This is a genomic window from Alicyclobacillus hesperidum subsp. aegles (assembly GCF_027923525.1).
GTDB classification, from domain to species: domain Bacteria; phylum Bacillota; class Bacilli; order Alicyclobacillales; family Alicyclobacillaceae; genus Alicyclobacillus; species Alicyclobacillus aegles.
The window spans coordinates 1-115,343 of sequence record NZ_BSBJ01000008.1 but is presented as its reverse complement, the minus strand read 5'-3'; the positions used below and the strand labels follow the sequence as shown (position 1 = coordinate 115,343).

The following is a 115,343-nucleotide window of genomic DNA, read 5'->3' as shown; positions in this document are numbered from 1 at the left end:
GGGAATATGGAGTGGATAATGATACATTTCTTGGGTGTGTTTTTCTATGCAGCGAGTGGTGCGTTTGCAGCCTTTACTGCCCGATACAAACTCGTAGGTGTGCTCACTCTAGGATTAACTAATGCATTTGGCGGTGGAGTAGTCCGGAACCTTGTCTTTGGAGTGCCAGTTACAAATGTAACTAGCACAGAAACCTTATGCATTATTTTGTCTACTCTTGTTTTCCTTTTTGTGGTATCACGTTATTTTGTCCATCACTGGAGGCGTTGGGGATTATGGTTCGACTCGGTGGGGCTTGTCTCCTATGCGCTTCAGGGCGCCATATATGCGAAGTCCCACAGTGGATCGTTCGGAATGATTATTATATCTGCACTCTTGACGAGCACTGGTGGGGGAATCATACGTGACTTATTGGCAAGACGTCGTCCCTCAGTTTTCCAGCACGAGGTGCATGCTTTGCTGGCAGTGGGTTTGGGAGCGGCAGTATACTTTGCAGGAAATATGTGTATCAAGGGTATCGCGTTGCCCCTCCTGATCGTGTTTGCAGTGGGAATACGCATGTATACTATGCACCTAGCCAAAACAAACAACGGAAAGCTGAAAATTGGACTTCATCGACCGTCTTAATAGCATTCAGTACATCTCAACGCTTTAGGAAATCTCCCTCCTTAGTGCGTCCTTTGCAAAAGAGATGCCAGGACTGGCCCAAAACTGACAGCATGGGCATGTTGGCAAGCCAAAACGGAATAGGATGAACAAAGGCGTCCAGTCTGTTGCAGGTCGCTTCAGGCGAGAAGACGTGCAACCGATCCTGGAGGAGGATGGGACCATGAGTTTTCTTGACCGACTGAACTCGTATCGCGCGGAGGAAGAAGCTCTGCGTTGGAAAGGAACGTTTGCTGATTACCTGGAAATCGTTCGCGAGAACCCCGATGTTGTCAAGACGGCCCATGCTCGAATTTATGACATGATTGCCTCTGAGGGTATTGAGACGGACGCCGACGGCAACCATCATTACCTATTTTTCGAAAGGGAAATGTATGGACTGTCGGCGACGCTTGAGCGCCTTGTCGAGGAATATTTCCACGCTGCAGCCCGGCGGACCGATGTCCGGAAACGGATCCTTCTCTTAATGGGCCCCGTAAGCGGCGGCAAGTCGACCATCGTCACGATGCTAAAACGCGGGCTTGAACGCTATTCGCGCACACCTTCTGGCGCCGTCTACGCGATTGCCGATTGCCCGATGCACGAGGAACCACTGCACTTGATTCCACAGGAACTGCGCAGTGAGTTTGAGGCGGAGTATGGCGTTCGCATCGAAGGCAATCTCTGCCCAAGTTGCCGCATGCGGCTCGATGAGGAGTTCGGCGGGCGGATCGAGCAAGTGCCTGTCGAACGCGTCTTGCTGTCGGAGGAGCGGCGCGTCGGCATCGGCACATTCAGCCCGTCCGATCCGAAGTCGCAAGACATCGCCGACCTCACCGGCAGCATCGACTTTTCGACAATCACGGAGTACGGTTCCGAGTCCGATCCGCGGGCGTACCGGTTCGATGGCGAGTTGAACAAGGCCAATCGCGGTCTGATGGAGTTCCAAGAGATGCTCAAGTGTGACGAGAAATTCCTGTGGCACTTACTTAGCCTTACGCAGGAAGGCAATTTTAAGGCTGGCCGTTTTGCCTTGATTTCGGCCGACGAAATGATCGTCGCACATACCAATGAGGCGGAATATCGTGCATTTGTCTCCAACAAAAAGAACGAGGCTTTACAATCGCGCATGATTGTCATGCCTGTGCCCTATAACCTGCGCGTCGATGACGAAGTCAAAATTTACGAGAAACTGGTTCAGCAGAGTGACTTGAAGCATGTGCATATCGCGCCCCATGCCCTGCGCACGGCTGCAATTTTCTCGATTCTTACCCGGCTGAAGGAATCGAAGAAGCAGGGCGTCGATCTATTGAAGAAGCTTTACTTGTACAATGGCCAGACCGTGGAAGGAATGAAGGAAGCAGACGTCAAGGAACTTCGCACAGAGTTCCCCGACGAAGGTATGTCTGGGCTCGATCCGCGCTACATCATCAACCGTATATCCACAGCGCTCATTCGCCGCGATACGCAGTGCATCAATGCGCTCGACGTCTTGCGCGCAATCAAGGACGGCCTGGATCAACATCCGTCGATCTCGGCGGAGGATCGCGAACGGCTGCTCAATTTTATCGCCATGGCGCGGCGTGAATACGACGAGATGGCCAAGACGGAAGTGCAAAAGGCGTTCGTCTATTCGTTTGAGGAATCGGCAAAGACCCTGCTGGATAACTACCTCGATAACGTCGAGGCATACTGCAACTGGCAAAAACTGAAAGATCCCCTGACAGGCGAGGAGATCGATCCCGATGAAAAGTTGATGCGTTCCATTGAGGAGCAGATCGGCATTTCGGAAAACGCGAAACGGGCGTTCCGCGAAGAAATTTTGATTCGCATATCCACGTATGCCCGCCGCGGCAAGCGGTTTGATTATCATTCGCATGAGCGGTTGCGCGAAGCGATCGAAAAGAAGCTGTTTGCGGACTTGAAAGACGTCGTCAAGATTACGACTTCCTCCAAGACGCCGGACGAAGCGCAGCTGAAAAAGATCAACGAGGTAACCGCACGATTGATCGACGAACACGGATATTGCTCGGTTTGCGCAAACGAGTTGTTGCGGTATACCGGTAGCTTGCTCAATCGCTGACAAGGCGGGGGGAGAGGCGGCGTGATCGAATTTACCTTGGAGCGTGAAGACTGGTCCTTGCATCGCAAGGGCCAGCAAGATCAGGAACGGCATCGAGAAAAGGTGAGAGAGGCGATTCGCGAGAATCTGGCCGATCTCGTCAGCGACGAAAGCCTCATCATGAGTGACGGCAAGCAGATTGTGAAGGTCCCGATACGTTCGCTGGAGGAATACCGGATTCGTTACAACTTCCAAAAGGGACGCCATGCCGGCACGGGTTCTGGCAACACACAAGTGGGCGACGTCGTCGCCCGTGGTCGTCCGGATCAGGACGGTGCACCTGGGCCAGGGCAGGGCGAGGGGGCCGGCGAGCAGCCAGGTGTCGATTACACCGAGGCGGAAGTGACCTTGGACGAAATTCAAGCGGTACTCTTTCGGGAATTGGAGCTTCCTGACCTGGCCGACAAAGAGGCGGCGGATATGACCGTGGAGACGGTCGATTTTCGCGACGTGCGAAAAAAAGGGCTATCCACGAACATTGATAAAAAGCGTACGTTGCTACAAGCCATCCGCCGTGCAGGGCGTCCGCATGAAAAACGGGTGAGCATCACGCCGGAAGACCTTCGCTATAAGACCTGGGAAGATATCACGAAGCCGGATTCCAACGCGGTCATCCTGGCGATGATGGACCTGTCCGGGTCTATGGGGTTGTTTGAAAAATATTGTGCCCGTACATTCTTCTTCTGGATGACGCGCTTCTTACGGACGAAGTACGCGAATGTGCAAATTCGCTACATCGCGCACCATACGGAGGCGCACGAAGTCGATGAAGAGCATTTCTTCAATAAAGGTGAAAGCGGGGGCACGATATGCTCCTCCGCCTATGAATACGCATTGACGATGATCCGAAACGAATATCCACCCGAACGTTATAACATTTACCCGATCCACTTTTCGGACGGTGACAACTTGACTTCCGACAACGAAAAATGCGTCAAATTGGTCACAGAGTTGTGTGCCATGTCGCGCATGTTTGGGTATGCGGAGGTGAACCAGTACTCGCGCGCGTCAACACTGATGAGCGCCTACGGAAAGTTTGAACTTCCGCAATTCCGGAAGTACGTCATTCGTGAAAAATCGGAAGTTTACGGAGCGTTACGCCATTTCTTTTCGCAAAGCAGCGGCGGGGTGAGAAGCGCATGACCAACGAAGAAATGGCACAACTTGGCGCCAGTATCGAACAGATGACGGACATCGCCAAATCGTTCGGGCTCGATTTTTACCCCATGCGATATGAGGTATGTCCGGCGGATATTATCTATACCTTTGGTGCGTATGGCATGCCGACGCGGTTCCACCACTGGTCGTTTGGTAAACAATTCCACAGGATGAAACTCGATTATGATCTCGGTATGAGTCGGATTTATGAACTCGTCATCAATTCCAATCCTTGTTACGCATTCTTGCTCGATGGCAACACACTTCTCCAGAACAAGACTGTTTGTGCGCACGTGTTAGGGCACTGTGACTTCTTTAAGAACAACGCAACATTTCGCTATACTTCCCGCGATATGGTGGAACGCATGGCCGCCAGTGCGGAACGCATTTACCATTATGAACTACAGTACGGACGGGGCCGGGTTGAGCAGTTGCTTGACGCAGGCCTTGCGCTCTCTGAACACATCGACGCTTCGACGGATGGACGCAATGCGCGTAAAGTCGTGAAACAGCAACAGTTCCTGCAGCGTCGCGGCGATAATCAGGTGGTTTTTAAATCGAATCCACATGCGCGTACACCATACGATGATCTCTGGGAGTTGGATGGCAAGCCACCTGCAGACGATGGAAAAAAACCGATTGTCAAACCGAGAGCAGCGCAGAAGGACGTCATGTTGTTTATCATTGAGAACAGTCCGGCACTGGAGGAGTGGGAGCGCGACATTCTCTCCATTTTGCGCGAAGAAATGCTTTATTTCTGGCCTCAACTCGAGACGAAAATCATGAACGAAGGCTGGGCCACATATTGGCATTTGCGAATCATGCGCGAGATGGACTTGACGGACGATGAGGCCATCGAGTTTGCCAAAATGCATTCCGGCGTTGTGTTGCCATCGCGGATGAGTATCAATCCTTACCACATCGGACTGGCGATTTGGGAAGATATTGAACGGAGATGGAATGAACCAACCGTTGACGAGATCGACAAGTTTGGGCGTCAACCAGGGCAGGGTCGCGAAAAGATTTTCGAAGTGCGCGAGATGGAGAACGACGTTTCGTTCCTGCGCAATTATCTCACAAAAGATCTGATTGAGAAGTTGGATCTATATCTATACCAGAAGGTTGGTAACGATTGGCGCGTCGTGGAGACAGACTGGGAAAAGGTTCGTGACACCATCGTCGCCTCCCGCGTCAATGGTGGAATTCCCGTACTGTACGTCGAAGATGGAGACTATAATCGGAATGGCGAGTTGTACATCAAACACGAGTACGAGGGTGTGGAGTTAGACCTGCGGCATCTGGAGCGCACATTGCCGTACCTACATCGAGTCTGGGGCAGGCAAGTGCATTTGCAAACCGTTGTCGAAGGCCGGGATGTGATCTTTTCCTATGACGGAAAGAAGACACAGCGGCGGTTTGTCAAGGAGTAAAGTGGTTTGGCGAGATCAGGACTGGTGCGTGGCGAATTGGAGCGGGTGGGTGAAGGTCGTCCAGGGACGGCCTTTTACCATGTATGGGCGCGTGCAGGCGAACGACGGGAGGGTGCCGGACATTGCAACTATCTCTCCGGCACAATCGGCAATTCACCATTTGCGAGAAGCTGGATTCCCGCCTGTGTCAGTTGGTGGACGGCTGCATGCAACTGCTCGTCTTCCTGGTATTCCACGCGGTGATAGTGATAACCACCTGTCAATGTCGACAGTAAAGGCGCTTGTTCTGTGCGAATTCTTTGCATAAATAAGTCGACGTCGCGGCGTGAAGATAACAACAGGTTGCCCACCAATTCCCCGTAGACTGGGTGCTCTACACGCACATCGAGCACACGCAGGCCGCAGTCAACCAGAATGCACAGTTCCGCTTCGGTTTGCTCCGGCGTATGCGAGACAGCCAAAACGGTTTGTTTGTTGGCTGGCAGTACAGACTCGATAAGGTATCCTTTTGGGGTTGCAAAGATTCGTTGCCCAGCGGCGCGCAAAAGCGCAATGTCGTGCACAATGACCTGGCGCGTTACGCCTAGTTCGTCGGCGAGCGCCTGGCCTGGGATGGGCGCCGTCGCATTGACCAACAGTTCGAGTAAAGCAGCTTGCCGATTCGTTAGTGGGGGCACGTTGTTCACCCTTTGTGAGATTCGTTGTTTCCATTACAGATTGTACTCAATGTGCCCGCCGCTTGCACCTTGATCCACGAAGGGCAAATCATGGCGCTTTACCCTGTATTGCAATCGTCATTTACCGCATTTGCCGCTGTTCATAAAATCGTCAAATGTGTGAGGGCTTTCTTCTGAGGCGTTTTTGAGTTAGGAGGTTCAGCATACCCATTGGCGCGCGATCGCGCTGATTTTACAAGGGAGATGGGTGTATGAACCGCAAGCAACAGATTAGCATGTTTGGAATTACAGCAGTGGCCATTCTGGCCTTGGCTGGGTGTGGTACATCTGCCAATAGCACGAGTGGTAACAGCACAAGTGGCGGTGCGGCAAGTACAACCGTTTCTTCGGCAAAACACACGACGTCGGGGGACAAGGCTACCAGCGCAAAGAAATCTGTGGCAGCTAAAAGTACAACCAAGAAAGCCACGACCAAAGGTACCGCAGCGACCTCGAACCAATCGAAGTCAGATAGTGTCCATGCGGCGAACACCATCACAGTGACCTCGCCAAAAGCGGAACAAATGGTCGCGCCAGGGCAGACGTTAACCGTTACAGGCACAGTTGCCAATGGTTTTGCGCAGAAGGACGTACAGGTAACACTCTTCGATGGCACCGCGCACGGTTCCAAGACGCTGGTGACGAGAATTTTCCAAGCTGGCAAAAACGATACATGGAGCGGGACGATTGCCGTTCCCAAGAGTTTGCCGAAGTCCAGCACAGAGCTTGCTCTGGACGCTGAGGTGTTGGTCAAAGACGGACCACATGTACAAACCGTACTTAAGGTAAAGTAAAGCATGCTATACAATGAACGCGCCGGACATTCCGACGCGTTCATTGTATATTGGGAGTATGGGGTCACCTCTAGTGCGGTGGTGAGGGTATGGCGGAGGATGACAAAATCATTGTTTTGTTTGACGGTGTTTGTCCACTGTGTAACGGAATCGTGGATTGGCTTTTGCGGCGTGATCGTAAAGATATCTTGCGATTTGCTTCATTGCAGTCGCCATTTGCCGAAAAGTTGCTGGAACAACACGGAATGAGCAGACGATGCCGGAACTCGGTGTTTGTCTTCTTTCGTGGTAAGCTTTATGAACGATCCTCCGCTGTTGTGCAAATCTGCACGGAACTTCCCTGGCCTTGGTCGTGGTTGAGCTATTTTCGATGGATTCCACAGCAGACACGCGATACAATCTACGACTGGGTTGCTAGGCACCGTTATGCTTGGTTCGGCCAGCGTAACGCCTGTCGGATTCCGGCACCCAACGAACGGAAGAAGTTTCTCGACGATTGGTGATGCGGCGGTCGTTGCGGTCGAACGTAGGCGCATCATTGTCGCTGCTTGTACGGCAGGAGGTGATTCGCAATCGTCTGGGGCGTTTTGAACATCATTGGTACGATTGCCTTCGCGGTCAGCGGCTCGCTGGTAGCGATTGAGGAGCAGTTTGATCTATTAGGTGTATTTATCTTGGGATTCGTCACTGCGTTCGGTGGCGGCATGATTCGCAATTTAATAGTTGGATTGCCGGTAGCGAATATCTGGCACCAGCCATCACTGTTTCTGACGGCCACCATTACAATATGTATTGTATTTGTGTTGCCCTATGAGTGGATGCATCGTTGGCAACGAGTTGTCAGCTTTTTTGATGCGATTGGGTTATCTGCTTTTGCGATCGAAGGAGCGACTTACGCCCATCATGTACATAGTACATTCGCGACCACACTTGTGGCCGCTCTCATGACGGGTATTGGTGGAGGAATCATCCGCGACGTTTTGGCGGGGCGCAAGCCACTCGTATTTCAATCCGAAATCTATGCTGTTTGGGCGTTGTTTGCGGGGCTCTGTGTCGGACTGGGCATCGTTCCGGTGGCACCCGCTCAGTACGCCTTATTTGTAATAGTCGTTGTGCTGCGAATGATCTCTCTACATTATGGGTGGCACCTGCCCAAGAAGTGGACTCCGGCTACCGGTGAACACATCCATCACGATGTGTAAATCGTGCACGAAGCCTAGTTTTGCAACTGTTCCATCCACTTTCGGGCCACCGCAAGTTCTGAATTTGTTAAGCCGTGTCCAGCATTTTTCCAGTTTAAGGCGATGTCTGCACCCGCCTGTTGGAACATCTGTGCAAGCCTCTCACTGTTGTTTGGTGGAACAATTGGATCATGTCTTCCTGATAGCATCAGCACACGCTTGCCTGCCAGGTCGGGCAGTTCTGCTGGTTCAAGTGGAACCATCGCGCGGAACAAGACGGCTCCTGATAAAATGGCCGGCTCAAGGAACAGCAAACTAGCCGCTATATTGGCTCCATTCGAGTAACCTACGGCATAGATTCGTTCTGGGTTAAGCGAATACGTCTTGGTTGCTTCCTCAATAAATCGAGCAAGTTCATGCGTGCGGAAAATCAGGTCCTCTTCATCGAATACACCTTCGGCTAGTCGACGGAAAAAACGTGGCATGCCGTTTTCAAGGACTTTACCGCGTACCCCAAGCATTGCGGCATGAGGAGCTAAAAACCGCGCAAGGGGAAACAGGTCCTCTTCGTTTCCCCCGGTGCCATGTAATAGAAGCAAAGTGGTCTCGTTCGTACCAGTCGCAGACGGAATCCACTTGTGTATGAAGGTCATCGTGAATTACCCCCTGATCTTCGGAACGGTGATAGGTGGTAATTGAGCTTCCAGGTTGGAACGAGTGGGCTCAAGCCATTCGGGCAGCTTTAAACTCGATCCCAAGTTCTCGACGGATTCATCGATCGCGAATCCCGGCGGATCGGTTGCCAATTCAAACAGAACACCGCCTGGCTCGCGGAAGTAAACGGATTTGAAGTAATTGCGGTCTTTGACTTCCGTGACATGTAACCCGACATTCAGAAGTTTTTGTTGCCACCAAACGAGTTCTTCTTCATTGGCTACACGCCAAGCAATATGGTGAATGGTTCCGATGGATTGTCTCCCATACGCGGCATCTTCCTGGCTAATGACGTCAATCATGGTTCCAGGTCCGCCTTCTCCAACCTCATAGCGAAAACGGTACCCGTTCTGTTCAATCAACCGAAAGCCCATCACGTCCTTAAGCAACGCGGAAGTTAACACGTGATTCTTCACTTTTATGGTAACGCTGTAGAAACCGCGGATCGCATGCTCGCTTGGCACAGGGCCGTCTTGCCACCCTGGTCTTTTCTCGGCTCCTTTATGTGCAACCAGTTCGAGCGCAAGACCATCGGGATCGTAAAACGTGATGACTTGTCGATCATGCGATCGCGCTTGCGGACCGCTGACAGACAAGCCATGGTCTTGTAACCGTTGGATCCAGAAGGCGATTGATTCAGGGCGAATGGAGAACGACGTCACGGTTGCCTGACCTGCTCCGCTGCGCCCTCTTGGGCCTTCGCCGAACGGGAAGAACGTGAAGATGGTCCCGGGATTGCCGACGGTGTCACCATAATAAAAGTGGTACACGTCCGGTGCATCAAAGTTTACTGTCTTCTTCACCAACCGAAGCCCGAGAACGCCAACGTAAAAATCTATATTTGCTTGTGCAATGCCGGACATGGCGGTGATATGATGAATGCCGAGAATTTCTTTACTCACAAAATCCAGCTCCTTATGAACCTGAAGTTCGCACGCTCTGTGTTCGGTGACTGCGACCGCAATGGCGTTGACCATTCGGTTTGGGCATCTTTCATTGTGTCCTGCTACCTCACGGATCTCCCCATAAACAGAATCATAGTGACCCAAATAGACCTGCCGTATCCGCAAAGCGTTTATCGGACGCTCAAGTGTTCAAATCGAAGAACTAGGTCAATCGTAATCAGGACATGTAGATTCACAAAATATATCAGCTAACTTTTTGTAACCATGAGTAACAAACAATACACTACATCGGTGGCTTACCGTTGTCAATGCATACGTGAAAAGGACGGGCGAAAGGAGAAAGTGATCCGGGCATAGAGAGCGCGCCGACAGGCAGAATCTATTTATCAAGTGTGTTGATGAGTATCATCATAGCTGTATATTTCATAGCAGCCATCGCCGTGTTCATTGTCAGAGATCAAACGCGCCGGCACGAGATACCATCTGTTCGTGATGTGCACGAAACACTATAAAATGATTGCGCTTAGCCTTTCCTCAAAAAAATCTCAATGAAGTCTCAATGCTTTATCTGTATACTGAACATGTACCTTGTCCCCCAAAGTACCAAACGTTGTACCGGGGGACTCAGTTGCGTTCAAGGAGGCACGCATGCGCCTGTGGCATGAAGCTTTGATTGCTGTTTTGCCGCGCCAGCAACTTTTGGGTCAGCATCGAGAGTGTTGTGCTTTGCGCGGACTTGGCTGGAATCGTCCGCATGCGACTGTCAACTATGTGTTTCGTCATCCTTATGAATACCTCGTCCAGTACCACGCTCTCGTGATGGACGAAATGCAGGTACACGGCTATCGCGTCGCACCAGAGTGGCGCGTGCCGGGCTACCGCGGGCGACGCCTTGAGCCCATCGCAATTGATCCGCGTCAATACTCGCCAACAAGGCCGATTTACCCTGAGCACGATGCTAGATATTTGCAGGAGTGCCGTGAAAACCTGCGCCGGAAGGGTATCCACCTTTGACTGCATGCGTTTGACTGTATGGGCTGTGGCACCCTCGTCATCCCGAAAGGTGTGCCCCTATGTGTTTCGTTGTTGATGCCTTTCCCTTTGTGTAGACTAGGGACGTTCACAGCGAGGCAATCATGGCAGATATCAATGCAGCCTATTGAATAGGGGGAAGACCCGTGACCAGGGCGAAACCGACCGTTTTGGTCGTTTCCTACTTTGCGCCGCCGCAGTTGAATGCGGAGGCGATTTTGGTGTGGAAGACGTTGCGCGAGTTGGCCAGCCACTTTCGGCTACGGCTTGTTACAAGCGATGAAAGAGCGGGATCGGATGCACGTTTGCAGTTGCCAGATGCAGTGGATGTGATCCGTTCGCGGACATGGAAGCCCACGGCCTATAAACCGCGGCGGGCTCTGGAGAAGCTGATGGGGCTTGTGGTTGATGAAAACTATTTGTGGGCGAAAGCTACTCATCTAGGTGCAAACGAAAGTCAGTGCGATGTGATTTATAGCCGCTCTCAACCCGGTGCCAGTCATATTCTGGCGTTAGGTATTAAGCGGCGTACAGGGAGACCTTGGGTTGCACAGTTTAGCGATCCATGGGCAAATAACCCATATCACGTCCATCATACGAGCAGGCGCAAGCTATTCAATCAGCGGATGGAACAAGCTGTTGTCGAGGAAGCCGATGTGCTGATTTTCCCAACTGCGGAAATTCAGGAGATGTACGAACGGTCGTACCCGGCATTGCCGCTCGCGCAGAAATCGGTGATTTTGCCGCATCACTTCACACCGGAACTCTATCCCAACGCTGTTGCGCGAGCACCAGAGCTCGTTGACAAGTTGGTCTTCTCCTATTTAGGGGATTTTTACGGAGCGAGATCTCCCGAACCGTTCCTGGCAGGCTTGCACAAAGCTGTGGCGGCCGAGCCTGCGATGGCAGCGCGCACAGTGGTGCAGTTTTTCGGCAACGTGGAGGCCAAATTTGCCGATCTCGTCGCACAGTCGCCGGTTCCTGTGCATCGGGGTCGCGTATCGTATCTAGAAAGTTTGAACATGATGCGGCAGGCAGACGTCCTTCTATTGATTGACGCTCCATCCGCGAATGGGAGAAATCCATTTTTGGCGTCCAAGTTGATCGATTATCTGGGAGCGGGGAGGAGAATCCTGGGTATTACGGACGAACAAGGAACGGCGGCAGATATTTTGCGTCAGCACGGCCATTTCGTTGTCAGCCCGTGCGATGTCGATGGTGTTGAAAAGGGCATTCGCCGTTGTTTTGCCGAGTTTCAATCTGGCGTGGCGAATCAGATTGCCATTCCGGAAGAGTTTACGACGCAGCACGTGGTTGGCCGACTGGCCGAATTGATGGAACGCTTGCTGCACAAATGACAAAAGTGAGGTTACGACATGAATTCAATCGTTTGGCAGCCGACGCCTGTGACAAAAGAAGATCGACGCCGCTTAAACGGCCACTCGAGTTGCGCCATTTGGCTTACAGGATTATCAGGCGCCGGCAAGTCGACCATTGCCTGCGAACTTGAACTCACGTTGCACCGCCGCGGCCTGCGCACATACTTGTTGGATGGCGACAATCTGCGCCACGGCATCAATGCGGACCTCGGTTTTAGCGAGGCGGATCGCAGTGAGAACATCCGCCGGGTGTCCGAGATCGCGAAATTGTTCGTCGATGCGGGCATGATTGTCATCGCGGGACTCATCTCGCCGACGCGAGAAGATCGCGAAAAGGCGCGCGGCCGATTCGGAGAACGCGAGTTTTACGAAGTCTATGTCGAATGTCCGATTGAAGTGTGTAAGCAGCGCGATCCCAAGGGGTTGTACAAGAAGGCCTTGGCAGGCGAGATTCGCAATTTTACCGGTATTGACGCGGTCTATGAACCGCCCGAGAATCCGGATATTGTGTTACATACGGATCGGATGGCCGTGTCCGATTGTGTTGCAGAGATCATTCGTCATTTGGAAGAACAAGGTGTGATACCGCAGGCAAGTGGCATTGGACAGGCCGCGACAACCGTTCGTGAGCGGAGGTGAAGAGGTTGGGAAGGCCGAATTTCTTTATTGTCGGGGCCGCAAAGTCAGGGACCAGTTCGTTGGATCGCTATTTGAGCCAACACCCCGAGGTGTTCATCCCGCCCAAAAAAGAAGCACATTACTTCTCGATCCCGGACTTTCCGCCTGCGTTCCGCGGACCCGGCGATGAAGGCATGAACTTATATACGATTCGCGATCGCGCCGAATACGATCTTTTGTTTGATGGAGTGCGTGACGAGAAGGCAGTCGGCGAGTCATCCGTATTCTATTTGTATTATCCCGGGACGGCCAAACGCATTTACGAGGCATACGAAGACGCGCGCATCATCATCATGCTGCGCAACCCGGTCGATCGCGCCTTTTCCGCATATATGCATCTGGTACGCGACGAAAGAGAGCGGCTGCCGTTTCGCGAATCCTTGGCGAAAGAGGACGAACGCATCGCGGGGGACTTCGAACCGTTATGGTATTATCGAGCCGTAGGCCTGTATGCTGAGCAGGTACAGCGTTATCTCGACGTATTTGGACCGGAGCGTGTGAAGGTTATCATTTTTGAAGAATTTTCGCGCAATCCGGTGGCCGCTGTCCGCGATGTCTGCACCTTTCTTGAAATTTCACCCGATTTCACACCAGATACCTCCATTCGCCACAACGAATCGGGAGTGCCCAAGTCGCGGGCGATTTACAACTTTATTTCGAAGCCACACGGGATTAAAGAGATTGTCAAACCGTTTTTACCTGCGAGTTTCCGCGAACGGATCGGCAATCAAATGAAGTCGATGGTGTTGGAACGGGTACAGATGGATCCGGACATTCGCGCCGAGTTGCAACGTTATTTTGCTTCGGACATCGCGGCTTTGGAAGACGTTCTTCAGCGCGACTTGTCGATTTGGCGCAAGCACAAGCAGCAGGCGAGTGGACAGTAAAGATTTTAGGGGGAGAAGCGATGGACGTGCTTGAAGCAATTCGCACACGGCGTCATATCAAGTTTTTTAAGCCAGAACCCATTGACGAAGCGCTATGGATGAGTTGGCTGGAGGAAGCGAAGCTTGCTCCGAACCACAAGATGACCGAGCCTTGGCAGGTGCTCGTTGTCGGGTCGGAAACGCGGGCACAGTTGAAGCATGGGCAAAACTTCGGCGATGCGCCGCTTGTTTTAGCCATTTTGGCGAAGCGCGGTCAAACGCAGGTCGAGCGCGATGAAAACCTGATGGCTGTCTCGTGTTTCATACAGAATTTTAGCCTGTTGGCGCAAAGTCATGGTGCGGGCATTCGCTGGACATCCATTGGTTGGACGGATGCGGCGCGCGAGACCCTTGGTGTCGGGGAGGATTACGAGGTCGCAAACATCATTGGTGTGGGCTATCCCCGAGAAGTGCCAGAGGCGAAGCCACGCGAGGCCATTGCCAATCGGATCAAGCGTCTTCCATAAGATTGGGGTGAGCGAATGTCATCGCAGGAGGCAGATTTGCACGCGAGATCGCCATGGGCTTTGCACGGTGTTCATGTAGCTGCCATAACACCTCCCGGACAGCCGGTTGTGGCAGATATCGTGGTCCCGGGCAGCAAGAGTGTGACCAATCGGGCATTGATTATCGCGGCGCTCGCAGAGGGTGTATCGCAGCTGTCAGGTGTGCTGCGAAGTGACGATGCGTACTGGTGCATTGAGGCGTTACGGCAGTTGGGCGTACGTGTTGATGTAGGACCAGAGGTGGTGCTCGTCGAAGGCACAGGCGGCTCTTGGCCAAACGTTGACACTGAGGTGTACACGGGTGCGGGAGGTACTGCTGCACGCTTTTTGACAAGTGCTCTAGCGGCTGGACATGGCTCGTGGGTCATTCGTGGCAGTCGCCGTATGAATGAGCGCCCGATGGGCGAATTGTTCCAGGCGCTTATATCGCTTGGCGCCTCCATCACGCCCTTGTCAGAGCGCCCGCATACACTTCCCATCCGCCTGACAGCCAACGGACTCGCAGGGGGCGCCGTTCGCATGTCCGGGGCAACATCGTCGCAGTTCATCAGCGGGATGCTCATTGCGGCGCCGTACGCACAATCTCCGTTAACTGTGGAGATTGTCGATCACATTGTGCAACACGCGTATGTTCATATCACGCTCGATATGATGCGCGAATTCGGCGCGCGCGTGCATGAGGCGCCAGGACTGACTGCCATAGAGGTCGAGGCATCACGCTATATTGGCAGGGAATATGCGATTGAAGCAGATGCGTCGACGGCATGTTACTTTTGGGCGGCCGCCGCGCTCACCGGTGGACAGGTACGCGTGCAAAACTTAAAGTATGACACGCGCCAACCGGACGTACATTTCGTCGATGTTCTAGCCCAGATGGGATGCGCTGTAGATACATCGGGTCAGGGAATCGCCGTACAGGGGCCGGAGCGCCTGCGTGGCGGTATGACCATCAGCATGAAGGAAATGTCGGATCAAACCTTGACGCTTGCGTTCATCGCCCCGTTTGCCGACGGTCCTATCTCGATCACGGACGTCGAACACATTCGTCATCATGAATCGGACCGGTTACATGTCATCGTCCAGACGCTGCGCAGCATTGGCATTGCGGTCGATGAGAGGGCAGACGGAGTGACAATTTACCCAGGTACCCCGCACGGCGCTCGCCTTTCTTCGTTTGATGATCATCGCGTGGCGATGGCGGCTTCACTGATTGGCTTACTCGTGCCCGGTATTGAAATTGAGGATCCTGGTTGCGTCTCAAAGACGTGTCCGACGTTTTTTGATAAGTTGAGAGAAATTGGTATCCATGTCACCTTGAGCTGACGCGCTCCACGGGCACGCTCAGATGGTCGTGTGCGAGTACGGTGTTGGGAAAGATGCGCCTGGCATCGGCGAGCAGTTGTTCTTCACCCATGCTATCGTAACGCGAGCTGACATGTGTCAGCACGAGCTTGCGCGCACCCGCTGCGCGCGCGATTTCGGCGGCTTCAGCCGCGGTCGAATGCTGATGGCGAGCTGCGAGATCGGTGTCGGCAGCGGTATACGTGGCTTCATGGACGATGATGTCGGCGTTCTGCGCCAGTGTCACCGCTTCGTCACAAGGCCGCGTGTCGCCCAAGATGGCGACGATACGCCCTGGTTCGGGCGGATCGATATAGTTTTTGGCGACGATGGTACGACCATTTGGCAGGGTGACGTCCTGTCCGGATTTAATCTCTTTGTATAGCGGGCCTGGCGGCAGGCCTGCTGCTTCCAACAAATCCTTTCGCAGAGCCCCTGGAAACGGCCTTTCTTGAATGCGGTAGCCATACGACGGGATGCCGTGGCGCAGAGGCCGCCAGGTTACCTCGTAGTCTCCATCCACGATCACAGATTGCAACTCATTGCCCAGTTCGGTTACGTCCAAAGCGTAGGAAAGATGCGCTCCGCTCGTGGCTATAGCGGTTTCGAGGAAAGTACGGAGGCCATGCGGTCCGAGGATAGATAGCGGACCGCTGCCCGCTTGAAAGGAACGGCTGCCGAGCATGCCCGGCAAGCCATAGATGTGGTCGCCATGCAAATGGGTGATGAAGATGCGATTGATTTTCGAGGGTCCAAACGGTGCCGTCAACATTTGTTGTTGCGTACCTTCGCCGCAGTCAAACAGCCAAACTCTGCTTGTCCCACGCGAAAGGCGCAGCGCGATGGAAGTCACGTTGCGCCTTGTCGACGGAAGGCCGGCACCTGTGCCGAGAAAATAGAGTTCCATGCGACCGCTCCTTTGCGCGTCAGCGCCACCTTAATGCGAACTCGCATTGACATGGCGTAGCACGTTTCTGCCCAGGAACAGTATACCCAACGCCACTAGCACGCCGATACAACCAACATAAAACGGCATGGCAGGGCCAACGGCATCACTGAGTTTGCCGGCCAACCAGGGTGCCACAGCGCCACCGACAAAACGCACGAAGCTGTACGCAGCGGACGCAGTTGGGCGTTCCACAGGCGCCGCCTGCATGACGGCTGTCGTAATTAAGGTGTTGTTTACACCAAGGAATGCACCTGCGACGATAATGCAAATCACTAATGTGATTTGTGAGTGGATACCTAGCCCCATGACCAGCAAATCCGCTGCAAACAATGCGAGAATCCCATACATGGTGCGCAAGACGCCAAATTTCTCAGCCAGTTTGGGCGCAATGAACACAGATGTGATGGCAAGTAACACGCCCCAGCCAAAGAACGTATAGCCAATGCCATGCGCGCTCATATGAAGTGGGTACGGCGCATAGCCGAGCAACGTGAAAAAGCCAAAATTATAAAAGAGTGCGGTGAGCCCAAGTGTGAGCAGACTGAGATGGCGCAACGCCTGAAAGGGAGCTAAAATAGACGCTCGATGCGCGGGCTTAGGTACGCCGCGAAGGAATAGAAGAACCGCAATAAATCCAATCGCCATCAAGGTTGCGACGCCGTAGAATGGATAGCGCCAGCTATGCGAACCAAGTGTGCCGCCAAGCAAGGGTCCTACCGACATGCCCAGCCCCAGCGCGGCTTCGTATAAAATGACAGCACTAGCCGCTGAGCCGCGTGCAGAGGATACAATCACGCTGAGCGCTGTCGCGATAAACATCGCGTTGCCGACACCCCAGCCACCGCGGAAACCGACAATTTGGCCGACACTTGCGGATCGCCCGGCAAAAAAGGAAAAGCCAGTGATGAACAAGAGGCCAATGAGCAGCGTGTACTTAGGGCCGATGCGCGTGCTGATGAAGCCGGTGAACACCATCATGCAACCGGTGACAAGCATGTAGCTGGTAAACAACAACTCGGTTTGGGCTTTGCTTGCATGCAGTTGTGCACTGATTGCCGGTAAAATCGGATCTACCAGGCCCAGCCCCATAAACGCGACGACGCAGGCGAAGGCTACGGCCCAAACCGGAGCTGGCTGACGCAGAATACTTGTTTCGGCTTCGGCAAATTCATCCGGAGCCTGAGATTGTGCAGACATCATACATTCCCCCTTGTGGATTGCTGGGTTGTGCTTGAGCACATAGCTCACTTGAATACCACAACTATTGTATTATACAACTGTCTTAAGATGATTGCATGGTCATGAATCGATATTCGGACGTTCGTTTGGAGGCGTAGCGCATGGACGTATTGCAGGAACTCGAGAGGGAAGTGGCCGTCTTCGCGAGGCGAGTCGAAGGGGCCAGACAGAGTTGGCAGCGCCATCAAGACCTTGATCGGTCCGCATACTTGATTCTATTGGCATTGGCCAACAATGGGCCAATGGCCGTTGGGCAACTTGCGAACGTATTCCAACTTGATATCTCTACCATTAGCAGGCAAATTGCGCCCATCGTCGGCGCCGGCTTTGTTGCCAAGGAGCGCGACGAGATCGACAAACGCTTGGTCAGGCTTACGATTACGCCAGAAGGTAGCGCGGCCCTCGAAGCCACGCGTGAATCGCGTCGCCAACTGTATGCCGAATTGTTGGCAGATTGGTCCGATGCGGACAAGGAGCAATTTCTTGCATTGCTCCAGCGATTTAACGACCGTTTGCGACAACGTCAGCAAGAGCAGGCGAATCGCTAGCCGGCATAAATGTGGGGGGCGGCGGTTGCGAACATGTTTTGGACGGCAATCCTGTAAACATGAAACGACGGCCTATAGATACGAGCCGTCGCAAGGTTCTTGCAGGAGGATCCCACATGAATACCGCTACGTTAATGGTTGCCGTCATTTTGCTTGCTGGTGTGCTGCTTGCTCGTGCCAATAGGCGACTTGGCTTTCCGGCTCTGATCAGTTTCGTCGCGGTTGGGGCAGCCATGGCGGCGTTGATGCCAAGTTTGCTCGAGAATGTGACGCCAACCGTCGCCAAGAACCTAAGTTATGTGGCTATGGCCATGATTCTGTTTGAAGGCGGCCTTCATACGTCCATGCGTCGCGTGCGCCGGGCACTAGCCCCGGCTCTATCCTTGGCAACGATTGGCGTGATCGTGGCTGCAGCCCTGATGACGCTTTGTGTTCACCTTATCTTAAAACTGCCGTGGTTGCCCTGTGCCATGCTCGGCGTGGCTGCTAGTTCCACCGATGCGGCGTCGGTATTCAGTGTCTTGGGGAACACATCGCTGCGCGGCCGGTTGGCAGACGTACTGGAAGTCGAATCCGGCACAAACGATCCTATGACATTTTTCCTGATGACCGTGCTTATTCAGTGGTCTCAGACAGGCATCCCACATCATAGCAGCGGCTTGTTAGCCGTGATCGATCTCTTCTTGCTGCAGATGGGTATGGGCATTCTGGTTGGCGTCATGGTTGGATGGGCTGGGCGCTTCCTGCTGACTCGTGTCGATCTCGATGCTGCCGGCTTGTATCCAACCTTATCGCTTGCCATTGCATTACTTTCGTTTGCACTAGCCCAAAGCTTTCATGGTAGCGGGTTTCTCGCGGTGTATACAACGGGTGTCGTGATCGCCAGTGGTCGTTTGGAGCAACGGTTTACCGTTGTTCGCTTTCACGAAGGACTAGCCTGGACCATGCACGTTCTCATGTTTGTCGTCCTCGGTTTCTTCCTTGTGCCTCGCGATTTCGTGAGTATCTCTGTACAGGGCGTTTTACTTGCTTTTGCCGCCATTAGCCTGGCACGGCCTGTCGCTGTCTGGTTAGCTACTTTCGGCATGGGATTTTCCGCAGAGGAAAAGTGGTTCTTGGCGTGGGCGGGATTGCGCGGGGCGGCCCCTATTGTCTTGATTCTATCGGCGGTGGAGGCTCAGGTTACAGGTTACATTGTGCTGATTGAAATCGTGTTTTTCATCGTGATCGCATCGACATTGATTCAAGGGCTTACGGTGCAGTGGCTGGCGGAGAAATTTGAACTCGTCGCCGAAACGCCGTCAGAAAGCATTTTCGATCTCATGTCGCTCACGCGCGAGACCGCGGTCGTCGTGCCTGTAGAAATTGGCATGGAATCCCAGTATGTGAATGTACGCCTGCAGGACATCCCGTTTCCGGATCACACATTGTGCTACGGCGTTGTGCGTGGCGCGAAGGCGATTGTGCCGCGTGGGCACACCCGCCTGCGCGTGGGAGATCATTTGCTGATACTGGCGGAAGCTTGTCAAATCGGGGAAATCAATCGACTGTTTGCGAGCGAACCCGTGGGCGACGCGGCCATGCTGCCCTAATCCTGTTTGTCTATCCGCCAGTCAACCATGAGGAGCGTTGCCATGCTTCGATTTCCAGCGGATGGATACCAAGCTTATCCGCAAGTTCTTGGGTTGTGACGTCGCGTGGGAACTTCCTGCGGTGCAAGCTTCCAAATCGCCGCTTGTTATATATGACCCAAGTACCAAACACCAACAGGGATGCGCAACCGACAATGCCTGCATCGCGTACGAAGATGAGAAAAGATGTGTATGAAAGGGCAGTGAACAAATAAAGCTTGGCATAACTTGCACCAAGGATCCAGAGGCAGAGTGACAGCACAAGTTGCAATAGCACACTGCAAACCCATAGCCACCCGGAGACCGTAAGCAACGTTTCCGCGAAGCGTCGAGATTTGGAGCGGTGCGGGCCGGAATAGATGACCATCTCGTTCCACTTCGATCTGACGTCGTTCATGAGGACATCCCCCTGTCCGGACTGTGCCAAGTTGCATATGTCGTTCGTCGCCGCAACATGCGCAATACGGCTCGCGGCGTCGCGATAACGACGACAAAGGCCCCGATTGCCCAATAAAGTGCAGGGTACCAGATAGCGTAGAAGTAGTAATACATAAAGCGCGGGGGTTCATATCGTCTTTCCAGGAAAAGCGCGACGACTGATTGACATAATGACATCAGGCCAAGCCAAGTGCCACCGGTTCGGATCATATTCCATGGAACGCTTCCATGTAGACCTTCCACGATGAGTAGCATCAACGAAACGAGCCACAAGTACGACCACACGATACTGACGGTTTCCTCGAGATAGATGGGGATAAGTCTTCTTTGCGTCCATCTTTTCCACACCGAGATATTGCGGATCAGGACTTCCACACCGCCTTGCGACCAACGCATCCGCTGTCGCCATAAGCCGCGCAGTTTCTCTGGTACCCACATCCAGCACAGAGCGCGAGGCTCATAGCGAATATCCCAGGCATGACGTTGTAGCTTCCAAGATATCGCGATGTCATCAGTGATCATGTCTTCATCCCAGAAGCCGCATTCCAGGATGGCTCGTTTGCGAAATGCCGCAAGCACGCCGGAAACGGTCATGAGCTTGCCCAATACACGTTGGGCGCGCTTAATGAGGCCGATGATACTACCATATTCCACCACTTGGATTTTGCCTAACAAGGTTGCTCGATTGCGGACCCGCGGGCTACCGGTCACCGCGCCAACGCGCTCGCCACCTGCATTGACGAAATGCGCGACCATATAATGCACAGCATCAGGGTGGATTACAGCATCGGCATCAAGGGTGACAGGGATTTCCCCACGGGATGCAAAAACACCAGCATTTAAAGCGTGTGCCTTGCCGCGGCGTACCGGGAGATTGACGATGCGAATCCGCTCGTCGCTATCCATGGCGGCACGTACGACGTCAAGCGTATTGTCTGTGCTCGCGTCATTAAGTACAAGCACTTCGTAATTCGGGTACGCTATTTCGCGAAGTGCGACTAATGTTTCTCCGAGCACAGCCCCTTCGTTGTAGCAGGGCACAAGTATTGAGACCATGGGTGTCCTTCGCAGTTCTGGCAATGCGTCAGCGGTACGATGCTCACGCCGCCAAAAAAATAGGATAGCACCCATCATCCAAACCACACTCATGACGAACGGGTAGAAAAAATCAAATGCAAACAACAAGTTCGGAGCCACCCCTATCTAGATGTGCAGCGGTTGCACTTTTGGCAATTTGGACATTGGCTTCGCGTGTAAGCTATGCACCTCGTTGCGCACGTGAAAAGGACAACAGCCAAGAGGTGTTGGATTTGGTTTGCATTCAAAATACAGCGGATGGAGGACAAGTGCATTCGCAATAGTTCCCGCGTACACCGTTTCTTGGTTCGGATGGACCATAAAAAAGGCTACCCCCAGTGTCTGAGCACTTTCGAGGCAGCCAGTTTGGTATGTGGCTACGCCAATCGGCAATATTGACCTTTAAAAAAACAGAGAGGCTTGGCTTTATCTTCACTGATAAATTGTTTAAGAATCATGTCGATCACGGTGCTTATTCCCAATACCCGCTGCTTTCATAATGGACTGCAGAAGTTCGGTGAACAGCCCCGTGGCGGCGGCAAACCGGATGTCATCGAGTTCGTCGCAGCAGTTGAAGAAGAGAGCCACCAGCGTTCTTAGGGCTTGTCCCGAGCCGCTGCCGTCAGCATGGTGTACCGTGTGAAAACAATGGTTGTCTCAGCAACTTCAGTCTACCAGAAAATGAGGACTTTTTGTTGTCGCCATTCAGGCTCGTCACGGTAAGCGGCTATTTGATTATTTGCTGGGGCGTTGGGTCCACCCATGTCGGAAATTTGTTGTTGGATGGATACCAGTATGTCCGATTGCCTGATGGCAATTGCTCGTGATGCAACGTGTATCCTGATAAGCTCTTTAACAGCGTCATTGGACCTTGGATATTTTGAATCAATTGTTTGTCTAAGACTTGTTCGGATGCAGGTGCATAAGGCAACATGCTCATCGATACATAAGGAGCCCATTTGTTCACATCGTTTGCCACATTCTGAGGTGGAATGATGGGTCCCACTGAACTCAAGTATTTCACAGCATAAATCTCTTTAAGCATCGCCTGGGAAAACACATAAACTGTTTCATGCAGGTGAATGGTTGGCAGAACGGTATCAGCATGGAGCGGCATCCCCCATGCCTCGACAAACACCGAAAATGGATTCGGACTTTGTACAATGAATGCTTTACCGTATCCCGTATATGGCGTCTGCTCGCTTTTTGCATAGGGATTCATTCCCGTGGTGTCGATGAAACTCCCAGTCAACTTATCGGATGAAACGCCTATCCAACTAATACCTCTTGTTCCATGGCCGAATATCCCTGTAACATCCCATTGTTCCGTTGTATAGTTTTTAATTGCACTGATATTACCAGATGTAATCACATCAATTTGTTGGCTTGCGTCATGTGGATTTACCCAAGCATATCCACTGGAATCTCCCTGACCGACTTTTTGCTTAACCCATTCAGATGGAACCTTGAAGCTTATAGATGGGGTTGATTGTCCATTTGTGAGCGAAACGGTGACTGAAACCATCGAAGTGACAGTATTTGTGGAGTTGGTTGTTGCGGTATTAATTGACGGTGCTGATGTATTTGCGGTTGCGTTGTTTTCTCCAGCGGTTCTGTTTGCGACCGTGTTATTGGATGGTGCTACGTCTTTTGTGCTGTTTGTTGCATTCGATCCTGGACTAACGTCTCCGTTTGTACTACAGCCTGCTACAGTCCCCATGATGGTCAATGCCACACCCGCTGTTGCCCATTTCTTGTATTGTTTCATTTCTAAGTTCTCCTCAAAGCTTAGTCTCGGCCGGCCGCGCGTGGCCGAATCGAGGTGATTTAGTGTTTGACTTTCTTGTTTCTAAGGATGTTGTTCGCCACAGGCCTGTTCATCCTGCTTAAATCCAGGCAGATCCTCCGCCATTTCCAGCAGTGCCTCGTCATTGTCATCTTCGTCAAAGTGGGGCCGTACGTCTTCATGTTGCCTGCGGATATGCATAACCATCTGCCTCCCTTATTCATCTCTAAGTGTTTAGCATTATACATCTTCCACCAGGTCACCGTCACGATATGACAGATGTCATTGCAAATGAATGACAAACTCCACTGCAGACGGCAGTCGCACAATCTGTACAATAGAGTTAACTTTGGTTCACTTGAGTGGAGGAGATTGATGCGTGGCAACAGCCATTTCGTTTGAACACGTGATCAAGCGATACCGCGACATTTACGCGGTGAATGATGTAACGTGCGAGATCGAAGCCGGTTCTATTGTCGCCTTGCTGGGGCCAAACGGCGCTGGCAAAACGACGGCGATTTCGATGATGCTGGGCTTGACAAAACCCACCTCGGGGCAGGTGCGGGCATTTGGGGAGGATCCGATGCGTCGAGCCGCTCGCCGACATTACGGCGTCATGTTGCAGCAGGTTGGCTTACCACAGAAAGTGCGAGTTGGCGAACTTATTGACTGGTTTCGTAGCTTTTATGACGAACCGATTGCGAAAGACACCCTTCTAGACATGGCGGATTTGCGCGATCTCGCTCGCAAGGAAGCCGTCAAACTGAGTGGTGGCCAACAGCGACGATTACAGTTCGCCATGGCCATGGCAGGCAATCCACGCATTCTATTCCTCGACGAGCCCACAACTGGTATGGACATCGCATCGCGGCGCGGATTTTGGGATTATCTTCGCAACTTCGCGAAGGAACGGGATCGGACGATCATTCTTACGACTCACCACTTGGATGAGGCAGAAACGATAGCTGATCGCGTTTTGGTCATGCAAAAGGGACGCGTGATTGCCGACGGGTCTGTCGACGCACTCAAACGTCAAGCGGGCAATCGGTATGTAAGCTTTTGGGCAGGCGGGTCCGTGAGCGAAGACACCATCGCAGCCTTGCCGAACGTGAACGAGGTGCGCTGGAGCGGGCGGCACGTGCGCATTACAACCGACTCGCCAGACGATGTATTGCGTGCAGTGATTCGCGCCGATTTGGACGTATCTGGGTTCGAGGTGTCGCAAGGACAGCTCGAGGATGCGTTTGTATCCCTGACGGCCAGGGATGGCGGGGAGGATGAAACGGTAGCTGACAGGAGGCGAGGGCGGTGAAGGCATGGCTGCTTCAGTGTAAGTTTGAGGTTTTGCGCAATTTGCGCAATCGAAGATTTTTCTTCGTCAGTATCTTGCTCCCGGTAGGCTTTTACTTTCTCTATGTGCATCTGATTGGCAAGTCGATCGTGATCGATGGGGTGGCGTGGCCCAAATATTATATGATCTCGATGGCGACCTTTGGCGTCGTCGGCACAGGGCTAAACGGCCTGTCGTCACGCGTTGCCTACGAACGAACACAAGGTTGGGTCAAGTTGATGCAAACGACCCCACAACGCGCCAGTAACTACATCACGACGAAGATCGCGGCCAATCTCCTGCTCAATATCTTGGAAGTCGCCATTCTGTTTGTGGCCGGAGCCGCATTTGAGCATGTGACCATGAGTCTTGCTGCATGGATATTGGTGGCGATCACGACGATTCTAGGCGGGCTGGTCTTTATTGCGCTTGGCATTCTGGTCGGCCACTTGGCAGGGAGTGATGCGTCACAAATCGTGGCATCCATTCTATACTTCCTCATGTCTATCACCGGTGGACTCTGGATGCCAGTTTCGACGATGCCACCTGTCATGCGGCATATCGCCAATTTCATGCCGACGTATCACCTTGCGCATATTGCGTGGAGTGTGATGGGGAACAAAGGTGTTTCGATCACGGACGTTTCGGTGTTATTTCTATATCTCGTTGTCTTTACGGGATTGGCTGTGTATCTTGCCAATCGCCGCAGTGACGTGCGGGTGGCATAGACGATTTGGCAATAGGGCAAAGGGGTCAGGGAAAGGAGTATATCGTTTTGCGACAAGGCCGGATAACATTGCAACTTGCGGGCGGAATTACTCGCGTTTTGAGGAACGGCAAAAATCTCATGCTGCTTTTTTTCCTCGCACAACTCCTGTATCCGGCGTCGTATCTCATCGGTTTGCCCGTTCTTAGCCTCGGCCTTGGTCTGTTTCTCATGCTCATCTTTGGCATTGCTTATGCCTGCACGTTCCGCGCCGAGGGAAGGCCTCGAGTCCGCCTTATTGGCTGTTTTATCATGGTTGCACTGCTATGGACCATGATGGCGACTTTTAGCCTCAATTTTATATATCTCGCTTATTACCCGGTTGCCGGGCTAGCCACATTTCCGTTGCGGAAAAGTCTATTGCTCTACGCTGCTTGCCTGACGGGTACAATCGCGCTCATTGCGCTCGACATGTCGCTCGGCCAACCTCTTCCCGCTCATTTCGCCTATGCCCTTGCGGGTCTTGTGTTTAGCACGTCGACGATGATCTTTATGCTCCGTTGGCATCATCAAGTGCGTGCGATGAACGAGCAGTTGGCCGTCGCACACGAGGAAATTGCGAGGCTTTCAAAACAAGCTGAACGAGCCAGAATTAGCCGCGATTTGCACGACGTCATGGGGCATCAATTGTCTCTCATTTCGCTTAAGGCGCAGGTCGCGGCACGAGTGCTTCGCAAAACGGGAGATGTGGATCGTGTTCTTATGGAAATCGAACTGATTGAACGATCCGCACGCGAGTCACTGGGCAAAGTGCGAGATTACGTGGCGAACATGCGCCAGCCCGACTTCTTCGAAGAGTGGCAGAGCGCTCGCACGCTTTTGGATGCGGCAGGCATCGCGGTTACGATGGAAGGTGCTCATGGCATCAAGGCCGACGCAGAGGTATGGCAGGCGTTCGCGATGTGCTTGCGAGAGGCGGTGACCAACGTCGTGCGCCACAGCCAGGCTTCACGATGTGCCATTCTCCTGCGGCAAACTGGTGGAGATGTCTGGATGGCGATCGCGGACGATGGCCGCGGACTCGTCCAATATAGGGATTTGCGACAAGACGAACTGGGCACGGCGTGCAACGGGATCGCAGGTATCAAGGCAAGAGTGGAAAGGCTTGCGGGTACGTGTCATGTCTTCAGCCAAACCGCTGGGCCTATTCAGCCATTTCCGTCGACGTGGCCGGGCTTTCAGGTCGGGTGCTGCGTCGTTGTCAGTGCCCCAACTTCCGAACAGACGCCACACGAAAGAAAGGTGATGTTGTGATTCGTATTTTGCTCGCCGAGGATCAAATGTTGGTTTGTGATGCCCTGGCCACATTGCTCGACTTTGAAGACGATATGACCGTGGTCGCACGTGCATCCGACGGTGTCGCCGCCGTTTGCGAGGCGAAACGTGCACAACCGGACATTGCCTTATTGGATGTAGAAATGCCTCATCAGAGTGGGTTGGATGCCGCCGAGGAAATCTTGCAGTCTGTGCCTGGTTGCAAGGTCATTTTGCTCACGACATTCGCTCGCCCTGGCTATATGCAGCGGGCGATTCAGGCTGGCGCACATGGTTATTTGTTAAAGGACGGGGAGGTGGAGCAACTGGCGGCAGCTATCCGCGCCGTCATGCGCGGAGAGCGAATTTTCCACCCCGCATTGATGATGGCCGCCATTGCTTCCGAAAACCCGTTGTCCATGCGTGAGCGCGACGTGCTGCGGGGCGTCAAGAATGGATTGACGACGAAGGAACTTGCACGCGACTTATCTCTATCTGAGGGCACTGTGCGCAACTATTTGTCTGAGGCCATTTCCAAAATGAACTGTACATCGCGGCAAGATGCCGTTCGTCGAGCAGAGAGCATGGGCTGGTTGTGATGCTCGGTTTAGGACTTCTCCTCTGGCCTTGGGCCGCGTACCAGCGATGCGATGATGCCAAGCAAAGTCGCTAGCAGCAAGGCGCCCAAAGACATGCGAAAGCCACCCGTAAGTAACGGAAGATCATGTACAGGTAGGTCTGCTCCGTTTCCCTGGTAAATGGCACTTTGCAGTGTCGGAGGCAATTTGGCCGCGACAAGTGTGAGTGACAAGGCTGTACTCATGACCTGCCCCATGTTTTGCAACATGGAACGCAGTCCATTGGCACTTCCCCGATACGCCGGATCGACCGTTGACATAATGGATGATGTGTTGGGTGTCATGAACAGTGCACTCCCGGCGCCAACGAAAAACATGCCCACTCCCTGCCAGAGATATGGACTTGTAGCTGCAGAATAGGGTATCAGCAACAGCACACCAACGCCTGATATGCCTAACCCAACACTGGAGAGTAAGCGCGCGTCAAAACGGCCGGCGAGCCAACCCGCCACCGGCGAGAGAAGGATCATGCCGATGGTTACCGGCAACACGGCGATACCTGCAAGAAATGGATTGCTTTGGTGTACGGTCTGCTCGAACAGCCCAAATAACAGCACGACGGCCGAGCGGGCGAAGGCATTCATAAAGGTTGCAGCATACGCGGCCGCATACCTGCGTTGTCCGAACAGCCGCAACTGCATAACCGGAGATGAATGGTGCCACTCGTAAGCGAGGAAAATTGGGGTCAACAAGATAAACGCCGCAAAACTCACGAGTACAGGTGTACTCGACCAACCAAGCGTTGCCCCTTCCGAGAGCCCGAAAATCAGTCCACTTAAGGCCACAAACAACAACACATTGCCCCACCAATCGAGGCGCTCCCCTGTCCCCGAGGTGGGCAGTGAACGCAGAGTGATGGCGGCCCAGATCACGCCGAGAATGCCGATTGGGACATTGAACCAAAAGACCCACTGCCACCCGAGCGTCGCCGCAAAGAAGCCGCCGACGACGGGCCCGAGCAATTGAGCGACAGATGCAACGAGCACATTGATGCCCAGACCTTTCGCCAACGAACCTTCGGGAAACGCATCTGTAATGAGTGGTGTCGTGTTGGTAATGACAATGGCACCGCCTGCTGCCTGAATGGCCCGAAGTATCAAGAGTGTCCAAATGTTAGGGGACAGGCCAATTAACAAGCTCACTATGGTAAATAGAGACAGGCCGATGATGTAGAGCTTACGCCTACCGAAGAGGTCCGCAATACGACCGAAGATCAGAATAAAGACGGTGTTAAACAACATGTACGAAAGTAAAATCCAATTTGCCGTTGTCGCTGTTGCACGAAAATGTTTCACAATGACAGGCAGAGCCACATTCAGCGAACCTACATTTAACAAGGTTAACAGTACGCCCAGACTTGTCACGGAGAGTACCATCCAGCCGTAGTTCTCCGATTTCTGTTGCGTTGCGGTCACGGCCACGTAGAACACCCCTAGGCTTTGTATTTCGACATTAGAAATATAGCACAGGCGAAGCGCTTTGCAGATTTGACCCTCCTGGGCGGTACAATAGAAAGTGTATCCAAATTGGAATAAAGGGGTAGTTTTCGTGCGGGTTGCGTTTTTTTCAGACGTGCATGGCAACGAATTGGCGTTGGATGCTGTTTTACATGACATCCGTGAGATGGGATGTGACAAGGTGTATATGCTAGGGGACATCTGTTTCCGTGGATATGCACCGAAAGCTTGTCTGGACAAAGTGATGGATGTTGCGGACGTTGTGATCCGCGGCAACGCGGACGAGTGGATAGTGCGCGGTGTGCAAGAGGGCGAGGTACCCCCGGAACGGTTGGATGTGATGAACGGGGAGCGGGCGTTTGCCTTGCATCAGCTTACGACCGAGGATGTGCGGCAACTCAACGATTTGCCCACAACGTGCGAAAGCCTTGACCCCAACCTCGATTCCACTTGGCTCGCGTTTCATGCAACACCTGACGATACGTTTGCCATCGTCCCGGAAGGGGCCTCGGACAGCGTGATCGAGCAGTCTATCATCGGGGGTTATCCGCACAAGCTGTTTTTCTATGGCCATATTCACATTCCGTATGTTCGTCGAATGGGCGACAGAACCATCGTCAACATCGGCAGTGTCGGCATGCCTTTTGACGGCATCGCACAAGCCTCTTATGCCATTGTCGACAACAGCCGTTTCGATACGCAAATCCATCTGCGCCGCATCCCGTACGATGTAGAGGCCGCCTGCAAACGGTACGATGAAGTGGGCTATCCACTGGCGACGGCGATGGCGAACGTGCTACGTACGGCCCGTCCGCTTTAACCTTGCGTGAGCAGAGCGGCCGCCTGTTCGATCGCGCTGATTACAGCAGCCACTTGCGCTTGGTAGGTGGTCCGGTCCCAACTGTTATAGGACGGATGAGGCACGTCTTCGATGATATGCCATGCGGGATCGGACAAGCCCGTTAAGCGAAGGAATTTCTGGGCAAAGCGACCGCATGGAATCAATGTGATGGCCTCTCCCGCGTAGGTTTGCAGCTTCGTGCGCAGGGTGTCGACCAGCCAGTTTTGGATGTCTTGTTGGCGTGGATTAGGGAATGACGGCCGCTGGTTTTGTGTGCGTACGACGTTCATGTCCTCGAGCCAGTCGGAAAACTGCCGTCGTGTGTCCGGATCGTACGCCTGTGCCTGCAGCGGGATGTTGCAGACGTTGATAAGGCCGATCCGGCTAAGCCGCGGACGACCTGCATGGGTCTCGGCGTTCTTCTTGACCATGCGACCAAGTGGTATACGGGCGTATTCGGGGCCGAAAATATGCTTGCTCATCGTCGCCCCGGAAGCGCCCGCGACAGGTGCCCCAAACTTGAGTTCCTGAATATGGGGAGACTCAAGGATGAAGAGGCACGTAGACGTTTCTAACACGATGTCAGGGACTTGATACTTGGGAGACAAGAGTGCGACGACATCTGCGAACGACACGATAGAATTGGCCAACGATTTGGACGCCATCTGCAAACCCGCCTTACGAAAGGAATGGATGATATAGAATTACATGATTCACACTGGTCGAATTGATTGTAACATGGTTTAAATTGGCTGCCTACAAGCAATACTAGTGCCGAAGTGGACCATGCTCATTGGCGTGCAACGAACCATGGGTTTCATGACGATGCTCAACTGACACTGGTGGCAGGCCGTTGACCGGGTGACCAATGAACCTTTTTCAAAATCGTCATATTGTGTGCGTGGGCAAGGCGCGAAATCTGTCGGGACTTTGGTATTATCGAATGTGGCACGCTGGACCAAGCCGCTGAGGCCAAGCAGACAACGATTACGCGTAGTACCCAGGCTTAATTCTTGGTTTCGTTGTCGATCGGCGTCTGCTTGCAGGGGGCACCGTTCTACATATCTCAGAGACAGAAAGGAGACGTAAGCGACGATGAAGCCATCTGGGCGTCGAGTTCGCAGCCTGTTTTTCATTGTTGGGCTATCCATGCTCGCTCTGGCAGGCTGTGACGACCCGAAGTACATGCCCGTGCTCAGTCCGCAGGGGCCGGTTGCAAGAAGTGAGTACTACCTGATTCTCTACTCCTTCATTGTGATGTTGCTTGTCGTCCTGGGCGTGTTTGTGATCTACTTCTACGTGATCACGAAATACCGCGCTCGCCCTGAAAACAAAGACTACGTTCCACCTGAAATCGAAGGCAACACGAAATGGGAGACCATTTGGACAGTCATCCCTATTATCATCGTCATTGCCCTTGCCATTCCGACGGTGGCTGTCACGTACAAGCTCGTCAAGCCGCCAAAGGTTGAAGCTGCAACGACGGCTGCTGTGGGTAAGTCGCTGACCATTGATGTCATCTCGGAACAGTGGAAATGGGTGTTTAAGTATCCGGGGCAAAACATTGAAACGGTCAACTACGTCAACATTCCTGCTGGTGTTCCGGTCAATTTCGAATTGACGGCAAGTGGCCCTATCAATGCGTTCTGGGTACCGGCACTCGGTGGTATGGAATACGCCATGCCGGGGATGAACCTCAAATTGTGGCTGGAGGCGGACCACCCTGGGACCTACCAAGGCCGCAGTGGCCAGTATTCAGGCCGTGGTTTCGCTCACATGACGTTTAATGTAAACGCGCTGTCGCCTGCGGACTTCGCCAACTGGGTGCAGACGACACAGCGTACGGCACCTAAGTTGACGCAACAGGCACAAGACCAGATCCAAAAACCTGGTCTACTGAACAAGCCGTTGACGTTCTCGTCGACGGAGCCACAGTAATGAAGTCGGTCTGTTAGATTCGGATCAAGCACTAAGGGAGGATGCGAGCGTGAACGGTTTTGCAAATTGGGCCGTACATTTTTTCATGCTCGATGAAGGTCCGCTGATTTGGCTGTCCGACTTTTTAATTGGATGTGCCACAATCGGTATTATCGTCGCCCTTACCTACTTCAAATTGTGGAAGTGGCTTTGGGACAATTGGTTGACGACGGTGGACCATAAAAAAATCGGGATTATGTATCTGATTGCCGCCGTGTTAATGCTTTTCCGCGGCGGTACCGACGGTCTGTTGATGCGCGCACAGCTTTCATGGCCGAACCTGCATTTTCTGAATGCAGATCACTATGACCAAATCTTCACCACGCACGGCACCATCATGATTCTGTTCATGGCGATGCCGGCGATTATCGGTTTCTTCAACGTTGCGGTACCGTTGCAAATTGGTTGTCGCGACGTTGCGTTCCCGTATCTGAACGCCATTTCATTCTGGCTGTTCTTTGCTGCGGCGCTGTTGTTCAACCTATCGTTTGTCGTCGGTGGTTCGCCAGACGGCGGCTGGACCAGTTATCCGCCATATGTGGAAAACGCCTTTGATCCAGGACCGGGTGAAAACTACTTCCTCGTTGCCCTGCAGATCACGGGTATCGGTACCATTGCGACAGGTGTGAACTTCTTGCTCACCATCCTGCGCATGCGCGCACCGGGCATGACCATGATGCGCCTGCCGATGTTTACATGGTCGGTGTTCATTACGTCTATTATCATTGTCTTCGCCTTCCCGGTGTTGACGGTCGCCCTTGCACTGTTGCTGATTGACCGCGACTTCGGGTCACACTTCTTTACAGTAACAGGCGGCGGCATGCCGATGCAGTACATTAACCTATTCTGGATCTGGGGCCACCCAGAGGTGTACATCGTCATTTTGCCGGCGTTCGGTATCCTTTCGGAAGTGGTCAGCACGTTCTCGCATAAGCGTCTGTTTGGCTATTCAGCGATGGTCGTTTCCATGATCGCAATCGCCATCTTGAGCTTCGTCGTTTGGGTGCACCACTTCTTCACGATGGGTGCAGGGCCTGGCGTCAACTCATTCTTCGGTGTTTCCACCATGGCGATCGCCATACCGACAGGCGTGAAAGTATTCAACTGGCTGTTCACGATGCATAAAGGACGCATTGAATTTAAGACGGCGATGCTTTGGGCGGTCGGATTTATTCCGAACTTCTTGATCGGTGGTTTGACGGGTGTCATGCTCGCCGTGCCACCAGCGGACTACCAGTATCACAACTCTTATTTCTTGATTGCGCACTTCCACTACACATTGATTGGTGGTACCGTGTTTGGCGTCTTTGCAGGCCTCTATTACTGGTGGCCAAAGATGTTTGGCGTGTTACTGGATGAGAAGCTTGGACGTTGGCATTTCTGGACGTTCATGATTGGCTTCAACATTTGTTTCTTCCCACAGTTCTTCCTCGGGTTCATGGGCATGCAACGCCGCATGTACACGTATCCCGCAGGCTATGGCTGGGGTATCATCAACTTGATTTCGACCGTCGGTGCAGTACTCATGGGCGTTGGTTTCCTCATCTTCGTGTGGAACGTGCTTTGGAGTGCGCGTTTCGGTCAGCGCGATACGACTGGCGATCCATGGGATGGCCGCTCGCTTGAGTGGGCGACGACGTCGCCGGCGCCGGAGTACAACTTCGCCATCATTCCGACCATCAAGGGTCGCGACGCTTGGTGGTTGATGAAGAAGACTGGCGAGTCCATCAATGGACCCAAGGGCGTTCCGTTCCGGCCTATTCATATGCCAAACAACTCTGGGCGTCCGATTATCATGAGCCTTTTCTTCTTCATTGCTGGCGCCGGATTCATTTTCCAGTGGTGGATTCTCGCGATCATTGGTTTGCTCGGCGTCTTGGTCACCATGGCCCAGCGCTCCTTTGAATACCATGACCACCACTACATCCCGGTCGAAGAAATTGAGAAGACCGAGGCTGCGGCAGGGAGGTTGTGAAGATGTCGAATGCACATACGGCCGTCCACGGGGATCACCACCCCGTGGATCCGTCCATCCCAGTCGAGTATCACGAGGAAGAAAACAGTCTGCGTATTGCGGGATTCTGGGTCTTCCTCGGTTCCGACTTGGTTTTGTTCTCGTGTCTGTTCGCGACCTATGTGGTCATGCACGGCCGTGTTGCCGGCGGTCCCACGTCGCAGCAACTATTTGACGTTACGGGCTTTACCATTGAAACGATTGCGCTGTTGTTCTCTTCCTTTACCTGCGGCCTTGCTACCTATGAGATGCGCCGCGGCAATCGCAACGCGATGGTCACTTGGCTTTTCATTACGGTTGCCCTTGGCCTCGTGTTCTTAGGCTTTGAAATTGACGAGTTTGTGCACAACGTCTCAATCGGTGCAACCATGCAACGTAGCGGCTTCTTGTCCGCGTTCTTCACGTTGGTCGGTACACACGGATGTCACGTGACAATGGGTACGTTGTGGATGCTTAGCGTCATCATTCAATTGATCCGCTACGGCATTACGCCGATCACGGCGCGCAAAGCGTTTATCGTCAGTATTTATTGGCACTTCCTCGACGCTGTCTGGATTTTCATCTTCACCGTCGTATATTTGACTGGGAAGGTGGTATAAGCGTGGAAACCAAAGAACACAAGTTTCACCAAGAGACCGGTTTTCCTTGGAAGCACGTTATCGGGTTGCTTTTGTCACTCGTTTTGACCGCCATCGCCTTCTGGCTCGCTTTAGCGACGCATCAGCCGCCGGCGGTCGTCATTACCATTATCGTCGTGTTGGGTTTCGGTCAATTGCTGGTTCAGTTGTATATGTTTATGCACTTTACAGAAAGTGACGATCGCGCCTGGCAGGTGCCGACCATCTACTTCGCGTTATTTATCGCGTTTACTGTCGTCGGCGGATCCATTTGGATTATGTCATTCCGTTCCATCGTTTCGTAGGTGAAGGGTTTGCGCTTCTAAGCTGAGGGGAGGTGAGGAGATGGTGAAAAGCCGCGGTTTTGGCGTGTTCGTCTTCGTCGTTTGCATTCTTGCGTCCGTTCAGAACTTCGTCGTGAACTCGATCGGATTCCTGGATGCGTACACGGGATCGGCATTTGGCTGCGGGCACCAGTGGTTTGAGTGCAATGGCCGCTGGATTCCCGTCATTCAATCGCTTCAGACATTCATTGAGTTTTCGCACCGTGTCGGTGTCCCGATTCTCACCATATTGCTGTTGGTGGCGGCGGTCAGCTCCATCATGCGGTATCGTCGGTGGCGGGAAATTTCGCTATTTGTCGGCTTAAGCATCTTTTTCGTCCTCCTCGAAGCGGTCTTAGGAGGGCTTGCCGTCGTCTACAATGAGCCTGCATCGGTTATTGCGACACACTTCGGCGTCTCCTTGCTCGCGTTTGCAAGCACCGCCTTGTTGACCATTTACGTCCGTCGTGCTGAGCGGGTGTATGGTACGTACCTTGCCAGTGGTGAGCGCAAACCGCTGCGCGATGCGGCGCCATCGCGTGGCTTTCAGTGGTTCGCGTGGCTCGGTTTACCGCTCATCTATTTGGCGATGTACGTCGGTGCGTATATTTCCAGCAGTGGTGCGGGAGACGCGTTCCGTGGGTTCCCATTTCCCGATGAGTCGGGGATCGATAATTTCCACCATGCTCGTCTGCTTGATTGGACGCACCGCTCCATTGCGATGATCTTGGTCATCTGGATGGTCGCGCTTGTCGCGCGCACATATCGGACGAGGCGCGACCGGCCCGATTTATATCGCGGTGCTTGGTTCGCCATGATTTTTGTGGTCTTGCAGGCGTTTAGTGGCGTTTATCTTGTGCTCTCACACGTGAGCATCCAAGCGTTTATGTTGCATGTGTCGATTGTCACAGGGCTATTCGTATCACTTTGTTACGTTGCTATCCAAAGCCTCCCTCCGTTTGTGCCTGTTCACAAAGGAGAAGCATATCCAGTAGGAGAGCGAAGCCCGGCACATTAAAGGGTAAACGCAAAAAGGGCCGTTCGGTGCGAATCGCGCATCGGATGGCTCTTTTTGCGTGGGGAGAGGGATCGCCCCTTATCAGAAATCGCATGATGGAGTGTTTCTCCTCTAGTCAACCGAGGGTTCGACATTCTATGATAGAAGAATAGGCTAAATCGACCTGCGTCGACAGCGCGTCGGCGTCATGCACGAAGATATGGAGGTGTCTGGCCGCAATGCCAGCAAATCGTCGCGCCGCGCGTGTCGCCGTGATCGGATGTCTGATTCCTGTTTTGACAAGCTTGTGTATTCCCAGTTGGGCTCACGCCGCCACTCAAAATGAGCCGGTGCACACGCATTCGCTCATACCTGCCCAGGTTGTCCTCAATCAACGTCCGGGTAGTGTCCCATACATAGATGGCGTTGACAACGCAAAATGGCCTTCGATTGTCTCGCAAAGTGCAGTCGTCATGGACATGGATACTGGCACGGTGGTGTATGGTAAAAATCCGCTTGCACTTCATTACCCCGCAAGTATTACAAAGATCATGACGGCGTTGCTGGCACTCAAGTTGGGCCATCTCACTGACGTTTTGACGGCGAGTCAGAATGCCGTCAATCAACCTCCGGACAAGCTGTATCTTGAAGTTGGGGAGCAGGAGGAACTTGGGCCGCTGCTCACCGCCATGATGCTTGATTCTGCAAACGATGTGGCGGTGGAAATTGCCGAACACTACGGCGGCTCGGTCGCACGTTTTGCGCAAATGATGAACGCCGAAGCCAAGGCGCTTGGCGCAGATCATACACATTTCGTCAATCCAAACGGCTTGCCCAATCCGGACCATACGACGACCGCTTATGACATGGCCGTCATCACCCGGGCCGCGATGCAGGAACCGGAGTTCCGTAAAATTGTCGATACCAAATACGACAATTGGCAGGGCGAGGCCTGGCACGCCCGGCTCGTCAACCTCAATCGAATGCTTTTCACATATCCAGGGGCTATTGGTGTAAAAACGGGATTTACCAGCGTGGCGCACGAGACGTTGGTCGTTGCAGCTCGCCGCGGGACCACCACATTTCTTGCCGTGCTGATGGATTGTCCGACAGATGCGCAAATTCGTGCGGACGCTACGGCGCTTTTGAATTACGCTTTTGCGCATTATGAAACCCAGACGGTTTCGCCCGCTGACAAGGTTGTAGGTTCTGTCATGGGGAAAGCCGGTGCTGATCCGGTTGTCACGGCTCTGCCCGTTCTTGGCACTGTTCCTCTCGGGGCACCCATGCAAGTGGCAAGCAAACCAGTGTATGCGGCACCGCAGACGCCCATGGCCGCGAGTGGGCGAATCGGGGAACTACGGTTGCTTTCGTCGTCAGGCCAGCAAATTGGCGAAGTACCCTTGGTTCTGGAGAAGCCGTATCAATCTGTGCCACAACCCGTCGTCTGGCCGCGCAACGCTGGTATCGCGGCAGGCATCCTTGTGGTGTTGTCAATTCTTCTCTACTGGCGTCGAAAAGTCGTTCGCCGCCGTCGTGCGCGAGCCGCATTGATCGCAAAGGCGCAACCCTGGAGGGTGGGATGGGAGTTGGCGAAGCGCGAACGGCGCTAGTCAACTCGTGTCTCAACAGGAAGGCGGTCAGCCGGAAGTGGGCCCTACACGGGCAAGTGCAATCCCGTCATATATCGGCAGAAGTGCGGACGTCAGTCGGGGATGATGAAACAAGCCCTGATTAAATCTCCGCATGGCTGCCGGTGTTGGGTTCTGATCATTTGGATCAAGTACTCGATCACGTGCCAACACATTGTCACACACAATCCATGCACCTACCCGGCACAATGGCAGCACAGTCTCGAGATACTTGCCGTAGCGCGGTTTGTCCGCGTCGATAAAGACAAGATCAAACGGTTCTCCGCTTTCCTTCATTAACGATTCCAATTGCTCTAACGCATCCCCCACACGAATTTCCACCATCTCTGCCAATCCAGCATCCCGGAAGTTGCGAGCCGCGAGCTCGGCATGGTTCGCGCGTTGCTCGATAGTCACAAGTCGTCCTTCAGGCGTGAGGCCACGTGCAATACAAATTCCGCTGTAACCGGCATACGTTCCGATTTCAAGCGCCCGTTGACAGCCTTTGCTCAAGACGGTGAGCAATTGCCCGAGCATTGGGCGCACGGACATCTGTGGCAGGCCGTGCGCATCCAGCACGTGTAACACCTGCGTCAGATTAGGGTCATTTGGCAGAAGCTGTTCTGCATAACTCGTCCGATCCATCCACATGTCTACCCTTCCTGCATCATATAGGATGAGTGTAACCCATCCGGGAACGCGTATCATGACGGACACTCATGACAATTTGTGAACAATACGTCTGAGACGTTCGTCTATGAGTTGTGTCCCACGGATTTGCGATTACAATGTATAGAGGGGAAATATGTCGATGCCCCTTCATGTTTGTGTGTGAATATTCGTGTCGAACACGAAATGTACGCGTTGACCGGACAACCCTTAAACAAGTAGGTGTGAAAACAACTATGGACAATCCAAATCAACACCGTACTCGCCGGGAGAAGCGGAAGCAGGAGCAACCGCCGCAAAAGCGGCGTGGGCTACGCGTATTGATATATATCGCCTTCACCGCCGTCTTTGCGTACGTGTCTACGGTACTGTGGATCTTCGTTGGGCCGTTTTCCAACTTGCGCAACTACTTAATTCAAAGTATTGACGAGACTCGGCATGCCTATCTGTTGCGACCACTGTCTTTGTTTACTGTCTCGGAAGCTACCATTAAAAAGTATGCGCTTCCGAATAACTTAAGTGGCCCGACAATTCCCATTGCCGATTTACAACACCGCGACTTCAGCAAAATCAAGGACGGCACAATCAAGGAGATTACTCTGCAAGAACCGACGTTCAAGGCTTTTATTCTGCTCGTCAACGACCCAAAGCGGATCCGCGTCGTCGCGACGAAATATCTCGATGTTCGCGGCGAGACGGTGCAAGAAATGGTGAGTGACACAGGAGCGGTAGCCGGCATTAATGCGGGCGGATTTGTCGATACCAACTGGCAAGGGACAGGTGCGTACCCAGAGGGGATCACCATTACCGACGGTAAGCTCGTTTCGATGACCGGATCGGCAAGTGAGCCACAGCCTGTGATCGCGTTCACGAAAGAGGGCCAGATGATCGCCGGATCGTACTCGCTACGTCAGTTGCAGAGCCTGGGTATCGCTCAATGCGTCGGCTTTGGTCCCGTTTTAGTTGAAAACGGAAAGGAAACGCCGGTTGCAGGTCAATATGACAGGAACCCGCGAACCGCCATTGGCCAAACCAAAGATGGCACCGTCATTTTAATTGTGACGGACGGTCGCTATGCAACCGGACCGAATGATGCAGGCGCGAGCTACCAAGACATCGCCGACTTGATGCTGAAGTATCATGCGGATATCGCGGCCAATCTCGATGGTGGGTCTTCGTCGACCATGGTTTACCAGGGGAAGGTTCTCAACCGACCTGTGGACATCCTCGGCGAGCGGAGCGTCGCGACTTCCATTGTCGTGATGCCGGAAGGCGGTGGCAGCCATGGCTAAAAAGATGGGCCGGAGAATGCTTTTGATCGCGTTGGTGATCACGGTTGTTCAAGTGCTTGTCTTTTATCACTACAATAAATTGTTCAGCAGCAACAATTTGTCGACGCCTGACCGCATCTCGTCGTCGCCGTCCATGCAACGGTCGATTGCTCGGGAGATCGCGACGCTTAAACAGAAATACAAATTTGTTACGCCGTCGGCGGACGATCAGTACGTCGCTTACCTTGGTGCCAACAATGTCCTGCATGTGATGGACTTGCAGACCAAGCAGGACGTCTGCGAGGCCAACAATCCATATTCAGTGGAGTATGTCGAGTGGATTCAAGATGAACGCGTATTTGTTGGAGAACAGGTCATGCCGGGCGATCTCGAGCTCAAGACCGTCGACGTTCCGTCTGGTATGCAAACCATCGTCACGCGTTTTCAGGGCCTCGAACCAGACGCGGCGTTTGCCAAGATTACGTTTAGTACGTTGACCAACGACATTTACATCTTGATCAACACCAGTTCGACCAGTGCGCTGTATCACATCGGCACGATGAGTCACGTGACGCAAGTGCCGATTGGCGGGCGATTCATCAAGAATATTGCGCTGACGGCTACCGGGGACAATCTGTACTTCGAGGACTATATGGGCGGGTCTTTCAACGTTTTATACTTCGATAGCCAGGACGTCGCACATCTCGTCAAATTAAATGCGGCGCTCGTCGATGTCGTGGGCAACACGCTTTACTATGGCGACATCAACAGCGAAGGGTTGGTAACGGCCGTGTATCGCTACAGCAATCAAAGCGGCCAATCGGCGTTGGTGAAGACGCTCGCTACGCCGACTTTGGCAGCGAACATCGACATCACGGATGCAGGCGGGGTGACGGTCGATTCGTCCTCGACCTGACAGTTGAAAGTCGCAAAGTCCGAACCCTTTTGACCGCAAACGGAACACCGGCTCAAAACGGCCGGTGTTCTTTGTATTGTGCGGCGGGGAACGCCTGTTTCAATTCACGAAGTGCATCATCAGTCAACCCGGACAGCCTACCAGCCTCCACATTTTCGGACAACTGATCCGGCGAACTTGCGCCAGGAATAGCGCATGCCACAACTTCCGGATGTAAAGAAAAGGCCAAGGCGGCTTGCCCCGGTGTTCGCTCCGGCGCAGCCCTGTGCAACAGGGCAATCGCACGCGTCAAATCCGCCGCAGACCACTCGAGGTATGTGTCTCCATCGTTCACCTCTTTACGTCCCGTCAACCATCCCCTGGCAACCGGTCCACGCGCGATGACGCTGACGTCGTTTGCCCGGATTTCAGCAAACCATTCCTCTGGCCGCCTATCCAGAAGGCTATACTGCATCATGATGGAGTCAATGTTTGCACCCTGCAGGTAACGTTGAATGACATTCGGCCGGATGGACGATATGCCGTACGCCCGAATCCAACCTTTTTCCTTAAGACGTTCGAGGACATCGACGATCTCGTCAAACGGATCATCCATTGTGCCACCGTGCAGTTGGTACAAATCAATATAGTCGGTGCGCAGGCGGCGCAAGCTGGCCGCGATCGCCTGCTCGATGTATGCAGGAGAAGGGTCCCACTGCCAACCAGGTTTCCCTGGCTCAAAGCGATTTCCCACTTTCGTTGCGATCACGACCTCGCTGCGTATCCCGGCAAATGCTTGACCGACCAATTCTTCGTTGCGGCCTTGACCATACAAATCCGCAGTGTCAAAAAACGTAATACCCGCCTCGAATGCCTGACGCAACATGGGCAGGGAGACGGATGGATCAGGGGGTAAGGACATACAGCCAAAGCCAACGGCGCTAATCTGAATGCCACTTTTTCCGAGTTCGCGCGTTTCCAAGACAGTCCACCTTCCGGCTAGGTTTACATTCGATACGCTTCTTCGAGAATTGACCGGTAGTCATCCGCGCTGAGCGTGCGTGGATTACTCGAGGTAGAGCCGTTCAAGAGGGCAAGGTTCACCAGCCGCTCATCGTCTGCACGGCGGACTTCGGGAAGTTGCGAAAGAGTTGGGATGGATAGATCTCGCAACCATTCGGCAAGCGCGTCCAGAAGTGCCGCCACCGCGTCATCGTCGCTCTGTTTTGCATCGGCAACACCCATATGACGCGCGACCTCGGCGTAGAGCCATCCGCATGTGGCTGCGTTGTAGCGGAGCACGGGCAACAGAAAAACGGCGTTAGCGAGGCCGTGGGGCGTATCATACAGACTGCCGAGCGCTTCTGCGAGGCAGTGCACCGCCGCCACGTCGCTGCTACCAAAGCACATTCCTGCCAGCAAGCTGCCAAGCAGCATGTCGCTGCGGGCGGCGAGATCGTCAGGATGGTGGTACGCTTTCGGCAGCGCTCGATAAATCCGCGGCATAGCGGATGCGCCGAACGCCTGCGATAGAGGCTGCGTCAAGGTACACGTGTAACCCTCAATCGCGTGCACCAGGGCGTCAACGCCAGTGGCCGCGGTGACGGCTGGAGGTAAGGACCGGGTGAGCAGCGGATCGAGCACGGCAAGTGCAGGGCGCAAACGTTCGTGCTTTAAGGTCAACTTGCGATGGCCTTTGCTTTCGGTGATGACTGCCGAGCGTGTGACTTCTGAGCCGGTCCCTGCGGTCGTGGGCACACATGCGATGGGCGCTGTCGCTCCATAACTGCGGCGTCCATCCGCGTAATCCAGGGGGACACCGCCTTGGCGCCCGAGAAGTGCGATGGCTTTTGCGGTGTCCATCGCACTACCGCCACCTACAGCGACAACCGCATCGGCGCGATATCGCTGGAAGGCCTGTGCGCCACGCAGGCAATCTTCGTCGCGCGGGTTGGCTTTGACTTCCGTGAAGAGTTGCGGCAGAAAACCGGATCCTTGGAGATTTTTGACGATGGTTTGCGGAATGCCCGTCGCCATCAGGCCCTCATCGGTCACCAGCAACAAACGGCGCCCAAAGCCGAGGCGCAGTAAGTGATGTGCCAACTGTTGGCTGACGCCTTCGCCAAATTGAATATCGGTGGCAATCGAGTAAGAAAACGATGTCATGCGTTCACCTCGTCGTCGGGTTCATAAATCATCTTAATAGTCATGCCGCCGTCGATCACGAGATTTTGCCCGGTCATGAACGACGATGCGGAAGATGCGAGAAACAGGCAAGCTTGCGCGATATCGTCGGGAACGCCGACGCGCCCAACTGGATGTTGCTCGCGATCAACCGGACGGTGCACCGGGTGTGTGCGCCGACTTTGCTTCTGCCAGTCCCCAACTTCAATCCAGCCGGGCGAGATGGCGTTGACACGGACCTCGGGGCCCAGACTGACGGCAAGCGCGTGCGTCAGGGCGAGAATGCCTCCCTTTGACGCCGAGTACGGTTCCGTGTTTGCTTCTGACATCAGCGCGCGTGTTGATGCAATGTTGACAATACAGCCCCGCGACTGACGCAGCCAGGGAGCCGTATGCTTCGCCATAAGAAAAGGTCCACGCAGATTGACGCCGAGAATTTCGTCCCAGACGGCAACAGGCAGTTCCTCCACCGGAACGTTGGGTGCCCCAAGCCCCGCATTGTTTACGACGACGTCGATCCGGCCGTAGCGCTGAGTCACATGTTGCACCAATGCAGAGACGGATTCCTCCACAGCGACATTTGTTTGTACAAACCATGCGTCACCCGGGCATTGACGCTTGGCCAATTCCATTTCCACCTCACGGCCCGCCTCTTCGTCAATTTCGGCGATCACGACGTGATCGCCTGCGTTGCTGAACGCTTCGACGAGGCCGCGGCCAATACCTTGACCGCCACCGGTGACAATGACGACACGTTCGCCCATGCGATACACCTCCACGTGAACAGGAGATGTCTCCTGTATATGTACCTTCTACCATAACGCAAATAAGGCCTGTCCCCAAGTGAGGGCAGGCCTTATGTTGAAACCGTCGCGAAGCTCATGATATCAGTGTCCGAGGTACGAGTGTAACAAACTCGCCGCCTGTCCTGGTGTGTATAGTACATACAGGAGGATGAAGACGACGAGCCCTGTCGCCGCCGTCACGAACCAAGTGACGACGGTCCACGGGCCAATTTTACGGTGCCTTGAAAACCGACCGCGCAGAGCGAAGACGAGCGTCACGATACCAAGCACCGCTGCGACAGTTGCGAGGATGGAGTGTGCCTGCAAAAACGTGTAGTAAAAAACGCGCTGGGACTTTGGTCCGCCGAACTCGTTGTCGCCAATGATGAAGGTCTTTAGAGCATAGATGATGAAAAACAACGCGGCAAATACGACCCCGGTCAGCATCCAGCGGCGATGTATCCGCACCCGATGCTTTCGGATCTGCACCCAGCCGATAGCAAAGCACAGTGCGCTCAGTAGAATACAAGCTTCATTCAGATAGGAAACAAATATGGCCAATCACCGCACCACCTTTCAAAGCCTTCGCAAATTGTAGCAGATGAATCTCGCAAATACATTCAACTTATTGCGTGTAGCCGACAATGTCAGTCTTTGTTCGCAATTGGCACAAACAAACCTGGATCAAGAAGAAAATATAGAATTCCCATGCAAGAACTTCACAAAACGGTCACGGTATATTTACCAACTTTGTCTACTCTGTCTACGTCAAGCGTTACTGCAAAACACATTTCAGGAGGGTCATACAGATGCGCACGACGAAACAGATGTGGACCGTTGGCATGGTAACGGCAGGTATCCTTTTGAGTGGCACTGCGGCTCCTGTCTTCGCAAATCAATCGTTGACGGAGACAGGGTCTTCTCTCATGTATCCACTCTTCCAACAAGAATGGATTCCTGCATACAAGGCCGTCGCGCCAAACGTATCGATAAGCGCCGCCGCAACCGGTAGTGGTACTGGCATTTCGGATGCCATCGCGGGCACGGTGAACATCGGTGCTTCCGATGCATACCTTGCTCCTTCAGAGGTCGCCTCTGCCCCGGGCGTTGAGAACATTCCAATGGCAATTTCCGCCCAAACCATTATGTACAATTTGCCTGGCTTGAAGCCATCTCAGCACTTGAAACTGTCGGGCAACGTGCTTGCTTTGATTTATGAGGGGAAAATTATGAAGTGGAATGACGCGCGTATTGCGGCATTGAATCGGGGGCTTCCGTTGCCCAATAAGCCCATTGTGACCGTGCGTCGCTCAGACGGGAGTGGCGATACATTTCTCTTTACAACCTTGCTAAGCGATACAAATCATTGGTGGTCGGCAAACGTGGGGTATGGCACGAGTGTGTCATGGCCAGCGGTGCAAGGGCAGATCGGCGCGAAAGGCAACAGCGGGATCGTCGACGCCTTGGCCAAAACGCCGTACTCCCTCTCCTATGTGGGCATTAGTTATCTGAAACAGGCGTTGGCAACGAGCCCGACCATGGGTGAAGCGGCTATGCAAAACCGCGCAGGCAAGTTTGTGTTGCCGACACCTGCAACGATTCAGGCGGCAGCAAAGGTTGGAGCCCAACACGTTCCGCAGGACGAGGCGATCTCGCTCATCTACGAGCCGGGAAGCGATTCGTATCCGCTCATTAATTTCGAGTATGTCATCGTCAACCGCAAGCAGCCGGACACCGATACGGCGACCATGCTAAAGGATTTCTTGCAGTGGGCGATCAGCCCTCGTGGCGGCCAGCAGGCGAAGTACATGACGCCTGTCAACTTTTTGCCGTTACCACCCAGTATCAGCGCGTTGAGCAAAGCGCAAATCGACCAGATTCATGGCTGATTTCTGTCATTTCGTCAGTCTTTCAGGCCCATGCGAGTTGGCATGGGCCTTTTTTGTGTGGGACAACGGGTATGAGCGTCCAGACAAAAGGTGACAACAGACGTTTCATATTTCATAATGATGCTCATGCAGTAAGGCCAGAGGAATGAGAGTGAATATGTATATCGTGCATTCAACCATTGTCGTGCCTTTGGAGAAGGTGGACGAAGTCATTGCTATCTATCGCCACCGCACGAGACGCGTCGACAAGTGGCCAGGTTTTCTTTCATTTCAATTGTTGCAAAACGAACATCGCCCCGAAGAGCTGACCGTGCAATTGACCTGGCAAGACAAAGAGTCGTATTTGGCGTGGGCGCGAAGCGACGATTTTCGCCGCGTGCACGAACTCGAGAAGCGTTATCCGGACGCCGAATTAAAATCCGTGCGACCGACAGTCCGGAAGTATCAGGTGGTGGCGGAGTGATTGAGCAAATTTGTGCAGCGTGGATCGATGACGTGGTGGCAAATTTGTATCGGGAGCATCCCGAGTGGTACGAGCGATACGGTGAAGTGGGCAGGATCAAGTGTCGCGAGGATAACGTTCATCACGTGCGCCATCTCGAGACTGCGTTTCAGCTTGAGAACATGGACATATTCACGGATTATGCAGTTTGGCTGAACGGGATATTAGAAGCGCATGGAATGTCCGTGGAGCATTTGATGGACAACCTGTGCAAGATGGTGGAAACCGTTTCTGAAAGGACAGAGTTGACGGCGGAAAGGCGGGCGTTTTTTGCGAAAGCTTTAACGGCCGCCGTGGAAAGATTGCGGTCGCAATGCCGTTCTGCAGACAAGGGGTGAGACGCATGACTTCATCCGAACTGCGACCGTCCTACATCGTAGGGATTGGTGCATCTGCCGGCGGGCTGGAAGCGCTCACGGCTTTGTTTGAACATCTTGCACCGGATACAGGGATGGCATTCGTCGTCATTCAACACTTATCACCTAACTATCGAAGCTTTATGGCGGAGTTGCTTGGCACGCACACGTCGATGCGCATTGTGCAAGCCGAACACGATATGCCCATCGAACCCAACGTCGTCTACTTAAATCCACCGCGTAAGAATCTTTTTATTGAAAATGGGCGTCTCGTTGTGCACGACCACACAGCGATCAAGGGAGAATTGCATCTTCCTATCGACGGCTGTTTTCATTCGCTTGGGCAGGATATTCGGGAGCGGGCAGTGGGTGTGGTGCTCTCCGGCACTGGTAGCGACGGTTCGCGCGGTATTGTCACCATCAAGCGCAACGGCGGCAAGGTCTTTGTTCAGGACGAATCGGCGAAATTTGACGGTATGCCGCGCAGTGCGTTGGCCTCAGGCGTCGTCGATGCGGTACTACCGCCAGACCAGTTGGCCGCTCAATTAAATAGTCTCGCACGCGGTGAACTGATGGTCGGGACCACGCGATCGCATGAGCATGTATCCGGCGAGGATCATGACGATGAGATGGATTCACAAAAATATCAGCGGTTACTGGATTTGCTTTTTCAAAATACAGGCATCGACTACCAGGTGTACAAGCGCGATGGCGTCATTAGGCGTTTAAAACGAAGGATGGGTATCGAGAACATCCCGGACGTTGAGCAGTATCTCGAGCTATTGCAGACGCACCCGGAGTCGGTGCAGGATTTGCACAAAGACTTGCTCATTGGTGTGACGAGTTTTTTTCGCGATCCGAAGGCGTTTCAAATTATATATGAGCAAGTGTTACCCCAGATCTTTGCAAACCGGGCACGCGAGCGGGAAGTGCGTGTTTGGGTGGCTGGTTGCTCGACGGGTGAAGAGGCCTATTCCATCGCCATCTTGATGCAAGAATATATGGCGGCAACCGGAACGAAGTATAACGTGAAAATCTTTGCGACCGATTTAGATAGGGATGCAATCGCCTTTGCGGGGGACGGCGTGTATCCCGTCGAGATCGAAAAGGTCGTGAATCGGACGCGACTACAAGCGTTTTTCACGCGCGTCGATGCAGGTTACCAGGTCAAGCCCGAGATTCGCAAAATGATTATCTTTGCGCCGCATAACATCACGAAAGACCCGCCGTTCATCAATACCGATTTGATTACGTGTCGCAACATGTTGATCTATTTACAATCGGACGTGCAGCATCGGATATTGTCACTGTTTCATTTCGCGCTGCATTCTCATGGATTTTTGTTTCTGGGGCCCAGTGAAAGCATTGGCCGGTTGGCCAATCTGTTTGTGCCCGTGAATACGAAGTGGAACATCTTTCAGCACGCAGATGCGAGCGGTGCGCTGGCATTGTATCAGCAGGCGCCATCCTTGCCGACGGGTATCAAAGTGGCGTCAGCACACGTCGATTTAGCTCCGCGCGCGGAAGCCGTAAAGCAGCAAACACGGGTGGGCGGGTCATCGCACACGGACGAACTGTACCGCATTTTTGTCGAGGAGCACATGCCTGCTTGTGTCGTGATCGACGACAAACAGGACGTCGTGTCGTTACACGGAAATGTCAACAAGTATCTAGCTCTTGCCAGTGGTAGACCCAGTAACAACGTTCACAAGATGTTCGACTCATCGATTTCGGTGGCTATCGTGACGGCTATCAGTAAGATCCGAAAGGGCAGCCTGGAAGTCGTTTACGATGACGTGCATATGAAAGATGGCAACGATGTGCGCGTCACTTTGGTGGTTCGCCCGCTTTCCCACAACGTGGACCGTTTTCGCAACCATGTCTTGGTTCTCTTTAAAGAGGTGGAACGTAGGCCGCAATCGGTGTCCACGTATGGCGATATGGTGACAAGCGTCAACCAGCACGTGATTGAACTGGAACGGGAACTGCAGATGTATCAAGAAAAGTTGCAAGTCACGGTCGAGGAGTTAGAGACATCGAACGAAGAACTGCAGGCAACCAATGAGGAAATTGTTGCTGCCAACGAAGAGTTACAGAGTACGAACGAAGAATTACATTCCGTCAACGAAGAGCTACTGACGATCAACGCGGAATACCAGCTCAACATTCAGCAGTTGACGGAATTGAACAATGACATGGACAACTTCCTCGCAAGTACGCAAATTGGAACGTTGTTTCTGGATCGCGAGATGAAGGTCAGGCGGTTTACGCCAGCAATTACAAAAGAAATCAACTTGCTTGAAGTCGATATTGGGCGGCCCATCTCGCATATCTCGCATCATCTCAAGTACGATGAAATGATTCAGGATGCGGAAAAGGTATTGGCCACCAGTATACCGATTGAACGCGAGATCGAAAGCAAGACAGGGCATTGGTACAGTGTCCGGATTTTGCCGTACCGCACGGCTGAGCAACCCATTAAGGGCACAGTGCTGACATTCGTCGATATCACAAGCATGAAGAAGATGAACGAAGAGCTGCGCAAGTTGTCCTATGCCATTGAGCAAAGTCCGAGCATCGTCGTCATTACCGACCCATCCGGCGCGATCGAATACGTGAATCCTAAGTTCTGTGAGTGCACGGGCTTTACACACGACGAGATGGTTGGCAAGGATATCGCGTCACTGCATGTATGGGGCAGTGGTGAGACAAGTTATGCGTCCGTCTGGAACTCGGTGGTCGGCGGGAGTCGCTGGGCAGGCGAGTTGCCAACCCTGCGCAAGGACGGTACGACATATTGGGAGTCGCTGTCGCTCGTTCCCATTTTGAGCGATCAGGGTGACACGATTCATTACTTGAAGGTTGCGGAGGATATTACGGAAATCAAGGAAACGGAAGAACTTCTCCGCAAGTCGGAAATGTTGTCCGCTGTCGGAGAGTTGGCGGCGGGCATTGCGCATGAAATTCGCAACCCACTGACGGCGTTAAAGGGCTTTACGAAGTTGATTCGCACGGGTTCGCACAGCGAGTCATATTTGGAAATTATGCATCAGGAATTAGAGCGGATCGAGTCGATTATTAACGAGTTGCTTGTGCTGTCCAAACCGCAGGCGTTACATTTCAAACCGGCCAACTTGGTCGACGTGATTCGAGATGTCGTGATGCTGTTAGAGACTCAGGCCTTGCTTAATCAGGTGGAGATTGTGTTTGAAACGGCGACGGAAGAGTTGACGATTGAGTGCGTCGAAAACCAGCTGAAGCAGGTGTTTATCAACCTCGTGAAAAATGCCATTGAGGCGATGCCAAATGGCGGCGTCGTATCCGTGAACTTGGCGTTGACTGCTGACGAAGACGTGCTGTTGACCGTGCAGGATCAAGGGGTAGGCATTCCTGAGGAGAAGCTGGCGCGACTCGGCGAGCCGTTCTACACGACAAAAGACAAAGGGACAGGCCTTGGCCTTATGGTGAGCTTCAAAATTGTGGAACAGCACGGCGGAACGATCCGCTATCGCAGTGCCCCGGGACAGGGTACGACGGCAGAAATCCGCTTGCCATTGCACAAATCGCCGACTGCGGACGCCCGGTAAACGGGCGCTCGCGATCGGCGATTTTCATGCCCCATCACAATGCCACTTGTGCGTGTTCTTGAATTAATGTGCGCAGGCTATCCAGTTCCTTCAGAATCAGTTCGGCATAGATGCCTTTGCCGATTTCAATCAGGTCGCTATGCAAGATTCCCATCAGTTCTTCGATAGTATGGATAGATTGGTTAATGTGGCTCCAGATCTCTTCTTGTGATTCCTGGGTAGTTTGAATAGACTCCCCGCTGACACGATGCTGTTCCAGTCGCGCCACCGAGTGTAAGACCTCTTCCAAATCGGATTGCCGCGGTACGCAGGCGACAAAGCCAATCGTATCTCCATCCTCTGTCGTGCGCCAACGGTGATACACATCGAACAGGCCAATGCCTTGCGGCATGCAGAAGTTTAACTCGACTTTAATTCCCGACATCGATGGGCACAAAAAGCGGGATAACTTTGTGCGACTGCCGTGATCGATCACGTCAAGGATATTTGCTACTTTTTTGCCGAAGGTCGCTTTTGCCGTGTCGGACATTTGGATCACGTCATAGTTTTCGAAGACGATGAATCCAGGCACAGGTAGATGTTCCAAGGCGTGCATTGCGTGTTCAGACTCCTATTGTGCGTGGGCTTTGGACTGGGCGCGCAGCGCCAGCCACTCTTGCAAGTGTAAGATGTCGTTGATGATCAATGCGCTGTCGCCAACATACGGGCGCAAATCATACATCTGTGTCAATCTGCCGCCAATTAAGAGCGTCGGATGATGGGCGAGGGAGCCCAGTTCTTGCACATACGTCTTCAGCTTCGGTAGATGATAGACTATCGAGACAGACATGCCAATGATGTCTGGGTGCCAACGCAAGGCTGCCAGCAAGGCGTATTCAAGAGGAAGGTCTTTGCCATACAGGCGCGTTTCAAATCCGCATTCCTCAAAACACGACGCTACCATTTTGATGCCGAGATCGTGTTGCTCACCTTCAATACAAAATAACATAGCCTTACCTTGTGTCGGGGGGACCACTCTGCTCGGTTGGCACCGCTTGAGTAGTGCATCGCAGACAGACGACGCCAGGTGCTCATCAGCCACAGAAATCAAATTTGCCTCCCAAAGTTCGCCGATGTGCCGCATCGCCTTGCACAGCAAAACGTCGTAGATATAGGCAAGGTTTGCACCGCCCTGCACGTACGTTTGAATGACTCCCCATGCGGCTGCCTCGTCGCCTTCTAGCAGAGGCTTTACCAATTTGAGTGCGTCAAATACCATGGCGGTCTCCTTATCTATCCGAGTGTTCTATGCGTTGGCATGCAAGTTCCATAAAGCGGGCGAAGATGTGGAAGGATTATAGCGTCAATAGTTCAAGCATAGTCACCCGGTCCAATAGAAGCAACAGGAAGTTTCCGCGCCTCCTGCTACTGTTTTTAGCCTACTTTCAGCTTTTGTTCAGATGTCTTTCAACGAACAAAGACATACTGAGTAGGGTTACTCGTCTCAGGCAGCGGAAAGGGGACGAATCGACGCATGGTGGGCATCCATTTTGCGGGAAGCAAGGTACAGAAGATTGCCCGCCAGGTTCTAGCTTTTAGCTTGGGTGGCGTGCTGAATACCGCGGTCGATTCAGGAGTTTTTTGGATACTGGAACATGGGATGCACTGGGCACCCTGGTGGGCACAAGTGATTTCGTATCTGTGTGGATTTTGCAATAGTTTTCTTTGGAATCGTCGGTTTACATTCGAGCGGAAAGGCATGGATTTGTGCCAGGTTGGCCGCTTTGCACTGGTAAATGCCATCTCCCTTGTCGTCTCCATATGCGCGCTGCTCTGGCTGCGGCACAGTGCCATGCCGATGATGGCTGATAAACTTTGCGTGACGGCGATCACGATGTTGATCAATTTTGCAGGAGGAAAGTGGTGGGTATGGCGTGACAACGACGCAAACACTATACAATCCGGCCCAGATTCGGCTCCTTGTCGTCGATGATGAGATAAGCATCGTTAAGTTTCTTGAACTGGGTCTCAAACGCGAAGGGTATGATGTGCGTATCGCCCAAGATGGTATTCATGCGATCAATCTCGCTCGTCAACAGTTGCCCCATGTCGTGATTCTCGATGTGATGATGCCAGGACCGGACGGCTTTGAAGTGTGTGGCATGCTGAAGCGGTTGGGCGATGTCGCCGTCATTCTGCTCACGGCGCGCGACGCGATCGATGACCGCGTCAAAGGTTTAATGGGTGGTGCCGACGATTATTTGGTAAAACCGTTCAGTTTTCAGGAACTGCTCGCTCGCATTCACGCTCGCGTACGCAATCAGTTTCCACAACTTCTGTTGCGCCGCCAGATTGGTCCCTTTGTCATCGACGACGCTCGCAAGGAAATCTGGTATCGCGACGAATTGTTGCGGCTATCGACGACAGAGTATGAACTTCTGCACTATCTGGTACGCAACAACGGTATTGTTTTAAGCAAAGCGCAAATTTTGGACGCAGTGTGGGGCTACGACTTTGGCGGCCAGGATAATATTGTCGAAGTTTACATCAGTGTGCTTAGGGATAAGCTCTGCGATACGGAAAGAACGCTGATTCGTACGCTGCGGGGGCAGGGATACCGGGTGGATATTGAACGATGATGTTGTGGAGACATGCCAAAACACGGCTGCATGAGCTTGGAGTACGAGTGCGCGAAAAGCCACTGAGTTTGCAACTTGTCATGGCCTCACTGCTGCTGTTAAGCGGCGTCATGGCGATCATCGGCGGCGTGCAGGCCGTGTTCATGCGTCAATTCTTGTACCAGCAGACAGCGCGATCACTACATCAGGACATCATGTCGACGCCAGGACAAGTGTGGATGTGGTTGGCCACACAAGCGGCGTCCTCCACCGCCGGTCCAGCCATACACATGCAGCCCATGCCGTTTCTTGAACCTGGTGGCACCATCGCGTATGTCGATATGACAGGAAACGTTCACCCTATTCTTGCGTCCGCTCGCGTACCCGTGTTGCCGCGCCAAGATTATGAGGCCATGTTGACATTTGGCGTAGGGTTGGCCTCGTACCGCCTTGTTGCGACAAACGTAGGTCAGGAGCTAGTTGTCACATCGATCATTGGTAGACCGGATAACCCTACCGGCCTTGTGCAAATTTCAGTGCCGACCGCGACGCTCAACACCATGGTCTGGCGGCAGTTGCGCCTGTATGGCGTGATTGCATTTGCTGCGCTGGCAGTTGGATCGATACTCTACATTCCCTTGGTTAGGCGTACGCTCGTTCCCTTGCGCCGAGTGGTCGATCACGCTCATCGCTTTAACATTGGCAACCTTGAAGAGCGCGTTCCACTTGCCAAAGGCATGCAAGCAGAAGTCAAGTCACTCGCTACGTCATTCAACGCAATGCTCGATAGAATTGCGACGGCGTTTCAAGCGGAACGTGAAGCTAAAGAGCAGATGCGACAATTTGTGGCCGACGCATCGCATGAATTGCGTACACCATTGACCGCCATCGGCGGGTACATTGAAGTTTTGCTGCGCGGAGGAGAGTTTACGACAACTGAATTACAGGATGCTTTGCGGCAGATGCACGGCGAAACACGGCGATTATCTTCATTGGTTCAGCAATTGTTGGAACTAGCCCAGGTAGATCAAACCGAAGGTGATGCGTATCGCCAATTGCCATTCGGCGACGTTGACATTGCTCGCTTGGTTGTTGACATGAAGCCTATCTTAGAGATGATTGTGCAAGGCCGGGATCTGCGGCTTGAGGTGCCCGTAAGCGCAGTAATGGTCCGTGGAAATGCGGCGGCGTTGAGACAAGTAATCATGAATCTCGTGCAAAACGCAGCCCAACATACATCGCCTGCGAACGGTCGTATTGCGCTCGTTGTGAAGAATGTGCCGGGCAAGGCGCAATTGTGTGTCGCAGACAATGGTGTTGGCGTAGCAAAGGAACATCAAGTTCGCCTGTTTGAACGGTTCTATCGGGTGGACTCCGCCAGATCGCGCGCGAACGGTGGTGCCGGTCTTGGATTGGCGATTTGCAAGTCACTGGTGGAAGTTCATCACGGCGAAATTTGGTGTGAAAGCGAGCCGGGTCAAGGGGCAACTTTTGTGGTCGAGTTGCCACTGAAACCTGCCGTGAGTGAGGATGGACGCGGTTGAGGGGGCAGGAAGATGCAGTTCATAGGCTCAATTCTCTTCTATTATCTTGCTGAGAATCGATTGTTGATTATATAATCGTGCACAATGGATTTCGTTATCATGAGGAGGACTCCCGTTGCCCAAAGCGAAATTGGCCATGACCATCTCTCTGGCTGTTCTCTGCATCCCAATCACATGGACATTATCCGGAATGCTGCCGCAAGCCATCTGGGAGTGTTTGGTCGCTGTCGTGGTCGCCTCGGCGTTTGTCTATCTATTTATGGGCAATGTAGCTTCGTTCGTGTGGTTGGCGGCACAGATATTTATCACAGGTTCCGGTGTTACAGTTTATGCATGGCGAAGAGGTCTCGCGATGGGAGGGGAGTGGCGATGGATTGCCTTACACCTTCTCTATGTCATGTTGAGTGTGTCTGTATGGCTTTGTGTTTCCTTCCTGAAAGGAATGGCTGAGCAACTACTCCATTTACATTCCAAAGTAAATTCCTTGGAAAAGACGGTATCACAAGATGGTCTATTGACCGCGCACGAGTTTGTGTATCAGGTGGACGCGGCGCTGAGGAACATGGCACGCCGAGAGGAGACTGGCTACCTGCTTATCCTTTGCGTACGTGCCAAGCATAGCAAAAATGCCCTTTTTCACTCGTTGGCGAGTGCGGCAGTGCAATCCGTGCGTGAACGATTCGATCTTGTCGGTGTCATTGACAATTGTATTTATATGTTGTTGCAACGAACAGAAGGAGAAGGTGTTGACACGGTATTGGAGCGCATAGCGGCGCGGATGGGATCGTATATCATCCCTTCGTTTAGAGATTGGGTCGACGTGGAACGCATACCGCTGCCAGTGGGAGCGACCGTCGAATCCATAGGACTGCAGGAGTACTTGGCATGAGCGCGCTCCTTCTTTGCATTTCGGGGCTCTTTTGGTTGCTCTTGATGTATTATGCGGGTCTTGATGTGCTTGGCGTCGCCTTTCGTACTCGGCAGTCGCCACACCCAACACTGAACAGTTACCCAGCCGTATCGATATTGATTCCCGCGCACAACGAGGGCAAGGTCATCGCACGAACGCTTGAGGCGATGGTGCGCTTAGAATACCCGGGGGAATTGGAAATTCTGGTCTTGAACGACGGTTCTACGGATAATAGTGGGGAGATTATCGATGAATTTGCCCGTACGTATCGATGCGTTCAGCACGTGTCAGTACCTGAAGGCTACCCAAAAGGTAAGGCGCGTGTGCTAAACCATGGCCTGACGCTCGCGAAGGGCGATTGGATAGCTGTATACGATGCGGATAATCAGCCTGAACCCGACGCTTTACGGCTCTTAGTCGAGGCCAGCTTGTCGACCGTTGGAGCTGTCGGCGCTGTCGGCTATGTGAAGACCATTAACGCAGAAAAAAATTGGCTAACGCGAATGATTGCCATTGAGTTTTCCGTGTTCCAGCTTCTCATGCAGTCAGGACGCTGGTCGGCAATGAAAATAGGCTCACTTACGGGAACGAATATGATTGTTTCAAAGGAGGCGTTACGTAGCGCAGGGGCCTGGGATCCCTATGCATTGGCGGAGGATGCGGATTTGACCATGAAGTTGACTGCAGCTGGCGGACTTTTGCCCGTAGTGCCGCAATCTCGTACTTGGGAGCAGGAGCCTGAAACGTTTCGTGTCTGGTTTCGACAGCGAACACGATGGATGCAAGGGAACATATACTTGATTGAAAAGATGGTTCGTCTTCCTGAGTGGCGAAGGGGCCGAGTCGTTGCTCACACGTTGCAACAACTGTCTGTGTATATCGTGTTTGTCTTCTTCTTGCTCGTTTCAGATCTTTGGTTTGTATTAGGCGAATTAGGTCTTGTGCATACACATTCGGATATTCCTTTGCTCGTGATGTGGTTTGAGTCACTCCTTTTTTACATTGTTCAATTAATTAGCGCAGAGGCACTTGATGGATTGCTGAGTTTGCCTAACGTACTGATGGCAACGCTGATGTATTTTACGTATGCTCAGATATGGATTGTATTATTGGTGCGCGCTGCCTGGAAACATATTCGGCAACGGCGTAGCCAGGCAATGCCAGTCTGGGACAAAACGATCCGCTTTTAAGGTGAAAACAGGCATGTATCAGGCCGGCGAGCGATGAAGTTCTCTCGTTTTCTGGTTACCCGGCTCCCTCATCAGTTCGTGTACTGTCACTGCAACCTCCGCGCCTATCAGTAGGATGATACAGACAATGTAAATCCAGAATGTAAGCAACATGACGAACGTAAAGGCTCCGTACAGAATGGAATAGGAACCTAAATGGTGGGTATAAATCACATAGCCAAAGCGGCTCAGGTAGATAAAAACAGTCGCAATCAGCGCGCCCACGACCAAGGGTACATTGCTCAGTCTACGGGAAGGTAGGATCCGGTAACAACAGTAACACGTGATGAACAGGACAATGGGAAACACGATCTGCCCAAGATGATGTAATCCATGTGTTGCTGATGCGTTCGTCAGGTGCGTGATGGTGACCAGGAAGATTGGCGATATCCACGTTATGAGTGATGAAGCGACGGTGAGCACAAGCAAAATCCCCATCATGACAAAACCAACGACGTACTGAATCCAAAAGGAGCGGCGTGTCTTCACTTCGTAAATTGTATCAAGCACCTGTTGAAGGGTTACGAATCCACCAATGGCACCCCATAATAATCCGATGATCCCAATGACCCGAATGTCTGCGCGATACATGGTGAGATGGTGAATGGTTGTCGCTGCAAATGTTGCCCCCGTGGGTATGGGCGGTATGTACGACTGCAAAACACCTTCGATGAACCGGGCAACTGTGGTATTTGGGACAAACAGCGAAGCAATGAATATCAGCAAGGCACACACCGGCATGAGTGAAGAGAACCCGAAGAAAGCGATGATGGCAGCCAATGAGCCGATATTGTGTTTGATCACGGCGCGAATAAGCCTTGTAAAAAATGTTTTTATCATATGTACAGTGTTACCCAATTGCGTTTGAACAATAATATGGAGCCTGATACGTAAAGGGATTTTTGAACTTGACCACAGGATCCTATTACGTCTGAGAAGTGATCGTAAGGTACTATTTATCATAATTGGGTCATGTGGTTTTTATAGTCAACTTAACATCTATCCTCAGGTGTTCAAGGTTCTTTGAACATACGAGGTTTCATTCATCGAATTAAATAACCAGAATATCACATGTGTGCAACGTGTTTTGCGGTTTGGTTCCTTGTAAGATTTTTTGGGGTATAATTTGAGTATTAGGTGGCAATTCCGACATGGTTTTTGGCACGGAGAATGTTGATGCAAATCCTAGATATAGCGGGTTGGGTCATCGATGAAGACCGGCAAGCGCCGGGTACGAGACCTAAACGTTGGGTAGTGAATCCTGATGATGGAACTCAATGGTTGTTCAAACTTCCTCGTGAAAATACGGGTGAGGCCTGGGCCGAACAGATTGCTTCAAAAATTGGACGTGCAATCGGCTTGAAAACGCCCGAGACTTCTTTGGCCATATCCGGGGATTCAGTTGGTTCGCTCTCACTCAACTTCATTAAGCCTGGAGATGAGTTCTTCGAAGGTGGGGACCTTATCAGCAGAATGTATACGGCCTTCGACCGATACAGTCTCAACGATTACAACATTAGTGTAATTGTTGAGGTTTTGCAAGAATACGGATTGGATAAGGATTTCATGGCGATTCCTGTATTCGATGCTTTTATCGGGAATCAAGATCGACATTGCGACAATTGGGGTATTATCCGGTCTCGAGACACGTTTAAACTTGCACCGTTGTACGATAATGGGTGTTCCTTAGGCCATCTTGTAAAAGATGAAGACATCCCTGACATGTTAAGGGATGAAGAGCGGTTCTTGGGATTCATTCGCCGAGGTAAATCGTTGATTGGGTTGCCGGATCGAAAGAAGCCTAAGTACCTTGAACTTTTGACCCACATACAAATGAAATATCCGAATGTAGTCTTCAAGAATTTAGAGTGCTTGGAATCCTTAACAGACAGTGCTTTAATTGCGATCCTGAACGAAGTGCCCGATGCCTACATGAGTCCTATCAAGAAGGACTTTGTGCATCATCTCATAAACAAACGGAAGAACTGGATTTTAAACTGGAGAAGAAATGTGGGATAAAATGCTGAAAAACCAATCTGAGCTTTGGCTGATTTGGCAAAATCCGTTTTCCAGGCAACGGTATCATGTAGGTACCTTGGTTCATGATGCATCCGGATATTATTTTACTTATAGGACGCAAGGGCAGCGCTCTGTTCAGGATGCCCTGATGGACGGGTATCAACCTCATCTGTCTTTTCCCGATCTAAATAAGGTCTACCAAGCACCAAATCTTTTTGCGGCATTTGCCAGACGTTTACCTGACCCTAGGAGGTCAGATTTCAAGACTATTTTGTCTGAACTAGGGTTACCTGGCGACTACACACCAATGGATTTATTGAATGCTACTGGTGGACGGGTGGCCACTGATACCTATGAGTTTGTTAAACCTGTTGAAACCCATTTCGGGGAATTCGCAATTGAGTTTTACGTAGCGGGATGGCGCTATTACGACGGTGATGCCGTTGTCGGACAATTGAGCAACGGGCAGACTGTTAACTTAAAGTCGGAACGGGATAATCCGAGGGATGGTAATGCTGTAGTAATTCTCAGTTTGGGAAATCGGAAATTAGGCTATGTTCCTGCTTATTACAGTTGGTTTATGAATGAGGTCATCAGGACCAAGAGCGATTTCAGTGCAGTGGTTAAAGAGTTCAATCCTAACGCTGATGAAAAGAGCAAGTTACGGATTGAAGTTCGAGGTAGACTGCGTAGGAATGCCCCTACGTTTTTATCACAACTGTGTGCAGTTTAAAACGGAACAGTCGCTTACAGCGACTGTTTTTTAGATATCCTCTGCAATCTCTTGGTACCTTCCTCCGCTCTATCTGTGAAATTGTGCTCTTTGTCACCCCACAAGTCTTTCACAGATACTTGAACAACATAAAAAATCCACTTCCTTTCTTTGTTTTAACTACAGAAAGGAAGTGGTCGTTAGGAATAAACGTTGAGAATAAAACAGTGGTCAGGGTGACCACTGTTTTATTCCTTCAAAAATCCACGAAAGCCAGTTGTATCAGGGTTTGGTCGGAATGACAGGACTCGAACCTGCGACCTCACGGTCCCGAACCGTGCGCTCTACCACCTGAGCTACATTCCGTCGCATCCACGCTTATTTACGTCCTTCAAAAACGGACAAGTAGTAATATAGCAGATGGCCATTTCAGAGTCAACACATTTAATTCATACGGATTTGTCCAACGGCGTGTTCGAAAACCGACGGAATGAGGCGAACAAATGATCGCCTTGGGTGGACGAAACTGTTATACTCGTGTGTAGTATAGCGCAGCGGCGCGCGAAAGGTGATGCGTACGTGGCACGGACGGAGCTGGATACAAACTCGATTGTGCACGGTTTAAACGATGAACAAAAACGGGCGGTGCAAACCACAGACGGCCCGCTGTTGATTCTGGCGGGTGCTGGCAGTGGTAAAACAAGCGTATTGACGCGGCGAATTGCCTATTTAATTGCCGAACGACGGGTGCCGCCTTGGGCTATTCTCGCCATTACGTTCACAAACAAGGCTGCCCGCGAGATGCGCGAGCGGATCGAGCAGCTGGTGGGGGCAGTAGCGAGTGACATTTGGACGTCGACATTCCATGCGTTGTGTGCTCGTATTTTGCGCAGAGACATACAACATCTCGGCTACTCGACTGCCTTTACAGTGCTTGATGCGGCGGATCAGCTTTCCGTCGTCCGCCGCGTGATGCACGACATGAATATCGATGTGAAAAAGTATGATCCACGGGCGGTGCTTCACCAAATCAGCCAACATAAAAATGAATTGCGATCCGCCACGCGGGTTGTGGACCAAGCCGGATCGCCCTATGAAAAGCTGATCGGTCAGGTTTATCAAGAGTATGAACGTAGACTCAGAGAGAATCAGTCGCTCGATTTCGATGATCTGTTGCTGAAAACCGTAGAGCTTTTTCGATCCGTCCCGGATGTGCTGAACTACTACCAAAACCGCTTTACACACATCCACGTCGACGAGTACCAAGATACGAACCATGCACAGTATGTGCTGGTCAAGATGCTTGCAGAGAAACGCAAGAATCTGTGTGTAGTCGGCGATTCGGATCAATCCATTTACGGATGGCGAGGTGCGGACATCCGCAATATTCTCGATTTCGAGCGGGACTACCCGAATGCGACGGTCATTCGCCTTGAACAAAATTATCGTTCTACGGGACGGATTCTGCGCATTGCCAACCAGGTGATTCAAAACAACCAGTTGCGGCGCTCGAAAAACTTGTGGACAAGCGCGGGTGAAGGCGAAAAAGCGCGCCTGTATCACGCCGCGGACGAACGGGCTGAGGCTCAATACGTCGCAGATCAGATCGAACGACTTGCGCAGAACGGACGCACTTATGCGGACTTCAGCGTCTTGTATCGGACAAATGCTCAATCGCGCGTGATCGAAGAAGTGTTTCTGCAGAGGGGCATTCCGTATCGGATTTATGGCGGCGTGCGGTTCTACGAACGCAAGGAAATCAAGGATGTCCTTGCGTATCTTCGGTTGGTCGCCAATCCAGACGACGACGTTTCGTTTTTGCGCGTGGTCAACGTGCCAAAGCGGGGAATCGGCGATACATCTTTAGAACGGCTCGAAACCTATGCACGTGAACACGGCACATCGCTCTTTCGGGCGGCAGAGCACGCTGGCCAAGCGGGTATCGCACGCAAGGCGGCGACGGCGTTGGCTCAATTTGTCGATCTCGTCCTCCTTTTGCAACAGCAGCGTGCATTTCTGCCGCTGACCGACTTGGCAGAGCAGTTGCTTGAAAGATCGGGTTATCGCGATGCCTTGGCTGCGGAAAAGACGTTGGAAGCACAGAGCCGACTGGAGAACCTGGACGAGTTCCTGTCGCTGACGCGCGAGTTCGATGAGAATGGTGTCAGGGACGGAGAAACCGGTGCACTTGAGCAGTTTCTAACGGAAGTCGCGCTCGTTTCGGATACGGATTTGGCAGGTGGCAAGCCGGACCTGAGTGAATCCGCAAACGAAGTCATCATGATGACCCTGCATGCCGCGAAGGGCTTAGAGTTTCCGGTGGTTTTTCTCGTCGGCATGGAGGAAGGTGTATTTCCGCACAAAAGAGCGCTTGATTCCCCGGAGGAGATGGAGGAAGAGCGACGTTTGTGCTATGTTGGCGTCACGCGGGCGAAGGAGCAATTGTTCCTTACGACCTGCAGCAATCGCATGATTTTTGGCGAGCGCCGCTTTTTCACGGCGTCCCGCTTTTTACGTGAAATGCCTTCGACGGATATCGATCACGACGGGTTGTCTACGTACCGCGCCGCGGAGCCTGCGTCTGGAAAGGACGACGCATCGCGGAGGCTCAATCGAGACGGCGAACCAGCGCGTCTTGGCTCCCGTGTCGTGGTTCCGCAGTCCTTTGGTGCCGATCTCACGGTGCCATACAACCCCGGCGATGTGGTGGAACATCGCAAATGGGGGCGGGGCGTCATTATATCCAAACAGGGCGAAGGCGAGCAGCTCGAGTTAATGGTGCGGTTTGCCGATCCGATTGGCGAACGTAAACTGTTTGCGAAGTTTGCACCCATCCAGAAAATCAGTGAATCGTAATGGAGCAGACAGGGTGTACGGTGTTTGGCACAGCACCCACATATTATCGATTGCAGTTGGAGGATATCGATGATGAGCATGACGCTCGAAGAAGCGAAATCGCGCGTGAAAGAGTTGCGCGAGCAAATCGAGTATCACAATCGGAGGTACTACCTCGAGGATAAGCCGGAGATCACAGACGCGGAATGGGACTCGTTGATGCGGGAACTGCTGCAATTAGAGGCTATGTACCCAGAATTGGCCGATCCGACGTCGCCGACACAACGCGTTGGTGCCCCGGTGGCCGAGGGATTCACCAAGGTCGAACACGAAATTCCCATGCTTTCCCTCGCAAACGCGTATTCCGCCGGGGATCTGCTCGAGTTTGACAAGCGTGTACGCCAGGTGGTGGGCGATGCGGTTCGCTATGTCTGCGAATTGAAGATCGATGGGCTCGCCGTCTCGTTGCGCTATGAAAACGGCGTTTTGGTGCAAGGGGCCACCCGCGGCGATGGCGAGGTTGGTGAGGACATCACCCCGAACATTCGTACCATTCGCAACGTACCCCTGCAACTCAATGAACCCGTGAGTATTGAGGTGCGAGGCGAGGCGTATATGCCAAAGCGGGAATTTGCGCGTCTCAACGAGTTGCGTGAGGCGCAGGGCGAGCCGTTGTTTGCGAATCCGCGCAACGCAGCAGCCGGATCATTGCGACAGTTGGATCCTGCTATTGCGGCCTCACGCAGGCTCGGTGTAATTGTATACCAATTGGCACAGCCGGGCGAACACGCGGTAGAGACACACAGCGAAGCCTTGACCTACGTCGCGCGACTAGGACTGCCAGCCCACGGCGAGCGCAAACTGTGTCGGGACATCGAAGAAGTCGTGGCGTATATCGAGGAGTGGGCGGAGCGCCGCCACCAACTTCCGTATGCGACCGACGGCATGGTCATTAAGGTTGACGATCTCGCTTTGCAAGATGAGCTTGGCTTTACAGCAAAGAGCCCACGCTGGGCGATTGCTTATAAATATGCTGCGGAACAGGCAGAGACCACGCTGAGGAGCATTGAGCTCACCGTTGGTCGTACGGGTGCGGTCACGCCTACAGCCGTGTTTGATCCCGTGCAGTTGGCTGGTACTACCGTCTCGCGCGCCTCGCTGCACAACGAGGATTTGATTCGGGAAAAGGACATTCGCGTCGGGGATGTCATTGTCGTGCAAAAGGCGGGGGACATCATCCCTGAGGTCATCCGCGCGCTGCCAGAGCGGCGCACAGAAGAATTGCCGATGTTTCGGATGCCAACCACCTGCCCGCAGTGCGGATCGCCCTTACAAAAACTCAATGGAGAAGTGGCGTGGCGATGCATGAACCCAGACTGCCCTGCTTTGCTTCGCGAGGGGTTGATCCATTTTGCGTCACGGGATGCTATGAACATTGAGGGGCTTGGCGAGCAGTGGATCGCCATCCTATTGGAACGCGGCCTGGTGCGCACGTACGCAGACTTGTATCGCTTGAAAAAAGGAGACCTTCTACAGCTTGAACGGATGGGCGACAGGTTGGCCGACAAGTTGTTGCGCGCGATTTCGGATAGCAAGCGCAACTCGTTAGAGCGTCTGTTGTTTGGCCTTGGTATCCGGCATGTCGGGGAAAAGGCGGCGAAGACCTTGGCCGAGCAATTTGGCACCATGGACGCTTTGATGGTTGCCGATATGGATTCGTTGATGCAGGTATCCGATGTAGGACCAAAGATGGCGGAGAGCATTCGTCTGTATTTCGCCAATCCAAGCGTGCAACAGCTCATTCGGGAACTCAAAGAGCTCGGGCTGAATATGGAGTACCTTGGCGCACGTGCCGTGACCGATGGGCCGTTTGCAGGAAAGACGGTCGTGCTGACGGGTGTTTTAGCACAGGCGGATCGCAAACAGGCGGCGGCGTGGGTTGAGCAATTGGGTGGAAAGGTCTCGTCAAGCGTCAGTGTCAAGACGGATATCCTGATTGCCGGGGAGAAGGCAGGCAGCAAACTCGCCAAGGCGCAGGAGATTCTCGCAACACATCCGAATGCGACACTACAAATTCTTGATGAAGCCGAATTTTTGCGGATCGTCGATGAGGCTGGAGTGCGGGGCTAACCATGCAAAGGGGCTGGGAATACCCAGCCCCGGCTGCCAGATTGCGTTTACTGCCGCGACTTCAAAAATTCGGGTACCGTCAGCTTTTCTTCCGTTTGAGCATGAAAAAATGCGATCCGATTGGAGTAGCGACCGGCGATGAACGCGATCGGAAGAGCGATGAGAAGACCGATGATGACGTCATGGGTAGGCAATGTCGTGCAGCCCCCTTGCGTAGAATGGTGTTAGCCTGTTCGCTTCATGTCTATGTCCCACATCAAATGCCCATGACTGACCATCGCGAAATTCAAGCGGACAGCTATCGAACTTTGGTACAATCGGGTCGGTAAGGAGATTTGCCTCGTCAGGATGGGAGGTCGCATCGCCGGCATGGTTCCTGGATGGTATCTGTTCGTCTGTTGCGCAGTTGCTGCGCTTATCTCCAACTTTTCAATCCCGTTTATCCGTGCGTTTGCCCTGCGTACCGGGTTTGTGGATCGCCCAAACCAGCGCAAGATTCACCGTGAACCGATTCCGCTCCTTGGCGGACTCGCCATATACATATCATTTGTCGTCGCCGCAGGTGTCCTTGGGCATCGGCACTCAACTTATTGGGGCATTACGGCTGGCGGCTTCATCATCTTTGGCATTGGTGTTCTGGATGATTATTACAAGACTCGCGGGCGTGATTTTAAGGCTTGGCCGAAATTCCTTATGCAAATTGCCGCAGCCATCGTCCTGGTGCTCTTTCACGTGCGCATCAGTGGGGTCAACCTCCCATTCGCACATATGTATTACGCTTTCCCGGGCTGGTTGTCGGCTGTTGCCACCGTGTTTTGGGTCGTCGCCGTTACCAACATGATGAATTTTCTCGACGGTGTTGACGGCTTGGCCGCTGGCATTGCAGCCATTTCCGCTTTGACGCTAGTCTTTATCGCCCTGATGAAGGGCCAGGATATGATGGCCATGCTCGCCATTTCTCTGGTCGGTTCCGCTCTCGGCTTCCTCAAGTACAACTTCCATCCGGCCCGCATATTCATGGGGGATGCCGGAGCGACATTCCTCGGTTACGCCTTGTCAGCCATCGCAGTCGATGGCGCTTTTAAAAGTGCGACCATTGTCTCCTTGGCTGTGCCGATGCTCGCCTTAGGCGTTCCCATCCTCGACACGTTATGGGTCGTCTCGCGTCGATTTAAAGAACGCCGTCCCATTTACATCGCCGACAAAGGACATACGTTTCACTTATTGATGAAATCGGGACTGAATCAGGTGCAGACAGTCGCCATCCTGTACCTCGTCGGCGTCTGCTTTTCACTCGCCTCCATTCTGGTTGAAATTGTTTCGCACTAGGCCGCGCACAGGCGAAGCTTTGCGCGGCTATGCTATAATCCCGAAAGGAACTGCGCGTGGACAAGCCAGTAAAACGAGGGCGCAGCAACAATCTGTTTGCGGCCCGTGAAGCTTGGGCTTGACGGCGAATTGAAGGAGGATACCCGTTGAAAATCACTGCAGAAACGGTCAGCCATGTCGCCCGGCTGGCGCGGCTCGCGATGCCTCCCGAGGATCTGAGGCAATTGGCGCCGCAGTTGAGCGACATTCTCGAATACGCGGAACAGTTACAACAGGTTCAACTCGACGGCGTGGAGCCGACGAGCCATCCTTTCCAAGAGGTTAACGTCCTACGCGACGATGTCGTGCGCCCGAGCCTCCCGCGCGATCTCGCTCTCGCCAACGCACCGGAGGCAGAGGCTGGGCAGGTTCGCGTACCCGCGGTGTTGGAAGGAGGCGGCGGTGCATGAACGGGAAGACCGTCAAGGAGATTCTTACATCCATTCGCCAGGGCGAGACGAAGTCACGCGATTGGGTGCAACAGTCGCTTTCGGCGATTGAGCAAATTGATGGCGAACTAAAATCGTTTTTGCTTGTCGATCCCGAAGCCGCGTTGCAGACGGCGGATCGAATCGACAGCGGACAGGCGTCCGAGGGTGCGCTTTTGCGTGGCGTTCCGTATGCATTGAAGGACAACATTGTGACGAAAGGCGTTCGTACCACGGCAGCCTCACGCATACTTGAAAATTACATACCACCCTACAGTGCGACGAGCGCGCAAAAACTCGAAGCCGCAGGCGGCGTGATGGTTGGCAAGACCAATATGGACGAGTTTGCTATGGGTTCTTCGACAGAGACGTCCGCGTTCCAGAAGACGGCCAACCCGTATGGCAAGGAATACGTTCCTGGCGGCTCCAGCGGTGGGTCCGCAGCTGCCGTCGCGGCAGGGCTTGTCCCATTCGCGCTCGGTTCGGACACCGGCGGTTCGATTCGTCAACCGGCCGCATTTTGTGGATGTTTCGGTCTCAAGCCGACCTATGGGCGCGTCTCGCGTTACGGCTTGATCGCCTTTGCGTCATCACTAGATCAAATTGGTCCCTTCACGCGCACAGCGGAGGACGCGGCGATTGTCTTGAACGCCATCTGTGGACATGACCCGATGGATTCCACCTCGGCGCGCGGGCAGGGCGAGATCGACTTCACGGAAGGCATCGATGCAGGGGTTAAGGGGATGCGTATCGGCATTGTCCGCAACCTGCCGGAGGAGGGGCTGGATCCGGCCATCAAGGCTGCGGTCGAGGAAGCCATTCGCACCCTGGAACAGGCCGGTGCGCAAGTGGTCGAAGTCGAACTCCCGCATATGGAGTACGCCGTGGCCACGTACTATCTCATCGCGCCCGCCGAGGCGTCGTCCAACCTCGCGCGGTTTGACGGCGTGCGCTACGGGCGGCGTGCCGAAGCGAGCGGCGTCATCGACATGTTTGAGCGCTCGCGCAGTGAAGGTTTCGGTATGGAGGTAAAGCGGCGCATCATCATCGGCACATACGCGCTGTCCTCCGGCTACTATGACGCGTACTACAAGCGGGCGCAGCAGATGCGCACCCTGATTCGCCAGGATTACGATCGCGCTTTTGCCCATTGCGACGTCATCCTCATGCCGACGACGCCGACCACTGCGTTCAAGTTCGGGGAGAAGGCGGACAACCCGTTGCAAATGTACTTAAACGACATCTATACGATCCCGGCAAACCTCGCAGGGCTGCCAGGAGCCAGCGTGCCCTGTGGTTTTGCAGGAGGACTTCCGATTGGCTTGCAAATCCTTGCCAAGCCGTTTGATGAAAAGTCGATTTTGCGCGTCGCGCACGCCTATGAGCAATTGCGATCCTTTGCGTGGCAACGGCCGGTGTTGGGGGTGGCGGAATGAACTACGAAACGGTCATTGGCCTCGAAGTGCACGTTGAATTAAAGACGGCTTCGAAGATTTTCTGTGGTTGTAAAAACGACAGCAAGTCGGAGCCGAACACAAACGTCTGTCCGGTTTGCATGGGCCATCCTGGCGCCCTTCCCGTGCTGAACAAAAACGCGCTTGAGCTCGGCCTGCGGGCAGCGCTTGCGCTCAATTGCCAGATCAATCAGCATTCGAAATTTGACCGCAAAAACTATTTTTATCCGGATTCGCCCAAAGGGTATCAAATCTCGCAGTTTGATAAGCCGATCGGCGAGCACGGATACATCGAGATCGAAGTGGGGGGCGAGCGCAAACGCATTGGTATCACGCGTTTGCACCTCGAGGAAGATGCCGGCAAGTCGACGCATGCCGCCGATGGGTCTCACACATTGGTCGACTTCAACCGCACCGGCGTGCCACTCATCGAGATCGTGTCAGAACCAGACATTCGATCCCCGGAAGAAGCTCGGTTATACCTAGAGGCTTTGAAGAGCATCATGGAATATTGTGATGTGTCTGATTGCCGGATGGAAGAGGGATCGCTGCGCTGTGACGCCAACATTTCCTTGCGTCCGGTCGGTTCGACGACGTTTGGTAACAAGGCCGAGCTTAAGAACATGAACTCATTCCGCAATGTTCAACGCGGCCTGGAGTACGAGGTGGAACGCCAGCGCGAATTGTACGAAGCTGGTGAGTCAGTCGTTCAGGAAACGCGTCGCTTTGACGAGGCCACGCAGACGACCATTTCCATGCGGTCAAAGGAAGAAGCGCACGACTATCGCTACTTCCCTGAGCCTGATTTGGTCGATCTCGATATTGATGACGCCTGGCTGGCACAGATTCGGGCTTCCATCCCTGAGCTACCGGCAGCGAAGCGCCGTCGCTACGAGGAGGAACTTGGCCTGCCGGCATACGACGCTGGCGTTCTCACGGCAGATCCGAAGACAGCCGCGTACTACGAACAGGTGCTTGCGGCCGGTGCAGATGCCAAGGCGGCAAGCAACTGGGTCATGAGCGACATCTTGGGCGCCCTGAACAGCGAAGGGAAGACGTTCGCCGAATGCCCCATCACGCCTGAGAATCTCGCGGGTCTTATCGGCGAGATCGGGAGCGGGAAGATCTCATCGAAGCAGGGGCGTGAAGTATTCAAGGCGATGTGGGAAACGGGTAAGAGTGCCGCTGCCATCATTAAGGAGCAGGGGATGGAGCAGATCAGCGATGTCGCCGTGCTGGGGCCGATTCTCGATGAGGTGATTGCCCATAATGAGAAGTCGGTCGCCGACTATAAGGGTGGCAAGGATCGCGCATTGGCGGCGTTGGTGGGCCAAGTGATGAAAGCGACGAAAGGCAAAGCCAATCCTGCGCTCGTCAACCAATTGCTGATTGAAAAGATCAATGCCTTGTGATAGGCAAGTGGATATCAAGGGAGGGCGCGGATGGCGGACGTTGATCAACAAAAGGCCATTTCGGTCGGTGAAGAATTTGACGTGACGGCTATACGCCTTAACGACAACGGCGATGGTGTCGCCATCTGCAACGGGATGACGGTGTTCATCCCGTTTCTCCTTGTCGGCGAGGATGCAAGAATTCGCATTACATCCGTAGAGAAGCGATTCGCTTGCGGGCAAGTAGTGGAGCGACGCACGGCATCGGCGGATCGGCAGGATGCGCCGTGTCCAGTGTTCGGTGAATGCGGAGGATGCCAAGTCCAACACATGCGCTACGAGGCACAGACGATATGGAAAGAGGGACGCATCCGCCGCATCGCGGAGCGGCTCGGCTTGGATGTCGATGCTGTCGTCCGTCCTATCATCGGATCGCATACGCCGTTTCGATACCGCAACCAGGTGCAGATGCCGGTGCGCTATAATGCAGATGAGAAGCGGGTTGAGATGGGTTTTTTTGCGGCTGAAACGCACGCAATGGCAGTGACCGACTCGTGTCACCTCATTTCGGAGACGATGCAAAGCACTCTTGTACGGGCATGCCGCTTCCTGACAAGCATCGGACCAGCGGCTGCAGACGTGCACCACATTGTCTTGCGCGAGTCTGCGACGAATGCCGAGCAGATGATTGTATTCTGCACCGCTAATGGCGACGATGAATTCGCGCGCACGCTCGCTCGTTTTCATGCGCCGTCCGTCAAAACGGTGGCCATGACGGTCCAACCGCGTCCGACAGGGCCCATTTGGGGTCGCACCGTCAACGTGCAGAAAGGCGACGGCTATCTCATGGAACGTATGGGTGGCCGGCGTTTCCGTGTGTCGCCCCGGTCATTCTTACAGGTACAGACGGGGATGGCGGATCGCATGTATCAAGTGGTGTTGCAACAGGCGCAGGTGACGCCGGAAGATGTCGTGATCGACGCCTATTGCGGAATTGGCACGCTAACCTTGCTGCTTGCGCCGCACGCCCGCCGCGTCATTGGCGTTGAGGAAATTGCACAGGCAATTGAGGATGCCCGGGAAAATGCCGAACTGAATCGCATCGAAAATGCGGAGTTTCACGGAGCACGGGTCGAAGAGTGGCTGCCAAAGTGGATAGAATCTGGCGGCCAAGCGGACGTGATCGTATTCGATCCGCCGCGCAAGGGTATTGATCGTGCCGCCTTGGATGCTGCGATTGCAGCGCAGAACTTTATTTTCCCAAGAATAAAGTCGTGACAGGAAAAAAAGGGGTTAAAAGACGGAATGAGGGAACTGCGTGCGAGACTTTATATTCACTGTTCACAATTGAGTACGGTGGAATGCGGGATGGAGGCGGGAAAAAAGCAGGAGATTTTTTGATGGGAACATAGTTAGAAATGCAAAATCGGTAATTTGCAAATTTCAAAATCGAAATTGGGAAAAGGTTGCAGAAAGGGTGAAGGGAAAGACCGTGCGGGAAGAGAGCGTGAAAAAGCCAGTAGCAGTGCTGGTATTAGATTGTATGGAATCATGCCAAATGACCCTGTATCGACTACCACGCAGTCTCTAATCGCCACCTGATGCAGTGTTTTGGTGAGTAGCAATGTCAAATACAGAATAGGTACTGTTCATTTTCAAATTCCAAAATGGAATACTGTGGAAGTTGAAGGGGAGGATTGACCGACGGCAAGAATGCGATCTTAATTTCGTTATTAAGGTCTTATCGAGCGTTCCGCCTCTACACTTCCATTATATGGTGTAAACGGTTTTGAAAAATGCAAAATTCAAATTTGCGATTTTCGATTTTGAAAATGGAACAATATTACGTATGGCTGTGAAGGACAATGAAGAGCTTCCTGGACTACTCATGCTTATGCTGACCAGTGAGTATTTGCTCCTTGGAGATTGGAGAATGAGGAGTATCGTGGTTTGAGCATCGCCTTTACCTACTTATCAGGCACAGATTTTGACTCTTGCTGGTTCAGTATCGTCAGCAAGGATTGAGGGATGTTTCGCACCACAGGCGGCTGTCCGTTGGATTGGATGATCTCCATAACATGTTGAGGATTGTATATCTGTACGGTTAGCAAGATTGGACTCGGTGGTCGTGGTGTTGGAAACACCTGTTGCCTCAGAAGAATGTAGGACATGCCCGCGTTACCAAGCATCCTATGGTTGGGGTGTACCGAGGATGGAGTCGCACGTCGCAGGTCGGCAATCACTTGGAGTATTTCACTGCGATTTGTCGTTACAGAGCGATACCAAACTGGGAGATAAGGGTTTGAACCTGGCTTCACAAAGTCAAATTCGATATACAATGGATTTCTGTAGTATTTGTACGGCAGATTGATTACGCTGTCTTGCCGAAAGGTCAACGGGCTGAAGAAGTAGGTCTTACGATAATACACCGTGGCGGCGCTCAGAATTGCCAGCAGGAAGATGATGACAACGATTGAAGAAGCCACTCGCTTGGGCATGTCGCCACCTCCACCGACATTCTATTCCATAGTCAAGCTCGGATATCCTTCCGCTTACGCCTTTCGAGCATTGACGAGAATAGCTCTTGCGGCTGAATGTCTTGTTGCTTTTTCTGTGAAGCGTCTACAACTGGATAAGCCTTCTTGCCGCAAGAGCACCATACAGATGGATACTTACCTTCGGAAATGTGAACCTCACCGCACTCGCATTTATAGCGAGGTGCTCGAATGAGTTCGACAATCGTCCTCGTATCAGGAACATAGAGATGAGTCAGGGTTCCAGGGAACCAGTCGTTAGCATGGACTCGGATTTGTCCCTGGTCACGCGGGAATGTAACAGAAACGGTGGTTCCATCAAAGTCCTTGCATTGTTTAGTTCCCCGAATCGACGAATGACCTTTTTCCGTGATGTTGCCTCAACAATATAGACAAATATCGTACCCGACTCGGATTGCCCCGAAATATCCCACCAACGCAGACGTTGTTTGTTCATGTTCCTCGCTCCTTTGTTTCCTGGTATACACTTAGACGTAGCAGTGGGCAGATTTGTCTCAAGAGCATAGAAGAAATATTGGGTGGGTCTCTCTATATGTCCGACAAATAGGAATTATCCACAAATAGATGTGTATCGGTGGATAAGTTCCCTCCGATGGGACATAGCTCGGACTGGTACATACAACTTAAAACTATTACAGGTTGTTTCTCGTCTACATAAGCGAAAGGAGGGTGACAATTTGCAATCGGATGAAGAACTCATCGCTGAAATCAGACGTGGTAGCCGTTCCGCTATGGAAGTCTTAATCCGACGCTATTACAAATTGGTGTTTGGCATCATATATCGAAAGACGGGCGATTATCACGTGGCATGTGATTTGACACAAGAGGTCTTCATAAAGGTGGCAAAGTCAGTTTCCTCCTACAAGGGAGAAGGAAAATTCAAAAGTTGGCTCACTTCCGTCACATACCATCATTGTGCAGATCATTTCCGAAGTGCGACACATGCTCGAAAGAAGAATGAGATTGAGATCCGACCTGAGATTGCTGATGAATCCATGAACGTTTATCGGCTGTTGGAACGAAATGACGAGAGAAGGGCAATCAGGAATGCTTTAATGGAGTTGCCTGACTACCAACGCGACACCATTGTGCTCAGTTATTTTGAAGGGATGAAGATAAGGGAAATCGCTGAGATCATGCAATGTACGGAGTCCACAGTTAAGTCTCGGCTCTATCAAGGGCTGGGGAAATTAAGAAAGCTGGTCAAGGGAGGTGATGGCTATGACAAAGAGAGACACAACTCGTGAGTGGGAACATCTGTTTAGGGAAAAGGGTGAAGAACTTGAGGTTGAAGAACTCGCAAGAATGCTCGATGAGTATACAGTGGAATTTCCTCCTGAACATGTCATTCAAAACACAATCGAAAATTGTGTTGTCCATGTACCACGGTACGCCTCGGAAAGCAGTAAATTGAAGCGAATGTTTCATACGCTGTCGCTTCAAGTCGAATATGTTTCAAAGTGGTTTTGGCTCTTTAGCTTGTTGCTTTTCGTTAGTGGATACGTTGCAACGGTGTTTGATTCAATTAGCCCCTATAAGACGGTCTTAGTTCTTTCTCCGATGCCATTTATTCTTGGAGTATTGGAGATTCTCCGAAGTACAGACAGCGGGATGGCGGAAATGGAACTTGCCAGCAAGATGTCACTTCCGCAAATCATGATGGCACGATTTGTTCTCATTGGCTCGTACAATGTCGTACTCAATGCCATCATCTCGTTCGGACTATATTGGACGTTTGGCATTGATTTATGGAAAGTGCTGTTGTTCTGGGTGGTTCCGTTTACGTGGATATCCAGCATTATGCTGTTTCTGGCATCGAGGTTTCGAGGCAGACGTTTGGTCCCGATTGCAGTCTCCGTATGGGGTGCTCTCGTAATCGGTATCCTTTCGAATCCAAAAACATTGCCCTATTTGCTATCGCTTAATGACACGTTATTCGTTTTGTTTGGAGTGGTAGGATTCGCATTACTCTGGATGCAGTCTATCCAACTACGGAACCGAGCGGAAAGAGGGATCTTCGTTGAAATTGCAGATTGAGAACATCTCGAAAAGCTACAGAGGAAAAAACGCACTAAAGAACTTCAACGTTGAACTGTCTGAAGGCGTACATGCATTATTAGGACCGAACGGTGCTGGCAAAAGTACGTTGATGCGTATTATAGCAGGGATTCTCCGCCCATCCGCTGGCAGGGTATTGGTCGATGGAGAGGACATCACCACAATGGGTGAAGACTACCGAGATATCCTTGGCTATTTACCACAGAGCTTTGGTCTTTATAAGAGGTTTACGGCTGAACGTTTTTTGATGTATATCGCGGCATTAAAAGGGTTGGACAAGTCCAGTGCTGAAAGGAAAGTTTCGGAGATGTTGCAACTGGTGAACCTTGATGACGTTCGCCACGTTAAGGTTGGTAAGTTTTCTGGTGGGATGAAACAACGGTTAGGCATTGCACAAGCTCTATTAAATGACCCGAAGATCCTGATTGTCGATGAACCCACCGCAGGTCTTGATCCGAAAGAACGGATTCGATTTCGCAATCTCCTTTCAGACTTTTCGACGAATCGGATTGTGCTGTTGTCTACCCATATCATCTCAGATGTGGAATTCGTGGCACAGGATGTCCTGATTATTAAAAACGGGCAATTGGTGAATCGGAATACCCCAGAGGGATTCTTACGGCAGATAGAAAGGAAAGTGTGGTCATTAACCTGCACGGAACGGCAAGTGTCAACCATTCAGCAACAATTCCAGGTTGGCAGTGTGACCCGCACTCATGATGGTGTATCCCTTCGTATTGTATCCGATCAGCAACCGTTACCGAATGCAGAAACGGTCACTCCGACCTTAGAAGACTTATATCTCTACTATTTTGGTGAGGAGGCGACCTCAGATGAAGCCACTGTCACTAACGCGGTTTGAGTTATATAAGCTGTTTTCTCGAAAGAGTGTATGGATTTTCTTCGCCATCATGGTGTTTTGTATCTATCTGCCCTTGCAAATACTTACTTCGTCATCAGGTGGTTATGCAGGCTACTATCAGTCCGTGCCACCGACTGCCCAACAGGTACAGCAAGCAAAGTCAGAACTGAAAAAAATTGCACCGAAGCTTGAATGTACGGCGGGGCTTCCAAACAATGAAGTGAACATGCTGAATCGCGCGTATTTACGTGATACAGCCATTCTAAATGCGGAAACAGGTAGTGCAATTAAACCAGACCTGGAAATGCTACAGCAATCCATTAACAAGCTCAAAGCGCAGGGGCAAATCGGGTTTACTTATCGCGCGGATACCCTTGAATACAACATGATGAAACATCTCCCGTACATCGGCTTTGGACACTACAACGGTGCCAGCAACATGATGGTTGACTTCTTCAAGACGTATGGACTCATCATTTTTGGAGCGATCATCCTGGTTGGTTTGTCGCCTGTTTTTTCAGAGGAATATTCCTTGGGAACGGATAGTTTTTTATTGACAGCAAAACGTGGCAGGAGACAACTGGTCACTGCTAAGATTCTGGCTTCAACGCTATATGTTTTGGTGATGGAAGGCATTTTGCTGGTAGTAAATGTTGCTTCAAACCTGAGTCTGTTTGATATTGGGGGATTTAACTACCCGTTACAAAGCATTGCCTTATATAGTGCACCTTTTCACTTGTCCGTGGCGCAATATATAGGAGTTGCGGTGTTGATTCAACTGTTGGGCGGTGTTGCCTTCGGATTTCTCATAATGTTGTTGTCATCATTTAACAGATCCACACTGGTAACATTTTTCGTTTCAGCAGGAATTTTTGCACTTCCAGAACTCATCGTGTTGATGTTCGGGTTAAAAAATTGGGCGCAAACCCTTATGGACTTTAGCTACACAGGATTGATACAAGTATCAAGGTTATTTAAGAGCTTCGTTGCTTATAACGTGTTTGGTTATCCAGTGTTGTACCCGATTCTCGTAATTGGTCTTGCGATACTGGTATCTATTCCGATTGTTTGGCTGACGTATCGCGTGTATTGCAGGCATCAAATCGCCTGATTTCGGCGACGGTTTCCGTTGGTCTAAGAAGGCACAAGTAATCACCAACCATCAAATTGTGGAGCGGCAGTGTATGGAACACTATCGCTTTTTTTACTGTGATTACAGTGTTTGATACAAGGCGGGTGTATGAAAATTCTTTGACCAAGAAAGGAATTGTTGAAGAACTGGAGAATACCATTTAGAGCAACATACATAGATAGGCTATGTTTGGAGGGGCTTTATGAGAAATGAACGTTTGAGAGGATACTTGGATGTCATTTTGTTATCGATTCTCCTGGAAGGCGACTCGTATGGATACGATATCGCGCAACAGGTAAGTGACCAGACTCATGGAGCATTGGCAATAAAAGAAGGGTCGCTTTATCCAGCGTTAAAGCGGTTGGAGGCAAATCGATTCATTGAGGGATACTGGGGGACGGACAAGGATTCGGGTCCTCGCCGACGTTATTATCGCATCACAGATCGAGGCAAGAGTCATCTCAGGAAATTACAGGAGGAGTGGAACGCGGAGCAACGCCTGCTATCGGTTTTCTTCGACAAGGTGGTGCCCGAATGAACCGATTCGATGCCTATCTTTACCAGATCCTAAACGGTACTTACCTTCACAAACAGGAGAAAGTGGCTTGGATCGAGGAAATGCAGAGCCATTTAGAGGATTCTGTGCAACATTATCGAGTTGCGGGTTTGTCGGATGAACAAGCGCATCAAAGAGCACTCGCATCATTCGGCACAGCAAAGGAACTTCGTCAGCAAATTATTCGAGAGACGTTTGTAATCTCGCCCAAGTGGTATCTCATTGTGGGTGTCTTATGTTTTATCTCGTTGGGAGTAGCTCTATTTACCAACACGCGATTTGATGATTCCGTCGTTACCATCGGGAATCCTGCCACATGGGAACCAATACCCACGCCTCAATGGGTGGTGTGGTTGCATCAACACTTTCCATTGAATCCTGCTCGCTGGGCAACGCTTGGCACGATGTCCTTCATGATGGTATTTACCAGAAAACAAACGGATCGGCTGGCTGTTCTTATCAGTTGGATACCGTTTTCCGTATCACTGTTACCCAGTAGTGTTTCACTGCCCCTGGGGTCAGACGGAATTCGGCAGGTTATCTTCTCAGCCCTACCGATCATCCAACCAGTCAGCATTGGCGCAACATGTGAGTATGGAATCATTTTCGCCCTTGGTATCGCGCTTTATATATGGACACGTAATCGGATAATCAGCTTGACTCCATGGATGATATCGATCACGCTGACCGTTGCACCGTTTTTGTGGAGCTTGATGCAGGAGACGCTGTGGGAGCAAACCAGAAACCCAATTTTCTGGGGGCTGGCACCAGTAAGTTGGGGGTATCTATGGAGTGCTATATCGTCCGTTATCGTTCATTTGATTGGCGCGGTGCTGTTGTTGTTTATGTGCAAGAGGGTTGAGTCCAGTTCCATTCGGCTGAGAAAGCTCATATAGATCATCCACGATTGGAGGGACTTGTGTGTTGACGTTTACCCCATTCGGCGTAGTCGCTGTTCTACTATACTTGATAATCGCTATAAGCATAGGTATTAAGAGGAGAACTCCAGCAACTCGGCAAGTTTTGTATTTTGTCTTTTTCGTATATCTCCTCGTCGTTGCTAAGATCACGTTGTTTCCAATTCCACTGCACCACTATGGAGTAAATGCGCCTGCGAATAATATCATTCCATTCCATACGATACGAGCAGTGATTGCGGGAAAGTCACTTTCCTATGACCTTTATAACCTGGGAGGCAACATCCTACTGTTTGTTCCGTTTGGCTTTATGTTACCCTTGATATCCTCAAGGCAAAATCGGTTTCTGAGAGTTGTCCTGCTGGGATTTTGCATGACTTTGGTGGTCGAGTCAGGAAAGTTCATCATCTCATCTGTATTGGGTTTTACATATCGCGATTTTGACGTGGATGATTTAATACTCAACACCTTCGGGGCAATTGTTGGCTTTGGTATTTTAAGGTTCGCATTGCGGTTTTGGCACTCTCAACATTGGAAATCTCCGCGAATGTGGCTCATAGGCAGTCCGATTCTCGTCTTGATTATCCTTGGCGGTGTATGGGGATATGAATACGAATCGCACTCCACGCCTACCAAATCCCAGGAAAGCTATGATTCTAATGTGTTGCCTCTTGAGACAATCCCTTTTTCCAAGGGTGTCGTGTTGATTACAACGACCGACCCTCGCGTTTCGAAGGAACCTGGATATATGGCGTGGTACGTGGAAAAGACCAAGTTATGGGGATGGCGGTTAAAGGTAAAGTCGTATGACTTGCTGAATAGCAGAAATGGTTCAATGGAGGCTTCTTTTGCCTCAATGACAGTGAACGGTAAAACATTTGCTTGGGGGGCAATAAAGAAGCCCAATGTCCAGGAAATTGTGTACCGTCAAAATGGGAAAACGTATAAAAGTCACACTGATCAAAAAGAATTTTGGGATATAAGTCTACCGTTCAACCAGACCGTTTTTCATCATTCAGACTGGACTGTTAAGTTGAAGAATGGAAGCATTGTACCACTGTTCGAGTAGGAGTATATAGAAGGTGTCCCATATAGTTGGCAGGGAGTAACAAGAGCTTGCAGAAAGTGCGTCTTGCATAGTGGAGGGAGGTATTGATCTTGAGGAAACGATTTGAAACGTGGTTTGTGTCGTCTGTACTCCCACTGGGTCTTTTGGTCGTTGGTGTAAGTACGGCAAGCGCGGCGAACAATGTGCAAGTCGCAAAGCCTATCACAACCCCAGCAACGCCCCATTCGATTCCGCCACAATTGCAAGGGAAACCAGCACAACTGACCCCCGACCCAGGAATTGTCTCAGCGTACAGTGCAAAGACAACAGATATCGGGTTCGAGTCCGACCTGAAATCATCAAAGAACTTAGACCCAGGTATGACACCGCAATACCCGCCATCCTTGGGACTGCCTAATGCACACCCAGCGAAACCAGGAAAACCGCCCAAGACAAAGAATTAAAGGCGACGGTATGGGACGGACTTCACCCCATTCCCGTTACTCAAAGGACGCACGTTTGAAGACAAATACGGTGTTCATCATGTTGAAATGCGAAAACGCCCCTCGGAATCCCAAGGGGCATTTGCTGTATGTGTTTCAGTGAAAGTCCACGTCAATCTGACGACCGATTTGCTTCTGGCTCTTAGGAATCCTGACTTCCAGTATCCCATTCCTGTATGACGCTTTTGCTCCCGTGTCATCCACTGCTGTGGGTAACGGCACAGTGCGCGAGAATTGCCCATAGTACCGTTCCATGCGATGCACGTTCTCGTCCTTTTGCTCGCCCATCCGTTCGATTTTGCCGCTGAGATGCAGATGGTTGTCGTGGACGGTGATATTCACGTCCTCCTTCTTCTCCAGTCCAGGAATTTCTGCGGTAACGATTACTTCGTTTTGGCTCTCACGAACGTCAACTCGAATCCGTGGCATGTTCGCGAAGTGACTGTCGAACCAATCGTCGTCGAACAACCTTGGGAATGACGGGAACCAGTCAGAAGCACGTCTGGTGATGTTGAACGGGTCATACGGGACTAAGGGCATGTTGAATACACCTCCAGGTTGAAATGTCCGCAGTTATGGTTTCCCAGATTGGAAGGAAACTTGCATCTGTTATGGTATTTTCCTTGTACTGAAATCGCATGATCAATGCGGCAGGTATGCCAATCACCGCGCCTTTGCCCTTGGTCGAATAGACCCTCGTATCTTTAATTCGCCACCTGATTCACCTTCAGTGTGACGCTCTTCTGGAGCCTTGAATATGCCTTGTTGCCAAATGTGGAAGCCATAAATTATGAAAAACAGGGCAAAAATGACGAGGAAATATTGCCACGGTTGAAGAAGGTTGTAGGCTCCAATACCGAACGAAGGCAACATGATTGCCAAAGCGATAAATGCGAAGAAGGCATCGATGACGACGTTGGTGATTACATACAAACAAAATTTATGCGATGTTAAGTGGAATATCCACAATGTCCTTACAGCAAAAATGCCATACGCAAAACTAACATCGATCATATATCCCCAAGGCACAATGTATTGGTAAATTGTCCACCACTTGAATGTGTATGCGATCTGGAAAATAATCGTCATCAACAGGCACGTAAAAATTGTGACAGGCATGTATCGTTTAACTGTATCTTTGTCCAAGAATACTAACGTGACCCATGGCAAAACCAGAAGCAACCAAAGTAACATCTTAATACCCAAATGAAACACCTCCCTGTATCAGTGACGCCTATAGAGAGGATTTCCCACTATGAGGAATGCATGAGTCACAGGGGCGTATGGACAGGCGCTACGGAAAACCGTGGAATTTGCGGAACTGGTGTTTGTATCAGTTGAAGGACCTACGTAACGCATATAGTCTCAATAACCGCCTGCTCTCCCGTCGTACACTCTTTTCATGCGGCGAAAGAGTGGGCATTGGAGCAGTGATACGGGGACGTTTTCGCATAATCCTCGGTTCTGTACCTGGCTTGCCCTTTTCGTCTCCGACCTGTTTCACGGGTAACACCTCCATGCTAAAGGCTGGGTAGGGGGACGGGGAGGAGTGAAATGAGACCAGCCTCCGCGCCCCTTAAACGAATCAGCCCTTGTCGATGATGACTTTCAATTGATGAGCCAGGTTTACAAGATCCTCCATCGATAATCCAGAGGCAGTCAACATATACGGACGCTCGGCGTTTTCCCAAAATAAACGGGCTAAAACCATACTGGGCGTGTAAACTACTTCACTTTTCGCTGTTGGACTGAGGTCTGGATGTTTTTCAGTTAACTTCGATAGCCCCCAGTGACGGGCAACATCATCGTTTAACCGTTCAGCTTGCCACAATGTCACGACAGGACTCCCGCGAAGTAGTTCGCGAGAACGAGCGGGAGGACCGTATCTGACAGCCCACTCTTTTCCTCCATAATACTTCTTGATCCCGACGGTTTCACTTATCCCCAAGGACGACACCGTTTCTTCGTCCAGTCCCATTAACGGGAAGGGGCATTGCTGTAATGCGTCAGAGATAGACACCTGAGTCCCGAATCCACCCATCAAATCAGAGAAAGACCGCAACATTGATTTCGGAATGTGGGTTGGCAGGTCGAAGGTGCGACGTGTGACGGGTGGGTTGCAAGTAACGTGATCGATTTCTTCTCTAAATGAGCATTTGTCATTCCGCCAATACTCAATAATCCTTGGAACTCCATCAGTTGGATGTATCCAAAAGTGAACTCCCGCCTGTTCGCGTTCATCGTTGGTGGATTCGGCAAAGTGAGTTGGGAGCCATACATGCCACAGGTCATTTCTTTCGGACGGTAGAACCACTAAATCCTCACTTGACAACAGTTCTCTCCAGAGATGCTCAAGAATGAACTTGGGATCGGGGTTCCGTGACAACTGAATCTGATTGATGGTGTTGGAACTCTCGAACCAAGTCCGCATGCGATTACCGTGGATAACAGTAGTCACATTGCCTGCTTCATCAGACTGTGTATCGATACGCCACCAATTGGGTGACATCCAGGTGTACTTTGCGTGTTGTTCCGTTGATTCTCCTGATGCTGAATACCAATGACGAATGACGTCAAATTTGACGCTCTTTAACGTTGCCCACGTCTGCGATAACGTGTCTTTGATTTGACGTTGTTCGACCAATCGTCTTTCCCGCAGTTGAGACAGAATGGATTCCCATGAGTCGGCTCTACCTTCCCCGTTGTTTCCGCCGTCCTCGCTGTAAGAGAGCATGGATTGAAGTTGTTGACGCGCTCTCGACAATCGGGATTTCACGGTTCCAGAGGGAATGTCAAGGAATCCCGCAACTTCATTGACCGTCCATTGATGGATACCCGCGAGAAGAAACACTTGCTGAAGATCCAGGGGCAGTTTTGAATACGCCTTCTCAAACTCTATTTTCAGGAGGACATCTGCCTCAACATTGCTGTTGTCCGAGATTTCGACCATGGATTCCGTCTTTCGCTTGTTCTCTTTATTTAAGAAACGGAACGCTTGGGTCTTCACGATTTGAAAAAACCAACTTTCAAACGCCTGCGGATTGCGTAGTTCAGACAAATGACGCGCCGCCAATAGTAAGCTGTCCTGCACAACATCTTCTGCGGTGTGCCGATCTCTACAGAACTGATGTACCCAATTGACCGCCTTTGGTCGAAACAAATTGACTAAGGCAGTCCAAGCTTCGCGGTTCCCATTACGACAATCAAGTACCAACTCTGATACGCTCATGCTTCACACCTCTTTCTCGGTATTCACCCGTTATGATTCGAGATGAGGTGATTTGGTTCTCTCCAATGTTTCAATTGGCACATCGGGTATAGCATCACATCCCAAAGCCATGTATGTCCCTCCGCCCGTAATCCCCGTTCTTGCCCTGCCTATTCATTCCGCATCGGGCACATCAAACTCCCGCAACGTCCCGTTGTCATCGCTTACCCCATGACCACACGCACAGATGACTGTAGATCCGCACATTTCGATTGGGAGCTTTCCAAGCTCGGCACCATCTTTCCACTCAACCTCGCGACTACAGTTGTTGCAATGGATGACGAACATGACTCAGACCTCCGTTTGCTCAGGGTGGTAGGGGACGAGACGTATAAGGGCAAATCCCAATGTTTCTACTCCCCGCCTTTTTCGGGATACACGATGAATTGATCCGTCTCCGCTTCTGAAAGTTGAGAAGGAGCTACTCCGCATTTTTTACAATACTCATACAGCCGACGAACCTGACTCTCCCTTGGTCAGGGGCAGGGGACACGGCGTAAATTCCGTCTGGGACTATCATCTCTATCATATTCCTCCATGAGCCACTTCCGTTCTTCAAGAAGCCATTTCCAATCAGCAATATCAACGGTTTCCGACACTCCGTTGGTCAGACGACGGAGTAAGTCCTCAAATGTCCCACTGTAGCGGTTTTCACACACTCGTATCTGGTCATTGATGGCTTGTAGCCTCTTCATCAATTCTTCGTACTTGTGTTCCGTGACCTGTTCATGCCATTGACGCTTGCAGTTTTCAACGAAACCGTCGCCGTCTATCATCCCTACTCTCCGAAATACCTTTTCAACTTGCACATCACCTCTTGATGTCTTTGGAAGATACGCTTTGTGCTCATTGCCATGGGAATGGTTGTTGTACAAATTGGCTGTTCGAGCAACATTACTCTGTGAGATGGTATGTGATTCGAATGCTCCTGTTTACGTGTCACATTGCTTCCCCCATTTCTGTCCCGCAATCAAACAACCATGTAGCAAGCTATGAAGCCAATCATTTTCATCATGATAGCTCAAGTAAGATGGCTTGTAAAAATATGGTTCAATGGTGTTTAGTTTCAAACAGGATTGAGAGGTTATGAATGAAGGGCGGAGAAGGTCTATGTCGAATACAAATCATAGCGATGGAATTAAACACGACCGTCTGAGAGGCGATTTGATGTCTGTTCACATTTTTGTTCTGAACGAGAAAAACTTCGACGTATGCATTCGTCGTGGCATAGCAGGCATTCCGAATCATGAAAAAGACCAATATAACGATGCGTTGATATCACGAATGGCTCCCATCAGAAAGGGAGACTACATTCTGTTCTATATCATGGATGTCAAAGAACTACGGGGGATATATAGAGTGTTAGACAAACCCTTTTTTGACACCACACCCGTATGGGAGTCCCAAGACCCTAACCGCGTTTATCCGTTTCGTGTCCGAATTGAAAACTCCGATTATGTGTTTGAGAACCCGATTAAGTTGAACGATGTGTATGATTTGAAGGATAACGGCTTGATGTGGACGTTCAGTCTTCAGAGACCAGGAGGGGCTTCGAATACCCTTTTCTCCATCACAAATGATGAGTTTCAACATTTGTTCCGATTATTTTTGAAGCTGAACCCCGTTCTCACACCGCCACGCCCGATTCGTGAACCGTACCCATATCACGAACCGAATCTTCTAAGCCAACTGCACTTAAACAGCAACCATAATCCGAAGTATGAGTACAGTGTGATGGCATTGTTGCTGAGTGAGTTTACAGAAGGACGTTTCAAAGGCATTTTCGGGGAGTATGATGACTTCTTGGGGTACATTCCGACAAGCTTCGGGAGAGAAATGGATGCGCTTCTCATTACGCACAATCCATTGAACAAAGATGAAGTCATCGCCTACAACATCGTGGAAGTGAAAAGAGACCGCTTTGACGAGGACGGATTGGTGCAACTCTTGCAGTACGAGGACTGGTTTCTTCGCAAGAAGGTCAATGGTGATTTCAATATGGTGAGGGCAACGGCAATAGCGCAAAGCTTTAGTGACAAGGTTGTCGATTATGTAGAGAAGCGGAAGCAGTACGAAGGAAAAGGCATTAAATTGCTGGTTTTCTCGAATAGCGAACACGGATTTGAGCTTACTCCGATAGCGCGTCCCTAAAAGAAGAATACGCGGGTGATGATTATGGACGATCTGTGGGCGGGCATTGAACGGGATTTGAAAACAGCAGAGGAATTCATTCAACTCATCAATGATAATGAACCCAATATTCCCGTGTCCAACCCAAAGGGAGATGGGCTTACATATCTGATGTCACGGCAGGTTCGTTCCTTAAAGGGACTCTGTTTACTATGCCAAAACAGGAGTGACCACTCGGCGGCAATTATCCTTCGAACGATTATCGAAGATTATCTATTGATATGGTATTTTGAGCAATTCGATGATGCGAAGGACAGTTGGTCTCATGCAAGAGTAGCCCAGGGTATCGGGTATATGGAGCGATTGAAAAAGTATTATGACACAGACTCGGTGATGTCAGAGAGCATTGCCAAGTATCAGGATTTTTTACGTTCTATGCAGTTGGAAGACAACGATGTCGCAAAATGGGATAGCCGACTTAAACAGAGAATGGATAGACTACGCGACAAATTGCAAGAAATCGATACCAAATTGACAAGACAGTTGTTCATTTATGACGTTTTGTACCCAAAATTCAGCGGATGGGTTCACGCCAACGGAGTGGAACTTGGTCGCTATGTGCAACATCATTCAGACGACTATTTTTCGATGTATTTAGAAAGCAATCCTATCCTCATTAGCGAGATACTTTACAATGCTGTGAAACTGGTTGGAGCATCGTTCATCAAATACCTGGTCATTCTTCACGAAACAAGCGATGAATTTTCGGAACTGCCTATTGTAGAAGTTGACGAATGGCTTCATCAACGGCTCGAAAAGATGTCCTTTATTAACCAAAATCTAACTGATGATTAGAGTGAGTTAGTGCTCAGATGAGGTACGGAATCTTCCATATACGGGAGTGGGGCTTATGGTGATTAGTAAGGAGAATGCGGAACATTACAGTTGGGGTGCGGAAAGGCATAAATCATTTCATGGTTCAAGAGTCGTTGACTACATGAAAGCGATGAAGACCACATATCCAGAATCAACGATTCGAACTCACGTTACGTCGCTGTGCTGTGTGAATGCGCCGAATCATCATGCAACAGTGTTTTCTGATTTTGAACGGATGGACCGTGGGGTTTACAGGATACATAAACTTAAGGGCTAACCCTGGGTGACAAGGGATGGTTTGACGGTTATTGAACGATTGACATCTCGCACGGTCTTAAATAGAGGTTGATGATGAGGAAGACTATTGAGTCGAAGGGAAGATGCTTGTGGGCGGACTTCACCATATCGAGATATATGTATCAGACTTACAACGTTCGGCTGAGTTTTGGGGATGGTTTCTGCCTGAACTGGGATTTGAACCGTTTCAAGAGTGGGATGAGGGACGTAGTTGGAAGTTGAACGACACATATCTGGTTTTCGTTCAAGCAAAGAGAAAACATCTCGATATCCCGTACAATCGGTGTCGGGTAGGATTAAATCATTTGGCTTTTCATGCGGACTCCCGTCAACAGGTAGATGATTTGACTGAGAAGGTACGTGCCAAGGGGATGACAATCCTCTACGAAGATAGGCATCTCTATGCGGGTGGGGCAAACCACTACGCTTTGTTTTTCGAAGACCCTGATCGAATCAAAGTCGAGGTAGTAGCACCGAGTTAAAGGCGTTAAGGGGAAAGAACTCGGCAGGAGGGTGACACAATGACTGAATGAAACAACGGCTCGAAACCAGATAACACGAGTTGGATTCTGGAGCGCCCAAACGACATGAACACGATTCGTATCATCGGAAATGTATACACCACGGTATCTGAAGATGAATTCACGGATGCATTCATCGAATGGCTGGAGAGCAAAGGGTGGAGTTTCTTCGGTCGGACGGCTGAACTTGGCGACGAGGACGATGACGGCGAAATCCTCGATGGCATTCTATCAGAAGAAGCCGTGAAGGATAGGGAAACAGAGTAGATGTGGGTAAATGGGAGAAGAGTAAAACAGGGCGTTCAAGCTTTCTTGCGGGTCATCAGTGCGCTATGCCGTAGCTTTGCGAAAGTCCTCACATATTGTAATAGGTGATCCCTGGAAATGCCATAGCCACGGGTATCACAGTTCGGTGAAGCTGTTGTCCCTTGCTACGGAAATCCTATCCTTCGCTGATTGAGGCAGTCTTTAGGGGTTTTTCCAATCACGTTGGTCGTCATTGGAAAGAGATGCCCATCCTTCATGAAGATTCCTGCATTTTAGTTGCACGACGATCAGACTTCCACTATCCAGAAAAGGTTGAGTCATAGCTACAGATTCGCATTTCCCCTGTGCCGCAGGGCACTGTTGAAAATCATCCACCCAAGCCCCGCCAGCAATAAAGGTAGCATTTCGCAACAAGAGCCTCGCTGACCCGATGGGTCATCTTTTGACCGTCTTTTCCTTAGATAAGCATTCAGAAAATCAGAGTTCATTATGGGGAACCAAAAAGTTGTTCTGGCTGAGAACCTCCACTATATATAAAGCGATTCGAGAACAACTTTTCGGTTCAATTCTATCATAACGCGATTCTGATTTACCTCAATGGACGACCAGGAACAACTTTTGGTCAACTGTGGTGACAGCGATACACGAGGTCATTTCCTCATGCTGATACGTCTATCATTTACGTTTAACGGCGATATTGGACATACTCTTATGCTGTTCTTAGGGGCTAAACTCGTGGAGTACCATAGCCATCCCAGGTCTAAATCTCATCTTCGCGTCGCGTGGACTCTACATTCAAATATCTACAAAGTTCAACGCTCCTCCCTTTACACGGTGGGTGCATGCTCATTCCACATTCATGCTTTTCGCATATGGTGTGGGATAAAGCACTTGTGGGGGTGGAACGAATGGACGAGGTGTTACAGGAAGTTTCTCGTCTTGAAGCCGATACACGCCACGATTTAGCCATATTCCTGATCTTATATTTACTGGTTGGTCTTGACCTATTTTCCATCAAGGACGAGAAACAGCGGGAAAAGATGACTGCCGCATGGGTTTCCTGGGCAGTCGTATTCGTGTTAATTGGATTTTTCATCCTTGCCCCAGCAAGAGCGGCAGAGGAAATAGCAAGAACGAGGAAAACACTTGCTTGAGTGGAGGTTTGGAGGTGACTAAAAGCCCCACTTTGCCGAACGGTGTGCCATACAGATGAAGAGATGACAATCATTGCTACAAGTGCCGTTGTGTTTTTGACGATCTTCATCCTGATGTGGGGGCTGTTACCAGAACACTTCATTAAGAAAATCAAACCAGCGATGCTCACATTCCGTATCTCACAAATCATGCTTAGTGTATTAGTTATCATCCCTGAGAAGGAAAAGCACGCCTCCGTAAAGCATCAGATTGAAACGAATGCCCACCGTGCCGTGAAGGCGTGGAAAATGGTACAGACGGCATGATGCGATCTCAACATGAAACAACTAAATCGGTCCATGAAAAAACTCCGATTGTTTTACCCCCTGTCACCACCAGCGAAGTTCCTATTATCCCCGTCCTTGACGCTTAATGCCTCCGCCGCGATACAACTTGCATGTGCTTCAAACTGCGCCCTGTTCGGAATCAAAACATTTCCTCTGAATTCCCTCGAATAAAATCTCCCTTGTCCCTCGCCTTTTACGTTATAATACCGATGAAAAATGTTTAGAACGTAACCGTATTGAGTTTTGCCCTCAGGTATCATTGTGGGGGTGCAACAGAATCATGATTCTGTCAGGGAGTGACGTTGATGAAGGCATCGAAAGTCAAACACAAGGTCTCGCAACTGCAACGCATGTATAAGGGGAAAAAGCTGTCCTTTGATTTGGCGATACAAAGAAAGGGAAACATCTGGGACGTGAAACGCCAGTCGATGTTTATTCATAGCGTGCTTGCTGGCTACCCGATTCCCAATCTATTCGCCACCAAGGACGAGAACGTATTTTACCTTCTGGATGGGAAGCAACGCCTGTCCAGCATTTTCGCTTATCTCAATGACGAATTTGCACTCTCTTTCACACAAACGCCCAAGCCCAATGTGAATGACATTGACGTAGAGGGATTGACATTTAAGCAATTGCCAAAGGAGTTTCAGCAGAGAATTCAGGAGTACCAATTTGAAATTGACGTGGTGGAGGAGATCACTCAGTCGGAGATAGAAGACATCTTTTGCCGACTCAACAATGGTGTCCCACTTCGCCCCATTGAGACAACCAGGGCGATGCTCGGCAAATCAGCATTAGAGTTCGTGGAGAGCCTGGCGAAAGTTCCATTCTTCACGGATAAGGTGAATCTGTCGAAAGCGGCGAGAAATCACTTCGTCGATCAAGAGTTGGTTCTGCAAATCCTCGCTCTACTCAACGACCCTCTAACGGGATTTAGCAAGAAGGAAATGAAAGAGTTTGTTGAGAAGCTACGTGATGATCATCAGCGTGATCGATTCAAATCACAATTCAATAACGTCTGCTTTTACCTGAATGAAGCCTTCCCCAGCGAGAAAGAAAAGCTCTTGCGGAAAGTGCATATCCCTATGCTGTTCAAGTTGACGCTCGACATGCAACACAGAGGGATAGAGATTCCTGCGGAGATGTTTGGGGAATGGGCGAGAGGGTTTTTGAATGCTCCACCTGAAGCGTATGTAGAAGCGTATAGTTCAGGAAGCGCAAAGAAGGAAAATGTCCAGAAACGGCTGAGAATCATGACCGAGGAATTCGAAAAGCATTTCAATGTCAAAGTCCGCGACGAAGTGCCGAATGCGGGTGACGAGGTAGCGGTGAGCGTGGAGACGGTTCAAGAGCAGGGCGAATGAGACAACGGATAGACAAAAGGTCTCGTTTGGGGGGGGGGGGCAGGATAATGCCTGCTCCCTTCGCCCTTAATACGGAGTGAACTCGTTATGAGTATCAAGTGGATTCATGGGCGTTACAAAGAAGACAGCAGAGTCTTCGATTCACAGTGGGAAGCCGAAGAATGGGCGGATTCACTATACCCCGATATCGTTGGTGAGGGGTTCGTCAACGTCGGATATGCTACGCCAGATCAAAAAGTCGTGGACTTTCTGATCCGACAGATACCGCGTTGGGCGGAGTTTTTGAAAATGCACAATCCTTCAATGCCAGCCGTAGCCGTGCACTCATCGACTGACGTGGTGGCTGGACAGCCACGCTACAAAGTCTGGATTGAGCCTCGGAATGATTAAGCCCCACTCGTGCAAAAGATGGACTGTCGTTTCCAGGCAGACAGCGAATCCCTTCCGTCCGTCGCGTTATGCCCTTCATTCCTGAACAGTACAGAAATGCTTAATCCGTACATCCAACATGCGATATTCGACCATTATCGGGAGCATCGCAGTTTTGGGCTTTACCAGGCACAGTTTAAGGACATCAAACGTTTGTGTGAGAAGGGACAGTTTCTTTTCGAGGCGACAGTCGTTTTGGAGACTTGGGAGGGACCGCATCGTCCGCCATTCGGCTTAGAAACGATCACTCTAACCAACTATCTCCATATGATTGGCACGAGCGGCTCACCAATCCACATCTTGAACTATGTGCATCGCGACTTGTCTCCGACCGCACCGAGCAGGTTGCCAGGTCGGAGGAATTGCCAATATAGCGGGGAATCGGGCGTCAGGAAAAGGTTACAGAACCGTTTTTTTGTTCAAGTAACGTAACCATTTTTGTTTAAGGTTACTGAAACATTTCTTGCTCCATTTCAGATTATGGTTCCGCTTAAGCATTAGGAGACCCTGCGTTTAGGGTCTCTGTGTTGGATTTGCGGCTGTGTCGGAATAACTCAATCCACCAAGGTAGGCTGTTTTTGAATGACTTCCACTTTACCTGCATCCAAATCGAAAATGAATGCGATGTCGAATTTCCCTTCGTGATAGTGCGCCGCAGAGTCGGAGAGCAGAGCCATAGTTTGCCCATCCCGCTTGCTGATTAGTTTGGAAACTTGGGAGTTGATCAGGTTGTTATTTCGTCTTACATCTTGGTATAAGAACTTCAGGACACGCCTTATATTCTCTTCATACCCATCGACTCCACGCTTGAACAAGTTAATGAGATAAATACCGTCACCGTCACCAATCATCTCCTCAAAGGTTGTCCACTCAATATGTGCAAAGATGTCCGCGGCATAGTCGATATCCTTGCTCCGAATCATATCGAGAACCTTTTCCTTTCGGGGTGTATACTCCTCCATATTGGTGTGCCAGGTACAGCCCTTGATCGTCCCTTCATGCTGAAATCCAACGAAAATAGCTGTGTCCATTGTTAATTGATTCCTCCTTCTTCTGGTTTGATTCCAATCTATCACGGTGTCAAGATTTAGTCAGCCGTTTTTATGTCGGACAGTGTTCGAGGGCGGAAAGTAGTACAGGTAAAAGACAGGATTGAGTTGGATAGGGTTAATGAAATGTATACATAAATGTTTAAGTTTATGGATACGTTCATGGTTCCATTTCAATAAGCACTTTCGGTTCGGTATATTGAACCTGATACGTATTTCGTCCCTTGAAATCTTCCGCCCGAATCCCTTCATAGAATTCGATTGATCAACTGTTTTCCATCTGCTATCCTCAAATTGCAAGGCTCCCCGCGCGTCACGGAGAGATTAAACCGAGAATATGGCGCACAGGTAATGAGTGGTGGGGCAAGATGGAAGTGAAAAGAGGGATGCTATTCCCAAGCCCGTTTTACTGTCCCTGCCTCAAAAAGTCGTGTGACTCACCGCCGTCAAGTGTGAGAACCAGGTTGAATCATTTGGAAGCAATAGAAACGGAGACCCCCTGCCGTTGATAAGTGGGGCTGAAAAAAGATTTGTCCGAGGGTGGCGAGAAGCCGCCTTTTCGTCGTTTCAAGCAGGGAGTAGGCGTTTCTCTGCCCGCCTTCCCAGCGAAAAGGGGAACTGCTCATGAAAGAACAACAAGGAATCTGCCGAAACGGATTGTAATGCTTATACGTCTAACTCTAAAAGGGGAGATCTTGTGAAATATGTAGTGGTGTTGACTTTGCTCTCCTCGGTTTCACTTGTTGGTTGCGGAGATGTGCCGCAAGCAGTTGTAAAACCAAGTCAACAAACTGTACAGTTCCCAAAAGCGACGGACATTCAATATGTGTATGTTAATGCGGGATTGGCGGCGATGTCCTATGCGCCGAAAAATCAATCAGAGACGGTGGCACAAATTGAAAAGTGGTTAGCGACAGCTAAACCTGTATCTGTACAACTTCCGCCACCTCCCAACCCACCAATCGAGACAAATGCCAATACAAACCCTGCGGTGCTCGAATTGAAGTTGTCCTCTAAACGCCAAATTTTTGTAAGTCCGACATTTTACATGTCGGGACATTCGCAGGATTTGAGCAAGGTGTATCACTTTGTCGATGGTGTGATATCGTATCAAGTCGAAAATAAAACAGCCTACTTTAAAGACCCAAACCTATATAACTGGTTAAAAAACGATCAATGGCAAAGACAGTTCAACACCAAGTTAGCACAGTGAAGTGGGTTATCCCTTCGTCGCAAGCGAGGCAAATCTTTAAGAAGCTTGACCCATCCAAACTGCTATGGCGATATATTGAAATCCTTGTTCTCCATTTTTAAGTTGTGGAAATGCGATTTGGGGTGGCGGATTTTGTGCGCGAACGCACGGGATTTGTCATAGGCGGAGTTCCTCCGCTCGGTCACAAGGAGGCTATCGCCACTATCATTGACGAAGACCTCCTTCAGTTTCAAACGATCTGGGCGGCGGCAGGACGTCCGAAAGCGGTATTCGAGTTAACACCTGATCAACTGGTTGGAATGACCAAGGGAAGGGTGATGGCGATAATCTAAAGTTGGTGGGGACAAGTAAGATAGGGTGATTTCCGACGTTTCAAGGTGAATGTATGGATGGTGTATGTCAAATGTGTTTTATGCGTGGCACGCTTATTGTAGAAACGGGCAGGAACACTCCATTGTTGTGCATGGAACACTCCAAAAAATGGAGTGTCACTTCATGAGACGTAAGTTCGTCTTATTGGTATGAACAACAAGGAGGAATTTTGTAAATGAAACACAAACAATGGATAACTGCTGGATTGGCATTAAGCATTGTTGGAATGGTGGCAGGGTGCGCTACTGGAAACAGTTCAACTCCTGTGACGAATAATTCTGCGTCAACAAATTCAACTCAATCTGTAACAAACAATACTGCTCAACAAACGAATAGCACGACGGTGAACAACACTACGGGCAACACCAATACCTCAAACCCAGCAGGTAGCAATGCAAATTCACACTCTTCTGGTTCTGTGACGACGCAATCTGGAGGCAATGGGCAACCCTTAAACGCTCTTACTTATACGAAGAGCCAATTGTCGCAAATCAAGCAAACAGCGAAAAACCAAAGTATTCAAACCCCATACGCCTTAAGTAAAAGCGGTGGGAACAGCGGCGTATATAAACTTGCTCAAGTATCGGGTAAAAATAACGTCATGAAATTGACGTATGAAAACATCACAGTGTACGAGGCAACGTATTTCGATAACATCAGTAACGCACTACAAGCACTGGCAAAGGGAAATAAGATGGATCAAGAAAGCAGTCTAACGCTCAGTAACGGTCAAAAAGCACAGTGGTGGAAAATCACGTATAGTTCGGGAAGCATTGTTTATATCCTTACAGTACAAATGAATAACACATGGATTGCATTGATGCCACCAGCGTCACAAGCCCCTCATAAACCACTGACTCAGGCAATTGCGGCAACCCTTACACCAGTTTCATCCATTTCATAACGGATGTGTCAAGAACGAGAGGCGACTTTTAACCTTCCGTTCTTGCGCATAAGGGGGCAAATGTTTAAGAAGCTTGACCCATCCAAACCGTTGTGGAGATATAGTGCGCTCCTTATTTGGAACCTTCATACTGCGATTGAGGTGGATACGACACATGGATGACGATATGACGAACCCTCATGAATCCCTTCTGCCTGCACACCCCGCTGAATATGACCGCTTTGCTCGGGAACTTGAAGAGCGGTTATATGATGGTTGCAGTGTAACGTTCACAGTTCCTTATCAGATTAGCGCTACATTGGCTCGTGACGTCCTGAAGCGGCTGGAAGCGCGGGGATGTTACACAGCGAAGATAGACCTGTCTAACGTTTCAACGATTGAGGAATTGGCATTTCGCTTGCTAACAGGTATTCTTCAATTGCGGATTAGTATTATTTCCCTACTAAACTCCTCCTTCAGCGACTTGATAGAGAGCCTGTCCCGACCTGACATCCGTGCCAACATACAAGACGTTGTGGACGTTCCATATTTGCGGAGTGTTAAGGAAAGTCCTCTTGAACTCCTGGATGAAGCTGTTAGTCTCCTGCAACGTATCCCTGAGCAATCGGACAGGCGGCTGGTCGTCTGGTTCCACGAGTTTCAGATGATCGAGAAGATTGACGACCTCTTGCTGAAGCGGCTCCGCGCCCACTTTCAACATCAGACCCATGTAAGCTATGCGTTTGTCGGAAGCGATCCTGATGTGATGAGGATGTTATTTGCCGACCAGAGTCAGGCGTTTTATAGGTTTGCTGTGATGTTGCAGTATGCAGGGTGAAGAAAGGGAGCAGATAGTAGGGGCTTCAGTAAATGGCGTTTAGACAGCAAAACGGTACATCGCGGAACTTTACAATTGCTGAGATGCAGTTCATCCATATCGCGTCAATTACTTGTCGTTACATCACGATGGTCATCGTGGACAGGACTGTCTCATACCCTTTCTTGAGCGTTTTGAAGCATCATCACCATCCGCCTACTGCACCCACATGGCGACTGCCTGCACGACCGCCACTCGTCCATATCACAAGACTCACCGCACCCACAGGATTGGGCGAGACGGTGCCTCTCATCCAGTTTGGGAGGGGTATGGGGGTGTTTGTTGACCTATAGGAAAAAACGTGAAAGAGATAGAATTGAAACTGCAAAAATGGCAAGGGATTTGAGATAACCCCTCCACACACCTCCCGCTGTCTGAATACAAGCCATCCCACTCCGCGTGGATGTTGCGGTGGCGGCTGAGTAGCGGGCGAAGGCGGGAAGTCACGGAGGAGAAGGTCACGACACAATGATGCGACTGTACGTGTTGTGTAGGATTTGTTCGGGGGTATGCAACGTAGAGGACTGGTACACTCTCAGACTTGAAGCCCATATACCAAACATCACGTTTTCCTCCGTTGCGATGACAACTCCAGAGGCACCCGATTTCTAATCGATTCTGCGCTCGCAATACATCCCTATGTTTACGTTTCAATACCAGTAACCATTTTTGTTTACTGATTTGGAAATTGAATTGCTTGTTTATTTGTAGAACTTAAAAGTCTGAAATCCCTTGTGGCAGTAGAGAAGATCGACCCAAACAACTTTCGGAAAACATAAACCTGTATATGTGAGAAAAAACACATGGAAAATCACTGGGAATGGGACGAACAAACCATAGAGTTTTGTGCCAAAGTAGAAGGGCAGAAGAGTGCTAAGGTTTCATGACCAATTGCAAAGGTTGCGAAACTGCATTGGTATTGATAACTGCGGTAAGGGAAAAGACGTGTCTCAATCAACGCAAATGGGACATGAGAGCATTACGGAAGAGCGTGGAGTCGATGGTACCCTTTTGGCGGGCGGAGGTCTAAGATAGCAGACAACGCTAAGAGGTGACTCCTGGTGCCGAGGTGCCCTCATCGACCTGCCAGGGTTGCCTACGGTTAAGGACAAAACCGTTTATCAATCAACGCCTTCGCGGTGGGACATTGGAATTCGTCAGCAGAAACATGCTGAACTGCAGGTATGCAGGTTTGTAAATACCACGAGGGAAACGGAAACTCCGAGGGTGGCTCAGTAATTCAAGGGATTGTGGGGTATACAGCATCCAAGTCAACCTCGAACGATAACCTTGCCTCATGACGGTGACCCATGGTGCAGACTGAACGCAACGTAACAAAGTCCCCTCGAACTGTGGATGAAGTTGTGACTTCCTCTTGCGGCTTTGTACCAGCCATTCAGCGTTGAGCAACCACCCTAATGGGGCTGTCTAATTTCAGTATATGTAATTGTTTATGGTTCAATTTATGTAAACATATCAGGTTCAAGTTGTGTGCCTGTTTATGTTTGATTTTATGGATATAGATATGTTTTCTGGGATGGAGTATAAGCGTCAAGACATGCCTTGGGTATCGCAGTCCTGAGCATTCGAATACCCTACAATCTGGATACTGATTTTCAGCCTTCGCAATACACATCTCTGCCGTGACCTCACTTTCCCTTGAAACTCTCTCCTTCTTTCAACTTCCACTGAATAATTCGTGAGTCTCCCAACTATAAGAAAAGGATTCACCCATACACCAGGATTCCCACGCGGGAAACATTGCAGGAGGCGAACAGATGTGAGTAATGATCATGGCAAGCGTGAAATCCCTGACTCGGTAGGGGCGCGGATTCGGTATCTGAGGAAGCAACTCAATCTCTCCCTGAAAGATTTGGAACGTATGACGGGGGTATCGCCGAGCTACATCAATCGACTCGAAAAGAATCACAGAAAGGCTCCGAGTGTGCCAATCATCTACAAGCTGGCACCCGCCCTTGGGGTCTCACCCCAGGAACTCATGGAGATGACCGAAGAGGAACAGAGGGAAAAAGATGTGATCGAGCTTGTTCTCACACATCATTACACCATCTGCAACGGTATCCCAGCGACGCAACCCATGAAGGACGGTCTTGCTGAAATGTTGCAGACGGTGATGAGCAGTGATCTTGATGGAACGAACAAGGTGCGGGACAGCATCGTGATCATCGAAAAGGTGCGGGAGTTTCTGAAGCTGATTAGGGAATAACCGTGAACCAGGTAGAGAGGACTCCTTGATAGGGTTTCTCTCGTCATTGTTAAAGGAAACACAAGGAGGCTCATCCTATGAGTTTAAAAGGAAGTGAACGTGAGTTCATTTTTTCGCTGTACTTGAAGGAGCACAAATCCATTTTGGAGGATGTTATGGGGCGAGGGATGACAAACCCGTTGCTTGAATCGTATTGGCAGGGATATAAGCTGGATCTGTTCGGTTATGACAGGGCTATGGGGACGCCCGTCATTGCAGAACTTTGGCTTGGCAAATCGGACACCTACCACCAGGAGCGGCTGTTGAAGCTGATCGATGTGCTGGATGAAGGAACGATGTTGCTGTACCTGGCATTTGCGTTCCAAGTCGCGCACGTTCGGGAATTGGAACAACGAGTGGGGAGCAGTGGTAAACCGATTAAACTACTGTTGGTTCGGATTACAGATGAGATTATGGAACCGCTTCAAAAGCTCAATTCGATGCACAAGTTGGAGGTATATGGTTCGTTGGGGTTGTTGCGTGAAGTTCCGAATCTCCTTCGGGTCGTCCAAACCGTTGAACATCCGCTATACAGGCGCCTGATCCCAAAGCCCATCCCCACTAATCAGGCTTTCGACTTCAAAAAGCGCGTGGATGTGAATCGCTACTTGCTGTATCGATTGCGGGAGGCGGTACCCAACTTCTTGCCACTCCAACGAGAGAAGCATTTTGTCGGGGACAACGCCACGCTTATCCTTGGCGGCGGGCGTACAGGGATACAGTTCTACATCTCAGCAAGGAATCGACGCAACCTGGCGTTTGTGGAATTGAGATTTGACGAAGCAAATCGTGAGTTATTTCAACTGTTCGTGGCGAAACCGTGGATTTTGAGGGAAAAGATTGATGAAAGGGTCAAGGTTCAAAAGAATACCATTAGCTACCATTTCAAGGTGTTGGACTCGGTGGAAGCCACTGTGGATGAATTGGTGCGGATCTTCAGCAGGATGATTAAGCACATTGGTTATCCGCTGTTCGATATCTTGCAATATGAGCGTCAGATGGCGTGATAGAGTAGAGAGGAGGGCAAAGGCGTTGGGATAACCAACGCCAATACATAAAAAACAAGCCTCAGATGCCTATTTCTGCGATACTGCCCACCATTCTCGGCGCTTCCTCCTCACTACATGTTGATCCTCTCGCAAGCTTGGTAAATTATACTTGACCACGAAGAAATAATGTTATATTGTTTATTTGACAACAACATCGACGATGCAAAATTGTATATTTAACATGAGAGGAGGGGGCGAATGAAGCTTGGTCAAGTAGCGGGGATTAAGACAGGGCTGGTGCTGACCCGAAAAAAAGCGGAAGTGGACTACGATGTGAAGGCGCAATATCGGTTGGTTACGCTGAAGAACATCAGTCTTGACGGAACATTCTCCGATGAGGCGTTCGAGTTGTTCCAAAGCAACGACGAGTTGGACGCCGACCATTTCACTCAGGTTGGTGACATATTGGTTAGGCTGAGCCATCCGTATACGACGGTTTACATACAAGAGGAACAGCAGGGATTACTCATACCGTCGTACTTTGCTGTGATTCGTTTGTATTCCAGCGTCGTCGCACCTGCTTTCGTAGCTTGGTATTTGAATACTGAACGTGTAAAAAATGAATTGCTTAAACATCAAACAGGGACGAACATCCCGACCACCAACAAGAGTGCTCTTGCACAGGTGGATATCCCTCGTGTGCCGATTGAGAAACAGCGGATGATTATTGAACTCAATGCTTTGCACCAAAAGGAAATAGGGCTTTATCAACAATTGATCAAGGAGAAACAGAAACTCAATACGTTAGTGACTTATACGATAGCGAACATAAGTTGAGGAGGATTTTCGTGACAGACCAGAATGAAAATATTCAAGGTAAGATCAACAACATCCTTTGGCAAGCCTGTGACACGTTTAGGGGCAAGATTGACTCCAGTATCTACAAAGACTACATCCTTGTCATGCTATTCGTGAAGTACCTTAGTGACACCTATAAAGAGAAGTTGGATGAGTACAAGGATCGTTACAAGGGCGACGAGGAACGGGTCAAGAGGGCAATGTCGCGAGAACGGTTCGTCTTGGACGAGATTTCGACGTTTGACTATCTCTACTCGCAAAGAAATAACTCTGAAATTGGCATGATTATCAACAAGGCATTGGAACACTTGGAGAATGAGAACACAGGTAAATTGCGTGGCGTGTTCAGGAACATCGACTTCAATTCAGAAGCGATTTTGGGCAAATCGAAAGAACGCAATGCTATGCTCAAAACGCTCTTGGAGGATTTCAACAAACTCGATCTGAGACCCTCTGTTGTCGGTCACGACGATATCATCGGCAACTCGTATCAGTATATGATTGAACGGTTCGCCAGCGATGCGGGTAAGAAGGGCGGGGAGTTCTTCACTCCCTCGATGGTTTCAGAGCTATTGGCGCGATTGGTGAAGCCGCAGGAGAATGATCGCATTTACGACCCGACATGCGGATCAGGTTCGCTCTTGATTCGTGTAGTTAATCAAGTACCGAATCGGAAAGTAGCTGTCTACGGGCAAGAGCGTAATGGTCAAACGCACTCGTTGGCGTTGATGAATATGTACTTGCACGGTATTGACGATGCGAAGATTCTGTGGGGAGACACGTTGTCGAACCCGCTCCATCTGGAAGACGGCAAACTCATGAAATTCCAGGTAATTGTCGCGAATCCTCCATTCTCTCTGGATAAATGGGCGATGGGCTTCAGCGGCGACAAAGCTGATGACGATAAACCTTTCAAGATGGAGGCAAGTCTCGACCCGTATCGGAGATTTGAGTGGGGAGTTCCACCAAGTTCAAAGGGGGATTACGCTTTTGTTCAACACATGCTTTACTCGCTGGCGGAGAATGGGAGAATGGCAGTCATCCTTCCCCATGGGGTACTGTTTAGAGGCGGCACGGAACTCAAGATCCGTCAGAAAATCGTCGATCTAAACTTGCTTGATGCGGTCATTGGACTCCCCCCAGGACTGTTCTTTGGAACGAGTATTCCTGCATGTGTCATGGTGTTTAAGAAAAACAGGAAGCGACGAGAGGTTCTGTTCATTGATGCATCAGGTGAAGGGCGTTATGAAAAAGGGAAAAATCAGAATTTCCTCAGGGAAGACGATATCAAGCAAATTGTCGATGCTTATGATAAATACCTATCCAAGGAAAAGTATTCCTATGTGGCATCCATCGATGAGATTAAGACGAATGAGTACAACTTGAACATTCCGCGCTATGTGGATTCCTTTGAGGACGAGGTTGAAATAGACATGGAGCAAATCAAACGGACTATTGCGAGTCTCAAGAAGCAGATTGAGGATTTAGAAGATGAAATGGAACAACACTTGAAATTGTTGGGACTTTAACAAAGGGGGATAAATATGGTGTTGATGGAACGTGCTAACAGTTCATTCAACGATGCGAAAATGCTTTCTGGTTGGAAAACTTTAAGTTTAGAGGATATCTGTGTTGATAAGGGACTTATAAGGGGGCCTTTTGGAGGGGCATTAAAGAAGGAGTCGTTTGTTCCAACTGGTTATAAGGTGTACGAGCAGAAGAATGCCATCTACCAAGATGCTCAATTGGGGGACTACTTTATTAATGGAGAGAAATATGAGGAGCTAAAGAGGTTCGCAGTTGGGGCGGGAGACTTTATCGTAAGTTGCTCAGGCACTATAGGACGCATTTTTAGGATACCCGAAGGTTCCCCGATGGGGGTTATCAACCAGGCTCTTCTTCTAATCAAGATTGATCACCGAAAGATCAACAGCGACTATTTTTATCAATACTTTCAATGGGATGGTTTCCAGCGTCGGATTATTGATAGTACACAAGGCGGAGCAATGCCTAATTTGGTCGGAATGGGCCTTTTCAAGAAGACGACCCTTGCTGTGCCTCCTCTTGACGAGCAACAGCGAATTGCGAAGGTACTCGCAACCTGGGATAAAGCAATTGAATTGAAACAAAGGTTGATTGAACAAAAGAGGCTACGAAAGACGGGATTGATGCAACATCTGTTATCGGGCAAAGTGCGTTGGAATGATGGAAGTAAATTCTCGAAGGAAGAGATCAAGGCAAGAATCGACATGATAGATGATGGAATGGTTCCTGAGGGATATCACCAAACGGAAGTTGGCATAGTGCCAATTGAATGGAGCGTCAAGCGGCTTGATGAGCTATTTACATTTGAGGGTGGATATCCAGCCACCAGAGCAGACTTGTTTCAAGGTGAGGACGGAATATGCTACCTACACTACGGCGATATTCACACCAGTGTGACTGACTTCGTGGATGTTGAAGCGCAGTTCAATACCATTCCCAAAATATACGTTCCAATCGAAAACGTCGTACAGAAATACCTTCTACAACACGGTGACATTGTGTTTGCCGATGCGTCCGAAGACTACGATGGCATTGGTAAATCATTGGTTGTATTCAATAAAACCTCGATTCCGTTCATTGCAGGGCTACACACCATAATAGCGAGAGACAAAACTCGCCTTCTTGATAACGTGTTTAAGAGGTTCTTCTTATCTAATCACGCAGTTAGAAAGCAAATGATGTTTTATGCAAGCGGAATATCAGTGTACGGATTGAGTAAGCGCAACATCGGCAACATCTTGGTGGCATTGCCAGAGAGATCAGAGCAGAAGCGAATTGCTGTAATCCTTGCCTCGTGTGACAAGGAAATACGTCTGCTCGAACAAGAATTGGAAGCCCTTAGGCGACAAAAGACGGGACTAACGCAACTTCTCTTTACAGGAAACGTTAGGGTTTGAATCGACATACTTTACTCTGTGCAACACATAGGAGGATGGTAAGATGCCATCGGCAGAGGATTTTAATGAAGAGAATATCAGTCAGATACCAGCAGTTGAGGTCTTACGAGGGTTAAAGTACACATATCTACCTGCGAAGGAAGCAGAAAAGATGCGGGGCAACTTGCATCAAGTTCTCTTACGAGAGGTTCTGGAACAGCAACTCCGAAAGAACACTTATGAGTACAAGGGTGTTACCTACAAGTTTAGCGAGAAGAACATTCAACAGGCAATTCGTGATTTAGATGAACCATTGACGGACGGACTTGTCAGAACTAACGAGAAGATTTACGAGTCGCTGATGTTGGGGAGGAGCTACTCGGAGAACCTCCCCGATGGCTCCAAAAAGTCTTTTTCCCTTCAGTACATCGATTGGGATCATTGGGATAACAACGTATTTCACGTGGCTGAGGAATTCTCCGTAGAACGAATGGACGGACGAGAGACAATTCGACCTGACATTGTATTGTTTGTCAATGGGATTCCGTTTGCCGTGATAGAGTGCAAAAAGGCTTCCATCTCGATGGATCAGGGAATCAGCCAGATGCTTCGCAATCACGGTAAGGATTATGCCCCACAACTGTTTAAGTTTGTTCAGATTATCATGTCCACCAACAAGAATGAGACCCAATATGCAACATGTGCTACTCCGAAGAAATTTTGGACTGTGTGGCAGGAGCAAGATGAAGCATGGCTCCAGGAACAACTGAGCCGAACGGTTCATGACCGTCTTCCTACTACGCAGGACAAGAACATCATCTCGTTGTTCCATCCTGAACGGTTACTGGAACTGACTAAATATTTCATCGTCTATGATAAGGATGTCAAGAAGATCGCAAGGTATCAGCAGTATTTCGTCATTAAGGAGATCATTGACACCATTCTTCACGAGACGGATGAACATGGGAATCGTCAAGGTGGGGTGATTTGGCACACCCAAGGTGTTGGGAAGAGCCTGACCATGGTGATGCTTGCGAAATACATTCTGTCTGAACTGACCCAGTATAACCCGAAGGTGATATTGGTTACTGACCGAAAGAACCTGGACAAACAAATTCATCGTACTTTCAATCATTCCAGGCTTAAGGCAAGTCGTGCGACGACAGGAAAACACCTGGTCAGCCTGATCAACGATAACAGCGCGGATATCGTTACCACACTTGTCCACAAGTTTGATACCGCATCAGGGCAACAGCAAAAAATTCTATCCAAGGACGTGTTCGTACTCGTCGATGAGTCTCATCGGACACAGTATGGTGAGTTACACTTAAAAATGAAACAGGTGTTCCCGAACGCTTGCTATTTAGGCTTTACAGGGACACCTCTGTTGCGGAAAGAGAAAAATACCATCGTGAAATTCGGGAAGATGTTCCGACCATATACCATGGCAGACGGTGTTCGGGACAAGATTATTGCTCCATTACTTTATGAGGGCAAGATGGTTGATCAGACGGTTAACCGAAAAGCCATCGACCTCCGCCTGGATATGATCACCCGACACTTGAACGACAAGCAAAAAGAAGAGGTCATGAAAAAGTGGTCGCAGTTTGAACGGATTGCATCATCGGATCAGCGGATTAAGTTGATCGCGTTCGATATCAACGAGCACTTTCTAAAGCACTACAAGACGAAGGACATCCACTATACTGCGATGTTGGCTACCAACACCAAACTTGAAGCCGTTCGCTACTTGGAAGCCTTTGAAGAACTCGGTGACTTGAACTGTGCTGTTGTCATTTCACCTCCCGATCAACGTGAGGGTTACACCGAAGTTGATGAGGCATTGGAGGACAAGGTTCAGCAGTTCTGGAAGAAGATGATGGACAAGTATGGCGACGAGGACAATTACGAAGATAGCATCAAGGATGAGTTCGTAAACGGGGATGAGCTTGATCTGTTAATCGTCGTAGATAAGCTCCTTACTGGCTTTGATGCGCCCAATGTCTGCGTCTTGTACGTGGATAAACCCCTCAAGGAGCATAATCTACTGCAAGCCATCGCAAGAGCAAACAGGCTGTACGAAGGAAAAGACTACGGTTTGATCATCGACTATCGTGGGCTGTTGACCAAACTGGATGAAGCGATGGAAATGTATGCTGGAGCGGGACTGGAGAACTTCGACCCCAAAGACTTGAAAGGTGCCATTTATGATGTCATCACCGTTATCGGGGATCTGCGCCATTACTACACGGAGCTTGTGAATATCTTCATTCCAGTGAAGAACAAGAACGATGTAGAAGAGTACGAGGTTCTGCTTGCAAACGATGAACTGCGAGAACACTTTTATTCCGTTTTAAGTTCGTTCGGGAGAAACCTGGGTATCGCATTAGAGTCCGAAGCCATTTACAACGCTCTCGGTGCGGACGAACTCAATCGATACAAACGCGACTTGAAGTTCTACCAGGAACTTAGAAAGAGCGTGAAGCTCCGCTACAGCGATTCCATCGATCACAAAGAATATGAAGCCAAGATGCAGATGCTCATGGATAACTATATCTCGGCAGAGGATATCATCCGCATTACAAATCCCGTGGACATTATGGATGAGAAAGGCTTTGAGGAAGAATTGAAGCGTCTCAAATCGCCGAGAGCAAGGGCAGATGCCATCCGAACCAGGTTGTCCAAACGGATTAACGCCAAATGGGACGAGAATCCAGCTTATTACAAGAAATTTTCACAACGCATCGAAGAAACCATCAAATCCTATAAAGACCAGCGGATTAGTGAAGCTGAATACTGGTCAAGAATGCAAGATATCATGAGGGACTTTCGCAAGGGCACTTCGGGCGTTAGTTACCCCTCTAACCTACGAAGTAATGTCAATGCCCAAGCTTTCTACGGCGTTGTACTGGGGGTGTTCCAAGAATCCAATGAAGTGAACTACAATCAGGAATTATTGGGTGAGTTGGCACTCAAAATTGATCAAATCATTGAAAGCCATAGTAAAGTTGACTGGCATGACAACATCGAGGTGCATAATCGAATCGCCCAAGAATTGGACGACTTGCTCTATGATTTCGCGGCAGAGCATCACTTTGATCTTGATTTTGACCAGATCGACAAAATTATCGAAAGTGTGAAAACCGTTGCCTTACGACGATACTAACAAGACAAATGGTGTGGAGCTTCATCAGGTTGAGTATGGGGATCAGGTGATCAGGTTCACGTTGGAGAGGAAAAACGTCAAAAACGTGAACCTCCACATCAAGCCAGACATGACCGTTGCAGTCTCAGCCAATCCGAGCGTACCTCTTGAGTTTATTCTGGATTTCGTAAAACAAAAAGGACCTTGGATTATGAAAAACGTTCACTATTTCAAGGATGTGCAACCAGAAAGTGAACGGAAACGGGAATTCGTCAGCGGTGAATCATTTCAATTCCTCGGAAAGCAGTATCGGTTGCGGGTTGAAGAGGCACAAGATGAAGGAGTAACGCTTGATGGTGGCTTCATTTATCTGAGGGTAAAGAACGTAACTGATACCGTCAGGAAGAGGAATTTCTTTGACCAGTGGATGAGGGAACAGGCTAATGGTGTCTTTTCCGAGTCTCTGGAGAAAGTGTATTTGTCACTACAAAAATACGACATTCCAAAGCCAGAAATTCAGATTCGCACCATGAAGGCAAGGTGGGGGTCGTGCTTAAGGGACTCCCACGCCATTCTTCTTAATTTCGAGTTGATCAAGGCTCCGAAGTACTGCATAGAGTACGTCATTTTACACGAATTGACCCACTTTCTTCATAAGAACCATAACGAGCGATTTTATGGTTTTCTGAGTGCGTTGATGCCTGATTGGGAAAAGCGTAAAGCCATTTTGGATGAAGAAATAGTCCGTGATTTATAGAGACTGGCGGACTCTGGTAGAGTACCGATATGTAGATTTCGGTGCGTTTAGTAAAGTAGGGGGTATCACGTATGGGCTTGCCACGGTTTTCTGATGAATTTCTGGAGTTTCTACACGCAGTAAGCGAGTTTTCGTTAGGACGCGACTCACAGATGTGGTATCGTGGACAAGCAAGTCGCGATTACCGCCTTATACCCTCCTTGTTTCGAGGCATTGATATGAATACACCCCATTCCGTGGAGATTGTGAGTCGATTGGAACGGAGCCTTTATTTTAAGTTTAAGGATCAAGGGTATCAATACATTGAACAGGCATCAGGACTGGAACTCCTTGCAATCATGCAACATCATCATGTTCCAACACGCTTACTCGACTGGACCCACTCATTTGCTGTGGCTCTATACTTTGCCACAGAGTCATTAAACTTTGAGAGAGGACCACATATTTGGGTTCTTGACCCGCAAGAACTAAATTTCAACGCACAAGGAAAGCGATTAGTTGGTCATGTTAACCCAGGTGACTATGACAATCTAATGAAAGCCGAAGGTGCTATACCGATTTGGAACACAATCGCAATTCAGTCTCCACTAAATAACGACCGTATAGTTGCCCAGCAAGGGGTATTCACGTTGCATGCTACGCGGGGTACTCCCCTTGAAGAAGAAGTATTTGGCTCACAAAATGAACACTCACCCAATAGCATACTGCGAAAATTCGATGTGCCAAACTGCCCTATAGATATAGGAATGTTTTTGGCTCTAAATGGTCTAACCAATAAATTCTTACTTTTCCGCGGCTTAGATCATTTGGCGAGTGAACTTGTGAATTACAAAAACACATTTATCATCCGAGAAATGGCGAAACTCAACGGATAGTTTCGTATTTATTGGTAGATGAAGAGCAGAGGTTGTTTAAAGTGAAGCTTAACATCTTTATCGACGAGAGTGGTAATACAGGAGATATTCGTATTGGCATTGACGAGGACAGAATGAAATTCTTGGGGATGATTACACCAGAGAAGAACTTGTACTATAGATGCCAGGTTTATTACCCCGAAGTCCTGTTTGTCACCATAGCCCTGAACGATTTCATTCGCCTCTATGCGAAAAAACAAGCAAGAACTGCTCCCTTTCCTCTGCTGGACAAGCGCATTCAATGGGATGCACACCTTGCGACTGCGCGACTGTTTCAGTCCTCGGTGGTCAATTGTGTGAAGGAAGTAGTTACAGAGGCATCTTTCAAGCGAATCATGAATTTGATGCACAAGGATTACACATGGGTGGACGGATACGCATCACAATATCTGGATTTGCTCAACATTCGATATCTGAAGATCGGGGATAAGGATGAGAGGGCTAAGGCTCTGTCAACGGTCGTCAAGCGCATGGTGGAGCAAGGCAAGGAGTACCGTCAGATCGAAGAGGAAGTCAGAGCGATGGCACGGGAGCATAACTGCTCCGTTGAAGATATCGGTTTGGTGGAGGATTATCCAGAGGAGATCGAGTGGTAGAAGAGCAGGGAAGAGCTTGGGATAATAGAAGGGATTCGAAACTTGAAGGGCAACTTTCGCGCCAGAAGGGGTGACTTCGCTTGTATCATGTCCTTACAGACCAGGACGTTGAGAAGCTTGTCTCAATGAAGTTGATTGCGAGCGCAATTGAACGCACCTTTGAGGAGCAGGCAAACGGAACACTTGTTTGCGCCTCCGCGATTTCGGCTGGAAACGGAACTGGGGGACTTGGTTTTTACTGCGGGTGCCGCAACTGCCATGGAAAAGGTAATCGGATTCCGCGTCTACGACACCTACGCGAACGATTTGGATGGGCATCAGCAATTGGTTTGTGTGTTTGATTCAGATACAGGGGTGTTTAAGGGCATAGTGATTGGGAATCTGCTTGGTGCTGTTCGTACTGGAGCGATTGGTGGCGTAGCAATCAAAGCCATGGCTCGGAAGGATGCCGAACACGTCGCGGTGATTGGTACAGGTATGCAGGCGCGGACACAGTTAGAGGCGGCTGTTGCTGTCAGGGATGTTAAACATGTTCGAATCTTTAGTCGCAATCATGAAAATAGAGAGGCATTTGCGGCGGAAATGACAAAGAAGCTGGAAATAGAGGTCGTGGCAGTCGATTCCTCAAAGAGTTGCATCCAGGGAGCCGATATCGTGATTTGCGCCACAAATAGTGGTACGCCAGTATTCGATGCGGAATGGCTTGAACCAGGGGTACATATCAACACGGTGGGTCCCAAATCAGTCAAGCGGCATGAGGTTCCAATGGAACTTGGAGCACGTAGTTCGGTGATTGCGACTGATTCCATAGAGCAACTCAAAGCCTATCCAATGCCACATTTTCTGGTTGGAACGCCCGATGAAGAACGGATCATACAGCTAAGTGACGTTGTTACAGGGAAAACGCTTGGGAGAAAGGGTCAAGATGACATAACCCTGTTTTGTTCCGTGGGTCTGGCGGGTACAGAAGTGGTTGTTGCGAATGAAATCATGAAAGAGGCAGTGGTTAGAGCGTGACAGACAGTAAGTATGTTCTTGAACGACTCATGGGTCGCAGTCAGGAGCTTCAAGCTACCAGGGATGATGGAGATGCTTCCGTGAACACACGTAATGTTGTGGAAAACGATTATTACAAGGTAATTGAGGTGTTGGACGATTGGTAGGGTGGTCGCCAGATGACGCATCTCTTACCAAGACTATTTTTCGAGCACTTTCAACCAACCTGCTTTGTAACCGAAGACGATGGAGTTTTGTTGGCTTTTCTCATTGGATTTGTATTACAAACACATCCAACTGAAGCAGAGCATCGCGCCAGAAAACGACACAGGATCTTCGGTTTGAATGTTCGGGAAGGCAATCAAGGAGAGGGTGCCATCTGATCAGCAAGCAGAGACTTGAAAATTCGTGTATGGTGGGTATAATGTCATCAAGAAACCAAATATACTATAATAGTTTCTTTGTTTTTTGATCGCTATTGGAGGGACTCATGGAGGATTTTAATCGACAAAGAATTTTGGAAGTCGCATATGAACTGTTTAATACGAGGGGATATAAGGGCGTTACAATTAGCGACATCGCAGAAAAGTTGGGTATGAGTAAGAAGACAATCTATCAATACTTCTCAGGAAAAGAGGAGATTGCGTCGTCCGTCATTGATGAAGTCATGGGGCGGGTATCTGCGAAGTTTGATCGCATGGAGCCAGGTAGTGACCCTATTGCTAACATTCGATCAACATTCGATCAAGTGAAAGCAGAGGTTTCTCGTATTAGCCCGCTTTTTCAGGATGACATAAGGAAGCTACTACCCCAAGTTCATCAGCGATTAAGAGAGATGCGTGCCGAGAAATTTGCAAAGATTGAGGATTGTATTCGAGTTGCCCAACAAATGGGGCAGGTCAAGACGAGTATCGATGCTCATGTAGTTACGATTGTATTCTTGGAAGCAATGCAGGGCTTTAGCAGAAGTGAGGCGGAGCGTCATGGAATCTCAAAACTACAAGCTGTAGATGTACTAATTGACATTTTCCTTGCTGGGATCGTCAATGACATCCTTTGAATTGATATTCATTTGACGTACGGAAACCCAAAAATACAATGCGGTTTATTTGGTTCTCGGTCGAAAAGGGGAGAGATCATGGATAAGTTCGTTTTATACTTTAACGAAATTGATAAAGACTCACTGCACTATGTTGGAGGGAAGGGAGCAAACCTTGGAGAAATGACAAGAGCTGGATTTCCAGTTCCCCAAGGTTTTTGTGTAACCACTTATGCATTTAAGGCGTTTATTGAAACCTGTGATAGGATGAACGGCTTCTTTAATCAACTTGATCAAGTTAGCGTAGAGAAATTAGATAAAATTCGGGCGTTGGGGCAACAAATTCGGAACCACTTAGAGAACTTGGAGATTCCTCATGAAGTAGAGGAAGCCATCGTGAGAGCATGGCGGCAGAACGGTGATGGGAAAGCATATGCAGTTCGTTCCAGTGCAACAGTAGAAGATTTACCAGGGACTTCGTTTGCTGGTCAACAGGAAACGTACTTGAATGTGTTGGGAAAGGATCAACTTCTTAATGCAATTCGACGTTGCTGGGCTTCGTTATTCACTGATCGAGCAATTTCCTACCGTGTCAAAAACGGATTTGATCACCGCCAGGTGTTTCTCTCTGTTGTTGTCCAAGAAATGGTCTTTCCCGCTGTGTCAGGAATTATGTTCACTGCTGATCCCATCTCTGGTAATCGGACTATCACGTCCATTGATGCCAGCTTTGGACTTGGAGAAGCACTCGTATCAGGACTTGTTTCTGCCGATTTGTATCAAGTTCGAAGCGGTCGGATCATCCAGAAGAAAATCTCGAATAAGAAAATTGCCATCTACTCTAATCCAGCAGGCGGAACGATCACAAAGGATTTGGCACCTGACCAACAACAGGCTCAAGCGTTGCCAGATGAACGAATCATTGAATTAGCCGAACTCGGAAAGAAAACTGAACATCACTATGGGACGGAACAAGACATTGAATGGTGCCTTGCCAACGGCAGGTTTTACGTTGTTCAAAGTCGCCCGATTACGTCTCTCTATCCTGTTCCAAAATTTGCGGATCAACGACTGCACATTTTGGTATCGATGGGACACATTCAGATGATGACAGATGTCATGAAACCGATGGCGATCTCCGTTTTTTCGACCATGATTCCCATTGCCGTCGAAGCGGGCGGCAGAGCATTCGGAGATATGACACCACTATTTGGAATAAAAGCTCTGAGAAAGATGGTTCCACTCGTTTTGCGACGTATGGACGAACAAATGGGTGCCGCTCTGGATGAAGTATTAAACCGTCCAACAATCAAGTTCCCCCATAAGCGGATTCCATTTCGGACAGTTGCATCCATTGCTTTTCCTGTAATCAAGACCATCATAACGAACATTTTCATTGCCGATCCCATTGCCCGTAGAGAGGTTGTGAACCACTTCATCGAAGAATCTGTCAATCGCTGTCGAGAAAATGTATTGAGTCCAGGTGTTTTATCGCGGATCGATGCCGTGAAACGAGATATGCGGCAAGATGTATTCCCTGCGTTATTGAAAGTAGCGCCTAACTGGGTGAGTGGGGAAGTCGTTTCGGAAATCATCAAAAAGTTGTTAAGTAAATGGCTCGGAGACATGGAATCCTTTCATGCACTTAGCAGGTCACTACCAGGGAATATCACCACCGAACTTGGTCTAATGATTGGGGACTTGGCGGATATCGCGCGTCAGAACCAGCAACTCCTCGACTACCTACAAAACGCCACAGACGCAGACTTTTATCAAGATCTTAATGAAATTTCCAATAGCGTTGCCTTTCGTCTGAAACTTGAAGAGTTTATGTTCAAATTTGGGATGCGGTGTCCAGGGGAAATCGATATCAGCAAACCTCGCTGGAACGAAACTCCAACAACCTTGGTTTCAGCTATGATTAGCCATATTCGTACCATGGCACCTGGAGAACATCGCACGAAGTTTCAGGAAGCCGCTGAAGAAGCAGAGCGAGTTGCAGACAACATTGTCAAACAGGTGCGAAAACATAAGGGATTGATACAGGCGAGAGTGATGCGTCGTCTCATTCATGTATATCGCAACTTGGGCGGTTTACGGGAGCATCATAAATATTTGCTTATTCGGCACTTTGATATATACAGGCAAGCCATTCTGGAAGAAGCTGATAAACTCGTTCAAGCAGGGGCATTGAGCGAAAGAACCGACGTGTTTTATTTAACCCTGGATGAGTTACAAGCCTTGGGACGTGGTGCTTTTACAAAAAATGTTCATCGGTTAATTACGTCACGTAAGCATCATGAAGAATTAAATAAAAGATTGACTCCGCCTCGCGTCATGACCAGTGAAGGCGAAGTCATTACAGGAAGACATCGCGACATGAAGGCTCCTGAAGGTGCTTTAATTGGCACACCCGTTTCGAGTGGAGTCGTCGAAGGGATAGCAAGAATTGTTCTTCATCCAGAGGATGCCGCATTAAACCAAGGAGAAATTATGGTCGCGCCATTTACCGATCCAGGGTGGACACCTTTGTTCAACTCAGCAAAGGCTCTGGTAATGGAAGTGGGCGGCATGATGACACATGGAGCGGTGGTGGCACGAGAATACGGGATTCCATCCGTTGTTGGTATTGATAACGCTACGAAAATTATAAAGGATGGTGATTACATTCGGGTAGATGGAACCAGGGGTTACGTTCAAATCCTAAAACAGACCAAACAAGATTGAACATTTCTCTTCATCGCAAGGAGCATGTTGAGGTATGGTTTGTGACCCAGAGGTGACCTTGGTTTTGCTTTGACCCTTATACCTCCCAAGAATACATTTTAGTAAAATCACCATTAAATCAGTAGGATGGGAACAACATGAGGATGTTTATCGCCGCGCCAACCTCAAATAGATTGTAAGAAACCGCGCTCAGTCGCTTGACTGGGCGTTTTTTATGGCGTTTGACTAAAGTCGGCGAGTAACAGGGCGGGAACTAAAGGCTACGAAGGTTGATTGGGCTGGAGGAGAAAAGGAGAGAAGATAAAATGGTAAACGACGAAGTAAAAGAACTGCTTTCGCATATGGAGGATGGGATTCGGTACGATATCCACGAGGTTTCGAATCAACTGAAAGACATGCAAACAGAGGTCAACATATTGAAACGGCAAGTCAGCAATTTTGAGAAAATTATCCGAATTGATCATCTGTGGGAACTTTGGGAAGGTGTCCCCTTTCACGAAGATGGCATTGAACGGGATCGGCTGGCGATGTGTTTGGTATATTCCATGGGTTTGCGGCATTTCGTGAAGCTGTTGCCAGAACAATCGAGGGATGCGTTGCGTATGGTACTGGACGAGGCGCAAGATCAGTAGAAAGTTGATAGAATGAAGGGCACAAAGGAAATCACCTTGTTCTGTGCATCACAAAGGCGAGGGTGTCAAATATGCTATCCATGGGTCGGATGTTTTCTCAGTTGTCCCTGCAACCCGCCGACCCTCGATGAGGTCATGGGACGCACGTTCTTATAGTTCCATACAAAATATACGCCTACAGCTTGGGGTGGGGAGATTCATCATGTCTGGGTGCATTGACATTATCGAATATCTACGGAAAAAGATGATACATATGGTGGAAACACACCGCGATTTCACGAATCCTGACGTTGTGCGTATCAGCCAACGGCTGGACTTGTTTATCGTGCAAGCACAGAAGAAAGGAATGACGGGCAATGGCGATGGTGAGCAAGCGCAGGTTGTGTATGATGAGTCAAGTGTGAAGTTGGCGAGAGGATAGAGACGGGTGGGAGGGCTGAGACTTATTAGGGAATAGCTTTTAACAGTCTTCCACTGCTAAGATTATCCGTTTATATCCGCAAGGACTTCAATTCATCGCTGTCGTTATGAACTCAACGGATCTGAAATCCATTAGATGACAGTGAAGTTTTCTGCTTTATGGATCAAAATCAGTATAAATGGGCAACATGCGGCGTAAAGGCGCATAAAGTTGCGGGGATATGGGCGAGAAAACCTAAATGAGAGCCATTTACTGGCTCTCTTTTACTGGTTCTCATTGTTAGAAAAGTGATTTGAGTAGCTCCCTATCTTCGTCAGATAACGAGTCCTTCTTTGAGTGATTGGATGATTGAAGCACGATTCCGTCAGCGTTTTGTAATAATCGCCTAACGATTTCTTCGACCTTGCTGTCCAAATCCTCATTCGTGGGTCGGTTCATATCCTGACGAATTAGCTCACAAACGTATGCACTAATCCCTGTACTTTCCTTTGCCCTCACAAACTCATACACGACTGGATCTCTGATGGAGATCGAGATTTTCCGTTTAGACATGAGAAGTTAAGCCCCTGGCTTCGCGTAACTTCCAGTAACTCATCACATTAGAGTAGCTCCCGTTGTCGTCGATTTGGGCATGAGGGTAGTGGGCTAAGATAGCATCCTTTAACAATAGACTACCTCCGCCGCAAAAAACAGGCGTAGTGAACGATAGCCCCTGTGATCTTCCATAATTGATGATGTCTCGGACATGGTTCATCATCAAATCACGAATTATTTTCTCGCTTTCAGGCATGACTGTACCATTGATGGAGTAGACTTGTTCTCGTAGAATGGCTTCGCTCTCGTCCATAGTGATGGTGGCTCCGAATTGGGTGGATAGCGTCTCCTGGACATGTCCTCGGAGGAGGTTTACGCCAAGATTCGAGATCACCATACTGTCAATCTTCGGAATCAACCTGTCGAAAGTCGAAAAGGATGCGTTCATCGAGCCGATGTCGATCACCGTAACTCTATTATTACGATATTCATCCAGGTGAGAATAGATTGGACCGAGGGATTCAGGCAATAACACCAGTTGGTTGATCCGAAACACCCAGGCTTGTCCATTCACGCGCAAGGAAATGGGCTTTTGATCATTCAGGATAAATTCGTGATAGGCGGCTTTTCGTTTTTCGTTTTTGAAGATATGAAGTGGGGTATTCAGTGCCACAGCGACTTGCGGAATACCGACTCGTTCCACACTGAGTTTTTGCAACATCAGGGCTATCGACGTGTAAACTGCCAACTTGTGGGTAAGAGAGTGTTTGGACGCGGAGGCATAGTCCGCATTCAACTCTGAGCACATACTCCCAATAAGATACTGTTTGTCCTCAAACTCTACGCGATAAGTGTCCCCTGATACCTCGACTCCAGAAAAATGAGTTCCCTCTTGCATGAGCGTGCGGAACCGTTGCTTAATGAATCCTTGTTCCTTGTAGCTGATACTCTTCGAAAAACTCTTCCCAGTATCCACGGCGATTGCGTACATAAAGTTCTTCCCCTTTCTTTGTGTTTTGCTTGACCTCATATGCTATACAGGCTTGGGGCGAATAATTCACCACGAGTCGCACTATGATGTCTAATGTGGTGGGCGAACTGGGGCGAAAAGTCGCATTGCGAGAAAGACAGGGTTAAAGTGAAGGTGACGGGTCAATTTCGTTAAGAAGAAAACGTTATTGGGGTTGACTGGGGTAAATGGTATCATATAGTTGACAATATGAGATGACAGAGATAAGATAGAAACACGTTTTGGACAAACTTCATAGTCAGGTTTCGATATCGGCAGGATGCCGCCGTTTTCCCCATAGCAGACAGCAAAGCTGGTTGCGTGGTGGGGTGCTCGTTTTTATATAGGTCTTTCATATGAACCCAGGGACAAGTCTGTTCAGTAGTCTCTTGGGCTGGAAAGATCGCGGGCACACCTAACACGAACAACCAGCTTTTTGTGTTGTGCCCAAACAGCAAGTCATCAAGCGGTAAGCACAACAGGCGAAAGGGGAAAATGGCTTTCATGCAATTGAAAAGAGACTACTTTAGGGAACTTCGGGAGCAGATCATGAACCCTGACACATGGGATGCAGAGCGTTTCATTGTATTTGACCACGAACCAGGATTGGGAAAAACGATACACGCCCAGAGATTTGTAGGTGAAATGACTCGTAAGCATCCTTATCGAGTCCTGTGGGTTCAACCATTCAAAAAGGATGGTTTGTTAGATGCTACCGCCAACGCAATCAACGAAACTGCTGGCAAACCTGTTGCCCTGGCTGTCGAGGGAGAGGACTTGAGGACAGGCAAGAAAAGGCAAAGCGTCATTGAACCTCAAGTGTTGGTGATAACCACGCGAATGTATGCCCAAGTTTGCAAGGGCGAACATGAAGAACTCATCAGGGAAAGGGATATTCTGCTCATTGATGAGTATCCCAACTTAATGGACGAGATTGTAATTTCTCGACGTGAGTTGTCCACTTTATACAGCTATAGCGTGAACATCGAATCGGGAATCCTCGATGAGATGCTGGATATGTTCCGCGACGAGTTGAGAAGGCTCCGTGTTCCCTCCGCAGAGGAGCATGGACATATGATATGGATGACGTTTCAGTCCGAGGAGTACAGGAAGTACAGGGTCGAGATCAATAAACTCGTGAAGTCGCCAAGGGTGAAGGATTGCAGGGAACTCCTATTGAAGTTTCGGCAACTTTTTAGACACGAAGCGTACTACCACAACGGGGCATTTTATACCTACGATGATAGCTATGATTACGTCCGATTGAAAAACAACATCATCTTGGACGCGAATGCAGATTTTTTCTATCCGTACCAATTATCAAAGAGGTTTGTTGTAAAACATCAGCCAAAGCTTTACGACTATTCGCAAACGACCCTTCATCACTACCCTGTCAACACAGGCAAGAAAGGGCTAAAAGATAGTCCAGCCTTGTTCGACCAGGTGGTTAAGATGGTAGACTTGTATGGACGAAAGGGCGTTCTCTTTGTTGTAGATAAGGAGAACAAACCAAAGCTCGAAGCGGCTATCATCAGTCATTACGGTGACGATGGTGAAAGGGAAGAGACGCTGGTGGATATATCACGAAAGCTGGGTGTAGAAATCAGCGTGGAGTACCACGGGAACCTGTTGGGGCGGAATGATTGGCGAACTTTCGACACCTGCGTCATCGTCAAAACGCCGAATTTTGATTATGGAAGCTACGCTCTGATGGCATACTTCTTTCATGCCTTGGATAAGGACAAGTCGTTTCGAAACATCGAGTTGTTCCGAGATGTTGAGGTAGAAGCCATTCGAAACAGCACCATTGCCGCTGAGTTATTCCAAGCCGTCAAACGCATCAATCGCGATAACAGCCAGAAGGCAGAGATTTACTTGTTCTGCTCGAACGAGGAAGCGGTGGGCATCGTCAGAAAGCAGTTGCCTGGGATTAAGTATTTGCGAGAACCGTGGGGCGATGGAATGACCAAATGCCAGGCAGATGATGAGGGACAAGTCGAGAAGAGTAAGCTTTCAAAGTTGAAGGATCTCATCCTGAAATACAAGGCGGCAGGCGTAGACAGCGTTCGGAAACAAGAACTTCGCCTCCAAATCGGATACAGTAAATCGGCTTTTTCACATCGGCTGAGTGAATTAAAGTCGTTCCTTGCGGAGCACGATATTATCAATGATGGGCAACGTTTGCGATTCCAGGTGCAGGGCGGCGGTAGTCAGGCTAAATCGGATCAGCATTCAAGGCTCGGAGAAGATACAAGAGAATTGGTCACGGTATAGGAGAAGCTGTGACGATACGCGGGGCGGTTGAATACCGTCCCGTTTTTGCGTTGACTGTCGTTCCTAAAACCTTCGCTATCGAATATCCTGTTCGCTATAATTGACGCATCTGAAAGGGCGTTTGTTTTCTTTACCAGGGAATTTGCTACACCAATGTTAATGGAGTGGTGTTCAAAGTTTCAATTCATCTGTAAATGGTTGTTTCCCCTGATGAGATGTTTCATCCTTCGGGTTGTATAGAATCTCCATGATAGTAGGAGCTACATGGTAGCCTGATCCCTCACCAGTTTTCATTTACAGCTTATGATTATCATCATGTCAAGGTTACAGTGGCTAACGATACTGCCACAAAGCTCTGTGGTGTGAATGGAGGTTTCTTCATTTGTATTGAATGATTTGCCATTGCAACAATGGGTAACTCGCTACTGGAATTGTCACTACGTACATTGATAAAGTGGTTCACGGGTTTCGGATAACCACTTTGTTGGCGTTTCTACTTGAGGTGGTGAGTTTCGGATAAACCATCATTGCATTTTAGTTGCAGAACAACCAGACCTCCACTATTGAGAAAAGTTCCATTGTGGCAGTGGTTTGCGTTCCTCAGTGCCGCAGGGCACAGTTGAAATCCATTGCGCCCAAGTTCCGCAAGCTACCAAGATGGCATCCTCGTCTCAAGAGTGTCAATGGCCAATTTGTTTTCGTCTAAAATGGCCAACTAAAATCATCACTTGGCGTGGGAGATTAGAGACTCGCGGTGCCTCCTTTCATTCGGTAGCTGTCTCCTGAAAACGTAAATACAAATGCGTGGTGTA

Annotated in this window: 111 protein-coding genes and 1 tRNA gene (1 of these 112 running past the window's edge); 83 read left to right on the top strand and 29 right to left on the bottom strand. The window is 50.2% G+C overall.

Annotated elements, in window-relative coordinates; genetic code table 11:
- The 4 genes from QMF38_RS14815 to QMF38_RS06805 all read left to right on the top strand — a co-directional run.
- Positions 1-627, top strand: the 3' portion of a protein-coding gene (locus QMF38_RS14815) for a trimeric intracellular cation channel family protein (protein ID WP_083496192.1). It extends 306 nt beyond the left edge of the window; 627 of the gene's 933 nt are visible here — the last part of the coding sequence; the start codon falls outside the window, past its left edge; it ends in the stop codon at positions 625-627.
- A 202-nt stretch (positions 628-829) separates the two neighbouring features.
- Positions 830-2,728 carry a PrkA family serine protein kinase gene (locus tag QMF38_RS06815; RefSeq protein WP_058095283.1) on the top strand — a complete coding sequence of 633 codons (1,899 nt, stop codon included), beginning with the start codon at positions 830-832 and terminating at the stop codon, positions 2,726-2,728.
- A gap of 21 nt (positions 2,729-2,749) precedes the next feature.
- A complete protein-coding gene (gene yhbH, locus QMF38_RS06810; RefSeq protein ID WP_006446484.1) occupies positions 2,750-3,910 on the top strand; it encodes a sporulation protein YhbH in 1,161 nt (386 codons plus the stop codon).
- Positions 3,907-5,355, top strand: a complete 1,449-nt coding sequence (locus QMF38_RS06805; RefSeq protein ID WP_058095285.1) for a SpoVR family protein — start codon at positions 3,907-3,909, stop codon at positions 5,353-5,355. The genes yhbH and QMF38_RS06805 overlap by 4 nt, the downstream gene beginning before the upstream one ends.
- A 128-nt stretch (positions 5,356-5,483) precedes the next feature.
- On the opposite strand, the gene QMF38_RS06800 is transcribed toward QMF38_RS06805, so the two are convergent.
- Positions 5,484-6,032 (bottom strand): transcription repressor NadR, encoded by a 549-nt coding sequence (locus QMF38_RS06800; RefSeq protein WP_058095286.1) that lies wholly within the window; start codon positions 6,030-6,032, stop codon positions 5,484-5,486.
- Between the two features lie 251 nt (positions 6,033-6,283).
- Between QMF38_RS06800 and QMF38_RS06795 the strand changes: the two genes are divergently transcribed.
- The 3 genes from QMF38_RS06795 to QMF38_RS06785 all read left to right on the top strand — a co-directional run bounded on the left by QMF38_RS06795 (position 6,284) and on the right by QMF38_RS06785 (position 8,067).
- Positions 6,284-6,865 (top strand): hypothetical protein, encoded by a 582-nt coding sequence (locus QMF38_RS06795; protein ID WP_058095287.1) that lies wholly within the window; start codon positions 6,284-6,286, stop codon positions 6,863-6,865.
- A gap of 89 nt (positions 6,866-6,954) precedes the next feature.
- A complete protein-coding gene (locus tag QMF38_RS06790) occupies positions 6,955-7,368 on the top strand; it encodes a thiol-disulfide oxidoreductase DCC family protein (RefSeq protein ID WP_058095288.1) in 414 nt (137 codons plus the stop codon).
- Positions 7,369-7,437: 69 nt separating this feature from the next.
- A complete protein-coding gene (locus QMF38_RS06785) occupies positions 7,438-8,067 on the top strand; it encodes a trimeric intracellular cation channel family protein (RefSeq protein ID WP_390854210.1) in 630 nt (209 codons plus the stop codon).
- Positions 8,068-8,081: 14 nt separating this feature from the next.
- On the opposite strand, the gene QMF38_RS06780 is transcribed toward QMF38_RS06785, so the two are convergent.
- Both QMF38_RS06780 and QMF38_RS06775 read right to left on the bottom strand, forming a co-directional pair.
- Positions 8,082-8,699 (bottom strand): alpha/beta hydrolase, encoded by a 618-nt coding sequence (locus tag QMF38_RS06780; RefSeq protein ID WP_058095290.1) that lies wholly within the window; start codon positions 8,697-8,699, stop codon positions 8,082-8,084.
- A 6-nt stretch (positions 8,700-8,705) separates the two neighbouring features.
- Positions 8,706-9,662, bottom strand: a complete 957-nt coding sequence (locus QMF38_RS06775) for a ring-cleaving dioxygenase (protein WP_058095294.1) — start codon at positions 9,660-9,662, stop codon at positions 8,706-8,708.
- Between the two features lie 651 nt (positions 9,663-10,313).
- Between QMF38_RS06775 and QMF38_RS06770 the strand changes: the two genes are divergently transcribed.
- From QMF38_RS06770 to aroA, 6 genes are all read left to right on the top strand, one after another.
- Positions 10,314-10,679: a TIGR02328 family protein gene (locus QMF38_RS06770; RefSeq protein ID WP_281758993.1), complete on the top strand. Its 366-nt coding sequence runs from the start codon at positions 10,314-10,316 to the stop codon at positions 10,677-10,679.
- Between the two features lie 164 nt (positions 10,680-10,843).
- Positions 10,844-12,055 (top strand): glycosyltransferase, encoded by a 1,212-nt coding sequence (locus QMF38_RS06765; RefSeq protein WP_281758992.1) that lies wholly within the window; start codon positions 10,844-10,846, stop codon positions 12,053-12,055.
- Between the two features lie 18 nt (positions 12,056-12,073).
- Positions 12,074-12,715 carry an adenylyl-sulfate kinase gene (gene cysC / locus QMF38_RS06760; RefSeq protein ID WP_281758991.1) on the top strand — a complete coding sequence of 214 codons (642 nt, stop codon included), beginning with the start codon at positions 12,074-12,076 and terminating at the stop codon, positions 12,713-12,715.
- A 5-nt stretch (positions 12,716-12,720) separates the two neighbouring features.
- Positions 12,721-13,641: a sulfotransferase family protein gene (locus QMF38_RS06755; protein WP_281758990.1), complete on the top strand. Its 921-nt coding sequence runs from the start codon at positions 12,721-12,723 to the stop codon at positions 13,639-13,641.
- 20 nt (positions 13,642-13,661) lie between these two features.
- Positions 13,662-14,147 carry a nitroreductase family protein gene (locus QMF38_RS06750; protein WP_281758989.1) on the top strand — a complete coding sequence of 162 codons (486 nt, stop codon included), beginning with the start codon at positions 13,662-13,664 and terminating at the stop codon, positions 14,145-14,147.
- Positions 14,148-14,162: 15 nt separating this feature from the next.
- Positions 14,163-15,509 carry a 3-phosphoshikimate 1-carboxyvinyltransferase gene (gene aroA, locus QMF38_RS06745; RefSeq protein WP_281758988.1) on the top strand — a complete coding sequence of 449 codons (1,347 nt, stop codon included), beginning with the start codon at positions 14,163-14,165 and terminating at the stop codon, positions 15,507-15,509.
- Here aroA and rnz read toward each other — a convergent pair.
- Complete coding sequence (rnz, locus tag QMF38_RS06740) at positions 15,496-16,434, bottom strand: ribonuclease Z (RefSeq protein ID WP_281758987.1); 939 nt, start codon at positions 16,432-16,434, stop codon at positions 15,496-15,498. The genes aroA and rnz overlap by 14 nt on opposite strands.
- Before the next feature lie 30 nt (positions 16,435-16,464).
- Complete coding sequence (locus QMF38_RS06735; RefSeq protein WP_281758986.1) at positions 16,465-17,673, bottom strand: MFS transporter; 1,209 nt, start codon at positions 17,671-17,673, stop codon at positions 16,465-16,467.
- A gap of 143 nt (positions 17,674-17,816) precedes the next feature.
- Here QMF38_RS06735 and QMF38_RS06730 point away from each other — a divergent pair, with 143 nt between their 5' ends.
- Complete coding sequence (locus QMF38_RS06730) at positions 17,817-18,263, top strand: MarR family winged helix-turn-helix transcriptional regulator (protein ID WP_281758985.1); 447 nt, start codon at positions 17,817-17,819, stop codon at positions 18,261-18,263.
- A gap of 116 nt (positions 18,264-18,379) precedes the next feature.
- On the top strand, positions 18,380-19,855 hold the full coding sequence (locus QMF38_RS06725) for a potassium/proton antiporter (protein ID WP_281758984.1): 1,476 nt from the start codon (positions 18,380-18,382) through the stop codon (positions 19,853-19,855).
- A gap of 10 nt (positions 19,856-19,865) precedes the next feature.
- Here QMF38_RS06725 and pgaD read toward each other — a convergent pair whose 3' ends face one another.
- The 4 genes from pgaD to QMF38_RS06705 all read right to left on the bottom strand — a co-directional run bounded on the left by pgaD (position 19,866) and on the right by QMF38_RS06705 (position 23,396).
- Entirely contained in the window at positions 19,866-20,291 is a 426-nt protein-coding gene (gene pgaD, locus QMF38_RS06720) for a poly-beta-1,6-N-acetyl-D-glucosamine biosynthesis protein PgaD (protein ID WP_281758983.1), read from the bottom strand.
- On the bottom strand, positions 20,288-21,517 hold the full coding sequence (gene pgaC / locus QMF38_RS06715) for a poly-beta-1,6-N-acetyl-D-glucosamine synthase (protein ID WP_281758982.1): 1,230 nt from the start codon (positions 21,515-21,517) through the stop codon (positions 20,288-20,290). The genes pgaD and pgaC overlap by 4 nt, the downstream gene beginning before the upstream one ends.
- A 619-nt stretch (positions 21,518-22,136) precedes the next feature.
- Positions 22,137-23,177, bottom strand: coding sequence for a hypothetical protein (locus tag QMF38_RS06710; RefSeq protein WP_281758981.1), 1,041 nt, complete (start codon positions 23,175-23,177; stop codon positions 22,137-22,139).
- An 81-nt stretch (positions 23,178-23,258) separates the two neighbouring features.
- Positions 23,259-23,396: a hypothetical protein gene (locus QMF38_RS06705; protein WP_281758980.1), complete on the bottom strand. Its 138-nt coding sequence runs from the start codon at positions 23,394-23,396 to the stop codon at positions 23,259-23,261.
- A 178-nt stretch (positions 23,397-23,574) separates the two neighbouring features.
- On the opposite strand from QMF38_RS06705, the gene QMF38_RS06700 reads away from it, so the two are divergent.
- From QMF38_RS06700 to QMF38_RS06685, 4 genes are read left to right on the top strand one after another with little or no spacing between them, the layout of a single operon-like run.
- Positions 23,575-24,507, top strand: coding sequence for an ABC transporter ATP-binding protein (locus QMF38_RS06700; protein ID WP_281758979.1), 933 nt, complete (start codon positions 23,575-23,577; stop codon positions 24,505-24,507).
- Positions 24,504-25,253 carry an ABC transporter permease gene (locus QMF38_RS06695; protein WP_281758978.1) on the top strand — a complete coding sequence of 250 codons (750 nt, stop codon included), beginning with the start codon at positions 24,504-24,506 and terminating at the stop codon, positions 25,251-25,253. Before QMF38_RS06700 ends, QMF38_RS06695 begins: the two co-directional genes overlap by 4 nt.
- A gap of 47 nt (positions 25,254-25,300) precedes the next feature.
- Positions 25,301-26,545: a sensor histidine kinase gene (locus QMF38_RS06690; protein ID WP_281758977.1), complete on the top strand. Its 1,245-nt coding sequence runs from the start codon at positions 25,301-25,303 to the stop codon at positions 26,543-26,545.
- Complete coding sequence (locus QMF38_RS06685; protein WP_281758976.1) at positions 26,542-27,144, top strand: response regulator transcription factor; 603 nt, start codon at positions 26,542-26,544, stop codon at positions 27,142-27,144. The genes QMF38_RS06690 and QMF38_RS06685 overlap by 4 nt, the downstream gene beginning before the upstream one ends.
- An 8-nt stretch (positions 27,145-27,152) precedes the next feature.
- Here QMF38_RS06685 and QMF38_RS06680 read toward each other — a convergent pair whose 3' ends face one another.
- Complete coding sequence (locus QMF38_RS06680; protein WP_281758975.1) at positions 27,153-28,604, bottom strand: MFS transporter; 1,452 nt, start codon at positions 28,602-28,604, stop codon at positions 27,153-27,155.
- A 127-nt stretch (positions 28,605-28,731) separates the two neighbouring features.
- Between QMF38_RS06680 and QMF38_RS06675 the strand changes: the two genes are divergently transcribed.
- The gene (locus QMF38_RS06675) at positions 28,732-29,460 is read left to right on the top strand and encodes a metallophosphoesterase family protein (protein WP_281758974.1); all 729 of its coding nucleotides are present in this window, start codon (positions 28,732-28,734) and stop codon (positions 29,458-29,460) included.
- On the opposite strand, the gene QMF38_RS06670 is transcribed toward QMF38_RS06675, so the two are convergent.
- Complete coding sequence (locus QMF38_RS06670; RefSeq protein ID WP_281758973.1) at positions 29,457-30,146, bottom strand: hypothetical protein; 690 nt, start codon at positions 30,144-30,146, stop codon at positions 29,457-29,459. The genes QMF38_RS06675 and QMF38_RS06670 overlap by 4 nt on opposite strands.
- Before the next feature lie 430 nt (positions 30,147-30,576).
- On the opposite strand from QMF38_RS06670, the gene coxB reads away from it, so the two are divergent.
- The 6 genes from coxB (at position 30,577) to QMF38_RS06640 (ending at position 37,022) form a co-directional block, all read left to right on the top strand.
- Positions 30,577-31,419 carry a cytochrome c oxidase subunit II gene (gene coxB, locus QMF38_RS06665; RefSeq protein ID WP_281758972.1) on the top strand — a complete coding sequence of 281 codons (843 nt, stop codon included), beginning with the start codon at positions 30,577-30,579 and terminating at the stop codon, positions 31,417-31,419.
- 85 nt (positions 31,420-31,504) lie between these two features.
- Entirely contained in the window at positions 31,505-33,433 is a 1,929-nt protein-coding gene (gene qoxB / locus QMF38_RS06660) for a cytochrome aa3 quinol oxidase subunit I (RefSeq protein WP_281759006.1), read from the top strand.
- A gap of 2 nt (positions 33,434-33,435) precedes the next feature.
- Positions 33,436-34,071, top strand: coding sequence for a cytochrome aa3 quinol oxidase subunit III (gene qoxC, locus QMF38_RS06655; protein WP_052012144.1), 636 nt, complete (start codon positions 33,436-33,438; stop codon positions 34,069-34,071).
- A gap of 2 nt (positions 34,072-34,073) precedes the next feature.
- On the top strand, positions 34,074-34,394 hold the full coding sequence (qoxD, locus tag QMF38_RS06650) for a cytochrome aa3 quinol oxidase subunit IV (RefSeq protein WP_006445383.1): 321 nt from the start codon (positions 34,074-34,076) through the stop codon (positions 34,392-34,394).
- A gap of 40 nt (positions 34,395-34,434) precedes the next feature.
- A complete protein-coding gene (locus QMF38_RS06645) occupies positions 34,435-35,430 on the top strand; it encodes a COX15/CtaA family protein (protein WP_281758971.1) in 996 nt (331 codons plus the stop codon).
- Positions 35,431-35,648: 218 nt separating this feature from the next.
- Positions 35,649-37,022, top strand: a complete 1,374-nt coding sequence (locus QMF38_RS06640; protein WP_281758970.1) for a D-alanyl-D-alanine carboxypeptidase family protein — start codon at positions 35,649-35,651, stop codon at positions 37,020-37,022.
- Positions 37,023-37,049: 27 nt separating this feature from the next.
- On the opposite strand, the gene QMF38_RS06635 is transcribed toward QMF38_RS06640, so the two are convergent.
- Positions 37,050-37,691: an O-methyltransferase gene (locus QMF38_RS06635; RefSeq protein ID WP_281758969.1), complete on the bottom strand. Its 642-nt coding sequence runs from the start codon at positions 37,689-37,691 to the stop codon at positions 37,050-37,052.
- 254 nt (positions 37,692-37,945) lie between these two features.
- On the opposite strand from QMF38_RS06635, the gene QMF38_RS06630 reads away from it, so the two are divergent.
- The gene (locus QMF38_RS06630) at positions 37,946-39,001 is read left to right on the top strand and encodes a phosphodiester glycosidase family protein (RefSeq protein WP_281758968.1); all 1,056 of its coding nucleotides are present in this window, start codon (positions 37,946-37,948) and stop codon (positions 38,999-39,001) included.
- Positions 38,994-39,896, top strand: a complete 903-nt coding sequence (locus QMF38_RS06625) for a hypothetical protein (protein WP_058095437.1) — start codon at positions 38,994-38,996, stop codon at positions 39,894-39,896. The genes QMF38_RS06630 and QMF38_RS06625 overlap by 8 nt, the downstream gene beginning before the upstream one ends.
- A 52-nt stretch (positions 39,897-39,948) precedes the next feature.
- Here QMF38_RS06625 and QMF38_RS06620 read toward each other — a convergent pair whose 3' ends face one another.
- From QMF38_RS06620 to QMF38_RS06605, 4 genes are all read right to left on the bottom strand, one after another.
- Positions 39,949-40,857, bottom strand: coding sequence for an aldo/keto reductase (locus tag QMF38_RS06620; protein WP_281758967.1), 909 nt, complete (start codon positions 40,855-40,857; stop codon positions 39,949-39,951).
- A gap of 23 nt (positions 40,858-40,880) precedes the next feature.
- On the bottom strand, positions 40,881-42,041 hold the full coding sequence (locus tag QMF38_RS06615; RefSeq protein ID WP_281758966.1) for an iron-containing alcohol dehydrogenase: 1,161 nt from the start codon (positions 42,039-42,041) through the stop codon (positions 40,881-40,883).
- Positions 42,038-42,823 (bottom strand): glucose 1-dehydrogenase, encoded by a 786-nt coding sequence (locus QMF38_RS06610; RefSeq protein ID WP_281758965.1) that lies wholly within the window; start codon positions 42,821-42,823, stop codon positions 42,038-42,040. Before QMF38_RS06610 ends, QMF38_RS06615 begins: the two co-directional genes overlap by 4 nt.
- A gap of 123 nt (positions 42,824-42,946) precedes the next feature.
- Complete coding sequence (locus QMF38_RS06605; RefSeq protein WP_058095441.1) at positions 42,947-43,405, bottom strand: DUF420 domain-containing protein; 459 nt, start codon at positions 43,403-43,405, stop codon at positions 42,947-42,949.
- 248 nt (positions 43,406-43,653) lie between these two features.
- Here QMF38_RS06605 and pstS point away from each other — a divergent pair, with 248 nt between their 5' ends.
- The 4 genes from pstS to QMF38_RS06585 all read left to right on the top strand — a co-directional run bounded on the left by pstS (position 43,654) and on the right by QMF38_RS06585 (position 49,178).
- Positions 43,654-44,733: a phosphate ABC transporter substrate-binding protein PstS gene (pstS, locus tag QMF38_RS06600; RefSeq protein WP_058095442.1), complete on the top strand. Its 1,080-nt coding sequence runs from the start codon at positions 43,654-43,656 to the stop codon at positions 44,731-44,733.
- A 157-nt stretch (positions 44,734-44,890) separates the two neighbouring features.
- Positions 44,891-45,196, top strand: a complete 306-nt coding sequence (locus QMF38_RS06595) for an antibiotic biosynthesis monooxygenase family protein (RefSeq protein WP_058095443.1) — start codon at positions 44,891-44,893, stop codon at positions 45,194-45,196.
- Positions 45,193-45,573: a hypothetical protein gene (locus tag QMF38_RS06590; RefSeq protein ID WP_157057276.1), complete on the top strand. Its 381-nt coding sequence runs from the start codon at positions 45,193-45,195 to the stop codon at positions 45,571-45,573. Before QMF38_RS06595 ends, QMF38_RS06590 begins: the two co-directional genes overlap by 4 nt.
- 5 nt (positions 45,574-45,578) lie before the next feature.
- Positions 45,579-49,178: a chemotaxis protein CheB gene (locus QMF38_RS06585; protein WP_058095444.1), complete on the top strand. Its 3,600-nt coding sequence runs from the start codon at positions 45,579-45,581 to the stop codon at positions 49,176-49,178.
- Between the two features lie 34 nt (positions 49,179-49,212).
- Here QMF38_RS06585 and QMF38_RS06580 read toward each other — a convergent pair whose 3' ends face one another.
- Complete coding sequence (locus QMF38_RS06580) at positions 49,213-49,773, bottom strand: hypothetical protein (protein WP_058095445.1); 561 nt, start codon at positions 49,771-49,773, stop codon at positions 49,213-49,215.
- A 15-nt stretch (positions 49,774-49,788) separates the two neighbouring features.
- Positions 49,789-50,436 (bottom strand): cobalamin B12-binding domain-containing protein, encoded by a 648-nt coding sequence (locus QMF38_RS06575; protein WP_058095446.1) that lies wholly within the window; start codon positions 50,434-50,436, stop codon positions 49,789-49,791.
- 255 nt (positions 50,437-50,691) lie between these two features.
- On the opposite strand from QMF38_RS06575, the gene QMF38_RS14810 reads away from it, so the two are divergent.
- The 5 genes from QMF38_RS14810 to QMF38_RS06555 all read left to right on the top strand — a co-directional run bounded on the left by QMF38_RS14810 (position 50,692) and on the right by QMF38_RS06555 (position 55,419).
- Positions 50,692-51,150, top strand: a complete 459-nt coding sequence (locus QMF38_RS14810; protein WP_058095447.1) for a GtrA family protein — start codon at positions 50,692-50,694, stop codon at positions 51,148-51,150.
- Complete coding sequence (locus QMF38_RS06570; protein WP_198146692.1) at positions 51,092-51,796, top strand: response regulator transcription factor; 705 nt, start codon at positions 51,092-51,094, stop codon at positions 51,794-51,796. The genes QMF38_RS14810 and QMF38_RS06570 overlap by 59 nt, the downstream gene beginning before the upstream one ends.
- Positions 51,793-53,319 (top strand): sensor histidine kinase, encoded by a 1,527-nt coding sequence (locus QMF38_RS06565; protein ID WP_058095448.1) that lies wholly within the window; start codon positions 51,793-51,795, stop codon positions 53,317-53,319. Before QMF38_RS06570 ends, QMF38_RS06565 begins: the two co-directional genes overlap by 4 nt.
- Positions 53,320-53,434: 115 nt before the next feature.
- Positions 53,435-54,208, top strand: a complete 774-nt coding sequence (locus QMF38_RS06560; RefSeq protein ID WP_058095449.1) for a hypothetical protein — start codon at positions 53,435-53,437, stop codon at positions 54,206-54,208.
- Positions 54,205-55,419, top strand: coding sequence for a glycosyltransferase family 2 protein (locus QMF38_RS06555; RefSeq protein WP_058095450.1), 1,215 nt, complete (start codon positions 54,205-54,207; stop codon positions 55,417-55,419). Before QMF38_RS06560 ends, QMF38_RS06555 begins: the two co-directional genes overlap by 4 nt.
- Positions 55,420-55,437: 18 nt before the next feature.
- On the opposite strand, the gene QMF38_RS06550 is transcribed toward QMF38_RS06555, so the two are convergent.
- Positions 55,438-56,298: a YihY/virulence factor BrkB family protein gene (locus QMF38_RS06550; protein ID WP_157057277.1), complete on the bottom strand. Its 861-nt coding sequence runs from the start codon at positions 56,296-56,298 to the stop codon at positions 55,438-55,440.
- A 297-nt stretch (positions 56,299-56,595) separates the two neighbouring features.
- Here QMF38_RS06550 and QMF38_RS06545 point away from each other — a divergent pair, with 297 nt between their 5' ends.
- Together QMF38_RS06545 and QMF38_RS06540 are read left to right on the top strand one after the other, a co-directional pair.
- On the top strand, positions 56,596-57,477 hold the full coding sequence (locus QMF38_RS06545) for a HipA domain-containing protein (protein ID WP_281758964.1): 882 nt from the start codon (positions 56,596-56,598) through the stop codon (positions 57,475-57,477).
- 1 nt (position 57,478) lies between these two features.
- Positions 57,479-58,210, top strand: coding sequence for an HIRAN domain-containing protein (locus tag QMF38_RS06540; RefSeq protein ID WP_281758963.1), 732 nt, complete (start codon positions 57,479-57,481; stop codon positions 58,208-58,210).
- 269 nt (positions 58,211-58,479) lie between these two features.
- Here the strand turns inward: QMF38_RS06540 and QMF38_RS06535 are convergent.
- Positions 58,480-58,555: transfer RNA gene (locus QMF38_RS06535), tRNA-Pro, on the bottom strand.
- A 213-nt stretch (positions 58,556-58,768) separates the two neighbouring features.
- On the opposite strand from QMF38_RS06535, the gene pcrA reads away from it, so the two are divergent.
- Positions 58,769-61,045: a DNA helicase PcrA gene (gene pcrA, locus QMF38_RS06530; RefSeq protein WP_281758962.1), complete on the top strand. Its 2,277-nt coding sequence runs from the start codon at positions 58,769-58,771 to the stop codon at positions 61,043-61,045.
- 78 nt (positions 61,046-61,123) lie between these two features.
- A complete protein-coding gene (ligA, locus tag QMF38_RS06525; RefSeq protein WP_281759005.1) occupies positions 61,124-63,154 on the top strand; it encodes an NAD-dependent DNA ligase LigA in 2,031 nt (676 codons plus the stop codon).
- A 47-nt stretch (positions 63,155-63,201) separates the two neighbouring features.
- Here the strand turns inward: ligA and QMF38_RS06520 are convergent, their stop codons facing one another.
- On the bottom strand, positions 63,202-63,348 hold the full coding sequence (locus tag QMF38_RS06520; RefSeq protein WP_006445404.1) for a hypothetical protein: 147 nt from the start codon (positions 63,346-63,348) through the stop codon (positions 63,202-63,204).
- Between the two features lie 154 nt (positions 63,349-63,502).
- Here QMF38_RS06520 and QMF38_RS06515 point away from each other — a divergent pair, with 154 nt between their 5' ends.
- The 5 genes from QMF38_RS06515 to rlmD all read left to right on the top strand — a co-directional run bounded on the left by QMF38_RS06515 (position 63,503) and on the right by rlmD (position 69,073).
- Positions 63,503-64,483 carry an MraY family glycosyltransferase gene (locus QMF38_RS06515; protein WP_281758961.1) on the top strand — a complete coding sequence of 327 codons (981 nt, stop codon included), beginning with the start codon at positions 63,503-63,505 and terminating at the stop codon, positions 64,481-64,483.
- 146 nt (positions 64,484-64,629) lie between these two features.
- Positions 64,630-64,932: an Asp-tRNA(Asn)/Glu-tRNA(Gln) amidotransferase subunit GatC gene (gene gatC, locus QMF38_RS06510; protein ID WP_058095452.1), complete on the top strand. Its 303-nt coding sequence runs from the start codon at positions 64,630-64,632 to the stop codon at positions 64,930-64,932.
- Positions 64,929-66,386, top strand: coding sequence for an Asp-tRNA(Asn)/Glu-tRNA(Gln) amidotransferase subunit GatA (gene gatA / locus QMF38_RS06505; protein ID WP_281758960.1), 1,458 nt, complete (start codon positions 64,929-64,931; stop codon positions 66,384-66,386). Before gatC ends, gatA begins: the two co-directional genes overlap by 4 nt.
- Entirely contained in the window at positions 66,383-67,816 is a 1,434-nt protein-coding gene (gene gatB, locus QMF38_RS06500; protein WP_281758959.1) for an Asp-tRNA(Asn)/Glu-tRNA(Gln) amidotransferase subunit GatB, read from the top strand. Before gatA ends, gatB begins: the two co-directional genes overlap by 4 nt.
- Before the next feature lie 30 nt (positions 67,817-67,846).
- The gene (gene rlmD / locus QMF38_RS06495) at positions 67,847-69,073 is read left to right on the top strand and encodes a 23S rRNA (uracil(1939)-C(5))-methyltransferase RlmD (protein ID WP_281758958.1); all 1,227 of its coding nucleotides are present in this window, start codon (positions 67,847-67,849) and stop codon (positions 69,071-69,073) included.
- A gap of 689 nt (positions 69,074-69,762) precedes the next feature.
- Here rlmD and QMF38_RS06490 read toward each other — a convergent pair.
- The gene (locus tag QMF38_RS06490; protein WP_072873490.1) at positions 69,763-70,293 is read right to left on the bottom strand and encodes a hypothetical protein; all 531 of its coding nucleotides are present in this window, start codon (positions 70,291-70,293) and stop codon (positions 69,763-69,765) included.
- Positions 70,294-71,027: 734 nt separating this feature from the next.
- On the opposite strand from QMF38_RS06490, the gene QMF38_RS06485 reads away from it, so the two are divergent.
- The 8 genes from QMF38_RS06485 to QMF38_RS06450 all read left to right on the top strand — a co-directional run bounded on the left by QMF38_RS06485 (position 71,028) and on the right by QMF38_RS06450 (position 77,387).
- A complete protein-coding gene (locus QMF38_RS06485; RefSeq protein ID WP_058095755.1) occupies positions 71,028-71,597 on the top strand; it encodes an RNA polymerase sigma factor in 570 nt (189 codons plus the stop codon).
- Complete coding sequence (locus QMF38_RS06480) at positions 71,572-72,387, top strand: hypothetical protein (protein ID WP_281758957.1); 816 nt, start codon at positions 71,572-71,574, stop codon at positions 72,385-72,387. The genes QMF38_RS06485 and QMF38_RS06480 overlap by 26 nt, the downstream gene beginning before the upstream one ends.
- Positions 72,371-73,270 carry an ABC transporter ATP-binding protein gene (locus QMF38_RS06475; RefSeq protein ID WP_058095757.1) on the top strand — a complete coding sequence of 300 codons (900 nt, stop codon included), beginning with the start codon at positions 72,371-72,373 and terminating at the stop codon, positions 73,268-73,270. The genes QMF38_RS06480 and QMF38_RS06475 overlap by 17 nt, the downstream gene beginning before the upstream one ends.
- Complete coding sequence (locus QMF38_RS06470) at positions 73,242-74,381, top strand: ABC transporter permease subunit (RefSeq protein WP_072873487.1); 1,140 nt, start codon at positions 73,242-73,244, stop codon at positions 74,379-74,381. The genes QMF38_RS06475 and QMF38_RS06470 overlap by 29 nt, the downstream gene beginning before the upstream one ends.
- Before the next feature lie 223 nt (positions 74,382-74,604).
- Positions 74,605-74,940, top strand: a complete 336-nt coding sequence (locus QMF38_RS06465) for a PadR family transcriptional regulator (RefSeq protein WP_058095759.1) — start codon at positions 74,605-74,607, stop codon at positions 74,938-74,940.
- Positions 74,937-75,854: a permease prefix domain 1-containing protein gene (locus tag QMF38_RS06460; RefSeq protein WP_072873486.1), complete on the top strand. Its 918-nt coding sequence runs from the start codon at positions 74,937-74,939 to the stop codon at positions 75,852-75,854. The genes QMF38_RS06465 and QMF38_RS06460 overlap by 4 nt, the downstream gene beginning before the upstream one ends.
- A gap of 25 nt (positions 75,855-75,879) precedes the next feature.
- The gene (locus tag QMF38_RS06455) at positions 75,880-76,944 is read left to right on the top strand and encodes a VanZ family protein (RefSeq protein WP_072873485.1); all 1,065 of its coding nucleotides are present in this window, start codon (positions 75,880-75,882) and stop codon (positions 76,942-76,944) included.
- An 89-nt stretch (positions 76,945-77,033) separates the two neighbouring features.
- Positions 77,034-77,387, top strand: a complete 354-nt coding sequence (locus QMF38_RS06450; protein ID WP_072873484.1) for a hypothetical protein — start codon at positions 77,034-77,036, stop codon at positions 77,385-77,387.
- Positions 77,388-77,522: 135 nt separating this feature from the next.
- Here QMF38_RS06450 and QMF38_RS06445 read toward each other — a convergent pair whose 3' ends face one another.
- The 5 genes from QMF38_RS06445 to QMF38_RS06425 all read right to left on the bottom strand — a co-directional run bounded on the left by QMF38_RS06445 (position 77,523) and on the right by QMF38_RS06425 (position 81,470).
- Positions 77,523-77,966, bottom strand: coding sequence for an Hsp20/alpha crystallin family protein (locus QMF38_RS06445; RefSeq protein WP_058095763.1), 444 nt, complete (start codon positions 77,964-77,966; stop codon positions 77,523-77,525).
- Between the two features lie 123 nt (positions 77,967-78,089).
- Positions 78,090-78,632, bottom strand: coding sequence for a hypothetical protein (locus tag QMF38_RS06440; RefSeq protein WP_072873483.1), 543 nt, complete (start codon positions 78,630-78,632; stop codon positions 78,090-78,092).
- Between the two features lie 379 nt (positions 78,633-79,011).
- Complete coding sequence (locus QMF38_RS06435) at positions 79,012-80,655, bottom strand: RNA polymerase sigma factor (protein ID WP_281758956.1); 1,644 nt, start codon at positions 80,653-80,655, stop codon at positions 79,012-79,014.
- Between the two features lie 153 nt (positions 80,656-80,808).
- A complete protein-coding gene (locus QMF38_RS06430; RefSeq protein WP_281758955.1) occupies positions 80,809-80,982 on the bottom strand; it encodes a hypothetical protein in 174 nt (57 codons plus the stop codon).
- 188 nt (positions 80,983-81,170) lie between these two features.
- On the bottom strand, positions 81,171-81,470 hold the full coding sequence (locus QMF38_RS06425) for a hypothetical protein (RefSeq protein ID WP_129583479.1): 300 nt from the start codon (positions 81,468-81,470) through the stop codon (positions 81,171-81,173).
- A gap of 391 nt (positions 81,471-81,861) precedes the next feature.
- Here QMF38_RS06425 and QMF38_RS06420 point away from each other — a divergent pair, with 391 nt between their 5' ends.
- From QMF38_RS06420 to QMF38_RS14805, 10 genes are all read left to right on the top strand, one after another.
- On the top strand, positions 81,862-82,845 hold the full coding sequence (locus QMF38_RS06420; RefSeq protein ID WP_281758954.1) for an EVE domain-containing protein: 984 nt from the start codon (positions 81,862-81,864) through the stop codon (positions 82,843-82,845).
- Between the two features lie 24 nt (positions 82,846-82,869).
- Complete coding sequence (locus QMF38_RS06415; protein ID WP_129583481.1) at positions 82,870-83,679, top strand: DUF5677 domain-containing protein; 810 nt, start codon at positions 82,870-82,872, stop codon at positions 83,677-83,679.
- A 55-nt stretch (positions 83,680-83,734) separates the two neighbouring features.
- Complete coding sequence (locus QMF38_RS14935; protein WP_072872928.1) at positions 83,735-83,977, top strand: DUF7669 domain-containing protein; 243 nt, start codon at positions 83,735-83,737, stop codon at positions 83,975-83,977.
- A 103-nt stretch (positions 83,978-84,080) separates the two neighbouring features.
- Positions 84,081-84,479, top strand: a complete 399-nt coding sequence (locus tag QMF38_RS06410; protein ID WP_072872929.1) for a VOC family protein — start codon at positions 84,081-84,083, stop codon at positions 84,477-84,479.
- A 105-nt stretch (positions 84,480-84,584) separates the two neighbouring features.
- Positions 84,585-84,785: a hypothetical protein gene (locus QMF38_RS06405; RefSeq protein WP_072872930.1), complete on the top strand. Its 201-nt coding sequence runs from the start codon at positions 84,585-84,587 to the stop codon at positions 84,783-84,785.
- Between the two features lie 908 nt (positions 84,786-85,693).
- Positions 85,694-85,939, top strand: a complete 246-nt coding sequence (locus tag QMF38_RS06400; RefSeq protein WP_072872932.1) for a hypothetical protein — start codon at positions 85,694-85,696, stop codon at positions 85,937-85,939.
- Between the two features lie 63 nt (positions 85,940-86,002).
- Positions 86,003-86,245: a hypothetical protein gene (locus QMF38_RS06395; protein ID WP_281758953.1), complete on the top strand. Its 243-nt coding sequence runs from the start codon at positions 86,003-86,005 to the stop codon at positions 86,243-86,245.
- Between the two features lie 326 nt (positions 86,246-86,571).
- Positions 86,572-87,630 (top strand): DUF262 domain-containing protein, encoded by a 1,059-nt coding sequence (locus QMF38_RS06390; protein ID WP_072872934.1) that lies wholly within the window; start codon positions 86,572-86,574, stop codon positions 87,628-87,630.
- 87 nt (positions 87,631-87,717) lie between these two features.
- Positions 87,718-88,020: a hypothetical protein gene (locus QMF38_RS06385; RefSeq protein WP_281758952.1), complete on the top strand. Its 303-nt coding sequence runs from the start codon at positions 87,718-87,720 to the stop codon at positions 88,018-88,020.
- An 18-nt stretch (positions 88,021-88,038) separates the two neighbouring features.
- Positions 88,039-88,491: a DUF3888 domain-containing protein gene (locus QMF38_RS14805; protein WP_390854207.1), complete on the top strand. Its 453-nt coding sequence runs from the start codon at positions 88,039-88,041 to the stop codon at positions 88,489-88,491.
- Between the two features lie 122 nt (positions 88,492-88,613).
- Here QMF38_RS14805 and QMF38_RS06380 read toward each other — a convergent pair whose 3' ends face one another.
- On the bottom strand, positions 88,614-89,090 hold the full coding sequence (locus QMF38_RS06380; protein WP_281758951.1) for a hypothetical protein: 477 nt from the start codon (positions 89,088-89,090) through the stop codon (positions 88,614-88,616).
- Between the two features lie 715 nt (positions 89,091-89,805).
- Between QMF38_RS06380 and QMF38_RS06375 the strand changes: the two genes are divergently transcribed.
- From QMF38_RS06375 to QMF38_RS06290, 18 genes are all read left to right on the top strand, one after another.
- Positions 89,806-90,321, top strand: coding sequence for a hypothetical protein (locus tag QMF38_RS06375; protein WP_281758950.1), 516 nt, complete (start codon positions 89,806-89,808; stop codon positions 90,319-90,321).
- A gap of 110 nt (positions 90,322-90,431) precedes the next feature.
- The gene (locus QMF38_RS06370; RefSeq protein ID WP_281758949.1) at positions 90,432-90,653 is read left to right on the top strand and encodes a YbaK/EbsC family protein; all 222 of its coding nucleotides are present in this window, start codon (positions 90,432-90,434) and stop codon (positions 90,651-90,653) included.
- 215 nt (positions 90,654-90,868) lie between these two features.
- Complete coding sequence (locus QMF38_RS06365; RefSeq protein ID WP_281758948.1) at positions 90,869-91,597, top strand: hypothetical protein; 729 nt, start codon at positions 90,869-90,871, stop codon at positions 91,595-91,597.
- A 154-nt stretch (positions 91,598-91,751) separates the two neighbouring features.
- Positions 91,752-92,414: a hypothetical protein gene (locus QMF38_RS06360; protein WP_281758947.1), complete on the top strand. Its 663-nt coding sequence runs from the start codon at positions 91,752-91,754 to the stop codon at positions 92,412-92,414.
- A 1,819-nt stretch (positions 92,415-94,233) separates the two neighbouring features.
- Entirely contained in the window at positions 94,234-94,680 is a 447-nt protein-coding gene (locus QMF38_RS06355) for a helix-turn-helix domain-containing protein (protein ID WP_072872947.1), read from the top strand.
- A 77-nt stretch (positions 94,681-94,757) separates the two neighbouring features.
- Positions 94,758-95,726, top strand: coding sequence for a hypothetical protein (locus QMF38_RS06350; protein WP_281758946.1), 969 nt, complete (start codon positions 94,758-94,760; stop codon positions 95,724-95,726).
- Between the two features lie 240 nt (positions 95,727-95,966).
- A complete protein-coding gene (locus QMF38_RS06345) occupies positions 95,967-96,545 on the top strand; it encodes a restriction endonuclease subunit S (protein WP_072872949.1) in 579 nt (192 codons plus the stop codon).
- 11 nt (positions 96,546-96,556) lie between these two features.
- Positions 96,557-98,095 (top strand): type I restriction-modification system subunit M, encoded by a 1,539-nt coding sequence (locus QMF38_RS06340; RefSeq protein WP_281758945.1) that lies wholly within the window; start codon positions 96,557-96,559, stop codon positions 98,093-98,095.
- 15 nt (positions 98,096-98,110) lie between these two features.
- Positions 98,111-99,508, top strand: a complete 1,398-nt coding sequence (locus QMF38_RS06335) for a restriction endonuclease subunit S (RefSeq protein ID WP_281758944.1) — start codon at positions 98,111-98,113, stop codon at positions 99,506-99,508.
- Between the two features lie 43 nt (positions 99,509-99,551).
- Positions 99,552-102,653: a type I restriction endonuclease subunit R gene (locus QMF38_RS06330; RefSeq protein WP_281758943.1), complete on the top strand. Its 3,102-nt coding sequence runs from the start codon at positions 99,552-99,554 to the stop codon at positions 102,651-102,653.
- Positions 102,634-103,389: a M48 family metallopeptidase gene (locus tag QMF38_RS06325; RefSeq protein WP_281758942.1), complete on the top strand. Its 756-nt coding sequence runs from the start codon at positions 102,634-102,636 to the stop codon at positions 103,387-103,389. Before QMF38_RS06330 ends, QMF38_RS06325 begins: the two co-directional genes overlap by 20 nt.
- A 71-nt stretch (positions 103,390-103,460) precedes the next feature.
- Complete coding sequence (locus tag QMF38_RS06320; protein ID WP_281758941.1) at positions 103,461-104,264, top strand: FRG domain-containing protein; 804 nt, start codon at positions 103,461-103,463, stop codon at positions 104,262-104,264.
- A gap of 41 nt (positions 104,265-104,305) precedes the next feature.
- Positions 104,306-104,899, top strand: coding sequence for a DUF6904 family protein (locus QMF38_RS06315; RefSeq protein WP_281758940.1), 594 nt, complete (start codon positions 104,306-104,308; stop codon positions 104,897-104,899).
- Positions 104,900-105,034: 135 nt separating this feature from the next.
- Positions 105,035-105,916 carry an ornithine cyclodeaminase family protein gene (locus tag QMF38_RS06310; protein WP_309298695.1) on the top strand — a complete coding sequence of 294 codons (882 nt, stop codon included), beginning with the start codon at positions 105,035-105,037 and terminating at the stop codon, positions 105,914-105,916.
- 469 nt (positions 105,917-106,385) lie between these two features.
- Complete coding sequence (locus QMF38_RS06305) at positions 106,386-106,955, top strand: TetR/AcrR family transcriptional regulator (RefSeq protein WP_281758938.1); 570 nt, start codon at positions 106,386-106,388, stop codon at positions 106,953-106,955.
- A gap of 78 nt (positions 106,956-107,033) precedes the next feature.
- The gene (locus QMF38_RS06300; RefSeq protein WP_281758937.1) at positions 107,034-109,661 is read left to right on the top strand and encodes a phosphoenolpyruvate synthase; all 2,628 of its coding nucleotides are present in this window, start codon (positions 107,034-107,036) and stop codon (positions 109,659-109,661) included.
- 305 nt (positions 109,662-109,966) lie between these two features.
- A complete protein-coding gene (locus tag QMF38_RS06295; protein WP_281758936.1) occupies positions 109,967-110,293 on the top strand; it encodes a hypothetical protein in 327 nt (108 codons plus the stop codon).
- 202 nt (positions 110,294-110,495) lie between these two features.
- Positions 110,496-110,714, top strand: coding sequence for an aspartyl-phosphate phosphatase Spo0E family protein (locus QMF38_RS06290; RefSeq protein WP_281758935.1), 219 nt, complete (start codon positions 110,496-110,498; stop codon positions 110,712-110,714).
- A gap of 544 nt (positions 110,715-111,258) precedes the next feature.
- Here QMF38_RS06290 and QMF38_RS06285 read toward each other — a convergent pair.
- On the bottom strand, positions 111,259-112,239 hold the full coding sequence (locus QMF38_RS06285) for a ParM/StbA family protein (protein WP_281758934.1): 981 nt from the start codon (positions 112,237-112,239) through the stop codon (positions 111,259-111,261).
- Between the two features lie 513 nt (positions 112,240-112,752).
- On the opposite strand from QMF38_RS06285, the gene QMF38_RS06280 reads away from it, so the two are divergent.
- Positions 112,753-114,531 carry a hypothetical protein gene (locus tag QMF38_RS06280; RefSeq protein ID WP_281758933.1) on the top strand — a complete coding sequence of 593 codons (1,779 nt, stop codon included), beginning with the start codon at positions 112,753-112,755 and terminating at the stop codon, positions 114,529-114,531.
- Positions 114,532-115,343 lie beyond the last annotated feature (812 nt).

Excerpts from the sequence above, each read along its gene's own strand:
- qoxC (WP_052012144.1), top strand. The coding sequence starts at position 33,436 with ATGTCGAATGCACATACGGCCGTCCACGGGGATCACCACCCCGTGGAT.
- QMF38_RS06645 (WP_281758971.1), top strand. The coding sequence starts at position 34,435 with ATGGTGAAAAGCCGCGGTTTTGGCGTGTTCGTCTTCGTCGTTTGCATT.
- pstS (WP_058095442.1), top strand. The coding sequence starts at position 43,654 with ATGCGCACGACGAAACAGATGTGGACCGTTGGCATGGTAACGGCAGGT.
- QMF38_RS06280 (WP_281758933.1), top strand. The coding sequence starts at position 112,753 with ATGGCTTTCATGCAATTGAAAAGAGACTACTTTAGGGAACTTCGGGAG.
- QMF38_RS06580 (WP_058095445.1), bottom strand. The coding sequence starts at position 49,773 with ATGCACGCCTTGGAACATCTACCTGTGCCTGGATTCATCGTCTTCGAA.
- QMF38_RS06370 (WP_281758949.1), top strand. The coding sequence starts at position 90,432 with ATGCGATTTGGGGTGGCGGATTTTGTGCGCGAACGCACGGGATTTGTC.
- cysC (WP_281758991.1), top strand. The coding sequence starts at position 12,074 with ATGAATTCAATCGTTTGGCAGCCGACGCCTGTGACAAAAGAAGATCGA.
- QMF38_RS06445 (WP_058095763.1), bottom strand. The coding sequence starts at position 77,966 with ATGCCCTTAGTCCCGTATGACCCGTTCAACATCACCAGACGTGCTTCT.
- QMF38_RS06815 (WP_058095283.1), top strand. The coding sequence starts at position 830 with ATGAGTTTTCTTGACCGACTGAACTCGTATCGCGCGGAGGAAGAAGCT.
- qoxB (WP_281759006.1), top strand. The coding sequence starts at position 31,505 with ATGCTCGATGAAGGTCCGCTGATTTGGCTGTCCGACTTTTTAATTGGA.
- QMF38_RS06750 (WP_281758989.1), top strand. The coding sequence starts at position 13,662 with ATGGACGTGCTTGAAGCAATTCGCACACGGCGTCATATCAAGTTTTTT.
- QMF38_RS06350 (WP_281758946.1), top strand. The coding sequence starts at position 94,758 with ATGAGTTTAAAAGGAAGTGAACGTGAGTTCATTTTTTCGCTGTACTTG.
- QMF38_RS06360 (WP_281758947.1), top strand. The coding sequence starts at position 91,752 with ATGGATGACGATATGACGAACCCTCATGAATCCCTTCTGCCTGCACAC.
- gatA (WP_281758960.1), top strand. The coding sequence starts at position 64,929 with ATGAACGGGAAGACCGTCAAGGAGATTCTTACATCCATTCGCCAGGGC.
- QMF38_RS06290 (WP_281758935.1), top strand. The coding sequence starts at position 110,496 with ATGTCTGGGTGCATTGACATTATCGAATATCTACGGAAAAAGATGATA.
- QMF38_RS06565 (WP_058095448.1), top strand. The coding sequence starts at position 51,793 with ATGATGTTGTGGAGACATGCCAAAACACGGCTGCATGAGCTTGGAGTA.
- pgaD (WP_281758983.1), bottom strand. The coding sequence starts at position 20,291 with ATGAACGACGTCAGATCGAAGTGGAACGAGATGGTCATCTATTCCGGC.
- QMF38_RS14935 (WP_072872928.1), top strand. The coding sequence starts at position 83,735 with ATGGTGATTAGTAAGGAGAATGCGGAACATTACAGTTGGGGTGCGGAA.
- gatB (WP_281758959.1), top strand. The coding sequence starts at position 66,383 with ATGAACTACGAAACGGTCATTGGCCTCGAAGTGCACGTTGAATTAAAG.
- QMF38_RS06555 (WP_058095450.1), top strand. The coding sequence starts at position 54,205 with ATGAGCGCGCTCCTTCTTTGCATTTCGGGGCTCTTTTGGTTGCTCTTG.
- coxB (WP_281758972.1), top strand. The coding sequence starts at position 30,577 with ATGAAGCCATCTGGGCGTCGAGTTCGCAGCCTGTTTTTCATTGTTGGG.
- QMF38_RS06585 (WP_058095444.1), top strand. The coding sequence starts at position 45,579 with ATGACTTCATCCGAACTGCGACCGTCCTACATCGTAGGGATTGGTGCA.
- QMF38_RS06460 (WP_072873486.1), top strand. The coding sequence starts at position 74,937 with ATGAACCGATTCGATGCCTATCTTTACCAGATCCTAAACGGTACTTAC.
- QMF38_RS06790 (WP_058095288.1), top strand. The coding sequence starts at position 6,955 with ATGGCGGAGGATGACAAAATCATTGTTTTGTTTGACGGTGTTTGTCCA.
- QMF38_RS06725 (WP_281758984.1), top strand. The coding sequence starts at position 18,380 with ATGAATACCGCTACGTTAATGGTTGCCGTCATTTTGCTTGCTGGTGTG.
- QMF38_RS06610 (WP_281758965.1), bottom strand. The coding sequence starts at position 42,823 with ATGGGCGAACGTGTCGTCATTGTCACCGGTGGCGGTCAAGGTATTGGC.
- QMF38_RS06470 (WP_072873487.1), top strand. The coding sequence starts at position 73,242 with ATGAAGCCACTGTCACTAACGCGGTTTGAGTTATATAAGCTGTTTTCT.
- QMF38_RS06380 (WP_281758951.1), bottom strand. The coding sequence starts at position 89,090 with ATGGACACAGCTATTTTCGTTGGATTTCAGCATGAAGGGACGATCAAG.
- QMF38_RS06805 (WP_058095285.1), top strand. The coding sequence starts at position 3,907 with ATGACCAACGAAGAAATGGCACAACTTGGCGCCAGTATCGAACAGATG.
- QMF38_RS06435 (WP_281758956.1), bottom strand. The coding sequence starts at position 80,655 with ATGAGCGTATCAGAGTTGGTACTTGATTGTCGTAATGGGAACCGCGAA.
- QMF38_RS06630 (WP_281758968.1), top strand. The coding sequence starts at position 37,946 with ATGGACAATCCAAATCAACACCGTACTCGCCGGGAGAAGCGGAAGCAG.
- QMF38_RS06490 (WP_072873490.1), bottom strand. The coding sequence starts at position 70,293 with ATGCCCAAGCGAGTGGCTTCTTCAATCGTTGTCATCATCTTCCTGCTG.
- QMF38_RS06330 (WP_281758943.1), top strand. The coding sequence starts at position 99,552 with ATGCCATCGGCAGAGGATTTTAATGAAGAGAATATCAGTCAGATACCA.
- QMF38_RS06345 (WP_072872949.1), top strand. The coding sequence starts at position 95,967 with ATGAAGCTTGGTCAAGTAGCGGGGATTAAGACAGGGCTGGTGCTGACC.
- QMF38_RS06770 (WP_281758993.1), top strand. The coding sequence starts at position 10,314 with ATGCGCCTGTGGCATGAAGCTTTGATTGCTGTTTTGCCGCGCCAGCAA.
- QMF38_RS06430 (WP_281758955.1), bottom strand. The coding sequence starts at position 80,982 with ATGTTCGTCATCCATTGCAACAACTGTAGTCGCGAGGTTGAGTGGAAA.
- QMF38_RS06730 (WP_281758985.1), top strand. The coding sequence starts at position 17,817 with ATGGACGTATTGCAGGAACTCGAGAGGGAAGTGGCCGTCTTCGCGAGG.
- QMF38_RS06670 (WP_281758973.1), bottom strand. The coding sequence starts at position 30,146 with ATGGCGTCCAAATCGTTGGCCAATTCTATCGTGTCGTTCGCAGATGTC.
- QMF38_RS06795 (WP_058095287.1), top strand. The coding sequence starts at position 6,284 with ATGAACCGCAAGCAACAGATTAGCATGTTTGGAATTACAGCAGTGGCC.
- QMF38_RS14810 (WP_058095447.1), top strand. The coding sequence starts at position 50,692 with ATGGTGGGCATCCATTTTGCGGGAAGCAAGGTACAGAAGATTGCCCGC.
- rnz (WP_281758987.1), bottom strand. The coding sequence starts at position 16,434 with ATGGAACTCTATTTTCTCGGCACAGGTGCCGGCCTTCCGTCGACAAGG.
- QMF38_RS06425 (WP_129583479.1), bottom strand. The coding sequence starts at position 81,470 with ATGATAGACGGCGACGGTTTCGTTGAAAACTGCAAGCGTCAATGGCAT.
- QMF38_RS06480 (WP_281758957.1), top strand. The coding sequence starts at position 71,572 with ATGACAAAGAGAGACACAACTCGTGAGTGGGAACATCTGTTTAGGGAA.
- QMF38_RS06320 (WP_281758941.1), top strand. The coding sequence starts at position 103,461 with ATGGGCTTGCCACGGTTTTCTGATGAATTTCTGGAGTTTCTACACGCA.
- QMF38_RS06410 (WP_072872929.1), top strand. The coding sequence starts at position 84,081 with ATGCTTGTGGGCGGACTTCACCATATCGAGATATATGTATCAGACTTA.
- QMF38_RS06635 (WP_281758969.1), bottom strand. The coding sequence starts at position 37,691 with ATGTGGATGGATCGGACGAGTTATGCAGAACAGCTTCTGCCAAATGAC.
- QMF38_RS06335 (WP_281758944.1), top strand. The coding sequence starts at position 98,111 with ATGGTGTTGATGGAACGTGCTAACAGTTCATTCAACGATGCGAAAATG.
- QMF38_RS06285 (WP_281758934.1), bottom strand. The coding sequence starts at position 112,239 with ATGTACGCAATCGCCGTGGATACTGGGAAGAGTTTTTCGAAGAGTATC.
- QMF38_RS06710 (WP_281758981.1), bottom strand. The coding sequence starts at position 23,177 with ATGAAACAATACAAGAAATGGGCAACAGCGGGTGTGGCATTGACCATC.
- aroA (WP_281758988.1), top strand. The coding sequence starts at position 14,163 with ATGTCATCGCAGGAGGCAGATTTGCACGCGAGATCGCCATGGGCTTTG.
- QMF38_RS06465 (WP_058095759.1), top strand. The coding sequence starts at position 74,605 with ATGAGAAATGAACGTTTGAGAGGATACTTGGATGTCATTTTGTTATCG.
- QMF38_RS06365 (WP_281758948.1), top strand. The coding sequence starts at position 90,869 with ATGAAACACAAACAATGGATAACTGCTGGATTGGCATTAAGCATTGTT.
- QMF38_RS06640 (WP_281758970.1), top strand. The coding sequence starts at position 35,649 with ATGCCAGCAAATCGTCGCGCCGCGCGTGTCGCCGTGATCGGATGTCTG.
- QMF38_RS06395 (WP_281758953.1), top strand. The coding sequence starts at position 86,003 with ATGACAATCATTGCTACAAGTGCCGTTGTGTTTTTGACGATCTTCATC.
- QMF38_RS06550 (WP_157057277.1), bottom strand. The coding sequence starts at position 56,298 with ATGATAAAAACATTTTTTACAAGGCTTATTCGCGCCGTGATCAAACAC.
- QMF38_RS14805 (WP_390854207.1), top strand. The coding sequence starts at position 88,039 with ATGGACTGTCGTTTCCAGGCAGACAGCGAATCCCTTCCGTCCGTCGCG.
- QMF38_RS06400 (WP_072872932.1), top strand. The coding sequence starts at position 85,694 with ATGGACGAGGTGTTACAGGAAGTTTCTCGTCTTGAAGCCGATACACGC.
- QMF38_RS06625 (WP_058095437.1), top strand. The coding sequence starts at position 38,994 with ATGGCTAAAAAGATGGGCCGGAGAATGCTTTTGATCGCGTTGGTGATC.
- QMF38_RS06305 (WP_281758938.1), top strand. The coding sequence starts at position 106,386 with ATGGAGGATTTTAATCGACAAAGAATTTTGGAAGTCGCATATGAACTG.
- QMF38_RS06615 (WP_281758966.1), bottom strand. The coding sequence starts at position 42,041 with ATGACATCGTTTTCTTACTCGATTGCCACCGATATTCAATTTGGCGAA.
- QMF38_RS06420 (WP_281758954.1), top strand. The coding sequence starts at position 81,862 with ATGTCTGTTCACATTTTTGTTCTGAACGAGAAAAACTTCGACGTATGC.
- QMF38_RS06405 (WP_072872930.1), top strand. The coding sequence starts at position 84,585 with ATGAACACGATTCGTATCATCGGAAATGTATACACCACGGTATCTGAA.
- QMF38_RS06540 (WP_281758963.1), top strand. The coding sequence starts at position 57,479 with ATGCTGAAAAACCAATCTGAGCTTTGGCTGATTTGGCAAAATCCGTTT.
- ligA (WP_281759005.1), top strand. The coding sequence starts at position 61,124 with ATGACGCTCGAAGAAGCGAAATCGCGCGTGAAAGAGTTGCGCGAGCAA.
- QMF38_RS06295 (WP_281758936.1), top strand. The coding sequence starts at position 109,967 with ATGGTAAACGACGAAGTAAAAGAACTGCTTTCGCATATGGAGGATGGG.
- QMF38_RS06300 (WP_281758937.1), top strand. The coding sequence starts at position 107,034 with ATGGATAAGTTCGTTTTATACTTTAACGAAATTGATAAAGACTCACTG.
- QMF38_RS06705 (WP_281758980.1), bottom strand. The coding sequence starts at position 23,396 with ATGCATATCCGCAGGCAACATGAAGACGTACGGCCCCACTTTGACGAA.
- rlmD (WP_281758958.1), top strand. The coding sequence starts at position 67,847 with ATGGCGGACGTTGATCAACAAAAGGCCATTTCGGTCGGTGAAGAATTT.
- QMF38_RS06735 (WP_281758986.1), bottom strand. The coding sequence starts at position 17,673 with ATGTCTGCACAATCTCAGGCTCCGGATGAATTTGCCGAAGCCGAAACA.
- QMF38_RS06575 (WP_058095446.1), bottom strand. The coding sequence starts at position 50,436 with ATGGTATTTGACGCACTCAAATTGGTAAAGCCTCTGCTAGAAGGCGAC.
- QMF38_RS06385 (WP_281758952.1), top strand. The coding sequence starts at position 87,718 with ATGAGTATCAAGTGGATTCATGGGCGTTACAAAGAAGACAGCAGAGTC.
- QMF38_RS06780 (WP_058095290.1), bottom strand. The coding sequence starts at position 8,699 with ATGACCTTCATACACAAGTGGATTCCGTCTGCGACTGGTACGAACGAG.
- QMF38_RS06595 (WP_058095443.1), top strand. The coding sequence starts at position 44,891 with ATGTATATCGTGCATTCAACCATTGTCGTGCCTTTGGAGAAGGTGGAC.
- QMF38_RS06415 (WP_129583481.1), top strand. The coding sequence starts at position 82,870 with ATGGACGATCTGTGGGCGGGCATTGAACGGGATTTGAAAACAGCAGAG.
- QMF38_RS06390 (WP_072872934.1), top strand. The coding sequence starts at position 86,572 with ATGAAGGCATCGAAAGTCAAACACAAGGTCTCGCAACTGCAACGCATG.
- QMF38_RS06515 (WP_281758961.1), top strand. The coding sequence starts at position 63,503 with ATGGGAGGTCGCATCGCCGGCATGGTTCCTGGATGGTATCTGTTCGTC.